The sequence below is a fragment of the Chryseomicrobium aureum genome, from assembly GCF_043182735.1.
Lineage (GTDB): Bacteria > Bacillota > Bacilli > Bacillales_A > Planococcaceae > Chryseomicrobium > Chryseomicrobium aureum.
In genome coordinates this window covers 509,182-623,592 of record NZ_CP171117.1, presented here as the reverse complement: position 1 = coordinate 623,592, position 114,411 = coordinate 509,182, and the positions used below count along the sequence as shown (strand labels likewise).

The following is a 114,411-nucleotide window of genomic DNA, read 5'->3' as shown; positions in this document are numbered from 1 at the left end:
CAATTACTACTTTTCAATAAATGCTCGGTATGTTGGGAAATGTTTAACGGCTTCGTAAAAGGGAAACAAAATAGTAACTACTATAGAGGAGGAATTGGATGAATTCTACGTATCAAGATTTACTTCAGACTCTTCATGATTGTGCGGCTGCTTGTAACCATTGTTTTGATGCTTGTTTGCAAGAAGAAGATGTCACGATGATGAAAGAGTGTATTCGACTCGATCGGGAGTGTGCTGATTTTTGTTCGTACTTGGAACAAGCCATTATGCGGAATTCTCCTTTTGTGAAGGAACTAGCAGCTGTTTGTGCTGAGATTTGCGAGCGTTGTGCTGCTGAGTGTGAGCATCATTCACATGATCACTGCCAAGCGTGTGCAGAAGCTTGTAAAAAATGTGCAGAGGCTTGCCGATCTGTCGCATAGTAGAGCTGTCCTTCGGGGCAGTTATTTTTTTTGCGTAAATGAATAAGAGAGAGCCAGTATACTGACGATGAGTGTGCCAAACCCGATCATTAACGTGATTCCTTCAAAAAATGTCATGCGCCTCACTCCTTTAATTATGTTCCCATTATACCGTACATATGTTCGTATTTTCAACAAAAGAAAAACGGCTTTTCGCCGTTTTGCAGTTTTCCCAAGTTTTGATGGAGACTATCGGGATCGAACCGACGACCTCTTGCATGCCATGCAAGCGCTCTCCCAGCTGAGCTAAGCCCCCTTAATCAAGCTACTATTTGATAGTAGCAGAACACCGTTTAAACAACAAGAACAAAAAAGCAGACAAACCCTATATCAATGAGTTTGTCTGCTTCCTTTAAATTTTAAAGCTTTTTAATATCCCGAATCGCCTGCACAGACAGGCGTACTAATAAAATCGCACACAAGAACAATCCAACATACGACACTGTATTTAAATAAACTCCATATGCGGTTTCTACTACTTGTGCAATTGCCAATAAAGCAACGGAGATGATTCCAAACGTAATACCTACCATCAACAAAATAAACTTAGAGAACAACAGTGTTACAAATTGATTGTTCGCTTTATCTGAGAAAATATCATGATGGAGAATTATTTTTCCACTCTCCACCCGCTTAATCAACTGATCGATACGTCTTGGAAATTTACGAAGTGCTGGTAAAGCAAGTGCCATTTCTTCCTCAAACTCTTTCCATACCTGCTTCGGTTCTTGAAACGGCTTCTTCCACATCTCATGCATATAGCGCTCTGAAAACTCTTTGGCTTCTGTAAATGTATCAAAACTTGGATGAATCGCTGTCAATGTCCCATCAAGCGTCACTAGTGAACGCAAAGCCTGCGCAACAGAAGGATAGAAATGCAAGCCATGCTTTCTCACCAGAGCAAACAATGAGAAGATCAATTCTTGGGTTGGAATCTTATCGATATACGATACACGCAACAACAGCTGCCCAATTTCTTGTTCTAGTCGGATACGATCAATATGCGCGGAATCTGAAATCATCTTCGTCAGCGAATCGTAAATGACACTCTCATCTTGTTGATGAAGACCCAATAAAAACAAATGGAACGCATCTTGTTGTTCGTTCGGTAATCTACCGACTGCCCCAAAATCAAGCAATGTCGCCTCTCCGGTCTTTCCATTGATAAATATATTTCCCGGATGCGGGTCTGCGTGGAATATACCAGGTCCTATCATTTGCTCAAAGAACGAATATAAAATCGTCTGTGCAAGCTCATAGCGGTCTAAATCGTGACGAATAATCAACTCGTCCACCTCTGCCACTGTACAACCTTCCACATATTCCTGAACAATCATTTTGCTGTTGCTAAAACGTGTATACACCATAGGCACTTTTACAGGATAGACACTTGCATTGACCGTCTTGGCAATCTGTAGCGTATTCCTTACTTCGATCGAAAAATCAATTTCCTCTTTCAAACCTTCCGCAAACCCATGTGCCAGTTCCCGGAATCCGATACTCTCTGCCCAATCAGACCGCTCAGAAATCCACTCAGCAAAATCAATGAGGATGCCTAAATCGTCTTCCATAATATCTGAAACATCTGGCCGCAATAACTTTACAATCACTACTTCGTCACTCTCTTTGAGCCGCGCTTTATGTACCTGACCAATTGAAGCAGCAGCGAGAGGCGTATAATCAAATTCGCTAAACACATCCTCCGTAGTCCCAGGTAACGCTTCATCAAGAAGACGCACGACTTGTTCATTTGAAAGTGGCGTCACATGTTGTTGGAGATTGCTGAGCTCACGAATAAATGCACGCGGAAACAATTCAGATCGTGTTGATAACACTTGTCCAAACTTCACGAAAATACCGCCTGCTTGTTCGAGTGTATCGCGAAAAGCCCGGGCTAGCTCCTCTTCATTCTCACGATGCCTCGCATACTGCAGAGTCCTTGTAAATCCATTTGTCATTGCTATTTGAAGTACTGCTCGAAATCGCTTTTGACGTCTTCTATAGACAAATAGCCGTGTGAAGAATGAATGATGAGATGACGGCTTCCCACGCTCTGTGAGCGCACGAGGGTCAAAAAGTTCAAAGAATAAGTACAAAAGCATCGCAATTAATAACATGCTCCCCGTCCAAATGATGGCACTTGGATCCGTCACAATATCATAAAAATCATTCGTCAAGAAGTTCGTTGTGCGTAAATACGAATACCAGTAGACAACTGTTGTTAAAATCATACTGATCAATACGGCAAGAAAGCGTTTGACAAAGTTAATTCGCGTTCCCATCAATCGACCACTGATTGCATAAATGAAAACTCCTATCAAAACAGTTACTAGTAACAGTCCTGCAACTTTCATTCGCTCACCTCCCTTGTTTTCTCTATTTTCACGTATAGTCAGCTGAATAACAAGCTCTATTTCCATGGTATACTTACTATACACTCTGAAGGGAGTCGATTTTTATCTTTGAATACTTTTTAGTTTTCCTCGGCGCTGCCATACCCTGGTTAGAAATGGGACTAGTCATACCTGTTGGAATTCTCTCGGGTCTCGATCCTTTTCTAGTTACGATTGTTGCAGTTGTCGGAAACCTTTTAACGGTTTTCTTATTGATTATTGGCTATGAAAAATTACAGGTTTGGTTGGCTTCTCGACGCAAGTCAAAACCTGTTGCAAATTCAAAACGAAGTAACCGTGCAATGCAGTTATGGAAAAAGTACGGCTTACCTGGAATGATTATGCTAGGGCCAATTTTAATCGGTACACACGTCGCGGCCTTCATAGCTTTACTAGTCGGTGGAACAAAAGGTCATACTACCCTTTGGTCGATCATTAGTATTGTTCTCTGGGGTCTTGCTTTTGCCTTAGCGACAGCATTTGGTTTAGATATTTTTGGAAGAATCATTTAGGAGTTGGTACTTTGAATAACAAACGTATTTGTCAGAACTGTGGGCATATCTGGTCTTATCCAGCAGCTTTAAAACGTGCATGGCTATCAAATTCTGAACAGAGCTGTGAGAAGTGTGGCGCACGACAGTACTTGTCTGCTCACTCGCGTATGCGAAGTGGGACGTATGCTGTGATGGTAATGGTCGTTATTTTACTGATTCGTGTTCTTGTTGATTTGTCTGTCACTTCGTCTGTTTTACTTTCTGTAGGATTGTTTTTAGCTGTATTCTTGCTGTATCCGTTTACGATTGAGTTGACGAGTGATAATCAGAAATTGGCGGGAATGCAGCGGCCGCCTAGAAAGAAAAAGAAGAAGTAAGCTTTTTTGCAAAGCGATGTGTACTTCAAATTGCAAGGTCTATCTTATGATGCTTGTTCTAAAGATTAAAGTAAGAACGAAGAGGACAGGTGGGGGTATTTCTTAGCTGTCAATCCCTCCATCCAGGCCGCCATTTCCTGGGGGACTTTCCCCGAGCCTCCCCACGTAAGCTGAAAGAAGAGCTCTTTCATCTTCGTTGCCGGGTCTCGGGAAAACTCAGATGGCCCGGGAAATGACGACCTGGACTCCATGATTGATTGCCACTGAGAAGTTATCCCTCTTAATTTCTTATTTAAACTTTGTAGACTGGCGTTCGACCACTGACAGATCGGAGCTTGCTAGAAATACACTTGGAGATCTAAGGGCTTCCTAGAAACGCATTTTGTATTCAAGCATTTGCTAGAAAGAAGTCTTTGACATTTCAGGTCTTACTAGCAAGGGTTTTGTGACTTCAGTTCTTACAAGAAAGTGAAGTTTGATCTCACTTGCTGTCCTCTTCGTTCGTGGACTGGCTCTTCAGACGAACATCGCAGGGGAGACACATCCATCTGAGAGAAGACAAACAGCGTATGAAAAGGTTGTCTTACTTTTTTGCATACAAAAAAGGCCACCCCCTGACGGGATGACCTTCTTCTCTTGTTGCCCAGCGACGTCCTACTCTCACAGGGGGAGACCCCCAACTACCATCGGCGCTGAAGAGCTTAACTTCCGTGTTCGGTATGGGAACGGGTGTGACCTCTTCGCCATCATCACTAGACCTTGAGCCTGTTCGCTCAAAACTGGATAGAATGACAATTGATTGTGTTCAGATATGGAATCGAGTTCTGGCTCCTAGAAATACACTCCACAAGCTGTCAGCCCCATCGAGGTAGAACCTCGCTGTGTCTGCCATCTTATCTCGGCATTTCTGGACAGTCGCCGCCACATCTAAATGTTGTCGAGTTCCGTGACCTAGAAACACACTCCCAGACCGGCCGCACCCGATAAGACGAAGACCGTCTTCTCGTGCACGTCCGATCTACTCGGAGTTTCTTGCGCAGGTCACTTCACATCTCGTTTTTTGGTTAAGTCCTCGATCGATTAGTATTCGTCAGCTCCACACGTCGCCGTGCTTCCACCCCGAACCTATCTACCTCATCGTCTTTGAGGGATCTTACTTACTTGCGTAATGGGAAATCTCATCTTGAGGGGGGCTTCATGCTTAGATGCTTTCAGCACTTATCCCGTCCACACATAGCTACCCAGCGATGCCTTTGGCAAGACAACTGGTACACCAGCGGTGTGTCCATCCCGGTCCTCTCGTACTAAGGACAGCTCCTCTCAAATTTCCTACGCCCACGACGGATAGGGACCGAACTGTCTCACGACGTTCTGAACCCAGCTCGCGTACCGCTTTAATGGGCGAACAGCCCAACCCTTGGGACCGACTACAGCCCCAGGATGCGATGAGCCGACATCGAGGTGCCAAACCTCCCCGTCGATGTGGACTCTTGGGGGAGATAAGCCTGTTATCCCCGGGGTAGCTTTTATCCGTTGAGCGATGGCCCTTCCATGCGGAACCACCGGATCACTAAGCCCGTCTTTCGACCCTGCTCGACTTGTAGGTCTCGCAGTCAAGCTCCCTTCTGCCTTTACACTCTTCGAATGATTTCCAACCATTCTGAGGGAACCTTTGGGCGCCTCCGTTACACTTTAGGAGGCGACCGCCCCAGTCAAACTGTCCGCCTGACACTGTCTCCTGCCCGGGTCACGGGCATGGGTTAGAACTTCAATACAACCAGGGTAGTATCCCACCGACGCCTCCTCCGAAGCTGGCGCTCCGGGCTCTTAGGCTCCTACCTATCCTGTACAAGTTGCACCAAAGTTCAATATCAGGCTACAGTAAAGCTCCACGGGGTCTTTCCGTCCTGTCGCGGGTAACCTGCATCTTCACAGGTACTATAATTTCACCGAGTCTCTCGTTGAGACAGTGCCCAGATCGTTACGCCTTTCGTGCGGGTCGGAACTTACCCGACAAGGAATTTCGCTACCTTAGGACCGTTATAGTTACGGCCGCCGTTTACTGGGGCTTCAATTCGCACCTTCGCTTGCGCTAAGCACTCCTCTTAACCTTCCAGCACCGGGCAGGCGTCAGCCCCTATACGTCACCTTACGGTTTTGCAGAGACCTGTGTTTTTGCTAAACAGTCGCCTGGGCCTATTCACTGCGGCTCTCTCGGGCTTTCACCCTGTCAGAGCACCCCTTCTCCCGAAGTTACGGGGTCATTTTGCCGAGTTCCTTAACGAGAGTTCACTCGCTCACCTTAGGATTCTCTCCTCGACCACCTGTGTCGGTTTGCGGTACGGGCACCTCCCGCCTCGCTAGAGGCTTTTCTTGGCAGCGTGAAATCAGAAACTTCGGACTACGTCCTCCTCATCACAGCCTGGTGTTATAGATGCGGGATTTGCCTCACATCACACCTCACTGCTTGAACGTGCACATCCAACGGCACGCTTCCCTATCCTACTGCGTCCCCCCATCACTCAAATGGCGGGGAGGTGGTACAGGAATATCAACCTGTTGTCCATCGTCTACGCCTATCGGCCTCGACTTAGGTCCCGACTGACCCTGAGCGGACGAGCCTTCCTCAGGAAACCTTGGTCATACGGTGGATGGGATTCTCACCCATCTTTCGCTACTCATACCGGCATTCTCACTTCTAAGCGCTCCACCTGTCCTTCCGGTCAGACTTCGACGCCCTTAGAACGCTCTCCTACCACGCATACCCTAGGTATGCATCCACAGCTTCGGTGAACCGTTTAGCCCCGATACATTTTCGGCGCAGCGTCACTCGACCAGTGAGCTATTACGCACTCTTTAAATGATGGCTGCTTCTAAGCCAACATCCTGGTTGTCTAAGCAACGCCACATCCTTTTCCACTTAACGGTTACTTGGGGACCTTAGCTGGTGGTCTGGGCTGTTTCCCTCTTGACTACGGATCTTATCACTCGCAGTCTGACTCCCAGATACAAATCATCGGCATTCGGAGTTTGTCTGAATTCGGTAACCCGGGATGGGCCCCTAGTCCAAACAGTGCTCTACCTCCGAGATTCTTCATCTGAGGCTAGCCCTAAAGCTATTTCGGAGAGAACCAGCTATCTCCAGGTTCGATTGGAATTTCTCCGCTACCCACACCTCATCCCCGCACTTTTCAACGTGCGTGGGTTCGGACCTCCAGTGAGTGTTACCTCACCTTCATCCTGGACATGGGTAGATCACCTGGTTTCGGGTCTACGACCCCATACTCATTCGCCCTGTTCAGACTCGCTTTCGCTGCGGCTCCGTCTCCTCGACTTAACCTTGCATGGAATCGTAACTCGCCGGTTCATTCTACAAAAGGCACGCTATCACCCATTAACGGGCTCTAACTACTTGTAGGCACACGGTTTCAGGATCTCTTTCACTCCCCTTCCGGGGTGCTTTTCACCTTTCCCTCACGGTACTGGTTCACTATCGGTCACTAGGGAGTATTTAGCCTTGGGAGATGGTCCTCCCGGATTCCGACGGAATTTCACGTGTTCCGCCGTACTCAGGATCCACTCTGGAGGGCAATGGGTTTGGACTACAGGACTCTTACCTCGTGTCGTGGGCCTTTCCAGACCGCTTCGTCTACCCCTTGCCTTTGTAACTCCGTATAGAGTGTCCTACAACCCCAAGAGGCAAGCCTCTTGGTTTGGGCTCTTCCCGTTTCGCTCGCCGCTACTCAGGGAATCGATTTTTCTTTCTCTTCCTCCAGGTACTTAGATGTTTCAGTTCCCTGGGTCTGCCTCCGACCAGCTATGTATTCACTGGAAGGTAACACGCCATTACGCGTGCTGGGTTTCCCCATTCGGAAATCTCCGGATCAAAGCTCACTTACAGCTCCCCGAAGCATATCGGTGTTAGTGCCGTCCTTCATAGGCTCCTAGTGCCAAGGCATCCACCGTGCGCCCTTCCTAACTTAACCTAAGTTAGTGCTCTCCATAAAGAAGAGACTTAAGGTCACACGTCAATTGCTTGACGTTGTGTTTTGTTACAATCAATGTCGTTCTATCCAGTTTTCAAAGAACAAGAATTGGTGGAGCCTAGCGGGATCGAACCGCTGACCTCCTGCGTGCAAGGCAGGCGCTCTCCCAGCTGAGCTAAGGCCCCGAGAATGGGTATCTAATTAAAAAATGGTGGGCCTAAATGGACTCGAACCATCGACCTCACGCTTATCAGGCGTGCGCTCTAACCAGCTGAGCTATAGGCCCCAAAAGAATGCAATTGTAGTTGAACATTCAAAACTGAACTGCAAGACGTCAAGTCAGACCAAAGGGTCTGTTCCGAAATAATCCTTAGAAAGGAGGTGATCCAGCCGCACCTTCCGATACGGCTACCTTGTTACGACTTCACCCCAATCATCTGTCCCACCTTCGGCGGCTGGCCCCATAAAGGTTACCCCACCGACTTCGGGTGTTACAAACTCTCGTGGTGTGACGGGCGGTGTGTACAAGGCCCGGGAACGTATTCACCGTGGCATGCTGATCCACGATTACTAGCGATTCCAGCTTCATGTAGGCGAGTTGCAGCCTACAATCCGAACTGAGAATGGTTTTATGGGATTGGCTCCCCCTCGCGGGTTCGCAGCCCTTTGTACCATCCATTGTAGCACGTGTGTAGCCCAGGTCATAAGGGGCATGATGATTTGACGTCATCCCCACCTTCCTCCGGTTTGTCACCGGCAGTCACCTTAGAGTGCCCAACTGAATGCTGGCAACTAAGATCAAGGGTTGCGCTCGTTGCGGGACTTAACCCAACATCTCACGACACGAGCTGACGACAACCATGCACCACCTGTCACCGCCGTCCCCGAAGGGAAGGCCTAGTCTCCTAGGCGGTCGGCGGGATGTCAAGACCTGGTAAGGTTCTTCGCGTTGCTTCGAATTAAACCACATGCTCCACCGCTTGTGCGGGCCCCCGTCAATTCCTTTGAGTTTCAGTCTTGCGACCGTACTCCCCAGGCGGAGTGCTTAATGCGTTAGCTGCAGCACTAAGGGGCGGAAACCCCCTAACACTTAGCACTCATCGTTTACGGCGTGGACTACCAGGGTATCTAATCCTGTTTGCTCCCCACGCTTTCGCGCCTCAGCGTCAGTTACAGACCAGAAAGCCGCCTTCGCCACTGGTGTTCCTCCAAATCTCTACGCATTTCACCGCTACACTTGGAATTCCGCTTTCCTCTTCTGCACTCAAGTCCCCCAGTTTCCAATGACCCTCCACGGTTGAGCCGTGGGCTTTCACATCAGACTTAAGGGACCGCCTGCGCGCGCTTTACGCCCAATGATTCCGGACAACGCTTGCCACCTACGTATTACCGCGGCTGCTGGCACGTAGTTAGCCGTGGCTTTCTAATGAGGTACCGTCAAGGTACCGGCAGTTACTCCGGTACTTGTTCTTCCCTCACAACAGAGTTTTACGATCCGAGAACCTTCTTCACTCACGCGGCGTTGCTCCATCAGACTTTCGTCCATTGTGGAAGATTCCCTACTGCTGCCTCCCGTAGGAGTCTGGGCCGTGTCTCAGTCCCAGTGTGGCCGATCACCCTCTCAGGTCGGCTACGCATCGTCGCCTTGGTGGGCCGTTACCCCACCAACTAGCTAATGCGCCGCGGGCCCATCCTGTAGTGACAGCCGAGGCCGCCTTTCAACACCGGACCATGTGGTCTGGTGGATTATTCGGTATTAGCCCCGGTTTCCCGGAGTTATCCCAATCTACAGGGCAGGTTGCCCACGTGTTACTCACCCGTCCGCCGCTGAATCTGGAGGAGCAAGCTCCTCCTTCATCCGCTCGACTTGCATGTATTAGGCACGCCGCCAGCGTTCGTCCTGAGCCAGGATCAAACTCTCCATAAAAGAGAACTTAATAGAAGCTCATTTTGTTGCTGGCATCATTTATTCGAGTGTTAAACACTCCAATATCGATATCCAAAAAAATATCCTTCTCCACTAACGAGGGTTAGCTTCGAAAGGTTAATCTTAACGTCTTGCATGTTCAGTTTTCAATGTTCAGCTTTAATGCTCTCAAATAAATTGGAGCGGGTGAAGGGAATCGAACCCTCATCACCAGCTTGGAAGGCTGGGGTTTTACCACTAAACTACACCCGCGTGATTTGTATGTTAGTAAGAATAAAGTTATTGGCGCGCCCGGCAGGAGTCGAACCCACAACCTTCTGATCCGTAGTCAGACGCTCTATCCAATTGAGCTACGGGCGCTATTTTTGAATGGTGCGGCCGAGAGGACTTGAACCTCCACGGGGTTAACCCCCACTAGGCCCTCAACCTAGCGCGTCTGCCATTCCGCCACGACCGCGTAGTCATCAATCATGAATTGATGCGACAATCACTATTCTACTATAATTCCTTACTTACTGTCAAGGGAAAATGGTGAGCCATGAAGGACTCGAACCTTCGACCCTCTGATTAAAAGTCAGATGCTCTACCAACTGAGCTAATGGCTCTCTATAAAAAATGGCTGGGGTACTAGGATTCGAACCTAGGCATGACGGAATCAAAATCCGTTGCCTTACCGCTTGGCTATACCCCAGTAATAAAATGGCGGTCCCGACGGGAATCGAACCCGCGATCTCCTGCGTGACAGGCAGGCATGTTAACCGCTACACCACGGGACCACATTATGTATAATAGCAAAAGAAAAATGACCCCTACGGGATTCGAACCCGTGTTACCGCCGTGAAAGGGCGGTGTCTTAACCGCTTGACCAAGGGGCCATGAATGGCTCCGAAGGCAGGACTCGAACCTGCGACCTGCCGGTTAACAGCCGGATGCTCTACCAACTGAGCTACTTCGGAATGTTGTTGTTTTGTTGCTGCGTCATCAGCTGACTTTTATTATTATAGATACACCTTATAGAAAGGTCAACAGTTTTTCTCTATATTTTTATAGTTTTTTTATTCCGCCGTACTCCAACCGACCAGAACACTTGCTACACCTGTATTTATCGGTATTCATTCGAATTTTCCGACTATAATTCTGACTGCATTTTAGACATCGATACAGGTGTATGTGAGGTCTCTTCTTTTGTTTTGTGTCCGAGATTGCTCGACAGAAACGAGGAGCCCCTACTTCTTTTAATAGTTGTTTAAACTCCTGATCACCATGTTTATACCCTCTTCCTTCCAAATGTAAATGGTAATGAACCAATTCGTGTTTGATAATTCCCTCCACTTCCTCCAGACTTCCGTGACTTACATAGCGTGGATTAATTTCAATGTCGTGAGAAATTAATAGGTAGCGCCCTCCTGTGGTTCGGAGTCTTGAATTAAAGCGAGCGGTATGACGAAAAGGTTTATAAAAATAATTTAAAGAAAGCTGTTCAACTAAAACTTGTAATTCCTCTTCAGACATAATCTGCCTCTCCTTCTAAAATGCTAAATGAAATGTTTAGGTTGAAATTCACATTGACTGGAATCCGGAATGTTAATTCCCGGGCTGTTAGAGTCTTACCGAGACCCCACAACGAGACGAAGTCGATGTGAGGAAGCTCGGTGAAACTCTCCCAGGAAATGACGTTCTGGATGGAGGCTTACCATTTCATACTCAGTTCTTCTCTGGAGAAACCATAGTCAGTGCGACCCTTCCTTTTTCAATAGACACACCCTCAATCCAAACCGTAACAATATCTCCTAGCGAAACCACTTCAAGCGGGTGTCGCACGAAGCCTTTTTTTAATTTCGAAATGTGGACAAGACCATCTTGTTTTACACCTATGTCAACAAATGCTCCAAAATCCACAACATTTCGAACAGTGCCTTGAAGTTCCATACCTGGCTTCAAATCCTCAAGCTTCAAAATGTCTGTCTTGAGAAGTGGCTGGGGATAGGCGTCTCGCGGATCACGCTGTGGTCGTTTTAAAGCATCCACAATATCTTTAAATGTTTCTTTCCCTACTCCTAACTCTTCGGAATAGACAATTGCATCAAGTGCTTGTTGGGCTTCTGGAGTTCCGATTTGTTTTAAAGTGAGTCCCGCTTGCTTGATTATCTGCTCAGCTGCCGAGTAACTTTCAGGGTGGATAGCTGTTTTATCGAGCGGATTTTTTGCTTCAGGTACGCGTAAGAATCCGATTGCTTGCTCATAAGTCTTTGCGCCAAGTCGCGGAACTTTCTTCAGTTGTGTACGAGACGTAAATGTTCCCGTTTCGTTCCGAAGAGCCACTACATTCTCAGCCACTGCTTTGGATAGTCCTGCAACGTATTGCAAAAGTGAGGAAGAGGCTGTATTTACATCAACTCCGACTTGGTTTACCGCAGTTTCTACTACAAAGTGCAAGGATTCTGCCAGCTTCTTTTGCGTCACATCGTGTTGGTATTGGCCGACACCAACCGCTTTTGGTTCAATTTTCACGAGCTCTGACAAAGGATCTTGCAGTCGACGCGCAATGGATACCGCACTACGTTGTTCCACTTGCAGTTCAGGGAATTCCTGACGAGCCGTCTCAGATGCTGAATAGACAGAGGCACCCGCTTCATTGACAATCACATAAGCCGCATCGCTTCCGGAAATGCGAAGGCATTCTGCGATGAACTGTTCGGTTTCACGTGAAGCCGTCCCATTGCCAATTGCAATCAAGGAGATTGGGAAGTCTTTCAACAGACGGATAATCTTGTCCTGTGCTTCTTTCACTTTATTCATCGGTGCATGTGGATAGATGGCATCAATTTTGAGCACTTTGCCGTTTTCATCGATGATTGCCAACTTACAACCTGTTCGAAATGCTGGGTCAACACCTAACACTACTTTTCCTTTTATCGGTGGTTGTAGTAATAGACTCTTTAGATTTTCAGCAAAGATATGGATTGCTTGTGCTTCTGCCACTTCTGTTAATTCACTTCGTATTTCTCGCTCAAGTGCGGGATGAATCAATCGCTTCCATGCATCTAAAAGGATAGTTTGCGTATAGGAGAAAAGTGGATGACTTGTTGGCGGTGTCCACCGACTGCCGATTTTTGCGACAGCTTGATCCACATCTACTTCGATAGCGACACGTAACACGTCTTCTTTTTCTCCGCGATTTATAGCGAGTGTTCTGTGTGGAACGATTTTCGACACCGCTTCTGAATACTCATAGTACATTTCGAATACAGCTTTTTCATCGACGGCACCCTTTTTAAGTTTTGTTGTTATTCTTGCCTGTCGCTTGTAGAAAGCGCGTAAAGTGGATCGAACGTCCGGATCATCCGAAATCATTTCAGCAATAATATCGGATGCTCCCTGTAAAGCTTGCTCTATAGTTTCTATATCCCCTTTGACATAAGGACCTGCTAGTTTTTCAGGAGTAGTCGACGGCCATTTTAAAACCTCCGTAGCGAGCGGTTCGAGACCAAGTTCTTTGGCAATTGTCGCTTTCGTGCGCTTCTTTTGTTTATAAGGACGGTAATAATCTTCTACTCGTTGTAAGACGGTTGCTTCTTCAATTTGTTTTCGAAGTTCTTGCGTCAACTTCCCCTGTTCTTCTATGACACGTAGCACTTCTTCCTTTCGATCAGCCAATTGATTCATATAGGCAAAGCGGTCTTCAATTGCTTTAATCTGCACTTCATCTAAAGAACCCGTCTGCTCTTTTCGATAGCGTGCAATGAACGGAACTGTTTTGGCATCTTCAAGTAGCGCAATGACTTGACTGACTTGAGAAGCTTTTATCTGAAGTTCTTTCGCGATTTGTTCATGAATTTTCATTTTGTCACGTCCTTCTTAGTGAACTACTTTCCTAGAATACCATAGAAAGAACCAAACAAAAAAACCTCCTGCAAATGCAGAAGGTTCTATACCTCTTCATGAAAAAGTAGCCGTCCGGCGATAAATGTTGCATCGTCGCCAAACTTCATATCTGTCATTACACGCTCGTATAAATGGTCAGCTGAGCGTGCAGAACGAATTATTTCTTTAGGATTACGGATGTTGACCCCATCTGAATGCAGTAGGAAAGTATCGCCTGGGTAGACGGGATATGTTTGAGTCCGTAGTGATTGTTTTCTACCAGATAAATACCCCATGACCGGAAGCGGATAGATCATTTTATCAAACTTTTTTTGATACATATAAAATTTGACGTTTCCAACGCAACTATATGAAAGTGTTCTGGCCTTGTAATCGACTTTTACTAAAGCGACCGCAGCACCACGCTTATAAATCATTTCATTATTGCAACGTTCCATTAACGAGTCGATAGATTCTTCGCCATATTCGGCAAGAATCTCTGGTATCACATCTGCTGACTCCTTAGCTACCGGCCCATTTCCTAAGCCGTCTGCGATTGCACATAAAAAGAAATTCGGATATTCCGCGATATAATATGTGTCCCCTGAGAGACGATTCCCATCTTTCGCTTCATTATATACGCGGACATGCATCACTTGTGAATCAATTTGCTTCACTCGTCCATTCCACCTGCTGATAGAATAGCGTCCTGTAGCTTTTTGATAGCTTTACGCTGGATACGGGAAACATGCATTTGCGAAATACCCAGGCGTTCACCAGCATCTTTTTGGCTAAGCTGCTCAATGTATGTAAGCTGAATCACTTCTTTTTCACGATCGGATAGGTATTGGAGTGCATTTGCAACGAGCATTCGTTGATCTGTCTTTTCAAACTCGCCATCTTCTTGGCCAATCACATCAAACAATGTAATCGTACTTCCCTCTGAATCTGCTTCTAAAGAATGGTCCATTGAAAGGGCTTGGTAGCTCTTGCCCATCTCCATTGCTTCTAGAACATCTTCTACATCTACCTCTAGATACTCCGCGATTTCATATACTTGCGGAGAACGTTGGAGTTGCGTAGTTAGTTCTTCAGCAGCCGCGCGGATACGAGGTCCTAATTCTTTGATACGTCGTGGTACATGAACAGCCCACGTCTTATCACGCAAAAACCGTTTGATTTCACCAATAATAGTAGGTACGGCAAAGGCTTCAAAGCTGCGACCGAAATTTTCATCATATCGTTTCATCGCACCCAATAACCCAAGCATACCTACTTGCGCAATATCTTCATGATGAGACTTACCGTTTGAATACTTTCGTGCAATTGATTCAACTAAGCGTTGATAATGTAGAACAAGCTGAGTTTGGGATTCTTCAGACTGCGTGGCTTGATAGTCTTTTAACCAGTCCATCACTTGTTCTTTAGAAGCTTGATTATGATGAGACGTTTTCGACATTGCCGTTCACCTGCTCAGATCCGACGTTTTTCGTCATAAAGATCGTCACGCCCTCTTGATGATGAACTTTCACTTCATCCATGAGCGTTTCAATTAGGTAAAGACCAAGGCCTCCTTCACGCATAAAAGATACTTCCTCCGTGTCTGAGTAAGGCCCTAATTTCGCGCGAGTTTCTTGGAAGTCAAAGCTCTTTCCATGATCTGCAACCATGATTTCCATTTTCCCCTCGTATAGAGCACATCCAATAACGACTTCGCCTTCTTCGTTTTCTTGATAGGCATGTTGCACTGCGTTTGTAATAGCTTCCGAGGCTGCAATTTTCACGTCTTCAATGTCATCGTACGAAAATCCTAAACGGTTGGCTAAACCTGATATCGTAAGACGAGCCACACTGACGAATTGTGTCTTTGCGGGTACACGTATTTCTACGTAATCAAATGGCTTCATCTTCACTTCACCTCTCCTGTTGATGATTCTATGTCCATAATTTCTCCAAGACCTGTGATGTCAAATAAACGCTTGAGTCGTGAAGACAAACCAGTTAATTTCAATTTCGCATTCTCTGCTTTTACATTCTTAAAAAATCCTACAAATACGCCAAGACCTGTCGAGTCCATATAAGAGACCTCTGAAAGGTCGAGTACAATTTCTTTAGAATCTTCCAATGTGATTTCAGCTAATTTTTCGCGTAGCATTGGTGCCGTGAATGCATCTATCTCACCTTCGATAAAACCTAAAACCTTGTTATCTTCTCGTTGTAAGTCTACTGAAATATTCATAATCGTTTCCCCTTGTCTAGTATATAAGTTTAACGTTCTATACCCCTCATCTGTCAGGGAGTAAACATATCAAACGGTCCTTTTCACAATCACAAGCGTAAAATCATCGCGAAGTTCAAAATCTTGTAACAAAATCAACTCGCGATATACATACTCCACCATCTCTTGCGCCGACTCTGACTTGACGTCTTCAATAATGGACATAACTTTTTCTATCTCAATAAACCCTTCTTTCGAACGACACTCTGTCACTCCATCGGTCATCATCACGATAAAGTCTCCAACTTCTAACTTCGTCGTCTGGGAGTGATAAGTCGTTTGAGGCAAGACACCGAGAAGGAGACCTTTTACGAATAATTCGTGAAAGGCCCCCTCTTCCAAAGAATAATGCAGTGCAGGTTCATGACCAGCTGAAGCATATGTGAACGTATTTGTTGTCGTATCGTAATTTCCGTACATCATGGAAACGAACATGGAGTCTGTTACACTTCTCTCGACGATTCGATTGATTACATCCAACACAATGGTTGGATCGACCGTAGCAGAATCCACACTGTCCATTCCATTTTTGATCATGGACATGCATAGTGCAGCAGGAATCCCTTTACCGATAACATCTGCAATACCAATTCCCACTGCTTGTGAGTCTGCCAAAAAGTGTACATAGTCTCCATTCATCTCTTTTGCTGGGACCGATAGCATACCAATGTCTAATCCATCGACTTGTGGAACAGTCGTCTTAAGCAGTGTTTTTTGAACATTTGTAGCTAAATCCATTTCTATACGGAAGTTCTCTTGTTTTTGTATTAAATTTTGGTGTTCATGTAATGCCAAGCCATAGCGAATCATCACTTCGATTAATAAATCGAAGGAATGCTCAATTTTCTCCGGGACCTCAGAAACAACTTCTTCGAGCGCCGCTCTATGTATGCCAATCATCTCTTCCGGAGAAATATTCTTTTGAATCAGCTGTTTACTGAACGTTTGCCCCTCATAGAGGTTCAGCTCATTTTGCTGTTCTAAATAGTTTCGCAAAATCGCTTTGTATTGCCTTTCAACTTCTTGAGGCATTCGATTTCACTCCTTAACGCAGCCATTTCGTAGCTGTAATCGTGGTTCCTACGCCTACTTCCGTCTCTACTTTAAAGTCATCCATCAAACGTTTGACCCCTGGCATACCTGCTCCTAGCCCACCAGATGTTGTGTAGCCATCTTCCATAACTTTTCGAAGATCGGCAATTCCTGGTCCTTGGTCAGCTGAAATGATAATAATGCCTTTCATAGCACCGTCTGTGACGCGTTCAATTGTTATTTTCCCTTTGCCGGCATATAAGTATATATTACGAGCGAGTTCACTTATCGCTGTTGTGATTCTAGCCTGGTCAACAGTTCCGAAACCGACTTCCTTTGCCTCGTTACGTCCAAGCTGTCTCGCTGCAACGATATCCCACTCCGTAATGATATCTACAGAAGACTCAATGCTCATAATGGATTAGTCCTCCAATTCTCGTTCAAGTTTTTCCAATCCATTCTCTAAATCAAGAGCTGTTGCGACATCCTCTAGACGGATACCAAGCTCGATAAGTGTGATTGCTACCGCTGGTTGGATACCAGTAATGACAACTTTTGCTCCCATTAATCCGGACATGCTAATGACGTCCCCTAAAACCTTCGCAATGAATGAGTCAATGAAATCAATTGACGTCAGGTCAATCACAACTCCGCGTGCAGCTGTAGTGTGTAATTTATTTAATAAATCTTCTTGAAACGATAACGCCATTTGATCATCAAGTTCCCATTGGATTGAAACGATCAATGTGTCACGTAGTTTTAATATCGGAATACGAGTTCTCATTCTTCTTCCACCTCTACAATTTGTCGATTTGTAATGGCGAGGGCCTGTTCCATCCCTCGTTGTAGTGTACTCGTCGTTGTGAATTCATTTAAGTTGATACCAAGAGCCACAATTGTTTGAGCAATCTCTGGTCGAATACCAACGAGCATGCATTTTGCTCCGACTAAACGAACAGCATCAGCTGCTTGGATGATATGGTGTGCCACCATAGTATCTACAACTGGGACACCCGTAATGTCTAAAAGTACAACTTCTGAACGGTGTTTCACCACACCTTGAAGTAAGTTTTCCATAATTAATTTTGCGCGCTCTGTATCAATCGTTCCAACGAGTGGCATGACTGAGATCTTGTCAAAGACCGGAATAAGCGACGCAGACAATTCTTGTAAAGCCATTTTTTGCAGGTGCACTGTTCGTTCCCACGTTTTCGAGTAGGCTTCCACAATGCTGTGATTTAAAGGCGTCAGCCAATTGTTCATTAACCGAATGTAGTTACCTGATTTGTTGTCATTTAAGAAATCGGATTTTCCCATATGATCATAGATTGCTTCTGTGAAATTCGATAAGGCTTTCATGACAAATGAAATGGACCAGCCATGACGTGCTATTTTTATAGAGAATTCTTCTACTTTTTGTGAGAATTCCTCGTCATTTTCTGTGAGATTGACAATGAGTAATTCGCCTAGCTCACGGGCAGTTGAATCAATCATACCGTCTGACATGATCTGAAAGAACTTGCCATCTCCTTCTTCTTCCATAAATTGTTTCCACGTTTCTAGAATCGGATTTAGATTCTCACGTATGTAACTTGCTAGTGTAACGTTCATTTCACGGAGACACTCCTTTAAATTCTGTAGTAGTTTTATTGTAGCTGAAATTGTTTATTTTAGCACCTGCTGATTATTCCATGAAAAAAAGCACAGTAGCGCACTGTGCTTTTTCTATGTATGTATTAAAACTTGATGAGGCCTAGACTAATAGCCACTGCATGGTCTACGCTTTCCATCACTTCGTCATCTAGGTGTGTGAGTTTGTCTGTGAGTCGGGATTTATCAATAGTTCGTAACTGCTCTAGTAAAACTACGGAGTCGCGCTCTAACTGATACCGTTCCGCATCGATTTCGATATGCGTAGGCAACTTTGCTTTTTGAATCTGAGCTGTAATTGCCGCGACAATTACGGTTGGACTAAATCGGTTTCCGATATCATTCTGCAGAACCAGTACGGGTCTTGTGCCACCTTGTTCAGACCCGATTACCGGTGATAAGTCTGCGTAGAAGATATCTCCTCGTTTTACGATCAAATATGTCAGCCTCCACTTACGAGTCGCTCAGTGGTATCATGCGCCTCATACTCTGCATGAAGACATTCACTGCAAATAGACAAATTAATACGAGACATTTCCAGGTACCCCTGTATCATGGCTTCTCGTATAATTGATGTTTGTCCATGCAGTTTCGTAACGTGTTTTTTCAAAACACGCTTTCCGTATACGGGACGGACTTCCTCCATATAATCTGCTAACAGATAAACTGTTTCTATTTTATCTGACTTTCCCCCCACAAAAAACACCTCCGACAAAACTTTCCTCTATACGACAATTTCTTTCATCTTACCATCGATTCCCTCTCATAGAAAGGTTATTTCGACAATCTAATAGAAATTTACGTAGGAAGTACTAGTTTTATTTGTCAGATTGTGGGTAAATCCGTGGAACGCGATACGAAAGTTGACAACAGATTTCATAGGGGATTGTACGTAAGTATTCCGCCCATTCTTCAGCAGGAATGGTATGTACCCCATTTGAACCTAGTAATACCACCTTTGTACCTACTTTAAACTCTTTCGGCAATTTAATCATGGTTTGATCCATACAAATTTTGCCGACAATAGGTGCAACTGTGTCTTCAATCAATACAGAGAGCCCCTTTAGCCCGCGTAATAATCCATCAGCATAACCAATTGGAAGGGTACCGATCCACTCAGGTTCTGCGCTTGTATAATATGCGCCATACCCAATCGATGTACCTACTTCAACTTGCTTAACGTGAACAAGCTCCGATACCAATCGCATAGCAGGTGTATACACAAATGGACGATTTTCTTTCATCCAATCAGAGGCTGCAATGCCATACATCGATATTCCAAACCGTACAGCTGAGAAAGCTGCTCCCCCATGCTGGATAGCGGCCGCACTATTTGCAGCGTGCACAAGTCGAGGACGTTCAGGGAATAAAGCTAGCCACTTCTCAAACTTTTTCAACTGCTGTTCAAAGTGTGGATTTATCGCTTCATCAGCAGTTGCAAAATGTGTATAAACACCTTCAATCCTCCAGTTCTTATGTTGCGCAATCACTCGCAATGCTTTTTTTAACTCCTGTTCAGACTGTAACCCAATCCGCCCCATCCCCGTATCTAACTTGATATGGAGAAACGGAGATGCAGTAGTCGGGATGTTTTGAATCCATTCCAAAGAGTGCGCGGTTAAATGAATACGGTGACGCTCTGCATACGGTATAAACGAATGCGGAGAGTTGCCGAGAACAAGTATCTCCGACTGACTCCCCGCCTCTTTTAATTCTACTGCTTCATCCGGTGTGGCCACTGCGAAGAACTGGAGACCTTGCGCCTCTATATGCTGCACAACACGGACTGCCCCGTGACCGTAGGCATTTGCTTTGACTACCGGAATAATCATTGTCTCTTCGTTTAGTTGGTTTTTTAACGTTGCGATATTTGTAGAGATTGCATCTAAATCGATTTCTAAATAGGTTGGACGATAATGTGTCATGATGTTTACCTTCTTTTGTCGTAGGATAAGTTGTTATTTTTGTGAATGCGCCGACATCGAAGCAGCGACTTGAATCATTTCATCTGGAGTCAACTGTGTGGAGGCTAGGAAATAAGAGACACCCGCTTCTTCCCACTGCATCGAATAGTCCGTCATAGCACCAAGTTGAAAATCTAGGGGTGCTGGATCTCCTGGTGCAAATACAGGTAGCAGCGCATTTGGTGCAGAAGGTTGTTGAACAATCGTAAAGGATTTGTCTCCACTGTAGTGCAAGATGACCCGTTTCCCTTCTGCCGTTTCAATTCTTCCTACCATTCTAGGTCATTCTATGCGAAGGACTGACTCCTATGACAGCAGAATCACTTGCGCGGCCGCATACTCTTTTGTGTGTGTAATGGAGAGAAATGCTTGGAATTGATTTTCTTTATAAACGATGGAAGGTGCACCGAGTTCATTTTTCACAACTTCAATATCTTGAAAACTACAGCTGGCGCCTATTCCCGTTCCGAGTGCTTTCGCAAATGCCTCTTTGGCAGCAAAGCGGGCTGCTAAAAATTCAATTTGACGACTCGGTATTGCTGTTTCATAATATGCCTGCTCATTTGGTGTCAGGATGCGTTTATAGAATTTTGGTGACCTTTGAATCAACCGGCCAATCCGGTCCAGTTCAATAATGTCTAGTCCAATCCCTTTAATCATTCTGCTTCTATTGCTCCTCTCTACCATGTATACTAAAATCGAATGAGGTGAAACCTACTATGTTTATACGACATGAAAATTTCCGAGAATACCGAACATATTATCCGGTCGTCTTTACCCTTCTCGTTGTAACTATTGCTATTCACATTATAGCAAATCTCCCAATCATCGGGCCTTATGTTTATGGGATTGGAATCGGCCACAACGGCTCTATTGCCGCAGGTGACTATTGGAGACTGATTACCCCGATGTTTCTACACGGCGGCATCATGCATCTACTGTTCAACATGTTCTCCCTGTTTTTATTCGGACCAGAACTAGAACGGATCGCAGGTCGCACACGCTTTTTGACGATCTACTTTTTATCCGGAATCGCAGGTACACTTGCATCATACGTGTTAGAAGATGCGAATTATATGCATCTCGGAGCAAGTGGAGCCATCTACGGAATTTTTGGCGCTTTTGCTGCACTCGTCTATTACACACGCAATGCACTCCCTCAATTGAAACAAATCATCCTTCCTATCATTTTGATTGGAATCGTCATGACATTTGTAATGCCGAATATCAACATCACAGCTCACTTTGGTGGGTTGATTACAGGATTCATTCTTGGGTTCTATTATTTCCACCCAAGTCGCTTATCGAAATGGAAAAAAACAAAACCGCGTACCGCACTGCGTCGTTAGCAGCCGGTCGCGGTTTTTTTATACGTTTGGTAAATACCAGTTCATAATGCGTTGCATATCGTCTCGTTCCATCGCTTTTAAACTATGCTGGCTACCGAGCGCGCCTGACTTGATAGTAGCATGTATAGAAGCTGCATCCGCCCGCTTCTCAAAGTAAGACTGGGAAAGCGTCACTGCTTGAATTCGTTTCTTTGCAAGCCACACGGTCTTACGAGAGAAAAAGCGGTACTGCATCGCTAAATAAGTATCTCGTATAGCTATACCACTTGCCTTATGGTTCCAAATATCAAATGCCACACTCACAGGAATCAGTAAGAAGAATAGGAGTCCATATGGGTAGAAGAAATAACTTAACACAGCCCCTATTATCGCGATGAGTAGTAAATTGATTCGGTAGTAAAACTTACGTGTGCGTTTTGGTGCACGGGTAAACTCTGGATCCCAGTCCCATTCTGGGAATAAGTCTGTCAGTAAGGTAACAGCCTCCGTTCGTTTCATTAACGGAACGAGTTTGACCGTTTCACTTTTTTCTAACACACTCCCCCCTGCGCTATCCAGCACGATGGTCGCATAGCCGAATAACTGCCTAAATGGATTTTCAACAAGTTGGATCCCTTGGATACGGTGCATCGGAATGGTCGTTCGTTTTTTCTCTAATAACCCGCGCTGAATAATCAACTCTTTATCGTCGAGCGTGACTGTGTAGCCATAGTTTTGTAAGTAGGTTAAAACTACACTGACCAGGAAACTTATCAACACCACCGCAAAAACAAGTAACGCTACAAACATTGCTCCAAAACGGAACAGCTCCAATGCTTCATTATAGATCGCTTCGTAAGGAATAAATTCTGAAAACTGAGAGAGCACAACAGCGGCCCCAGAGAAAATGATTCCGATCCCACCAGATGTTGCGGCGAGTAGTAGTAAGTCTTTGGATTTCATTTTGTGCAGCAGTCGAGTCGTGGACGTTTGAGATTCAGTTTCTGACTCTAATTCAATTGGCTGAATTGCGTCAACTCCCTCTTCCAAACTATCTCCTTCCACTTCATCTACTACTTTTACACCCTTTTTCTTTGCGGCAATCATTTCTTGTTTGATTTGATCGGCTGCAGCGAGTGTTATCGCTGTTAACTCGGCTTCCGCTTCTCCACTTACACCCCCACCAGCTGTCTCTACTTTCACTTTCACAAGCTTGAACGGTCGGTGAAAAATGGATTCTGTGTAATCCAGGCTTTGAATTCTTTCAAACGGAATATACCGTTTCTTTTTGACAATCAAGCCGTATTCGATGCGGAGTTCGCCATCTTCAAACCAATACTCATACTTCCACCATTTGATGATTCCCGATATAAGGTAGAGAAGTAAGGCAAGTCCACCTAGAACATAGGGTATGAACCGAAAGAGGCCACCATCTTCTCCCCCTGTATTGCCTAAAATCAAAAAAATCACTAGTGGAAAAATAAGATCTTTCAACCCTTTTACAAATGTGATGACTGCAGCCACCGGATGTAGTTTATATCGTGTCTCAGACATCATCTTCCGCCACCCTTGCAAGCTCCGAAATTCTTCTGCGCATCGATTCGGCTTCTATTTCGTCTAAAAATGGAATCGTATGCGAAGTGGCAGCCGTCGAAATATGTATAGAGGCTAAATTGTAACTGCGCAAAATCGGGCCTTGTTCAGTATCGACATGTTGTACGCGAACCATCGGAATTAATGTTCGTGTCACTATAAAAAGCCCATGTTGCAATTCGATTTCATGTTCTCGTACCTCATAACGCCAGCGCTTCCACCGTAAACTTGGCAGTACCCCAATAATCAGTACGATTAAAATCACTAATAAACTGATGGTCACTATGTAGAGCCAACCGAGCCCGAAAAAGAAAAAATTAAACGCACTGATTCCACCTGCAATCAGCACAAGAATTAATGATTGAATAAGACCATAAATGCGCCAGACCGTGAGCCCTTTGCGTGATAAATGATTTCCCGTTTGCATGATAATCCCTCCTTACTCTCCTATACGTATTATATGCTATGAAGTTTCAAAAAAAAGCTCCCCTTCCAAAAGGAAGAGAAGCTTGAAATTGAATTAGTCGTTACGACGTGCTGGACGTGCAGATGATGCTGGACGTGCAGAACGACGAGTCGAACCATCACGTGGACCCGATGAACGACGAGCGCCGCCACGGTCTCCACTACGACCACCTGAACCGCCTGAGCGACCACCACGGCCTCCGCCTGAACGGTTTCCACCACGGTATCCTCCGCGACCTCCACCAGAACGTTCTCCACGCATTGGAAGTGGACGCTCTTCAGAGATTGTCACAGGCTGATCACTTGGTTCTTTTGTCATTGATTTAATAGCTGCTGCTACCAAATCAACTGCATCTAAGTTTTCAAGAAGCTCAGTTGCTAGAGCGCGGTAATCACCTAAGTCATTCTTTTCAACTAGCTCTGTCAATGTTTCCATTGCCACGCGTTGTTGACCTAGTAATGCTTCGTCCTCACTTGGTGGACGTAATGGTGTCATACGCTTCTTCGTTGTTTCTTCAACAATACGAAGGTAACCCATTTCACGTGGTGTTACAAATGTAATCGCCATTCCACTCTTACCTGCACGGCCTGTACGACCGATACGGTGAACGTAGCTTTCAGGATCTTGTGGAATATCAAAGTTGTAAACGTGTGTAACGCCTGAGATATCTAATCCACGTGCAGCAACGTCAGTCGCTACTAGGATGTCAATTTTATTTTCTTTAAATTGCTTCAATACTGACATACGTTTTGCTTGGCTAAGGTCACCATGGATTCCTTCTGCCATATACCCACGGATGCTAAGAGCGTGAGATAGTTCGTCAACCCGGCGCTTTGTACGACCGAAGATGATCGCAAGTTCCGGTTGGTGAACATTGATGATACGTGATAACACATCGAACTTCTCGCGTTCTGCTGCTTTCACGAAGAATTGCTCAATGTTTTCCACTGTCATTTCTTTTGATTTGATTTTCACTTCTACAGGCTCTTTCATGAACGTGTTCGCAATTTTGCGGATCGGTCCAGGCATAGTAGCTGAGAATAAAAGTGTTTGACGCGTGTCTGGAACATTCGAAAGAATCGTGTTGATATCTTCGATGAAGCCCATGTTTAACATTTCATCTGCTTCGTCAAGAACTAATGTATTGACGTTTTCAAGTTTCAATGTACGACGGTTGATGTGATCCAAGATACGTCCTGGAGTACCAACGATTATTTGTGGATTGTTTTTAAGCGCACGAATCTGACGAGAGATATCTTGTCCACCGTATACAGATAAAAGTTTTACACGCTTGTCATAACCAAGCTTGTAAAGTTCTTCTGATACTTGGATTGCAAGCTCACGCGTTGGTGCAATGATCAATCCTTGGATGTTCGGGTTTTTTGGGTCAATCTTTTCAATTAATGGAATACCGAAAGCAGCTGTTTTACCAGTACCTGTTTGAGCTTGACCTAATACGTCGCGCCCTTCCATTGCATGTGTGATTGTACCTTCTTGGATTGGGGTTGCTTCTTCAAAACCCATACGTTTAATAGATTTTAATGTTGAAGCACTGATGTTTAATTCTGAAAAATTTGTCAAAATACTAATCTCCTTTGTTTCTGTTTTGACAAATGGTTACATTTTCAGATGACTGGCGGCAAATTTCGAGCCAAATAAAGAGGAACGTCTCCGTTACGAAAATCTCTGTGGGTTTCACGAGAGGTAATTAATAATAGGAAAGCCCGGTGATTGCCGAGCGGCTGGTGAGCGTTTAAGTACGTCTAGCACAGCCGTTAAGTTCAAAAAAAAAGCGCTCTTCGCAAACTAACAGAAGAGTCTTTACACAAAATGTATCCATTGCTCAAAACAGTGTATCATGCGTCACCTTAAAAAGCAACGCATGTGCACTTAGTGTTCCCACTACTTCTAATTCTATTCACAAATTGTTCAAGTTGTATGCGTTTGCATGTCTTGAGGGATAGGAATCGGCTTGTTCAAAAAAGAAAGAGCTTTTTCAAACCAGTCATCACAATCATCACTGTAACAAATATGATGTTTTCCACAGTCTGAGAAAATAAGTTCCTTTTCTTCAGACCCTAGCTGATCATAGAGATACTCTGCTGCTTGAAAAGGCACAATCCCGTCTTTCTTCCCTTGGACGATACATACCGGAATCGTAATCTTACTATAGTACGGTTCAACAAGTTTTAGTACACGCGTAAACTGATAAGCAGATCGAATCGGGGTCTTTCCTGCTTTTTGACGGTAGCGCATGTAGACAGGATTTTGATCCGCTTGTTTTTTCAACAAATCAACAGCTACTTCACGAATATCTTGTAGCATCTGTCCAGGTGCTATATATTTGGCTGCTGCACTTAAAAGCACGAGGCGTTCGACAGGATAACGAAGAGACAGATACATCGCAATCAGCCCGCCCATCGAAAATCCGACGACATACAGTCGATCGACTTGAGGCAAAAGTTTTCGGACGGCGATTTCAGCTTCCATCGTCCAATCTTCTGCTAGCATTTCAGTCAATTCGAGTTCTTCCCCGTGTCCTGGAAGCGTGACGACAGACAATGTCCAGTCTGTATGTTTCGCAACATACTCCACAAACGGCTCGACTTCATAAGGTGCACCTGTATAGCCATGGATAAATAACACACCGGTCTTCATCAGACTTCACTCACTTTCGGTTCCATGTCTCCATGGCTCTTTCTACTTTCATACCTCTTGAGCCTTTGAGTAAAACCAAATCGTCCGATGTTAATTTTTTTGTCAAATGTTGTTGTAAGCTTTCCATCTCATCTGTCCAGTACACGGCATCCCCAAATGACCCTTGCAATTCTTCATAGAGAGCCTTCATACGTGGTCCGATCAATGCGACTCCAGTGAAATCTTGCTTATTAATGGAAGCGGCAAGTTGTGCATGGTAAGCAAGTTCGGCCTCTCCTAGTTCTAACATATCTCCAAGTACGAGCCATTTTTTCTTCCCAAAATCGGCGTCACGGAGGAAATGAATTGCGGCTTGCATGGAAGTTGGTGCGGCATTGTATGCATCGTTAATAAATGTAGGTCCATCCGTCTCTATCACTTGCATGCGCATATCCGTTAAAATAACGTCTTTCAACCCCTGTTTGATCTGGTCTACCGTCAACCCTAGTTCGCGACCGATCAAAATCGCAGCAAGTGCATTTTTCGCTTGATGTTCACCAAGTACGCGAAGTACGAAATCGCCTACTACTTCACCTTCTGTTGTAAACTGTGTTCCTTCTGTCGAAAATGCAGTTGATGTGAGGCGCAGTGTGCAGTTCTCTCCCTTGCCATACGGGATGGCGTGCAAATCAGCTTTTTCAGCAACGGCTTGGAGCAGAAGTGGCTCATCTCCATCAAAGAACAATTTCCCTTCAGGTGACATTCCTGAGATGATTTCCATTTTTGCTTTTGTAATGCCCTCACGAGAGCCAAGATCTTGTAAATGCGCTTCTCCAATGTTCGTAATCACTGTAAATGCAGGCTTGGCAAGGTTTGATAAAAATTCAATCTCTCCAAATGAACTCATGCCCATCTCAAGAACTGCAACTTCCGTATCTTCATCAATTGCAAGAAGTGTCAATGGTAACCCGAGTTCATTATTGAAATTCCCTTGTGTTTTGATTGTTTTGAAATACGGTTCACAAAGTCCAGCAAGCAAATCTTTCGTCGATGTTTTCCCGTTTGATCCGGTCACACCAACAAACGTCGCCTTCAATTCTTGACGATAGGCAGCTGCTAGCGTTTGAAGAGCTTTCGCGGAATCTTCTACAAAGAGAAGCGGGCGATCTGTAGGTGGGTTCGGCTCATCTTTTAACCAAAGTGCTGCACTCGCGCCTTGCTCGAATGCTTGCTCAACAAATTTATGGCCATTGACCTGTTCACCGCGGAAGGGAATAAATAATTCTCCCGGCTGTAGTGTACGCGTATTTAATGAAGCACCCGTCACGATGACGTCTCCAAATTCTTTTGCGTCAGCTCCTAACCATGTTGCTAGTTCACGTAATGTCTTTTTCATTTTGAACCATCCTCGTCTCGCGTGTAGGCACGATGTTTCTTTTCCTCAAAACGCTCAAGTCCAAGTTGAATTAATTCTTCAACTAGTTCCGCATACGTTTTTCCAGATGCAATCCATAGTTTTGGATACATGCTGATTGGAGTGAATCCTGGTAATGTGTTGACTTCATTAATGTACACGTCGCCATCTGTCGTTAAGAAGAAATCTGCACGAACTAGACCAGAGCAATCCAGAATTTTAAATGCGTCAATTGACGCTTGTTGCAGGTCACTTAGTTCTTGCTCTGTGATTTCAGCAGGAATTGCATAGTTTGTCGTACCATCTACGTATTTTGCCGAATAATCATAAAAGTCTTTTGTCGGCAATACTCCTCCAGCAATGGATACTTTAGGCTCGTCATTTCCTAGAACCGAAAGCTCGACTTCACGCGCCGTGATTCCCTGTTCGACGACGATTTTACGATCGTATTCAAACGCAAACTGAATCGCAGCTTCTAGTTCTTCACGTGTTTTCGCTTTGGAAATTCCGACACTTGAACCTAAGTTGGCAGGCTTTACAAACAGTGGGTATGTGAGGTTCTGTTCGCAGGCATCTAAGAATTCTTCTTTGTGGGCGTTGTAGTAACTATGTAAGCAGTATTCATAAGGTACTTGTTTCAAACCTGCTTGTGTGAACAATTGTTTCATCACGACTTTGTCCATTCCTGCTGACGAAGCAAGGACGCCATTTCCTACGTATGGCAAGTTCATCATCTCAAACAAGCCTTGAATCGTACCATCTTCCCCATTAGGTCCATGAAGAACAGGGAACACCAGATCAAAACGTGTCTCTGGATTTGACGCAAGCTCTACAAACTGAGCGATTGAATTTGGCTGGTCAGTGCCTGTGAAACGAAGCGCTTCTGCCTCCTCAACAGGTGCTGTTAATTTTTCTCCGCACACCCATTCTCCATCTAGTGTGATGTAAATCGGTGTAACTTGATACGTTGAAAAATCTAGTGCAGCGATTACTGCTTTAGCGGTCATCAACGATACTTCGTGTTCGGCGGACTTTCCACCATACACAATTCCAATTTTCTTCATAATTAGTCCTCCATTTTCGAACGGGCTACAAATGGGAGTAAGCCCAGGGTTGGTTGTGTTAAATACGTATCGACATCTTGCATGATTTCATCTGGAAACGAAGGGTCTGCTATTTCTCGAAGTTCAAGTCGAAAGCTCCCATCATCTAACCTTGCAAGTGACAGCAAGGCCCCATCTTCAAGTAAATCTTCAAAGAGTATAAATTGTTCATGGATCAATTCAGGTACTACTTGCTGAACACGTCTTCTGAAGAACATGTTTGATCGAGTCTTTTGTGCTGCAAGTTGATTGAACAAATGAACGACGAGACGCATCATCTCATCGTATTCCCGGAAATACACTTTTGAAATCCTATCACTTTCATCACCAAGATAGACAAAGCGATTTTTCAACGTATGATAAAACGGACTCCGGAATGTCTCTTTTTTGTGTGCGACATATAGCAGTTCTGCTTGTTCCTGCGGAGAGAGTTGAATCAATCGTTTTTCATCGGCTACATCCAATAAACAAAGACGCGATTTTTGATCTTTTAAGGATGTCACAAAATCTTTAAATTCTTCTTGCACGATGTATTCGAACTGCGTATGCATATCAAATGAAGCGTCCTCGTAGCCATGTTCAAGTAACACAATTACGTTTGTATCTGCAAAGTAATGAAGCACTGTAGGGAACGTCAAACCGCTAAAGAGCGCAAAATTTTGTCCTTCATTTCCATGTACAAATAAGTGGTGCACATATTCATCTACTGATGGTAATTTTACTTTTTTCATAAGACGTCCCTCCTCCCTTCTAGTTTAACACCTTTTATCCGTTGCAACATCTTCCTTCTATCTGCGTCTAATGAAGCAGGCATAAAAAGTGGTTGTGCGTTATAATAAAGGGATGAAATTTAGATGTGGGTGACAAAATGAATTCAAATAAACAATTTACAGACCGTTTTGATTGGGTCTTAGGTTTCCTGTTATTGCTTTTTTTAATCATCAGTTTAATGGCGATCTCGTCTGCTCAGACAACGGGCCAGTACGGGATTAACTTCCTTCCAAGGCAACTGTTTTGGTACATAGTTGGAGCAGGTATAATCGGTGTCGTCATGTTAATTGAACCCGAGACTTATAAAAAAATGGCATGGTTCATTTATGGTATCGGTTTAGTACCACTGATTATATTATTTATCCTACCGGAAACGCTCGGTTTCGTAGAAGCACGAAACGGTGCACAAAGTTGGTTCCACTTACCGGGTATTGGTAGTATTCAGCCTGCCGAATTTATGAAAACCTTCTTTATTTTAGGGTCTGCGCGACTTATTGTGAAGCACCATGAGAACCATCCGTTCAAGACGATAAAGAGTGACTTTTTGCTCTTACTAAAAATCGGTGGTTTGTTCATCATTCCATTTGCATTTATCATGTTACAGCCTGACCTTGGCACTGGGCTCGTCTTTATTGCTATCACAGTAGCTTTGATTGTTGTAGCGGGTATCACTTGGAAGATTATCCTTCCGATACTTGGAGCTGGAATTGGGATCGGTGGAGCGTTAATTTGGATGGCTTTAAATATGCAAGACTTCATCGTCAATACGCTCGGCTTCAGTCCGTATCAACTCGCGCGTATTTATTCCTGGCTAGACCCTTATTCCTACGCTTCCAATGAAGGTATGCATTTGATCAGTTCGCTAAACGCAATTGGATCAGGTGAAATTTTCGGAAAAGGATATGGCGGACGTGAAGTGTATGTTCCAGAGAATCATACAGACTTTATTTTTGCAGTAATTGGAGAAGAGTATGGATTTATCGGTGCAAGTTTAGTCATCGTTCTTTACTTTGTGTTAATTTATCATTTAACAAAAATCACGTTGCAACTTAAAGATCCATTCAGCACATATGTGGCTGCTGGGATCATCGCGATGATTACGTTCCACGTATTTGAGAATATCGGGATGACGATTCAGTTATTGCCGATCACAGGGATCCCTCTTCCGTTTATTAGTTACGGAGGAAGTTCGCTTATGGGGAATATGCTCGCGCTCGGTTTGATTTTCAGTATGAAGTTTCATCATAAGACGTATATGTTTGGGAACCAGGATGACGATTAGATGTGAAGAACGCCGGCATACACCGATTTTGTGTATGCCGGTTTTTTGTTTGCGAACTGAGCGGTCGTTCTTCTACCGAAACCGAGATTTGTTCTACCGAAACTGAGATTTATTCTACCCAAATCCACATTTATTCTATCGAAGTCATATTATGGAAACTAATTCTAGGAAATCAACCCCAAAATGGAACTCAAATTGCGCATACTACTAAAAAGTAAGGGATAGCAAGGCAAATAAAAAAAGCCCCTCAAACGAGGAGCCTTAACCGTGCTGCGGTTTTGGAGCAGCAGGTGGTGCTAGAGCTTTCAGCATTTCTAGGCGGGACTTTGTTTTGGTTACTTTGACGCCTAACTTTGCAAGATTGCTCACCAAGTTTTTAACATCCATTTCTGTAGCCAACGATACCTCACCCTTTCCATAAAATAAAAACCGTTCGTAACTTGAATTCTCTATTAGTGTACCACTTTTCTTCACTTTTAAATCTTTCAATTTTGTTACAATTGTAGAAAGTCTGTAAAAGCTTCGTACTCCGTATTAAAACCTTTCACTTTACTTACCCTCTGTGGGTATACTATACTTACAGTAATCCAGATTCGAGGTGATTCTATGGAAAATCTTCAAGCCGTCCCAGTTGCACGTACATCTCATCATTCAGAAGATACGAAACGCAACTTAACGGTTCGTTTAAATCGAATCGAAGGTCAGATTCGGGGTATTAAGGGAATGATTGAACGCGATGCGTATTGTGATGATGTCATCACCCAAATTTCTGCTACACAAGCCGCACTTAATTCTGTAGCTAATATTTTGTTAGAAGGGCATTTGAAAAGTTGCGTTCGCAACAAGATGCTCGCTGGGGACGAAGAAATTCTTGATGAACTACTCGTAACTGTACAGAAACTGACGAAAAAATAAGGAGGATTATTCATGATCCAACCACTTAAATTACATGTTGAAGGTATGACTTGTGGGCATTGTGTGAAAGCAGTCCACGACCGTGTGAAAGCAATTGATGCAGTTGATGAAGTTGATGTACATTTAGAAACTGGTGAAGTCGATATCGAGTTTGATCCAGAAGCAATCGAAATCCGCGATATCATCGCAGCAATCGAAGACGAAGGTTATAAAGTGAAAACTTTTTAATACGGTGAAAATAGCTGCTTCTATGCAGTTATTTTTTCGACGAACATATACCCCTATATAGTATAAAGGAAGGTGATTTCTATGAAGACTACTGAAATTCCGATTACCGGTATGACGTGTAGCGCCTGCTCGAATCGTGTAGAGCGTGGCCTATCCAAGCTTGAAGGTGTCTCAAAAGCTTCTGTCAACTTTGCGAATGAAAAAGCACACGTTGAGTTTGACGATTCCAAAATAAAGCCTGCTGATTTAAATGCCACTATTGAAAAACTTGGCTATGGTGTAGCCTACGAAACTGCAAACTTAGATATTCAAGGAATGACATGTGCTGCTTGTTCTGCCCGTATCGAACGAGGATTAGGTAAAGTGGACGGTGTATCTGAGGCAACAGTCAATCTTGCATTGGAGACCGCAAAGATTCACTACAATCCGTCACAGATTTCTGCAGCGGAACTCGTCAAGAAAGTAGAATCTCTCGGTTATGGAGCATCTGTACCAAATGAAGAAGAACCTGTTGATCACCGGGCAGAAGCTTATAGACATAAGAAACGCTTATTCTATCTCTCAGCGATTTTATCTTTACCGCTCCTATGGACAATGGTGGCTCACTTCTCCTTTACAGAGTGGATGTACTTACCGGATATTTTGATGAATCCATACGTCCAGTGGGCACTCGCTACACCTGTTCAGTTCTACGTTGGAGCGATGTTCTATAAAGGTGCATACAACGCTCTTCGTAACGGTAGCGCGAATATGGATGTACTCGTAGCACTTGGTACATCAGCAGCGTACTTCTACAGTGTCTACTTAACGTTGACTGGAGCTGGGCATCACCAAGGACTCTATTTTGAAACAAGCGCGGTACTTATTACATTGATCATTCTCGGAAAAGTATTTGAAGCGCGTGCAAAAGGTCAGTCATCCGAAGCAATCAAGAAATTGATGCAGCTTCAACCTACAACTGCAACGGTTGAACGAGATGGTCAATCACAAGAAATCTCGATTCACGATGTTGTACAAGGTGATGTGATTATCATTCGTCCGGGTGATCAAATTCCGGTCGATGGAAAAGTCATTTCAGGAACATCTACCGTGAATGAGTCGATGCTCACAGGTGAAAGTTTACCTGTAGAGAAAACTGAAGGCGCCATCGTCTATGCGGCCACAATTAATGATCATGGCTCATTACGCATGGAAGCAACAGGGATTGGCAAGCAGACGATGTTGTCGTCAATCATTCGCGTCGTAGAACAAGCACAAGGTTCAAAGGCGCCAATCCAGAGACTTGCAGATAAAATTTCTGGAATTTTTGTCCCGATAGTCGTTGGAATTGCAATTGTAACGTTTATTGTGTGGTACTTCTTCTTAACAAACGGTAATTTGGAAACGAGTCTTATGAGCACGATTGCCGTGTTAGTTATTGCTTGTCCATGTGCACTTGGACTAGCTACACCGACATCGATTATGGCGGGTTCAGGTCGGGCTGCTGAGCTGGGGATTTTGTTCAAAACCGCTGAAGCAATGGAGCAGACCAAACATATTGATACGGTCATTTTAGATAAAACCGGAACCATTACGAAAGGTCTACCTGAACTTGTACACATTGAAGTTGCGGATGGATTCGATAAAGACGGTATACAACAACTTGCAGCATCTGCTGAGCAAGGCAGCGAACACCCCATTGCTCGCGCAATTACGTCTAGTTATTTAGGAGAACTATTTCCAGCCGAAGGTTTCAAAGCTATCCCAGGTAAAGGTATTAAAGCTGAAGTGAACGGAAAATCTATCGTGATTGGTACACGTGCGCTACTTGCTGAAAACAACTGCGACGGCTCCCCTTCTCCACACGTCGATGTGTGGGAATCTGAAGGAAAGAGTGTTTTGTACATGGCAGTCGACGGAACGTACGCGGCAACTTTTGCAGTGGCAGATACCGTAAAAGATTCGTCAAAAGCAGCTATTGAAAAGTTGCACGCACTCGGCATGCAAGTTGTCATGTTGACCGGTGATCAACCGGAGACGGCAAAAGCTATTGCAAGACAAGTTGGGATTACGGAAGTCGTTGCAGGTGTGTTACCTACACAAAAAGCTGACGTCGTTCGTGAGTGGCAAAACAAAGGTCATAAGGTAGCCATGGTTGGGGACGGAATTAATGATGCACCGGCCCTTGCTCAAGCAGATATTGGGATGGCGATGGGTACAGGTTCTTCTGTAGCGATGGAGACGGCAGATGTCACACTGATGCAAGGTGACTTACTGACACTCCCTGCAACACTTGAAATGAGCCGCCTGACCGTTCGTAATATCAAGCAAAACTTATTTTGGGCTTTTGCCTATAACAGCTTAGGTATTCCAATTGCCGCAGCTGGTTTCTTGGCTCCTTGGCTTGCAGGTGCAGCAATGGCTTTCAGTTCTGTATCGGTCGTATTAAATGCCCTGCGCTTGCAACGCGTCAAACCAAAAACCATCTCCTCGTGAGGTGGTTTTTTTCTTGTTAAAAAGGGTGTAGAATAAAGAGCAGAACGAAGAAAGCAGGTCAAACCATGAAACAATCCATTGCTCTTTTGATGTCCGTCCAGTTTTTCGTCTATTTAGGATTCGGCATCATTATTCCCGTATTACCTGAAGTGATCCTTCAACAAAACTATTCAGAGATCCACGTTGGTGGATTATTATCTGTGTATGCTCTCGCATCCTTTTTTGTAGCTCCTTTATGGGGAAAATACTCGGATCGTACAGGGCGCAAAAAATTAATACTAGTCGGTCTATTGGGCTTCAGTTTAAGCTTTTGGGTATTTGCTTTTTCATTCGACTCGTTGATTCTTCTCTATCTTTCACGGATTATTGGCGGACTCTTCTCAGGAGCGCTTTACAGTGCTGTGACGGGGTATGCTTCAGACATTTCTACTGAAGAAACACGCAATAAATATTTAGGACTGCTCGGCATGTCTATCGGCTTAGGCTTTATATTCGGACCAGCCATTGGAGGTATTCTCGGGGATATTAGTTTACAACTCCCATTCATTGCGTCTGCGGTGTTGACTCTTGTACTTCTGGTTTACGCACAAATCATTTTAAAAGAACCTGAACGAACAGGCGAAGCAAATAAACGTCAGTTGCTACCGAAAGGAGCACGAACGTTGTGGATGTACCGTATTCGTTACTTATTTATTTTCTCATTTATGGTCACATTCTTACTAGCAGGACTTGAAGCAACCTTCCAGTTGTTCCATATCGAACGGATTCAAATCACACCGCTTCAGCTCGGGTATCTATTCCTCTTTAGTGGACTCGTTGATGCCATCGTTCAAGGTGGAATCGTGCGACGTATTAAAAATGGAACCGAAACAACTTGGATTATTTGGTCCCAAGTGATTGCTGCAATTGGATTGGGCCTCACTTTCTTTACAACTAGTCTTGTTATGGCGGGGATTACACTTTGTATCTTTACTGCTGGAAATGCCTTAGCAAGAACAACACTTGTTGCTCTTACAACAAAAGAATCAGGCGGCAACTATGGTACAGCTGCCGGAGTCAGTTATTCGATGGACAACCTAGGTCGTATCATCGGACCCTTAACATTCGCGTTCATCTTTACGCAACTTCCAAACACGCTTTATGTCGTTTCCGCAGTTTTGTCTTTAGCAAGCATTGTTCTAATCATTCTATTCCGCGCCAATTCAAATTCTTTACGCGAAACAAAAAAACAGCTAGCCCCGTAATGGGACTAGCTGTTTTATAGTGGCTGGACCTCTTTATTCAATGATTCAACGCTTTTCTTTGCAAGTTCTGGATGTGCTTTTACTAACACCGATGTTCTCGTCAAATACAGTACCGTCGCAATGAGGATAACTGCTGAGATGAGGAAGATCGGTTCCGGTGGGAAGACATCAAATAATACCCCAAACAGCACCATTCCAATCGGCATGAGTGCAATTGCAAATGTCTCAAGCAGCGAGAATACACGTCCTTTGTAATCATCATCAATTGTCTTTTGAAAATACACTTGCATCGGAGTATTGATGAAAATAATCATGACTCCTTGTATGAACATCAGCGCAATGTAGAAGATCAACATTTGCATATAGGAGATAGGAAGTAAAAGTGGTACAGTAATTGCTGCAAGCATTATCCCAAGCACTAGTATTCCACGTTTCGAAATTAGTAACGGATACTTAAATTCTTTCCGTGACGACATGTAAATCGAAGTAAGAAGCATTCCGATGGCAAATGCTGCTTCTGTAAATCCAAAGTGCTGGGCAGACATTTTCAACTGATCAATCAATACGAAAGAATAGCCAACTTGAAACGCTCCGAACATAAAGTTGACGGACAATGCAATAATCATGATAGAAAGAAGTATCGGCTGTAGTTTGACGTATGCCAGACCTGCTTTCATATTCTCAAGCATCTTTTCTTGTTTTCGCTCGCTCTCCTCTGTGCGACGTGAGTAGAGTGTAAAGTTCATGGTCGACTCTAAAATTACAGCCACTGCAGAAGCTACTGCAAACAATACGAGAAAGACTTCCAGTGAAACTGTCCCGTACAAAATCCCCCCTACCGCTGGACTTGCAATCGCAGCAAATGAGATGGACATTTGATTAAGAGACATCGCTTTTTGAATACGCGTTTCGTCAATGAGGCTTGAGATGGATGAACTAAATGCGACACCTGAAAAAGTCGATGTCATCGCAAGGATTGCTGTGACCGTATAAATTGCGGGTAACGAGAGTCCAAATGCCATCATGTAACCGATTAACGAGAGAATAGTAAGCACCGTGATAATTTGCGCTGAAATGACAATCACTTTTCGGTTATACTTATCTACAACATAGCCTGCAAATGGACCGAGTACAGCTCTTGGGAGGATACTAAAAATCAGATTCATCGCAAAGCTAGATGCAGATCCGGTCATTTGCAAAATGTAAAAACTAATGGCAAATGTATACACCGAGGCACCAAACGTACTAATCAACTTACTAATCGTAAATGTCCAGAGATGTTGAGTTGCTTTTTTCAACTTCACTGCGTCATCCATCATAAAGCCTCCTTAATGTTTAATTTTATTAAACAAAAATATATCATACCATTTTCTTGAAGTCAACACTAAAGTTTAATATAATTAAACTAACACGAAATGAGGGAATCCGTATGTCTTTAGGGGAACGTATCCGTGAACTACGTAAAGAAAAGAAAATGACATTACAGCAACTTGCTGGCGATGCTATTACAAAGGGCATGTTGAGTCTTATTGAAAACAACAAGGCAAAACCTTCGATGGAAAGCCTTCAACATATCGCATCTACTTTGGAAGTTTCTGTGAGTGATTTATTAGAAGACTCGTCTTCCGCTGAAAAAAAAGAAATTGTTCGTCAGGCTGAAGAACTATACAAAAAACTTAGTTATCCAGACACCAAGATATTTAGTGAAATTTTGAATTTAATTGCACCTCATCTGCCTGCAAAAGGAAGAGGGTATCTAGATGCTCGACTGCTCGACCTGTACACACGAATTGCGTATGAAAGTGGAAATCCAGATTGGAAAAGTTATTGTTCCCGTGCCATTACTCTCTATGAGGAAATTCAAGTAGCACGCCGCGCAGCATCTCTTCGTCTGTTCCGAATTTCTGTAAAGTTCCGTGAAAAACAGTATGAAGAAGCTCTTCGGCAATTACTTGAAGAGCGACAGTCATTAGAACAACAATCTGTATGGACGGATCCGTTATCTCGACTTGACTATGATTATTCGGAAGCTGTGTTTTACTATGCGGTCGGTCAGCAAGACAAAGCGCTTGATACGATGCATGCTGCAATTGAATTCTCAAAACAACAAAAAGTATTTTATCGCCTCGATCACCTCTACCGCTTAGCAATCATTCATGCTATCATGGCCGGAAATGAGAAAGAAGCAAAAATGTACATTTCTCGCTTAGAGGCGTATGGTCTATTTACTGATGATGCGGAAGTGACAGAATTCATCCAACTGATTTGGGTTCATTATTATACGAGCTACACAAAACAAATAGACGAAGCCGATAAGCTGATGCAGAAAATATTGAAAACATCAAAGCCGCTTGAAGAGTTGGATTCTGAGCGTGTGGAATATGCGAAGATTTTATATTACAAAGAGCAAATCGATAAAGCGCAAGAAGTTTTAGAAAACACTCCACCTCCACCCTACTTTGTCACTCACCCGATTGACTTGAGTATGTATTCTGAACGGGAGTATTATCTAGCTAAGATTTATCAGCAGCAAGGTGAATCAGACAAGGCGTTGGCAATTGCAGAAGAAGCTTGGGAGCAACTTGATACGTTTCTTGAGACTCCTTATAAGACGCGCATGCGTGATTTGATTGCAGAATTGAATTCTACAAACTAAACTGGCAGCGTCCTAGCAATGCAAAAGGAGTTTCTCATAATGAATGAGAAACTCCTTTTGTCTACTTTATAGCGAAGTCGTGTGGTGTTCTCCAAATCTAAAACTAAAGTTGAGTGGAATGGAGGCGTTGACTCCAGAACAGTCGGCTACACATCTAAATCGGAATCGAGTTGCGAACGCCAGAAACACGCTCCGGAATCAGCCGCACCCGCAAAGACTGAAGAGCGCCTTCACGGGCACGTCTGATTTCCTCGGAGTTTCTAGAGTGGCGTTCTACACATCTAAAGCTTGCTCAGACTGAGGCGTATTGTAGACAGATTCGTCCAGTTCGCCTGTCACCTTCGCAGTTGTTACGCCCGCTGTCATTGCTCCACTGACATTTACTGCTGTACGGCCCATATCAATCAAGGGTTCTACCGATACTAACAGACCCGCTAAAGCAACCGGTAAATCTAACGCAGATAAGACAAGGATAGCAGCGAACGTTGCGCCTCCCCCTACTCCTGCGACACCAAAAGAACTAATGGCCACGATCCCTATGACCGTTAAGATGAACCAAATATCGAGTGGATTAATTCCTACAGTCGGTGCAATCATGAATGCAAGCATCGCTGGGTAAATTCCCGCACATCCATTTTGACCGATAGACAATCCGAACGAGCCTGAGAAGTTTGCAATTCCTTCAGGAACTCCTAGTTTATGTGTTTGCGTATGAATATTCAGTGGTAAAGTACCTGCACTTGAACGAGATGTAAACGCAAATAATAAAGCCTCTGAAGCTTTCTTTACATACGTAATTGGATTTACACCAGAAACAAGTAAGATCAATAAGTGAATCAAGAACATCACGCCGAGTGCTACATACGATGCCAATACGAACTTGCCTAGTGTATAAATGGCTTCAAAGTTTGATGTTGCTACTGTGCGCGCCATGATAGCTAATATTCCGTAAGGCGTTAAACGGAGAACAATTCGAACAATACCCATTACTAGTTCATAAATGGCATCAATGCCTTTTTTAAGTGTTGCGGCCGTCTCAGGTGAGCGGCGAACAACGGACAGATAGGCAAAACCGATGAATGCTGCAAAGATTACGACAGCGATTGTAGAAGTTGGACGAGCCCCAGTAAGATCAAGGAATGGGTTAGCAGGTAATAGACTGATCAATTGCTCTGGGAATGTCTGATCCGCTACTTCTGCAGATGTCTCTTCGATATATACGCCTCGTGACTCTTCTGCTTCTCCGCTAAAAATCTGCTCAGCATTTAAATCAAACAACGCAGCAGATGAAATACCTACAGCAGCTGCCACAGCTGTTGTTCCAATTAAAATAGCTAATATGATTCCTGCAATTTTCCCTAATTGATTGCCCAGCTTCAACTTTGCAAAAGCACCAATAATTGAAATGAACACGAGTGGCATAACAATCATTTGAAGCAGTCGTACATAGCCGACCCCAATGACATTATACCAAGCGGACGTATCTGTTAAGATTTCCGAATCCGCACCATATGCTAGATTTAAAATAAGTCCTAAAAGTATTCCGAGTCCTAGTGCTGTAAAGACACGAGTTGAGAATGATTTATTTTTACGCTTCATCCATACTAATACTCCAATGAGGACTAAGAGAGCGAGACTGTTGATTACTACAAACATGTTAATTTCCTCCTTTTTTTCAAACGATGTATCGTATTATATGCTTCTAATTCCAACCTGTAAAGTATGAATTACTGAGAAACTATGTAAATTGGTTTGCATTCGGTATACTTAAGGTAGAAATTCCATAGAAAGGAGGAGCTGTCATGACATATACTATTTTTAGTGTAGCGGCATCCATCGTCATTATTTTAAATATATTCTTAGCCGTAGCACTTATCTTCCTTGAGCGACGAGACGCAAGCTCCACATGGGCTTGGATTCTTGTTCTCTTCTTTGTGCCCGTATTAGGATTTATTATTTACCTATTCTTCGGTCGTCAAATCCGAAAGAAAACTCTTTTTAGGTGGGAAGGTCGAAAGAAAGTTGGAATCCAACAACTCATCAGTTACCAGAAGAGCGCAATCGAAGAAGACCGGTTTGAATTTCGTTTGGACGATGCACATAATTATAAAGACTTAATTGTGATGCATTTAAATAACAATCAGGCAGTCCTCACGCAAGATAACGCTGTACAGATTTTTAATGATGGTCGAGCGAAATTCGATGCGTTACTAGAGGATATGCGAAAAGCAAAAGATCATATTCATATGCAGTACTATATTTTACGACTCGATAACCTAGGTAATGAAATCTATCAGGTCTTACTAGAAAAAGCACGTCAAGGCGTAAAAGTCCGCATCCTCTATGATGAAATGGGTTCTCGAACATTACGCAAAAAACATTTTAAAGAGCTTACAGATTTAGGCGGTCGGGTGGAAGCCTTCTTCCCCGCAATTCTTCCAATGATCAATATGCGCCTCAATTATCGCAATCACAGAAAAATTGTCGTCATCGACGGACATATTGGCTATATAGGTGGATTTAATGTAGGTGATGAATACTTAGGTCTCAACAAAAGATTTGGGTACTGGCGTGATACACATTTACGTGTCGAAGGCAGTTCTGTGCATCCCCTTCAAACTCGCTTTATATTAGATTGGAATCAGGCTTCAGCTGATCATGATATCGAGTATGACGAACGCTATTTCCCTACCATTCCGATGAAAGGTTCCGTTGGATTACAGATCGTATCAAGTGGACCGGATGAAGAATGGGAACAAATCAAGAATGGCTATTTAAAATTGATTTCGTCCGCCAAAAAGTATATTTATATTCAAACGCCCTATTTTATTCCGGATGCGAGCTTCATGGATGCTCTGCGTGTAGCTGCACTTTGTGGGATTGATGTGCGCATCATGATTCCAAATAAGCCAGATCATATCTTTGTTTATTGGGCTACGTATTCACACGTTGGAGAGTTGCTGAAGGCTGGCGCGAAAATCTACATTTATCAAAATGGCTTCTTGCATACAAAAATGATTGTTATCGATGATGAAGCATCTTCTGTCGGGACAGCAAATATCGATGTGCGAAGTTTTAAATTAAATTTTGAAGTAAACGCATTTATTTATGATCGCGAAACTTCCCATCAACTTGCGCTGTTATTTGAAGAGGATATGACATTCTCTACAGAATTAACGAGAGAAATTTATTTGAATCGTACACGTCTGATCAAAGCAAAAGAATCAATCGCAAGGTTGCTGTCTCCAATTCTTTAAGATGTGGAGCCGACTGGTCAGAAATTGTGCGAGAAGACAGCGTGGACCGTGAAGCGTTCTTTGCTTCATGGGCCGCGATGGCTTCTTGCGGGATTTCTAGGAGGCGCAACTCGATTTCGTTAAGATGTGGAGCCGACTGCCTGTAAGGCACTGCATACTTTAGAGATCCAGATTCATCTTACGATGTTTGCTTTTAAGATCAAATTGAGAACGAAAAGGACTGGGGCCGCTCGAATCGAGCGGCCCCAGCGCGAGTCTTCTTAGTTTGCTCTTGCGCAATCATCTCCAGCTGAATCTGGCTAGTTCAAGTGCTTCTTATCAGGAAGTTGTTCCTTTCATCGTTTCAAATTCTGCTTCGCCTCTATCATTTATTCTCAACTAACTATCGTGTTGCAAGTAATAAATTTAGTTCCAGGCTGTGCTAACGCAAGGCCTGATTCAATTCCCTAAAATCATAATCGAGGACAGCGAGCAAGTGCACACTTACTAAGTATTTAAATGATTTATAATAGATGATTGTTCAATGGCAAGAAATCCCGGAAGCCAGGTCGTCATTTCCCGGGCCATCAGGGTTTTCCCGAGACCCGGCAACGAAGATGAAAGCGCTCTTCTTTCATCTTACGTGGGGAGGCTCGGGGAAATCCTCCCAGGAAATGACGACCTGGGTGGAGGGATTTACCGGTTTGAAGTGATAATTGGTGAAAAAGGAGTTTCTCGTAATTTGAGAAACTCCTATTTTTATTGTTCGATATATTCTTCTACAGTCAATCCAGAATTAACTATCTCTAATGCGAGCTCTTTACCTAGATAACGGAAATGCCACGGCTCGTACATATACCCCGTGATTTTCTCTTTCCCCTCTGGATACCTTAAAATAAATCCGTAAAGGTGAGCGTTTTCAGCAAGCCATTTCCCTGCCTCTGTGTCTCCAAAACTCACCCGTGCAAAGTGCTGCTCAAAGTTTTTTTCTCCAATATCAAGTGCAAGGCCTGTCTGATGTTCAGAGTGTCCAGGTCGTGCACTGTATCTGTCCGCTTCTTCTTGACCGTCGTTAGCCACATAGCGCTCATAAAGTTCTTGCTGACGTTCAAATGAACGATACCCACTAAATGCAACGAGTTCATATCCATCTAGGCTAGCCGCTGCAGCAAGTTCTGCAAAAGCTTGTTGGACTTCTTGAAGCATCTCGTCGGTTGGAACAAAATCTTGAGGCAATGGGTACTGCTTACTGGCCATTAAAATACCACTCATATACGTGGGTTCTTGCGGTAATACCTCATTTCCTTCATACCCTTTTGCTCCCGACCGGTCCACTTCTGGTTCTGGTTCAGGCTCTGGTTCAGGCTCTGGAATTGGCTCCGGTTCAACTTCTTCAGGTTGTTGTTCCACAATTGGCTCTGGCTCTTCTTGAGGAACTTCATCAAAGAGTTCATTGAGGGCGAGATAGCCTTGTTGGTGCGCAAAAAATGCACCACCCCCCGCTAATAAAATGAAAAGTAAGCCTATAATCCAAGGCCACTTTTTCTTTTTTTTCGTTTGATATAAATAAGAGCGCGTATTCATCTGAAGCCTTCTTTCCTGTCTACAAAGTATCTTAAGTGTATCATGTTCCCTGGAATAATTCTTCCTTTCTCAACAGAGTGGCGTATAATGAAAGAATTGAATCGATAGTTTAGGAGTCGTTTGCATGAAGTCTCAAAAATGGATGTCTGTACAGTTTTTTATTTTCTTCTTCACTTGGGGTGTTTTCCTTCCGTACTGGACAGGATACCTAACAAATGTGAAAGACATGAGCGTGTACTCAGCAAGTTTAATCATGGGAGCAGGTATGATAGCACGTGCCTTTTCCACTCTTGTACTTTTCCCTGAGTTAACTAAACGCTATAGTATTCATGTTTTCCTTCGGATATTGGCGCTCGGATCGCTTCTAACATTCGTTCTCTATATTCCACTGTCATCCTTCACCATGTTGCTACTGATTACAGTTCTTTTTAGTTTGGTTTATCCAAATTTATTACCCGCAATGGAGAGTTGTGCTTCTCTATTGATGCAACGCGACCGCATCCATTATGGACGAAGCAGATCATACGGCTCTGCCGGCTTTATGGCAGCAGTACTTGTTATAGGTTTCACGACTGCGCAATTTGGTGAGCAAGCAATCTTGTGGGTAATGATTGGAGCGTTGGCATTTGTGGTGATTGCTACTTCTTGGAGAGCACCTGCCGCATTAACGGATGTCCCTGTTCGAGAAGGACAACAAAGTACATGGCAACTTGCAAAAGTGTTACTCAAGCAAAAGGAATTCTTAGCGGCACTAGTCATTGTTGTGTTGATTCAAGGCTCTCACGCTTCGTACAATTCCTATAGTTTTATTTATTTGCAGGATATAGGCGTGAGCAACTCATGGATCGGTGTAATAATCAACGTAGCCGTACTTGCTGAAATCGTCTTATTCATGGTGGCTGACAAAGTGTTTGGCAAATCAAAAGTCTATACACTATTTATGATTGCTGCAGTAGGTGCAACCGTCCGATGGATTTTAATTTGGTTGGTGCCGACAGCTGGAGTATTTGTTCTAACTCAAGTCTTGCATGCGATTTCCTTTGGTCTCGCACATTATGCATTTATTCAGTTCATTGCGCGCTCGTTGACGAAGTCATCTATCCCAACCGCTCAAGGGTTATATGCTGCATTTGCGATGAGTTTAAGCACTGCACTTCTTACATTCTTAGGTGGATATTTATATGATATTCAAGCGGGCTATGCATTCCTTGGTATGGCGGCATTCTCATTCCCAGCGATTGTAATGCTTATTTTACAACGCAAAAAATTGACCACATAAAAAAAGTACCTTCTCTTGAATCTAATCAAGGAAGGTACTTTTTTAATTACGTTAGAGTAATAACTAGCACAACTACAAATGCCACTGCAAAAAAGACGGCCATACCTCTCATCCACTTTGCTTCTTTTTCCATTCCACGCTCTTTAAATGTAATGGCTCGATACGTATTGGTAAATACAAATACCAATGTCATAAAGAGTACTGCTAGATTTAAAGAATTTTGAATGACAAAATAAATAGCAAGTGCACTGGATAAAACAACTGGAATTCCAAATGCTAGATTGCGAGTTCGTGACGGCATTTTTTCACTCATGCTGCATCAGCTGCTTTCTCAGGGTGTTCTGAATAAAACTTACGTCCGATATACGTCTGGATGATCAATAATACTCCTCCAACTGCCCAATAAAGCGGAAGCGCAGCCATAGACGTAAACGAGATCAACATAATCATGATTGGAGAAATCCAAATCATAATTTTCATCTGTTGTTTCTGTTGCTCTGGAACTGTCCACAGAGAGACTTTTGCTTGTAGGAAGTAAACAACTCCTGCAATCAATGTCATTGCAATATCTGGTGTACCGAGGCTGAACCAGATGAACTCATGTGTTTTGACTTCTTCCGAGTACAGAATAGCAAAGTAAAGACCCATGATAATCGGCATTTGAAGCAAAATTGGGAGACACCCCATGTTTAAAGGGTTCACGTTATGCTTGCGATAGAGTCCCATCATTTCTTGCTGAAGTGCCATTTGATCTTCTTTTGATTTTGTTTCTTTTAGACGCTTTTGAATATCGTCCATTTCAGGTTTTAACTTATCCATTTTCACTTTCATACCTTGTTGCGCTTTGTAGTTACGAAGCATTAAAGGCATTAATACCAAACGAATGATAATGGTAATAGCGATAATAGCTAAGCCGTAACTCCCATTAAATAGCGTCCCAAAGTAATCAAGTGCCCAATCAAACGGTCGCACAAAAATACTGTAAAACGTACCTTCTTTATTTTCCACGCCAGAACATCCGCCGAGGAATACTACAGTGGCTACAAGTAGTGCAGCCAAGCTCCATTTTTTCTTCACATTGGTCACCTTCATTTTTCAAACTATCCCTACTATATACTAAAACTTCCCTATTAATCAAACGCTAATAGGGAAGTTCACTCAGTTGACACTTTCTTTAAATGTGAATTGGAAGAAGGATGTAGCAGGTTGGTCTCTAAATTGTTTTGGCGTTACTGTCGTATACTTTTTAAAGATTCGCGTGAAATACGATTGATTGCAGAAATGGAATTGGTCCGAGATATCTGATATCGATTTAGACGTATGACGTAAAAAGTATTGAGATTCTTCTACTTTTCGAATGTTTAAATACTCTACTAAAGTAATGCTTGTATGTTCCCTAAAGATCCGAGACAAGTGACTCGTACTAATGGAGAATTTTTGAGCAATGGCTTCTACCGATAAATCGCTTTCGATTTCATCATTTATGTACAGAATTACTTTATTCACGGTCTGGTGATTAAATTGCGGTTTCGTTCGTTCAGATAAAACATGAACATAAAATTCAATCAATTCTTCTCCACATTGTAAAAATAATACATCGCTCATTCGGCTATCAATCACATCCATGCATGAACGACTAAATGCAAATGCCTTTACTGGGGGCACTTGACTATCAATCAATTTGCGCGCCATTGTTGCTGCAAGGTGAATATAAAATAGACGGGCAGCACGAATCATGTCTTTTCCTGTGAGCTGACTTAGCGCGTCGATGATTAAACGGAGGCGCTCACGAGCTTGATCCAAATCCAGAGTTTGCATGTCGTGAAACATCTCTTTTTCTAATAAAAAGTATCGTTCGGCTAGAGCATCATGACTTGAATCCACACTGTTTTCTACAAAAGCATTTGAAAAAGCTTCTAAAAATAATTTGTCTGAAGAAAGCGGATTTTTATGAATTTTAGTGAGCATATGATTTAACCTCTTTTTCTTAACCACATAGTATCTACTTATTTTAAACCATAATGCTCACATTACCAATACTTCTTACTAATTATTTTCCAATTTTTCCGGTACTAGGACACGAAGGTGCTTTGGAAGTACTTGAATTTCAACAGGTGTACATGTTCCTTCATCCCCATCCACATTGCAAAATAGCTCTTCGGAGGTTTCAATGTGCACTTTTTTGGTCTTAATATACTCTACACCATCATCCTCTGCTATTCTCCCTTGTAACAGTTTGGATCCAACACGTAAAAACCCTGGAATTCCAGACTCATGCACGATAAATAAGTGGAGAAACCCATCATCGATTTCTGCATCAGGTGCAAGTTTTTCAAACCCGCCGACTGAATTCGTCAGCGCAGTTAATACTAGTGTTAAGCCGCCACTCCACTCGCCCTCGTCATGGGTAATCTTCATCTGCACTTCATTATCTTGAAGAATCGCCTTAGTTCCTTCTAGTAAATACGCTAATGGGCCAAGACGTGTTTTTGATTCTACAGATGTATCCGCTACTTTCGAAGCAATTTCTCCTATTGCGACGATATTCATGAAATAAGAATCCCCTATTTTTCCAATGTCTGCATGCTGTTCTTTCCCTACTTTTAATGCCTCAATTGCCTCTTCAGCATTTAGCGGGATTCCTAGCGCACGTGCAAAATCATTTACAGTTCCAAGTGGAACAAACGAAAAAAGAGGGCGATGATTCTGTTCAGCAAGACCATTCACAATTTCATTAATTGTCCCGTCTCCACCCATTCCAATGACAAAATCTATAGTGTCTTTACATGCTTGTTCAGCAAAGCGAGTCGCATCTTTTGGCCCTGTCGTCTCATTCACTTGAACTTCATAACCCATGGACGATACAACTTCTACAACTCGGTCTTTATAGTCACTAGCAAGCTCTTTACCGGATGAAGGATTATAGATTAGTACAGCTTGTTTCATGTAGATACTCTCCCTATTTTTTAAATTTGTCTATAAAAAAAGAGCTACGAGAGCTCTTTTATCTTACTGATAGTCTACTTCTTTATTCGATACGTCTGTCTTCTCTTTTTTAGATGACTTGTCTTGTACTTCCTCGTTGTAGTACTGCACACTCGTCATCGCGCCTTCATCAACCATTTTGTTATCGTCTACGTCTTGTGGGTCAGGGTGACCTGCTGTGCTGTAAGTTGATTTACTTGTAGAGTTTTGATCCATATAAGCATTGAATTTAGTTTTTAAGTTATTGAATTGGACCATTGCTTTGTCCCGATTCTCCGGTTTTTTAAAATATGCGTATGCTGCTGCTGCAATCCCTGCTACTACTAATGATGAACCGTTTGATTTTTTCCCCATTCGTAAAACCTCCAGTTAATATGAATTTTAGTTCCTATTATCTAGTAATACCCGCTGACGAGAAAAATTAACCAATTTTCAAGATTATTTTTTAATCATGTACACATGTGGAATGCCATCTTCTAAAAACTCTTCGGAGATAGTTTTAAAACCAAATGCCCCGTAATAGTTTTGCAAATGTGCTTGTGCACAAAGACGAATCGGCTGATTACCAAATTCGTTATCTACTGATTCAAGCGCTTTGGTCATCAATTGTTGCGCCAATCCCGTGCCTCGCTTGTCCATTCGAACGATAACACGTCCAATTGATAACTCCTCATATTTCCCACTTGGGACAACTCGACAGTATGCAAGAATTTCCTCGTTCTCTCTATAGAAGATATGTAGGGACTCCTGATCAAAATTATCAATGTCTGGATAAACGCAATTCTGTTCCACAACAAAAACATCCGACCGTAATTTTAACGACTGATATAGTTCATCAAGAGTTAACTCGTGAAACTTTTTACATGTCCACATAAGTTAGACCTCCTCCTTTTTGTTTAATTATGACATACGCAGTAGCCAGGCAACTAGAATTTTGGTATGCTAGTTGAAATAGTTTAGAGGTGATGGCCATGATCCGTGTGATGACTGAAAAGGATATTCGTTCTGTACGGCAAATCGTCCTGGCCAGTTGGGGAGAAACCTACAGTTCTCTTTTTCCTGACGAAGTATTAGTAGATTGGTTTGAAAGAAACTATTCATCTGCTATGCTCTGTAAACAAATCGAAAAAACAAACATGTTCGTAGTCGAGCAAAATGAGCAAATCGTTGGTTTTGCTAGTTTTACACAAGTAGATGAGGACGGAGACAGTGAGTTGACTGCTTTATACATTTTACCGAAGCATACTAAGCAAGGATTAGGTACGTCTTTAGTTGAAAAAGGTGTTGAGACTCTTCAAACAAAAGGTCACAATCTTTACGTCTATGTAGAAAGTGTAAATCTTACAGCACGTTCATTTTATGAAAAGCTAGGCTTTCATTTATTAGAAGAATTTGATGAGTATTTTGAAGGTTATCCAACAACTACCGCACAATACGTCTTACCATTAAAAACTCCCACCCTCATTTAATTGAGAGTGGGAGTTTTCCTTGGTTATAGAGGGCGATTCGGCTCGTAGTAATCTAAGTCGCTTTCAGTTTCTGAAACATATGGTGCTTTGCGCACAAACGACATAATTGCTGCAATATACAGAAGTATAGATGTTAAAGAGAGTAAATAAGCAAATACTCCAGCTAGAATAAAGAAGATACCTGCAAGCTTTGGATTTTTGTTATTACGGATGTTTAAGATCGCTAAGATATTGAAGACTAGGCTAATAACGAGGGAAATAACTAATCCCCAACCAAACACTTCAAAAACGCCCATGCTACCTTGTACAATATCCATGATTGCATCCACATCTTGTTGCTGCAATGTTGGATCTTCTTCGATCCCTTGTTGCATTCCTGTTTCAAACTCTTCTAGAAATGCAGGATCGTTTAACGCTGCGCTTCCACCTGAAACAAATAAGGTCATTAAAATAATGGATAATGCGGTGAAGACAGCACTAATTACTCCTAATACAATCTCGCCTGTCCTTGAAAACTTCATTCTGACGTCCTCCTTTAATTTGTATTCATTAGTGATACGAATCACAATCACAAATGTTTCGCTTAATTGATGTATCCCCTAAAAATAGTTCAAAAAAACTAGATTTAGTATAAAAACCTCGGGTATATATATACTAACAAACAATTAGAGAGGATGACAGACTATGGAAAAGAAATTAGTATTCTCACAAGGTGATTTTTTATACACGTTAGCAGGTGCTTCTGCATTAACTGCTCTTGTGGTGTTCTTCGTATGATTGGAATGAACTCTACTTACATATAAAAGGCAATCCACCGTTCACTGAACAGGGATTGCCTTTTATTATGCCTTCACATCATCATATTCTTTATAACGGTCGAATGCTGTTACAACATACGAGCAAACTGCATCCATTTTGTAGTCGTTTTTTCTAGCATAGTCAGCTGCTTGGTCTAGTAATTGCTTAGCTACCCCTCCACCACGCAATTTAGGGGATACAAATGTATGATCCATCACCATTATATCTCCAAGTAATGTCCACGTAATCTCTCCGACCTTCTCATTGCCTTCACGAACTTGATACGCAAACACATCATTTCCTAGCTCCGTAAATTGAAAATCCATGAACAATCACTCCTTTTTATCAGTCTATCATATCAAACGAAAGAGGGCGCAACTTTGATTCAATTTCATTTCTTCGAGGTTCTAAAAAAGGAGGAAGTGCTAACTTCTCACCAAGTGTCTCCAGACTTTCATCTGAATCAAAGCCAGGTTCGTCGGTTGCCAGTTCATACAGAATTCCTGAAGGTTCTCTAAAATAGATGGATTTGAAATAATACCGATCTACTAAGCCTGAAGTTTGATACCCTGCTTGGGTTAGACGTTCTTGCCATTTTGGATACTCCTCCATGGACGGAATTCGAAATGCAACATGGTGAACACTACCACGGCCTGGACGTTCTACAGGAAGATCTGTACGAGTTTGAACATGTACCTCTCCAGCAGGTCCCCCTTCAGCCACTGAAGCGACTACTCTATCAGGTTGTCCTTCTACTCGTGATGGGTAACTCCCAATGATAGTGAAACCTAAAATGTTAGTCAGCGTTTCTACTGTTCTTTCTGCATGTCTAACTGTTAAGTAAGACGGCCCGAGACCGACTATCGCATATTCGATTGGTATATCCTCTTTCTCCCACGCTTCTCCGTAAGGAATTCCCTTCCCATCATCAACTACTAGATGCAATCTAGATCCTTCAAAGTCTTCAAAATAAAGGACCTCACGATCAAAAGCAGTTGTTCGTTCTAGTTTTGGAATAGCAAAGCTTTGCAGACGGTGTTCCCAAAAATCTAGTGCCTCCACGGATTTTATCCGGAATCCCGTATTAGAAATACTTGATACTCCAGGATATGTCTTGCCCGCCATAGGTATATCAAAATACGTCATATCTGTTCCTGGTGTACCCTTCGCATCTGCATAAAACAGATGATAGGAACTTGGAGAGTCTTGATTGACACTTTTTTTAACTAAGCGCATACCTAATATATGCGTGAAGAAGTAATGATTTTTCACGGCGTCTTTTGTTAATGCTGAAACGTGATGAATGCCACCTACTTGCATGTCTCCCACTCCTTTATCTTGAATTCGAGATAATTTCAGTATACTCTTTTTTTCAAAAAAAGAAAAGGAACACCATTTAAGGTGCTCCAGTTTTAATTAAATATAGATCGGATTGAAGAAACTAAGTCGTTAAAGAATTTCTTTACGCCGTTCCAAAATCCTTCGTTTTCTACAATCGAGCCGATTTGATCTTGAATCGATTGGCTTAAATCTTCTAATTGCGTTGACCACTGACTAAAATCAATATCCAATTGGCGAATCCGGTCCATTAGATCAATCAAAAGTTGGCGGTCTTGTTCTGATAACTCAATTTGAAGGGTTGACAATTGTTCTGTAACAATTTGTTCGACTTCTTCACGTGATGCAGGATTTTGCTCTGCAATCTGTTGCTTGATTTCAGTTAAAAGTTCACTCACTTTGTCTTGATCGATCCCAGATTCTTCAGAAAGGATTGTAGCGACAGACAACTCCTCATTTGCAACATCTGTTCGTTCTGAATCCAGTTGTTCCCCTGTTGCTTCGTAAGCTTTATAAATCCCTACAAGAGCAGAATGACCCGTTACTGGACTTGGCGCAGCGACTTCAACCGTAGCATTTTCAATTCCAGCTGTGAGCATGGCATTGGCATACATTTCATTGGTTACTTGTGTGATATTGTCTGGTGTGACAATTGAAATAACTAAGCCTTTGCCCGCATCTGTACGTGTGATTTTCGCAGAAGAGAACATCCGCGCAGACGAGTTTCCGTCTTTGATATATGTGGCTAAATCTTCACCAGTTACTGTAATTTCCTCTACAGTAGAGGATTCCGATACATTTAATGCTTTTTGTACACTAGCTTTTTGTTCAGCAGTCAGGTTGGCTCCGTATACAACAATGGGCACACCCAATTTTTCATCTATAACTTCTTGATTCTCTCCGTCTGCCAGAGTAATTGCAGGGAATAAAAGTAGAAGTGCGAGTAAAGATAGAAGTATTTTTTTCATTGTTTGACCCCTTTCTACTAATTGAAACGTTCTGGCAGTCAAAAGGTTGCCTTACAATTTCGAAAGTGTCCAACCATCTTGCTGCTCAATTTTCCCATCCTTCATTAGTTTACCTAATGCACGCTTAAATGATGCCTTACTCATTGAAAACATTTCTTGGATCTCATCCGGTGTTGATTTATCACCAAACGGCATCTTTCCACCAACGGATTGTAGATAGCGCCATACAGTCTCTGCATCATCAGAAAGTCGTTCTTGTTTTCTAGGAAGAAGTGATCCGTTCAGCGTACCATCTTCTTTGACTTCGATAATACGAACTTTTACTTCTTCACCTAGGCGAGGCTCAGCTTGACGCTCCGATTGATGGACAAAAATTCGATACATGCCTTTTGCAGACAATAGGAAAGTTCCTATTGGTAAAAGTCGATAAGCACGCGCTTGGATATCACTGTTATATACAGTAGAAGGCGCTTCGACATACAACTCTTCAATTTTTTCTTCTGTTGCTAATCGGCCAAGTAGATTTCCATCGCGATCTGTGCGAAGTGTCATGAAAATGCAATCACCCGGTTGTGGCCATAGCTCACGTAGTTTTGGAAGATCTTCTCCTTTGACAATGGCCGCCTGCGTGCCGCCAATATCAACAGTTGCTCCGTCGCGATCTGTCACTTTCATGACTTTCGCCCACCCGTACGTACCTTTTCGAATTGTCGGGATATGTCCACTCCCTAAAATGTTCCCTTTGCGATCAGCATAGGTAAAAACAGATACCTCTTGGCCTTCTTCCCATGCTTCAATAGCTTCTGATTCATTAATGACTACAACGTCCTTATCTTGTGTTACAGCAATCCATTTTGACCCTTCTTTTTCAAGCAACTTCACTTTCACGACTGCAGCAATTTCTAGTTCAGCCATACGAGCCCTCCTCTATTCCTCTACTTTTGTATCTGAGCGAAACTGTTCTAACTTGTCTTGGAGCTCGGGATGTTCTTCGAAAAACAATACTAGCTCCGCAATGCGGTCAATCGACTCCCAGCTCAAGTGGTGTTCGATTCCTTCTACATCTTGATAAATCAACTCTTCTGAAACACCAGCCAATCGTAAGAAATTCTCAAGAAGGTCATGTCGTTTCACGAGTTTTTTTCCAAGTTTATTTCCTTTTGGCGTCAAAGTTAAACCACGATATTTCTCATAGTGTAAATAGCCATCCTTATCGAGCTTTTGCACCATTTTCGTAACGGATGAAGGAAGGACTTCCAAAGCCTCGGCTATATCAGATACTCGTGCGTACCCTTTTTGTTCGATCAATTGATAGATTTGTTCAATGTGGTCTTCCATACTTGGTGTTGGCACTTGCGTTCTTCCTTTCCTACTCAGTGGTTTAAGTTTACTACACTCCACGAGTGCGGACAAACCGCTAATTTATTTTCATGTCGCATGTTTAAGTAAAATGTAGCTAGGGTATTCTTCTAGTAGTCAAGCAATTTACTTATTGTTAGAAAGGGGGGTGGCATACATGGGCCGCATTTTATGGTTAGTAGTTGTCGTACTTATTGTTCTTTGGTTATTAGGATTCTTATTCGAAATCGGTGGTGGATTGATCCACACTCTTCTGATTATCGCGGGTATCATTTTCGTTATCCAGTTAATCACAGGTAAACGAGCCGTATAGAAAAAGCCGCAGCATCGCGCTGCGGCTTTTCTTATTGAATTTTTGCGTATATACACGTGTTTGTAAACTCTTTTGAATCTGCTTTTCGCGCACTTTTGCGTAAAATCCCCTCAAGTTTATACCCACATCGCTCAGCAACACGGCGACTCCCTTGATTATCTTCATCACATCGAATTTCTACGCGCACAGCTTTCATTTCTCGGAATGCAAAGTCCGTCAACATCTGGACGGCCTCCGTGATGTAGCCTTTTCCTTCATAGCTTGAACGCAACCAATAGCCGATTTCAAAACGTCCTAGTGACCAGTCAATTCGGTGAAAACCTGTGGACCCAATAAAATTCCCTGTTTCTTTCTCAAACAAATGCATCCGGAAATCTTCTTGTGTCACGTAAGCTGCGATCGCCTTACGTAAACTGGCCTCCGTCTCTTCCATCTTTGGTGTTTGTTGTGCCCAAATCATCCATGGCTTCAAAGTAGCCATACTTTCTGAAATGGCTTCCCACACAAGAGGACCGTCTGATAGTTGTGGCGCACGTACGAGTAGACGTTCTGTTTCCAATTGATCCGGTACAAGAGGTCGCTCCGTTTGAGTAGCACCGGTCATCATTTCATCCCATGCAACGGGTGTTGACGTTCCTTTTAAGAAGTCCTCACGCGTCATACCATAGGTGACGGCATCATAGTACCGCTCTTCTTTTGGAGAAAACCAAGCTTGTCGAAGTTGTGCTTCCTTCACAAATCCAGCCCGTTCAAATGTTTTACGCATCGCTACATTGTCTAGACGTGTATGCCCTTCAAGGCGAATCTTTTTCTCTGGAAGCGAAAATACATACTCCGTCACAAGCTTTAGTGCCTTTGACCCGTACCCTTTTCCACGAGCTGTTTCTGCAATTCGCAAGTCAAATAGCGGGATCTCATCTTGCAAATCATGGATCTTTACAATCCCTACTTTTTCGGCGTCTTCATTCTCTACCCAGAAGGTCTTGACGTCATCCGATTCGTAGCCGCCTTCCCCGATCGTCTTCTCTATCAGTTCGCGTTCAGGCGTTGCATTTCCGTGAAATGGCCATGAATTCGTTGTTAAAAAGTGTATGAGCTGCTCTTGTTCTTCCATTGTCCATTCTGTTAGTCTCATAAAGACCTCCCGTATACCGTTTCTTGTCTAAAGCAAAGATATACTTTCTCGGTCTAATTTGCAATCTTTTCAGGTACTAAACGCAGTTCATACGACTCTCCATATTCCCCATCTAGCCGGGTTTCATGGAAAGTACCATTTGCCCAATCATCCACTTGATTGTGGAACCACTTTGATTTCACGTGCCCACTCTGTCCAGGGCCCACTATATGATAGGCACTCGATAAGTCACTGAGGTCTGCTACAAATCGCCATGACGCCCCATGTGTGACTTCACCTTGTTCATTGAATGCTGCTGCTTGTACTGTAATTCCAGATCCACCAATCGGAACAGGTGTCGGGTTCAAGAAGCGTGCAAGTAGTGGCGATGCGCCTGCAAGAGGATGATCAAAAGTCAGCAAATGTTCTTCTCCCCACTGCCACTCAGACCAGTCCTCCCCATGCTTTTCTTCCATCTCCGCCATCATTTCTACGAAACTCGCCTCTACCCATGCTTCAAAACCGCCAAATTCCTCGACCCATACACTTGTCTCTCCATCCGCATAAAGTTGGAGCAGTTGATCGGTGATATTCGCTTTTCCTGGCATCATATCGTAAATATCTTCTGGAACTTGTTCTTCAAATAACACGTTGGGAAGTTTTTTCATCCATTTATTAAAGACGAGTGGAAATGGAGATTCTTTGTCATCGACAAGGTTCCAACTTTCCATCTTACTTAAAAGCTCTGTATATGTGCTACCTGCTTCTGTTGTAGAAAGTCCAGTCAACAGTTGCTCTAAAAATCTACGCGCTTGCAAGTTCTCTTGATCCATCTGCAGGTCCATCATATCCTGAACAGTCAACTCATCACTTGCCTCCAACACCTCTGCGATCCGCTCGTAACGGTAGGATTGCGCCCAGAAGTCCGTGATGTGATAGGGATAGCTATCGTCTACCACTTGATTGTTGGCTGTTGCGATAAAGCCCTCGTCAGGGTTCACTGAAGTCGGTAGTTCGTCATATGGAACATACCCATCCCACCCGTAATCAGAAGAGTCTCCTGGAACCGGAAGTTGCCCGTCCCCTTGTTTGCGAAGAGGTAGTCGTCCATTTGCTTTATAGGCGATGGTTCCGTCTTTTGCAGCGAAAACAAAGTTCTGTGCTGGCGCATGGAATTGTTCAAGCGCCGATTCGAATTGTTCCCAGTTAGAAGATTTGTTCATTTCCAAGATGGCTTGTAGCTCCTGCGTGGGTTCAAGTGCGGTCCACTGCATGGAAAACACAGCTTCTGGATTCGTTTCGTCATACAAGATGTCAGAAATCACAGGCCCATGCCGGGTCACTACGACTTCATAAGGCACGGACTCTTCATCCTTCACTGCGATTTCATACGACCGAACTTCCGCATCTTCCCACTCGCCGTCGTACGAGAATTGATACGGGTTCTCTGGGTTCGGAATCTCGATATACAAGTCTTGAACGTCTGGACCTACATTCGTTACTCCCCAAGCGACGTCTTCGTTATGTCCTAGAATGATTCCTGGAATCCCTGCAAAGATGACGCCACTGACATTTTGTTCAGGCGACTGGAGGTGCATCTGATACCAGATAGACGGTGTACTCAAGCCGAGATGTGGGTCATCGGCTAAAAGTGGTTCACCCGTTGCTGTCTTGTCTCCAGAAACGACCCAGTTGTTACTCCCGTTAAATGGGTGAGGCATCACTTCAAGCGGAAAGTTCGCCCCTACTTGGACATACGTCTCTTTATTTGCTTCTAAAATTGCTGGGTCACCTTCAGGATACGTAATGAAGAGCTCCCGCGCTTTATCCTCCTCTAAGTTTTGTAGTGCCCAGTGGCGAATAGCCAGTGTCGACCAGTTGCCACCAAGATCATACGCCATGTATTTTCCAATCGTCAGGGAATCTACAGGAGTCCATTCTTTTGGCTCATAGCCGAGAAGTGAAAACTCATAACTCAGTTTGCCTTCTTCTTTCGCGTGTGCAATAAAGTCATTCACACCTTCTGCATACCACGCGAGTACTTGCTTTGCTTCATCACTGTAGCCTTCATACGATTTTTCTGCTGCGTCCCGAAGACTGAATGTCAAAAAGAATTGATCGGTGGATAAAGCAGCACTCCCCACTACTTCTGATAATTGGCCGCTCGCTTGGCGACGCGCTAAATCCATTTGGAACAGACGATCTTGAGCCTGCACAAATCCTTGTGCACGATACAAGTCTGCATCACTTTCAGCTTCAATATGAGGCACGCCTTGTTCATCTCGGATCACGATAACTTCTTGTTCAATACTACTTAAGCCCATCTGTCCCTCGATTTGCGGCTTAGAGCCCGCGATAAACCAATTGAGGCCAAGTAAAGCTATAACTACAATAGCTAGAAGAATTCCAGCAATCGTCAGTGTGATTTTTAGTCCTTTCTTCATGTCCCTTCCCCCTTATTGCTACTTATTCGGCAAACTTTGATAAAATCCTTCATAACCCGAAAAAGTTTGGGCATTGTGTGGGTATAAAAAAACACTTTCTCTAAAAAGAGAAAGTGCCCACTAATTCATTCTAATTTTATTCTTCGCCGACTATCTTCACTTCCAACTCCAGATCCACGCCAAACTTTTCTTTGACAGTCTTTTGTACAAGCTGAATAGTTTGGATATAGTCAGTCGCTGTTGCATTATTTTTATTGACGATGAATCCGGCATGTTTTGTAGAAACTTCCGCTCCCCCGTACCCTTTTCCTTGCAAATCGCTATCTTGAATCAGTTTCCCAGCGAAATATCCTGGAGGACGTTTGAACACACTTCCTGCAGAAGGATATTCAAGTGGTTGCTTGGATGTACGTTGGAAAGTCAGGTCTTCAATCTTGCTGTCAATCTCTTTATGTTCACCATGCGTCAGTTCAAATTCAGCTGACAATACGAAATAGCCTTTTTTCGATATGACGCTCGTGCGGTAGCCAAGATCTAAATCTTCTTTCTTTAAAATCAACAGTTCCCCTTCTGGCGTAACAACAGTACACTGCTTGATGATATCTTGAATCTCACCACCATAAGCCCCTGCATTCATTACCATTGCGCCGCCAACAGTTCCGGGAATCCCACATGCGAACTCCAAACCTGTCAGACCCTCAGCTGCAGCTTGTTTAGAGACATGAATAATAGGTGCTCCACTTTCAGCATAGACGTGTGTATTCGTAATTGTGATTTCTTGAAGTTTCGTCAACTGTAAGACGATTCCTCGAACTCCCCCATCACGCACGACCATGTTCGAACCGTTTCCTAAAAGCAATAAAGGAATTTTATACTGAGCCGCGTAATTGATGACGACAATTGCTTGCGCTTGAGACTCAGGTGAAACGAATACATCTGCTGGTCCTCCCATGCGCGTTATCGTATGCAGTGAGAGAGGTTCATCTAATTTAACTGTATGTGCAGGCAAAACTGCCGAAAGCTCTTCAAACCATTTCTGTTTAGACAAAAAAGCCAAATCCTTTCTTTCTTAAACGTTTGTCTTCTTAGTATGCGAGGGAATCCTCTTTTACACAAGAACCATTCGTTACGTCCATTGTTGTGACCATTGTTCTATTCCTTCGATTACCGGACGCAATGCTTGTCCTTTTTCCGTTAAGGAATATTCCACTCGTACTGGAACTTCTGAGTAAATTTTACGTGTAACTAGACCTTCATATTCTAATTCTTTTAATCGCTCAGACAAAAGTCTTCCGCTGATCGGCATAGAGGACTCGATTTCATTAAATCGTTTACATCCTTCTAATAACTGATAAATAATTAATGCAGTCCATCGTTTTCCTAACAGATCCATTGCGCTAGAAAGGCGTGGACAAAGCGCTGATTCTTTCATACTTTTCACTCCTAGTTTATTTAGTATAGTAAAAAAATCTAAAAAACTCAAAAAATCACGATGATATCTCTTGACGTCTACTTAGTATTATTTTATAGTAAGTTACATAAAGTAACCAGTAATTTATTTTTTTTAATCATATATCTTGATTTCGAAATAAATTATCCGTATACTTTTAGATAATTCGAAAAACAAAGGAGAGATTTTTTTCATGACAAACTTTAACCTCGACACAGCTCACTCTAGCATTGGATTCTCAGTGAAACACATGATGGTTTCAAAAGTACGCGGGAACTTCAATGAATTCTCTGCAAATCTAGAGGGAAATGAACAAGACCTTACTGGTGCAACAATCGACTTTACAATCGATGTAGCATCTATTAATACAAACAACACAGATCGTGACAATCACTTACGTTCAGCTGATTTCTTCGATGTTGAAAACTACCCATCTATCACGTTCAAAGCGACAGACATTCAGTCTAAAGGCGATGACGAGTACAAAGTGACAGGCGATCTTACGATTAAAGATGTAACAAAACCAGTTACGTTTGATGTGGAGTACGAAGGAAAAGGAACGAACCCATGGGGTCAAGAAGTGGTTGCGTTCTCAGCAAGCTCAAAAATCAACCGTAAAGACTTCGGCTTAACTTGGAACCAAACTCTTGAAACTGGTGGAGTTCTTGTAGGCGAAGATATCAAGATTGACATCGAGCTTGAATTGAATCCTGCTTAATTTTTAGATGTGGAGAACGCCATTCTAGGGAAGATACTTTCCTAGGGTGGCGTTTTTATATGAGCGTTTGGCAATTGTGTCGGGCGATTCGATGTCTATTGTAAGAGATTCGCTAATTGTGACGAGAGTTTCACCACTTCTTTTCTCACTTTTGGCAATTGCTGATATTATGGAAACTAATTCGCATCAATCAAATGAAACTTTCCTGCCACCAAGACGTAAAAGAAAAGAAACGGACAAAGGTGGTATGTTAAATGTGGTGGATTGTAGCGATTGTGGCGATTGGTGTTGGGGCTGGCTTAATTGACAGTTGGATGAAAAACAAACGAAAATTAGAAGAGTTGAAACTCGGGCATTTGAAAGAAGAATTGGAACTTGAGAAGTTACGCAATGAAAACTTTATTTTAGAAACAGAAAAACTGCGTCTTGAGCTTGAACATAAGCGAGAAGCTCTGACCTATACAAAAGACCCAATTCTGAAAGAACTAGAAAAGGAGAAGGCTTAGGCCCTCTCCTTTTTTAATATAATTTCCCTTGCTTATACAGGACTTCAGATAACCTTCCGACTGCATGAATGAATGCATTCTGACGCAGCGCATATGGGTCCGCGTAATATTGAGGAAGTATTGTTTCCATCGTCTCGCCCATTTTTTCATACAATCTTTTGAATACTTCTTCCTCCGTGTAAAATTGTGTTTCACGGCCTTGAAGCCACTCTAAGTATGAGACAATAACTCCTCCAGCGTTAGCTAGAATATCTGGGATAATGATAACACCATTTTTGGCAAGCTGCTCATCTGCTTCTTGTGTCACTGGAGCATTCGCACCTTCTACAATAATTTTAGCTTTGATGTCGCTCCAGTTGTCTTGATGAATCTGGTCTTCAAGCGCTGCTAAAATCAATACGTCCATTTCCATAGTTAAAATGGCTTCACGCGATTCAATCGTTGCTTCTACATTAATCTCTTTTAATTGGTCCTCAGAAACCGGTAAGTCTCCTTTATTCTTCATCGTGAATTCAACAAGCGCTGGAATGTTTAAACCATCGCGATTCACGAGTGTGACGTTTCGGTCGGAAACCGCAATGACTTTGTTTTGAAGTTTTTGATCACGATAGGCTTCTAATGCGGTCACAGAACCCACATTTCCAAATCCTTGAACTGCAACACTTAACGGGCGTCCAAAATGATCAAGCGTTGTTTTAGCAAAGCGATTTTCAGACTTCTCTAAATTCGTACGGTTCTTCTCCACATAATCATGAAGAAGGTAGCGCATCGTGAAATAGACCCCTTTGCCTGTCGCTTCTCTTCGGCCTAGGGAACCTCCGTTAATGACACTCTTTCCAGTAAAACTGCCCAAATAAGGCTGTCCATGATTGATTTTCTTATACTCTGCCATCATCCAGTCCATTTCACGCTCTCCAGAACCTACGTCCGGGGCCGGAATATCTTTGTCCGGACCGATAATGTCGTTAAAGTTCCGAACATATTTGACGCACAATGTATGGAGTTCCTTTTCAGAAAGTGACCGTGGATCGATTATGATTCCACCTTTTCCCCCACCGTAGGGAACGTTATGTAGGGCGTTCTTTAGCGTCATTAAAAATGAAAGGTTTTCTACTTCGTGTTCGTTTACCGATTCATGAAAACGAATTCCACCTTTATACGGCCCTAATGCATTGTTGTGTTGAATACGAAATGCTGGAATTCGCACGATTTCTCCGTTTGCTAGCGGCATACGAATATACGCTTTATGGATCTGATTCGGTGTCGAAAGAATGGCTTCCATAGATTTGAAGGCTTTATCACGACTTTCGCCTTGGCACACAGGAAGGAATTCCTTACGCTCAAGTAGTGCTTTTAATGTTTCTTTTACAATCGGATGGGAGACTTCACTCATCCGAATCACCTCCTAAAATTAATTATCTTACTAAAAAAAGTATACCCCTCCGTTTGTAGGATAAAACGGAAGGGTAAGAACTAGTTATTTTGTTTCCGGTGCATCCTCTTCCCAACACTCTGTATTAGTTAAACCACCGATATTTTTCGCATAGAATTGTGGATCCACTCCACGCTTTCGTTGCCCGATGTAATCTTCAAGTACTTGCCCTGCTAATTTTCCTAATAAGATAATGACCACGATATTAATAACTGCCATCATCCCCATAAATAGATCTGCCATATTCCAGACGAGCTGGACTTTTGCAAGAGCACCGAACATGACCATAGCTAGTACTAGTACACGATACCCTTGCAGCCATCCGCGATGAGCATTGATTAATTCAATGTTTGTTTCCCCGTAGTAATAGTTCCCCATGATTGAACTGAAGGCGAAGAAGATAATCGCAATCGCAACGAAATACGGAGCCCAACTCCCCACGTGATCTGCCAATGAATTTTGCGTCAAAATGATTCCGTCGTCTGTAGCTGTTTTATAGAAGTCTGATAATAAAATGATAAAGGCTGTAGCTGTACAGATGATGATGGTATCAAAGAATACCCCTAAGCTTTGCACGAGTCCTTGCTTCGCTGGGTGAGATACGTTCGCTGTTGCTGCTGCATTTGGAACAGACCCCATACCTGCCTCATTCGAGAACAAGCCTCGTCGAACACCCTGCATGATGGCTGCACCAACACCGCCTCCTACCGCTTCTTGTAGACCAAATGCATGACTAAAGATGAGTGCGAAAAATGCAGGAATTTCAGATAGATTCGTGACTACCACAAATAGTGCAATTGCAATATACAACAGGGCCATCACTGGAACGATGACTTGTGTAACTTTGACGATGCGATGAACTCCACCGAAAATAATGATGGCTGTTAAAACCACTAATGTTAAGCCAATCGCCCATGTTGGTACGTTAAACACATCACTTACAGACACTGCGATTGTGTTGGACTGCACCGAGTTAAAAATAAAACCAAAGCTCAGAGTCAATAGAACACTAAAGATTACTGCAAGCTTTCGCTGTCCTAACGCTTTTTCCATGTAGTACGCTGGGCCGCCACGAAACTCATCCCCGTCACGCACTTTGTATACTTGCGCAAGTGTACTTTCCACGAATGCAGTGGCCATCCCGATAATTGCGATGAGCCACATCCAAAATACTGCACCAGGGCCACCGATACCGATTGCGAGGGCAACCCCGGTAATGTTCCCTGTCCCCACGCGTGATGCGGTACTGATTGTAAAAGCTTGGAATGCTGACACACCTGTATCTGTTTCTTTCTTTTCCGTGATGACACGGAACATTTCGCCGAACATGCGGAACTGAACAAATTTAGTACGGATAGAAAAATAAAGACCGGCACCAATCAAAAGGGCAATTAATATGTACGTCCATAAATAATTATTTGCCCAGTCCACAATAGAATTTAACCATTCCATAAGCTTTCCTCCTCACATATCTAAATTTCCTTATCTATATACCCCGAAAGTCTCAGATGGCAAACAAAAAAACCTGTGAAATCACAGGTTTTTGGCTTATACGTCACATACGTCTCCATCACATGTAGCACCTTGTCCACCAATGGTTTGAAGAGTGGGTTTTATCCCTTCTTCTTCAGCGACTTTTTGTAGCGCCTCTTTGAAAACTTCGATAGGTTGTGCACCAGAGATTGCGTATTTATTGTTGAGAACAAAAAAGGGTACTCCACGGACTCCAATTTGAGATGCTTCCGTTTGATCAATTTGAACTTCCGGGAAGAACTTGTTGCTCTCTAAAACTTCTAAAGCGCCTTCACGGTCAAGTCCAGTGGCTACTGCTAAGTCTGCCAGAACGTCTACATCATTGATGTTTTTTGCTTCAATGAAATAGGCGTTCAGCAATTCTTCACCCAGTTCATTTCCTTTGCCTTGCGTATCTGCCCATTTTACAAGACGATGCGCACGTGCCGTATTGGCAGGCTTTGCATCTTCCATGTTGTAATGCAGATTTTCAGTCTTCGCTTGCTCAACAACATTTGCAGACATCGCTTTTGCCTGCTCAATGGATGTCCCATATTTGCGGGCAAGTGATTCATAGACGGATTCTGTCACCACTTCCGGCGTACTCGCATCCAACTGATAACTTTTCAGTTGAATCGTTGCTTGCTGTGCAAATCCTGTTTCTTGTAATGCGCGTTCCATACGTCGTTTTCCAATATAACAAAAAGGACAAACGTAGTCTGACCAGATTGCGATTTCCATACAATCACCTCTCTGTCAGCATAGTTTGTCCTCATGAAAAAATCAACGAATTGAGCTTAGTTTGAAAGTGCTTCTGTCAAAGCAGGAACCACTTGTTTTTTACGTGAAACGACGCCTTTTAAAACTGCTGTATGGTTTGTAAATACAACATTGAATGCGTCTTCTGCTTTGTTTGCCATTTTGCCTAGAGCTAGTGCCACTGAATCGTTGTTCAAGATATCAGTTACAACGAAGAAATAAAGATCCAATTCCTTTTCAGAGATGCGTTCATGAATCGCTGCTTCAATCTCTGATTGACGACCCAATACGTCTTGTGGATCCACAACATTGACTTGCGCGATTTCAACTTTGTAATCGCCCATGCCGAACTCTTTCGCATCTAGCGTCAACAAATCCTCGATTGTTTTCGATGATACATCTGCTCCAGCCTTCAACATATCTAATCCGTACTCTTCCGCACTCACACCCGCCAACTGCTCGAGCTCACGCGCTGCTTTTACATCTTGCTCTGTGCATGTTGGAGATTTGAATAGTAAAGAATCCGAGATGATAGCAGAAAGCATAAGACCTGCGATTTCCTTCGGCACTTCCACTCCATGCTCTTTGAAAAGCTTCAACAGAATCGTCGCTGTACATCCTACTGGCTCTGCACGATAGTAAACCGGATCTGCTGTTTCAAAATTTGCGATGCGGTGGTGGTCGATTACTTCTAAAATGTGTGCCTCTTCGATTCCATCTGCGCTCTGCTGGAATTCGTTGTGGTCAACTAAGATAACTGGTTGACCTTTTTCAACGGATGTTACAAGGCGTGGTGCTTCTACTCCAAAGAAACCTAAAGCGTATGCAGTCTCCCCTGCAACGTCTCCTAAACGGACTGCTTCAGCACTGTGACCGATTTGATTTTTCAAGTATGCGTAGACGATAGCTGACGTGATTGTATCAGTATCGGGATTTTTATGACCAAATACAAATGTGTTCGACATGAAAAATGCCTCCTTCAAATTTTATGCTTCTTCAGTTTAGCATATTTTTTCCCAAATCGACATGTGGGATATGCCGCGTTTCCTTTGAAATTTCATGGTATACTGTTACTTATTTTGTAGTGTGAAATCAAGGGGGATACCATGGCACGGACAACTGAAGCAAAGTACCTACCACTGCATGACTTTTTTAAAAAGACCGACCAAAAGACTGTGAAATTAACATTCGACCAAATGGAAGCAATTCTCGGTCAACCCCTCCCCAATGCTGCCTACTTGAGCAGGAGTTGGTGGAAGAAAACGAAGCCACCAGCGCAACATTTTCTTGCCTGGACAGAGAATGGCTATGGGGTCAGTGAAATTGAGTTGAATCAATATGTTGTATTTCAAAATTCTATACATGAACATGATACTTCAAAAGAACGTGAAAAGCAGGACATCTTAATTGTTCGTGAAGCAGAGACGGAAGATGCGCGCGCATTTATTCAATTGCAGGAAACTATTTACTCCGAGACAGACTTCATGCTATACGGGAAGTCGGAACAGAAACAATCGGTCCAGGGAATACGCAAACGCCTAGAGGAGTGGAAAGAATCCCGCAACTCCAATCTATTTCTTGCCATTATGAACGGGGAATATGCCGGTTACCTTGTTGTAATCGGAGGCCCTTCTCCTCGCGCGTCCCATCGCGCTTCTATTGTGATTGGGGTAAAACAGCAATTCTCTAATAAAGGCATTGCCTCTACCTTGATGTACCACGGAGAGAACTGGGCAAAAGACGTCGGGATCGAAAAGCTCGAGCTGACAGTGATCAAAGAAAATGTCATTGCACAAAAACTTTACAACAAACTCGGGTTTGAACTTGAAGGAACGCGTAAAAATGCACTACGCATTCACGGGCATTATGTAGATGAGTTTTACATGGGGAAAATGATTGATTGACACGCATAACGCCACCTTACTTAGGTGGCGTTTTTGGTGCTCTGTATTTCGAGACAAATGGATTATCGGTCTCCCAAAAGCGGTACGGATAGTGAACAGCTTCCCCGCTATTGTCGATTCCGATACGGGGACCGGTAGAAATTCCACTTACTTCTTTTCCTTCCGCAATATAGAGAGGAGGTTCATACCAGAGCTCTCCGTAATGCGCCATCGTAATACCGAGTGCTTTCGTCAACTTCCCAGGCCCATTCGTCCACTGCTTTTTAGGAAGTTGATTTCGGTTCGCCTGCATTACCGTTTGTCCTTCTACTGGTTCAACAGCACGAATCAAAATTGCATGCGGCTCATCGACGTCTTCTGCCACCACATTGATCAGAGTATGCGTATGCATCTGATATGTGTAGATGTGTCCGGGCTCACGGAACATGACTTCTGTGCGCTTTGTCTTCCTGCCCCCAAAACTATGAGCAGCTTGATCGAGCGGTCCCATGTAGGCCTCTGTCTCGACGATGTAACCAGAAAGTCTTCCTTCCGGTGTATCATGTACAAGAAGCTTTCCAATCAGTGCCCTAGCGAGCTCTAGTGTCGGTAGTTCGTAAAACTCTTTCGGAACAATGCGCATTTACAAAATCAACCCAAGCTTTTTCGCTTCGAACCGTAATTCTTCACGGAAGTCTGGATGCGCAATCGCAATCAGTTGTTCAGCACGCTCTGATAATGGACGTCCAAACATCTCGGCAACACCATACTCTGTCACAATGTGGTCCACATCGTTTTTATTCGTTGTCACGACAGATCCCGGAGAGAGTGCTACTTTAATACGCGACATTTCTCCGTTCTTGATTGTTGAGGACATAGTGATAAATCCTTTACCGTTCTTCGAAAAACGTACGCCTCGCGCAAAATCTGCTTGACCCCCTGTAGAGGAATAGTAACGCCCTGCTACCGTTTCACTTGCGCACTGGCCAAATAAATCGACTTCTGTCGTCGCATTGATGGAAATCATATTCTCTTCTTTTCCGATTTCACGCGGATCATTTACCGTACTGACTGGTAAGAACTGTAACGCTGGGTTGCCGTTCAGGAAATCATACAAGCGTTGAGACCCGTGTGCAAATGTCGCTATCATCTTTCCTTGGTTCGTGAACTTCCGCGTTCCATCCACTGCACCAGCCTCAACTAGATCGATGATGCCGTCTACGAACATTTCTGTGTGAATCCCTAAGTGACGATGTGTCTTCAACTGACTGACGACCGCGTTCGGTATTCCGCCTATCCCAATTTGCAACGTATCGCCATCTTGAATACGCTCTGCTACGTATGATGCAATATTCATGTCCATGTCAGACACTGGCGCAGGTTCGTCCGCAACTAACGGTTGATGATTGACGACGTACCCTTCTATTTGGCTGATATGAATTTGGTTCTGTCCAAACGTTCGTGGCATATGCTCATTTACTTCCACAATAAATGGCACTTTTCCAATGAACTCACTGACGATATCGGCTTGCGTCCCAAGCGAGAAGTAGCCGTACTCGTCCATTGGCGATACCACGGCCATGACCATCATAGTGCGGCTGACCTTACGAAGGATTTTCGTCACTTCGTGGAAGTTGTTCGGCATCAAATCAGCAGTCCCTTGGTGGAACTCTTTGCGATTCGCTCCACTTAAAAAGTAGCTGATATGCTTCAAGTGGTCTGCACTCTCATTTGCCATATACGAACGGTTCCGAAGCGGTAGCAATTGATGGATCCGAACTTCTGACAGACGGTCTTGATGCGCCTCCAGGTAATCTAGTAGTTTATTTGGTTCTCCATTTGTAAGTGGGAACACGATATCGGCTTGAGCAGGAATCAGTCCAATTACTTGTTCTGCTGTCAATTCTTTCGTCATAAATCCACGTCCTTCAGTGTAAGTGTATAGATTCAGTGTAAACGAAATGGGAGTGAAAAAAAAGAAGCCACCGCGAGTGCGATGGCTAGAGTGTATCTTGAAGCTCTTGTTGTTTCGTTTCTGTCCCAAGGAAAGCGACGGCAAGAACACCGACGACGATGGCTGCACAGAAAATCCCAAAGATAATGCCGATGCTGTAACTTGCTGCTACCATCGTTCCGACTAGGAGCGGACCAAGAATTCCGCCGATCCGGCCAACTCCAGCGGCCATACCAGCACCTGTTGCCCGAATGACAGTTGGGTATTGTTCCGGAGAATAAGCGTACAATGCTCCCCAAGCCCCTAGGTTAAAGAATGACAGAAGCATTCCTGAAATCATGAGCATCGTAAGTGTCTCCGCAGATCCAAATACTGCTGCACTTGCTGCAGTCCCGAGTAAATACGTGATCAATACAAATTTACGTCCCACACGTTCAATCAACCAAGCTGCCGAGAAGTAACCAGGTAACTGAGCGAGCGTCATGATGAGTACATATTCAAATGTCTTAATCAAGCTAAATCCTTTGATGACCATAACTGATGGCAACCATAAGAACATGCCGTAATAGGAAAAGACAACTGTGAACCATAAAATCCATAACATGAGGGTCCGTCTTCTATAAGTCGGTGTCCATAATTCTTTGATATTCTGAACGACTGTCCGTTTCACATTTTCTACTTTCTTGTAGCGTGGTGAGTCTGGTAGTTTTAAGCGCAAGTAAATGGCGTAAAATGCCGGTAATGCAGTGAGTGCGAGTGCCCAGCGCCATCCGTAGTCTGGAATCACGAAGTACGCAATCAATGCGGCAAGAATCCAGCCTACTGCCCAGAAGCTCTCAAGAAGCACGACTACTTTTCCGCGTTCTTCAGCAGGGACAGATTCAGATACTAAAGTCGAAGCTACAGGTAACTCTCCACCTAACCCCATTCCTACAAAGAATCGTAAAATCATAAATATCGCAAGCCCTCCAGCTAAAGCGGAAGCTCCAGACGCAAGACTGAACATGAGAAGCGTAATCATGAATACATTTTTGCGACCGATCTTATCCGCAATCAAACCAAAGAATACTGCTCCAACCGCCATTCCAATCGAGTTGACACTGCCGATCCACCCCATCTGTTCTGGAGACAAACTCCATTCGATAGCAAGAGCCGCAATGATAAAGGACAAAATTCCGACGTCCATCGCATCAAACATCCACCCGAATCCAGCGATAGCGAGCAATTTATTTCGAGAAAGAGGCTTTTTTGTTGTTGATTTCATTTCCCTAACTCCTGTCTTTACACATGTCGTGTTTGAGTATACGCCTAAATTGCGGGAAATACAACGAAAAAAATCAGGTTGAATTTCAAGTGATTGTGCTGTAAAATGTCCTTTATTAAAAGACATTTGTTTTTATCAAAAGAACAGAAAGGCGGAATGAGAAATGGCTTGGTCCGGATTATTGCAACAGTATAAAGAGTATTTACCTATTACAGAGGACACTCCACTTCTCACGCTACTTGAAGGAAACACACCTTTACTACATGCAGAGAACTTATCAAAAGAGCTTGGTATTGATCTTCATTTGAAGCTTGAAGGAGCAAACCCGACCGGCTCATTCAAAGACCGTGGCATGGTTATGGCTGTCGCAAAAGCCAAAGAACAAGGAAGTACAGCCGTCATCTGTGCATCTACGGGGAATACATCTGCTGCAGCTGCAGCTTATGCAGCACGCGCTGGTATGAAAGCAATCATCGTCATCCCTGAAGGTAAAGTGGCTGCTGGAAAGCTTGCACAGGCGTACATGTACGGTGCGGAAGTCATTCAAATTGAAGGAAATTTTGACCGTGCACTTGAGATGGTACGTGCCATCAGTGAGACATCTCCTGTAACGCTCGTGAACTCGGTAAACCCTTATCGCATCGAAGGACAAAAAACAGCGAGCTTTGAAATTGTCGATGCTCTAGGTAAAGCACCAGACGTCCTTGTCATTCCAGTCGGTAATGCCGGGAATATCACAGCGTACTGGAAAGGATTCTTGGAATATAACGAGCGCCATAACTCAGGTCTTCCCAAAATCTTTGGATTTGAAGCAGAAGGCGCCGCTGCCATTGTCAAAGGGCATCCAATCGAATTTCCAGAAACAGTGGCTACGGCCATTCGCATTGGAAATCCGGCTTCGTGGCAAACAGCTGTCGATGCACGCGACCAATCTGGCGGAGCCATCGAATCAGTAACTGATGATGAACTACTCGCTGCCTATCAGCTCCTTGCATCTAGAGAAGGCGTTTTTGTTGAACCCGCTTCGAGCGCTTCTGTTGCTGGTGTGATTCGAGCAGTTCAACAAGGACAAATTGCTCCAGGGACTACAGTCGTCGCTGTGTTGACTGGGAACGGTTTAAAAGATCCACAAACAGCGATGGACTGCAAAGTGATTCGTCCCCGTCAACTCGATTCGACAGCACCAGCTCTTCAACACTATCTGGAGGAGGTGTTATCCCCATGACAGTAGTGCTCAAAATCCCGGCAAGCACGGCGAATGTAGGACCGGGTTTTGATTCTGTTGGAGTTGCTTTACCCTTCTATTTAACTGTTGAAGCATCTCTTCATGAATCTTGGGAAATCCATCATGAAGGTCCTCACCTTCCAGCGGTCGAGGATGTGCAGACTCATCTAATTATGCAGACAGCAAAAGAACTTGCGCGACTTCACGGAAAAGTACTCCGACCACTTCTCCTTCATGTCACTAGTGAAATCCCTCTTGCACGAGGGCTTGGAAGTAGTGCAGCCGCTATAGTAGCTGCTTGCTTACTAGCCAATCACTTTGCCGAATTGGCATTGGAAAAGGACGCGCTTTTGGAGTTTGCTTCTTCGTGCGAAGGACATCCAGATAATGTCGCCGCAGCTCTTTACGGAGGGTGTATCGTGAGTTATCAATCTTCTGACCAAGTACTATATTCACGTTTTGAACTACCTTCTTTCCAGTGGCTAGTAGCGATTCCGCCTACAGAACTAAAAACAGAGAAAGCGCGACAAGTGTTACCAACAAGCTACACGCGTGAACAAGCCGTCGCTAGCAGTGCGGCTGCCAATATGTTAGTCGCTGGACTTGCAACAGGTAATGCGGAATTGGTTGGAAAAATGATGGGGAGCGATCAGTTCCATGAACCTTACCGAATGTCGCTGATTCCTTCTTCTCAGGAGTATAAATCCATTGTGAATGGCTTAGGCGCTTATGGAACCGCGATTAGTGGAGCAGGTCCGACTTTGATTTCAGTGATTCCTCCATCGTTCGATGTCACGTCTATTCAGAAGAAGTTTCCGCATTTCACACTTCATAAGGTATCCACTGCTTTGCGTGGTGCAGAGCTTGTGACACAAAAAATCAGCATGTTCTCCTGAGTAGCTCTTGAGAACATGCTGGTTTTGTTTTAACTCTGTTAATCTATTCTATTCGAAGTGTTAGATGAGATTTTGGTAGAGTGTATAACCTAACTAAATTTAGAAAAACTAGCAATTTCAATCGACAAGAGGAGGTAGTGAGTTCCTGGGGAATCAGAGTATGGCGAAGACCCCGCAGTGGAGGCGAGAAGTGCAAGCTTCTCGTATGCCAAGAGGAGGCTTCGGTATGCTCCCCCTGGAACTCGCTGCCGTATCGCCAGAGATTGATTACAATTTCTGACCAGTCGGCTTCACATCTAAAACCTAAACAGAAAACAATACCAAACTAGCCGCCATAACCATCATCCCCGCAACAACTCCGTAAATCGACGAATGTGTCTCATCAAACTCTTTCGCAGCAGGTAATAGCTGATCAAGTGAAATAAATACCATGATTCCCGCCACCCCAGCGAAGACAATTCCGAACATTAAGTCCGATAAAAATGGCATTAAAATTAAGAATGCGACGACCGCACCCACAGGCTCGGCAAGACCTGATAAAAATGACAGCTTGAACGCACGTCGGCGACTCCCTGTTGCATAATAAATCGGGACAGCTACCGCAATCCCTTCCGGTATATTGTGAATCGCGACCGCAATCGCAATTGCGATTCCGAGATTCGGGTCAGCAAGTGCCGACATAAATGTAGCAATACCCTCTGGGAAATTGTGAATCCCAATAGCCAGTGCAGTGAACATCCCCATTTTCATAAGGCGCGCATGTTCTGCTGCAGTTGGCCCTTTATCCATCGCCTCAACAGATTTTACTTCGTGCGGGTTTCCTAATGAAGGTAGCAAACGGTCAATCAACCCGATAAATAGCATCCCACCGAAAAATCCGACAAGTGTCATCCAGTAACCATTTGTAGCCCCAAGCTCCGCCACTAGCGCGTCTTTTGCTTTGAAGAAAATTTCGACAAGTGCTACAAAAATCATAACGCCTGCTGAAAATCCTAATGCCATTGATAAAAACTTTTTGTTCGTTCGTGAAGTAAATAATGCGATTAAACTTCCTATCCCGGTTGCTAGACCGGCCAAAACTGTTAAACCAAGTGCAAAGAGAACATTCCCATCCATAAAAATCATCCTACTTTATCTAGTTTTTTTCTAGTATATGCGAAATGTTTCCTTTGTGCAACTTTTTTTAACGCACGAAATTTAATCGCCACTATTTCTCAAATACTGATCAATTTGATTCCATACACTTTCCAATTCCGGACGAATTTTTGGGTTGTAGAAAACAGCGGCAGGATGGTAGGTCGGCATGATTGTGTAACTCTCTTGTGTCCATTCAAACTCATTTGATTCTAATGAGTGTAAACGCCGCACTGGATGATGAATCAGTTGCCCTTTCCATTCATTCACTTTATAGGAAGGTCCGAGTAATCGTTGTAAACCTACATTGCCTAGTGTAACGATAAGACGAGGGTCCAGCTGTAGGATTTCATAATCTAGAACAGGGGCATGTGCGAGAATCTCAAGCTTAGTAGGAGGACGATTGTACTTTTTTTGAATATGTTCACCAGTCGGCAGTTTCTTTTCTCTCCATTTATAAGGTCGGCTCCTTACGGGGCTCGTCATATAGACATCTTCTCTAGACAATCCAATTTGTTCAAGAGACTTATCAAGCTCTTTCCCCGCACGTCCCACAAACGGTTTCCCTTCGATTGCTTCGTATTCACCAGGAGCTTCTCCTATTAAGAGAAGTGTTGGCGATTCGGGTCCACCCCCTCTAACAAATCCTTCTACAGGGAAACCTTCTATACGCTTCTTCGCGAGTTCCACTAATGACTCTGGAATTTGAAAATGCATCTTAGTGCCTCCGTTTTTTGAATTGACGTTCTCTCCGTTCGTACCACCACATGACAACTGCAAACCAAAAATAACCGAATGCCCACCCCGCAACAACATCTGATCCAAAATGATGGATGTTCGCTACACGAGATAAACCAATAAGAATCGTAAGAAGGGTAGCTGCTGACCAAATGATTGTTTGTTTTTTGCGGTCATACATATATTCAGTCAGGAAGTACGCAATCGTAAATAAATAAATCAACCCAATCATTGAATGACCGGATGGAAAACTAAAAGACAAAAGTTGCCCTTCAAGCTCCGGTCGTTCTCGCTCTATCAAGGTTTTGAGCAGTCGATTCATCACGCTTCCACCACCAACAGCTAGAAGGACAAACATCATGCCTCGAAAATTTTGCTTGAAAAACCATAAATAGACCACCAGTACAATTGAAACGATCAATACGACGGGTGGGTCTGCAACGACACTAAAGATTCCGATAAGCCTATTTCCTTCAAAGTTCGTCTGAAAGAATTGATCTGTCCATAATTGGTCTTTTTCTATATAAAAGTAAAGCAAAACAAAGAATAGAATCAAGGCAGGTAGAGCGAGTATGTATTTCCATTGCTTCATTGTAAATCCCCCTTATTCTTTTCTATTATCATACCCTCTCATTTAGTCTCATTAAACGCAAAAGCCCCTATGCTCAGGCTGAGCATAGGGGACTTGATTAGTTTTGTTTATAATAGAGTCCGTGTTGACTTTCAAGTAAATAGTCTGGTTTCGGATTCCCTTCTTTTAGTTTAGCTTTATGGCCAGCAATATGTTCAGGGCTCTTCTCCCAATTTTTCCAAGCCTCTTCACTTTCCCATTTGATTAAAATCATGACTTCTTCATCGCCACGCCGAACCTTTTTGACTAATACATCTTTAGCTAGAAAACCTGGCATGTCCTCAATTTTCCCACGTTTCGTGAAACGCTCAACTACTTCTGAACTTGTGCCTTCTTTGACAGTCAACTGACGCACTTGATAGAACATTTTTACATCCCCTTCTTCATGTCAGCAATCATCGTACGCATAGACTCTAAGCCGCCGCCTGCCAAATACCAAGCCGACGGGTCTACATAGATGATGTTGCCATTTTGATACGCATTCGTTTTCTGTACAAGCTCATTTTCAAAGTCAGCATTGCCTGCATCTCCTGAAGCGATTGCTTGGCTACGATCTAAAACAAATAAGATGTCTGGGTTTGTTTCTGCGATATACTCATACGACACCCCTTGGCCATGTGTGGAAACTTCTAAATTTTCATCTGCCGCCTCGTACCCAAAGACGTCATGGACGATTCCAAAACGCGACCCAGGTCCATATGCGCTCACTTTTCCTTCATTAATTAAGACAAACAAAGCTTTTCCTTCCACCGCTTCAACTTCAGACACAATTGTATCAATTTCCGCTTTTACCGCTTCTAGTTCTGCTGCCATCTCTTGCTCTTTTCCGAACATCTCACCTAATAGAGTCATGTTCGTTTCAAATGAAGTCATGTATTCTCTCGCATCTAATCCCATATATACAGTTGGAGCAATTTCCGTGAATTCCGGATACAACTCTGCTTGACGCCCTGAAATAATGATTAGATCCGGTTGCATAGCATGAATCGTTTCAAAGTCTGGCTCTTTTAATGACCCCACATTCGAATACTCATCGCCAGCGTACTGTTCTAAATAAGGAGGAATGGCTGCTTGCGGAACTCCTGCAACTTTCACTCCAAGTGTATCTAGTGCATCTAAAACACCAAAGTCAAATACAACAACATTCTCAGGTTGTTTCTCTAAAATCGTTTCACCTAATTCATGTGTAATTGTCATGGGGAAGTTTCCTGTTTCTTCAGTTGTGGCAGACGTTTCTGTTGCCTCTGCTTCGTTTGCTCCATCTTCCGTTTCTCCACAAGCTGCTAAAACACTAAGTAAAAGTACTGCCAGTAATGCTAATATCCATTTTTTCATGATTGTTCTCTCCTTTAGTTTGAATTGAAATACACACAGATCCGGCAGTTGTTCATTTGCTGAATCGGAATGTCCATATCATAAATCTCTTTTAACGCGGCAGATTCGATAATGTCCTCGGTTTTGCCTTCTCGAACAACTGCTCCTTCTTTCATTGCAACGATGTAATCTGAGTAGACAGAGGCGAAGTTAATATCATGCAATACGATTACGACCGTCTTGCCTAAATCATCTACCAATTGACGTAGTATTTTCATTATTTGAACCGAATGTTTCATATCTAAGTTGTTCAATGGCTCATCAAGTAAGACATATTCTGTATCTTGTGCGATGACCATGGCGATGAATGCACGTTGCCGTTGCCCACCTGAAAGTTCGTCTAAATAGTCTTGCTGCAAGTCTTCTAATCCCATGTAGGAAATTGCCTGATCAACAAATTGTTCATCCTCTTGCGTCAATCGACCTTTCGAGTAAGGAAATCGGCCGAATCCAACTAGTTCACGGACCGTCAATCTCACATTCATATAATTGGATTGCTTCAAGATTGAAACTTTCTTCGCAAAATCATTGGATTTCATTTTTCGCGCTGACGTTGCCTCAACAACCACTTCCCCAGAATCGGCATCAATCAATTTACTCACCATCGAAAGTAGAGTGGATTTTCCCGCCCCATTTGGCCCAATGAAAGACGTGATTTTTCCTTTTTGAATGGTGGTCGATACTTCTTTGACCACATGTTTTTTGCCGTAAAATTTCGTCAGGCCTTTTACTTGGATCATTTCGATCGACTCTCCTTTAGAAGTAAATAAATAAAGTAAATACCACCAATAAAGTTGATGATGACACTTAGCGTTGTAGAGAAGCCAAATACCCTTTCCACTATAAACTGACCGCCTATAAGTGCGACAAAACTCATCAAAATAGCAGACGTTATGATTACGTTATGTTTATACGACTTCATAAACTGATACGAGAGATTTGCTACAATCAGGCCAAAAAATGTGATTGGACCAACAAGGGCTGTTGAAATAGCGATCAACACGGCGGACACGATTAACATCTTGCGAACGATTTTATCGTACGGTACACCAAGGTTGACTGCCGTATCTCGCCCTAAACTCACGACATCGAGGTAATTGTGGGAACGTGCACTCCAAAGAATTAGAATGCCTGTTAGAATCAGTGCGACCCAGACGAGATCAGTTCCCACATTGTTAAAACTCGCAAACATACGGTCTTGGATGCGTAAAAATTCATTGGGGTCGATGAGCACTTGCATAAATGTAGAAATGCTCGAGAAAAATGTACCGATCACGATTCCGACTAAAAGTAAAAAGTAAATCGGTTGATTGCCTTTTTTGAATAAAACTTGATAGAGCAGTAACGCGAAAACAATCATTACAGCTGTCGACAAGAAAAAGTTTACTTGTTTGTTGACGAGTGCAATATGGGTGCTACCAAGCATGAAAATTAATACGGTCTGTAGCAACTGATAAAGCGAGTCCAACCCCATAATGCTTGGTGTCAAAATCTTGTTGTGGGTGATGGTCTGGAAAACGACTGTTGCGTAAGCAATTGCTGCACCTGTAATAAGCATTGCTAGCACTTTGATTGCACGCCTTGGAAGCGCATAATCAAAGCTTCCGTTTAAATCGTAGAGCAGATAGAGTCCTATAAACAGAACACTCAAAGTAGCCATAACCAGTAGTTTCGTTTGATTACGCATGTTTTCTCCCCCTCCATAGCAGATAGAGGAAGATACCGCTTCCTAGTACACCGACCATCAAACTGATCGAAATCTCATAGGGATAAATGATGACGCGTCCTAAAATATCTGCGAACAACAGAAAACTCGCACCTAGTAAGGCTGTAAGAGGTAAAGTCTTCCGCAAATGATCCCCGTTAAACAGGGAAACGATATTCGGAATAATAAGTCCTAAGAACGGAATCATCCCGACCGTTAAAACCACAGTTGCTGTAATCAGTGCAACAAGGACAAGTCCTAGGTTCACTACTCGTTTATAAGACAAGCCTAAGTTTTTGGAGAAGTCCTCCCCCATCCCGGCAACCGTGAACTTATTGGCATACAAATACGCGAGGATGAGGACAGGAATGCTTATGTATAAAAGTTCATATCTCCCTTTCATCATGAGAGAGAAATCTCCCTGAAGCCATGCCGACATATTTTGAATGACATCTGCCCGATAGGCAAAAAAAGTCGTGACAGACGATAGGATATTGCCGAACATCATCCCGATGAGTGGAATGAAAATCGCGTCTTTGAACTTGATTCGGTCGAGGATTTGCATAAATAAAAATGTACCTGCTAGCGCAAATAGAAATGCGACCAGCATTTTCTCAACCATTGAAGCGTTCGCAAACAACAGCATCGATACAAGAATTCCTAGGCGCGTAGCATCGAGTGTCCCTGCTGTAGTTGGTGATACAAATTTATTGCGACTCAACTGCTGCATAATCAATCCCGCAATACTCATCCCAGCACCTGCTAGTAAAATGGCAACGAGTCGCGGAACTCGACTGATCAAGAAGATTTGTGTCTCTTCGGATTGAATATCCAGTAAATCGACTGGGGTGACTCTACTCACGCCAATGAACAGCGAAAGAATCGCTAATCCAAAGGTCAGGAGTACCATGTAACGTAATTTCAACATGCGACTTCTCCATCTTCATTCTCATTTGCACCTTTTGATAATCATTATCAATGATACGTCACTAGTATAGCATTAAAGTAAATCAAGAAGTCAAGATAAAAATGAAAATCATTCTCATTTAATTTTTTATCGACATTTCAAGTTGTTTCGCTATACTAAATAGTAGACCTTGAAAGGAGACTCCCATGCTACGTAAATTTTTCAGTTATTACCGGCCCCATCGCCGTCTATTTATCATCGATTTTTCCAGTGCAATTATCGTGGCAATCCTTGAACTCGCTTTTCCTGTAGCGGTGCAGTATTTTATCGATGACCTGCTTCCAAGTGGCAATTGGGACGTAATTGTCCAGACTGGAATTCTGTTACTACTCGTCTATATGCTGAGTACATTTTTGCAATACATCGTAAACTATTTAGGCCATAAATTAGGGATCAACATCGAAACTGATATGCGCCGTGAGTTGTTCAATCATGTGCAAAAACAATCGTTTCGTTTCTTTGATAACACAAAGACGGGCCATATCATGAGTCGCATCACAAATGACCTGTTTGATATCGGGGAGCTTGCTCACCACGGCCCAGAAGACATTTTTATTGCGGTCATGACATTGATAGGTGCGTTCTTCTTGATGTTCAACATCAATCCAGAACTTGCTGTCATTGCAATCGTCATGGTTCCCTTCTTATCGATTGTTGCTACATACGGAAATATTCAGATGAACAAAGCATGGAAGCGCATGTACGGAAAAATCGCAGACGTGAATGCGCGCGTTGAAGACAGCGTCTCTGGTGTTCGTGTTGTCCAATCGTTTACAAATGAACAATTCGAGATGGACCGTTTTCAGCAAGACAACAACCAGTTCCGACTAGCAAAACTTCGTGCTTACAAAGTTATGGCCCAAACGCACTCAAGTATCTTCATGATGACACGCTTGGTTACTTTGGTTGTATTAGTTGTAGGTGCTTGGTTCACACTATCGGACCAGATAACGTACGGGGAATTCGTCAGTTTTGTATTGTTTGTCAACGTTTTAATTAAGCCTGTAGATAAAATCACAGCGCTTCTTGAACTGTATCCAAAAGGGATGGCTGGATTTAAACGTTTCACTGAATTGATTGATCAAGATCCAGAAGTTCAAAACCTGCCGCACGCAAAACCCGCTCCTCTGTTAAAAGGGGATATCCAGTTCAACGATGTATCGTTCGGCTATGATTCTCATAAAAAAGTTTTAGAGTCCATCAACTTATCGATTCCTGCTGGACAAACCGTTGCTTTTGTAGGCCCATCAGGAGCTGGAAAAACGACGATTTGTTCCCTGATTCCACGTTTTTATGATGTGAATGAAGGAGAAATCTCAATTGACGGAATTCCAATTCAAGATATGACGACCGAATCGCTTCGCCATCAGATTGGCATTGTGCAACAAGATGTATTCTTGTTTACTGGAACAATCCGTGAAAACATTGCCTATGGAAATTTAGCTGCAAGTGATGAAGAGGTTATGGAAGCGGCGAAAAAAGCCCATTTGGAAGAGTTTGTTGCAGGTTTGCCAGATGGTTATGAAACACAGATTGGTGAGCGAGGATTGAAGTTATCAGGTGGACAAAAACAACGTCTTGCGATTGCGCGGATGTTCTTGAAAAACCCACCAATTTTGATCTTGGATGAAGCGACTTCTGCACTTGATACAGCCACAGAGCAGATTATCCAAGCTGCTTTAACAGAGCTTGCAGAAAACCGGACGACGCTCATTATTGCACACCGTCTCGCAACAATTCGTGACGCTGATCGCGTTGTCGTCGTAACTGAGAATGGCATCGAGGAGCAAGGAACGTATGATGAATTAGTTGCCCAAGGTGGCGTATTTGCGACGCTTCATAATAGTCAGTTCCGTGAAAGTAAGTTAGGGATTACGAAAGAATAGTCTACAAAAGCGTGCGATATAGCACAGCAAAAAGGAGTTTCTCAGGATTTTGAGAAACTCCTTTTCAATTGTTTCAGGTGTGTAGGGGAAGCGTTCCGCGGGCGCGGGCTGAGCCAAGGTCTCAGCTTCCGCTTTTTATCCCGCTGGAGTCACCCCTACCCACTCTAAAGGTTTGGAAATTTATAGCTTTCTGTATAAAAACAGCTTACTCTTCATCTCTTTTGGTTAGGCTTGCATAAAACTTTCGAGGCGTGCTGCATCTTTTGCAGACAATTCTACGGTCATTAATGTGCCGTGTTCATCGTATTCCGTGTCGAGCACATTGCTGTGTGTATTCAAGTAATCGACAATTTCACCTTGATCAAACGGAATCAATAACGTCATTGTCGTGTAATCTTGGAACACGCGCGACTTAATTTGCTCAATCAGTTCAGAAATGCCCGCTCCTTCTTTTGCAGCAATCCAGAGCTGGTCATCTTTGTAGACCGGATACTCTCTTTCAGCACGGTCACTTTTATTAAATACGTAAAGTGTTGGGACAGCTTCTACGCCAATCTTATCAAGTGTTTCATTCGTAATATCCATCATATAGCGATACTCCGAGTTTGAAACATCTACCACATGCAGCAACAAATCTGCTTCTCTTGCTTCTTCTAATGTTGAACGGAATGCCTTGACTAAATGCGTCGGCAACTTACTGACAAATCCAACAGTATCTGTTAGCAGGAATTGCTTTTGGTCTTCTAGCTTCACTTGACGAACGGAAGTTTCGAGTGTCGCAAACAACATGTCTTGTTCAAACACTTGCTTTTCATCTTTCCCCGCCTGTTGCATGATTTGATTCATAATCGTTGATTTCCCTGCATTTGTATACCCAACTAGCGAAACAACCGGTAGGCCTTCTTTTTGACGTCGCTTGCGTTGCGTGTCACGTTGACTTTTCACTGTTTCGAGTTCACGTTTAATACGAGAAATTTGCTGTTCGATTTTTCGGCGATCCAGCTCAAGTTTCGTTTCACCGGCTCCACGGTTTTTAAAGCCCCCACCTGTGCCTCCACCTTGTCGAGAGAGTGATGCGCGTAATCCGACCAAGCGCGGCAACATGTACTGAAGTTGCGCCAGTTCCACTTGGAGTTTTGCTTCACGTGTTTTTGCACGACGCGAGAATATTGCCAGGATCAACATTGTTCGGTCCATCACTTCACACTCAAGCGCTGCTTCTAAGTTGCGAATTTGAGAAGGTGATAATTCATCATTGAAAATGACCAGGTCCGCGTCTGTTGCTTCAAATAGCATCTTGATTTCTTCTACTTTACCTGTTCCCACATAGGTTCCTGCGTTGATGCGCTCAAGATTTTGAGTGACTTCTCCAGCCTTTTCAATATCTATTGCTGAAGCTAAATTTTCGAGTTCTTCCATTTCATACTCAAAGTGAAGGTCTTTTTGACGTTCGACTCCGACCAAAATGGCACGTTCTTGTAGTTGTTCCATACTAGACCCTCCTATGGCAAGAGCGTATACTGACCGCCCTCTATCTCTATCGTATTGTCCTTGCCTGTGCCGGTAATGTCAACTCCGACGAGACGGTGAGGACCCTTAGTCTCAATGAATTCGATTGTTGTGTTCTCCAAGTGCAATTTGTTTTCATCACTCTGCACCCCAAGTAAGTGTGCCCATTTTTTTGCAGTTTCAATCGGGTGGGATGTCCCCATAACAAGTCGTTTCACTTTTAACTCCTCAACATTCGGTGGCAACTGTTTGAGCGCTTCCAAATCCGCGTATTTATCTTGTTGCGACTGTTCCCATTCAATAAAAAACGGCAAGGGTAATTCGTTTGATGGCTCTTCTTTCACAAAAAGCATCTTCCAGCGTAGTACGGTCCCGTCTGGAGTTGTTCGAGAGGCATCGAGTACGTCAGTTGTTGCAACGCCCATGTCAGCAAAGCGCCTGTGAACCTCTTCAATGGAATCGGGACGTAAGCAGATAGTACCAAGCCCTGGTCCACTCTCTCTGTCATACAGGAAAAGCTTCGTTAATGGATGGTCTGCTTCTTTCGCAACAGAATGGTCGACTAAACTCAACCATTCAATGTAGCTTGACGCTAAAAATGCCAATGTATTCGCAGTGCCCCATTGTGTATGAACACCACCTAAAACGCCATAAATCCCTGCATAATTCGATGTTTCAACAAGTTCTTCGGGTGTTCCTGATACAAAATGAACGATATGATCTAGTTGCATAGTAGTCTCCTGTCTAACGCTGTCTATTTCCCGGGAAATAACGACTTACTTTGTCACCTTTTGTTGGCCGAGTTCACGCAGCATGTATTTTTGTATTTTACCAGAAGCAGTCATCGGATACCCTTCTGTAAACTCGATATAGCGCGGGATTTTGTGATGGGCAATAGCTCCTTTCGCAAATTCCCGAATTTCATCTTCAGTGACCGAATGACCCTCTTTTAAAATAATCCAAGCCATCAGTTCTTCCCCATACTTCGCATCGGGAATTCCGACAACTTGTACATCTTGAATACTAGGATGTTGATAGAAAAACTCTTCAATTTCTTTTGGATAGATGTTTTCTCCACCACGAATGACCATATCTTTAATACGACCTGTAATATCGATATAGCCGTCTTCATCCATCACCGCGATATCCCCGGTATGTAGCCATCCGTGATGGTCGATAGCACGTTTTGTGGCTTCCTCATTTTTGTAGTAGCCCTTCATAACGAGATACCCGCGCGTACAAAGTTCTCCTGGAACTCCTGCCGGTGATTCTTCCCCTGTCACAGGGTCAATGATTTTCACTTCTACACCAGGATGCGCGCGACCAACAGAACTTACACGTTTTTCAATCGCATCGTCCGTCTTTGTCTGTGTAATAACAGGTGAAGATTCCGTTTGACCATATGCAATCGTAATTTCGCTGGCTCCCATATCGTGAATCACTTTTTTCATGACTTCCATCGGGCAGATTGAACCTGCCATGATACCTGTACGAAGGGAAGACAAGTCAAACGAAGCAAACTCTGGCTCGTTCAATTCTGCAATAAACATTGTGGGAACCCCATAAAGACCTGTACATTTTTCGTCTTGGACTGCTTGCAGGACTTTTTTCGGATGGAATTGTTCCAAAATGACCATGGTTGTGCCATGAATCACGCTTGATAACGTCCCCATCACGCAACCAAAGCAATGGAAGAACGGGACCGGAATACAAAGACGATCTTTCTCAGTTAGGTGAATGTAGTCCCCTACCAGTTGAGCATTGTTCACAATATTGCGATGAGTGAGCATGACTCCTTTTGGAAAGCCTGTAGTTCCAGAAGTATACTGCATATTGATGACGTCTTCATTTGATAAAGAACTAAATCGTTCTTCGAGTTGCTCTTTTGTCACTTGGTCCGCAAGTCCTTCTAGTTCTGACCATGTCATCATCCCCTGACGTTGTTCATCTGAAAACGTGATGATGCGGGAAAGATGTGGAACTTGCTCACGCGCTACCTTGTGAACGATATCGATATACGATGTCCCTTTGAATTCATCTGCCAACAGTAACGTAGTGCTATCGGATTGCTTCAGCAAATACTCAAGCTCTCGCTTTTGATAACTCGTGTTCACGGTGACTAACACTGCCCCCATCTTCGCTGTTGCAAACTGTGTGAGCAACCATTCGCGCTTGTTATCCGCCCAAATAGCCACATGTTCCCCTTTTTGAATGCCAAGCGCCATAAACGCGCGTGCTAATCGGTCCGTCTCTTCATCAAACTCTTTATAAGTCTTACGGATTCCATGTTCAGGATAGACATACGCTTCCTGTTCTGGATATTTTGAAGCTGTTTTTCGTAAAACTTCCCCAATCGTCAATTCATTTAACAAAACAATCACCCCTTTGTCGTGTTGTCTCTTCCATATTATCACAAAATTCTGACGGAATTCCTGTTGAGTTTGGAGTGTGCTATGATGGACTGTAGAAAATGCATGAACGGAGGTGTTCGCAGTGGAACTTCAAGAGTTAGTAGACGAAATCGTCACACGAATGCGCGGACAACAATTACGAAGTGGTGTCATCAGTCAGCCACGTTTAAAAACTGAAACTGCTGGCAAAATCAAACTAAAACCTGTGGAAATCAAAGGCGTGTATCATATCCAGTTCGAATCGCATTTTGATCAGACACTGCGTCATAAAAACTATCCTTTAGAGGAAGTGGAAGAAGCTGTTGCTGCTTGCTTAGAGCAATACCGCCAACTTCAACTCGTATGGGCTGGTGAGACAGTTCACATCCAGCTCTCCAAAAAGAAAAAGGTAAGCATCAAGCGCACGGCGAATGACGAACAGGCCCCTACTGTACTTTCACATAACCGGAAGAAAAACTATGTATTAGATCCCGATACGATTCATCCGTTTCTGGTACATCTTGGTGTGCAAGCAAAAGATGGGAAAATCAAAAATCAAAAGCATGATAAGTTCAAGCAAATCAACCGGTTCGTCGAGTTCGTTGAAGACTCGCTTGCGTACCTACCAACGGACCGACCACTCAAAATACTTGATTTTGGTTCGGGGAAATCGTATTTGACGTTTGCCTTGTATCATTATTTACGAGAAATGAAAGGCTATGAAGTAGAGATTACAGGCCTCGATTTGAAGAAAGATGTGATTGCTCATTGTGAAAAACTTGCACGTGAACTGAACTATGACGGACTCCACTTCAAAGTTGGAGATATTGCCGATTACAATGATGCCCAACAAGTCGATATGGTCGTTACACTACATGCGTGCGATGTAGCAACAGACTTAGCACTGGGTCGCGCTGTAAAGTGGGGAGCTCGCGTCATTTTAAGCGTGCCTTGTTGCCAACATGAACTGTTTACACAACTCGAATCGCCTGCTCTATCTGTGATGACGCGTCACGGATTAATTAAAGAACGATTTGCCTCCCTCGCTACGGATTCAATTCGTGCGCAAGTGCTTGATTTAGTCGGTTATGATACGCAGCTGGTCGAGTTTGTGAATTTAGAAAATACACCAAAAAACATTTTACTACGCGCTTATTATACAGGGGCTACACCAAAGCCTGAGATGATTGTGGAAACGAAAGCATTTCTAGAATTTTTACAGGCAAAGCCGTATTTAGTGCGCGAACTGGATGATCAGTTGAAGGGAGTTCTAACGTGAGAGAGAACCAATACACGCTCCGCAAATTAATCAATGGGGCGATTTTAATTCCTGCTGTGTTTTTATCTTTACTCTTGAGTGCTTATTTTGATTTGTCTGTGATTGTGACAATTGGGTTGGCGATTGGGTTGACGGCGACGTTTGTTGTGATTGTGAACAAATGGCCAGCGCTTGATCGTCCGATTTCGAAGACTGCTTATACGGTTTGGAACGTGTTGATTATTTTTACGTTTGTTATCGTCTATTACTCGGTGCGGAGTTCTATGTAAGTTTTAGATGTGGAGAACGCCACTCTAGAAACTCCGAGGAAATCAGACGTGCCCGTGAAGGCGCTCTTCAGCCTTTGCGGGTGTGGCTGATTCCGGAGCGTGTTTCTGGCGTTCGGAACTCGATTTCATTTAGATGTGTAGCCGACTGGTCAGAAATTGTGCAAGATGACAGCGTGGGCTGTGAAGCGCTCTTTGCTTCATAGACCGCGATGGCATCTTGCGGGATTTCTAGGAGGCGCAACTCGATTTCGTTAGATGTGGAGCCGACTGTACTTTAAAAAGCCAGATTCATCTTCCGATGATTGCTTTTAAGATCAATTTAAGAACGAAAAGGACTGGGGCCGCTCGATATGAGCGGCCCCAGCGCGATTCTTCTTAGTTTGACCTTGCGCAATCGTCTGCAGCTGAATCTAACTAGTTGAAGTACTTCTTTGCCGGAAGGAGTTCCAATAATTCCATGACAGTTTCGGCTTCGCCTCTACAAATCATTCGAATGCACCACATCACTTACAAATAACGTAGTTACAGGCGAGCTGTGCTAACGCAAGGCTCGAATCAGCCATCTATAAAACATTGCTTAGGACTGCTGGCGAGTTCTAATTAAAAGGGATAACTTTTCAGTGGCAATAAATCCCGGAGGCCAGGTCGTCATTTCCCGGGCCATCGGAGTTTTCCCCTACACTCCACTCAACTTTAGTATCAATATATTTATGACAGGCACCCATCCCCTTTAAAACATTGCTTAGGACTGCTGGCGAGTTCTAATTAAAAGGGATAACTTTTCAGTGGCAATAAATCCCGGAGGCCAGGTCGTCATTTCCCGGGCCATCGGAGTTTTCCCGAGACCCGGCAACGAAGATGAAAGTGCTTTTCTTTCATCTTACGTGGGGAGGCTCGGGGAAAGTCCCCCAGGAAATGGCGGCCAGGGTGGAGGGATTTCCTGTGTCACTCAAAATAAAACAGCCCTCCCTAAACTAAATTTAGAGAAGAGCTGTTTTTAGTTAAATCATTTTTTGTGGCTGTACATAGTCATCAAACTGCTCTTCTGTTAACAATTCCAGATGAAGGGCTGCTTCTTTTAACGTCGTGCCGTTTTCATGTGCATGCTTTGCAATCTTCGCCGCATTCTCATAGCCAATATACGGATTCAATGCCGTTACTAGCATCAATGAATTTTCAACATGACGAGTGATCACGTCTCGATTCGGTTCAATTCCCACTGCACAGTTGTCATTGAAACTGTGGAGAGCGTCTGATAACAAGCGCACGGACTGCAAGAAATTGAAGATGATGACCGGTTTAAAGACATTCAATTGATAATTTCCTTGGCTCGCTGCGAATGAAATCGTCGAATCATTCCCCATCACCTGGGCTACAACCATTGTCAATGCTTCACTTTGCGTCGGGTTCACTTTCCCAGGCATGATCGAACTTCCCGGTTCGTTTGCTGGAATCGTCAACTCTCCGATTCCCGAACGGGGACCACTCGCTAATAAGCGCACATCGTTTGCAATTTTCATTGCGTCTGCTGCCAGACCTTTGATTGCACCATGAACCGCCACAACATCATCATACGATGTTAACGAATGGAACTTATTTGACGCAGATGTAAACTCACTGCCTACAAGCTTCGTGATTTCTTCAGCAACGCGTTCTCCGAATTCTTTTGGCGCATTGATTCCGGTTCCTACTGCTGTTCCACCGATTGCCAACTCACGCATAAACGGAAGAACCGCTTCTATCATATGCTTCGACTTCTCAAGCATCCGCACCCAGCCACTGAACTCTTGACCGAGTGACAATGGTGTCGCATCTTGCAAGTGTGTACGCCCGATCTTCACAATGTCCATATACGCGTTTGATTTTTCTTCTAGCGTCTTATGAAGTGCATCGATGGCCGGCAGAAGTTGTTGCTCGACGGCAAGAACTCCTGCAACGTGAAGTGCCGTTGGGAAGGTATCGTTTGAGCTTTGTGACTTGTTGACGTCATCGTTCGGATGCAAGCGTTCTTCTACTCCTGCTTCCTCTAACAACTGATTTCCACGATTCGCAATCACTTCGTTTACATTCATATTCGTTTGCGTGCCACTACCTGTTTGGAAAACGACGAGTGGAAAATGATCATCCCACTGCCCTGATCGAATTTCTTCAGCTGCCTGGACAATCGCATCTCGTTTTTCTTTTGAGAGGTTGCCAAGTGAAAAACTCACTTCTGCCGCAGCAGATTTGACAGCTGCTTGTGCATAAACGACTTCAAGTGGCATTAAGTCTGTACCGATTTTAAAATTTTGCTTACTGCGTTGTGTTTGGGCTCCCCACAATTTGTCTTGTGGAACTTGAATTTCACCCATTGAATCTTTTTCAATACGATATGTCATCCAAAATCCTCCTAAGTATTTATCGTTTCCATCATACCGTTCAACAAATCGTCAAACAATTAAAGTGACTTAAAAGTCGAATGATGCTACCGGTTGGAGTAAACTGTAAAAGACACATTGAAACTCAAGGAGGAACTTTCGTGAAAACATTAGCGACGTTTGTGACGCGCTTTTATAAATCCATTATTGCATTTTGGGTTATTCTATTGGTCGCCTCTGTGTACTTTGCGATTCAACTGCCAAGTACATTACAAGGGGACGGCTTCCGGACAGATGGCGAACACGAGGACGTCATGGAGACATTGACAGCGGAATTTGATATTCCAAACGAAACGATCCTCATGGTATTTGAAGGGTCCTCAGATGACGTCATCGAAGACGCGTTACGTCAAGTAGACGACTTAGGAGTAGCGGACACTATCGTCTCTCCCCTAGAGGATGAATCTCTTCGCGATGGTGACCTTTCTTACGCGCAGATTCATTTTGATGAAGATGTAGAAGACCTTCCTGCAATCGTCGATGACTTAAAAGACATTGCGAACCAAGAAGAGTCGGTCACGCTTACAGGTGGACCTGTCATCAATAAAGATATCAATACAGCGAGTCAACGTGACTTGGCAAGTGCAGAAGCGATTGGATTACCGATTGCAATTGTTGTTTTATTACTGGCATTTGGTAGCGTCATGGCCTCGTTTGTTCCACTGATCATCGGTGTGATGACAGTCGTGATTTCACTTGGTGTATTAGGTGTTATTGGGAACTCGTTAGACTTATCAATCTTTATCCTCAACATCATACCGATGCTTGGATTAGCGCTTAGTATCGACTTTGCTCTCCTCTTTATTAATCGATATAAAGAAGAGCGCCTGCATTCGTCGATTATCGATTCTGTTCAGACTGCCGTTCGCACGTCAGGACGTTCGATCATATTCTCTGCAATCTGTGTTTTCATCGGTCTAGGTGCGATGCTTGTGATGCGCGTCGATATCTTTATGAATATTGCACTTGGTGGGACACTTGTTGTTACACTGGCTGTTCTTTCTTCTTTAACATTATTACCAGCTTTATTGATGCTCATTGGAGACCGCATTAATAAATGGACGATTTTACGTGTACGCCCTGGTGGCAGCAATCGTTGGCAACAGTTTGCGGCGTTTGTCATGCGTCGCCCGGTTGCACTCATTGTAGTTGCATTCGTGTTGCTCGGTATTGCGATTGTTCCTGTGAAAGACATGAACCTCTCTATTCCACAAGTTGACTCGTTACCTGAGCAGTATGAGTCTCGTCAATCGTATGATTTACTCGATGAACGCTTTGGGTTTGGTGAAGAGTCTACAGTTTACCTACTAGCCGAACGGTCAGATGGCTGGGATTCTGAAGAGGCGCGTCAAGACATCTTTGACTTGCAAGAGTCTCTTCAAGAAGATGAAGCAGTAACGGATGTCGCTACGATATTCACAGCGACCGACATCCCATCACCAGAAGTATTGGAGCAACAACTGCAAGTTCCAGAAGCAGCCGCTGCACTTGAGCCAGCATTTGAAGGCTTCATTCAAGACGATTTATTATTTGTTCCAGTCACACTAGATTACGAAGGGTCTTCTAGCGAGGCGCAACAATGGGTACGTGACTTTGGAGAGCGCGAGTTTGATTACTCTGTATCTATTGGAGGACAACCAAAGTTCAATCAAGAAATCTTTGATGAAATTTCAAGTAAGATCGGCTTACTGCTTGCGATTATTTTAGGGTCAACGTTCATTATTTTAATGATTGCTTTCCGTTCGATTTTAATTCCGTTGAAAGCGATCATCATGAACATCATTGGGCTGGCCGCTACATTCGGTATTCTCGTGTATATCTTCCAGTTTGGTCATTTTGGCTTGCCGGAAACCGAGATTGCACTGATTATTCCGGTCATTGTATTTAGTCTTGTGTTCGGATTAAGTATGGACTATGAAGTGTTCTTGATTTCACGTATCCAGGAAGAATACGTCAAAACGCAAAACAACACAGCGTCGACGATTACGGGACTCGTATCTACGAGTAAAATCATTACGTCCGCAGCACTCATCATGATTGTCATCACAGGTGCATTTGCCTTCACAGATGTCATGCCGGTCAAACAGATCGGAGTTGGAATTGCCATCGCGATTGCTATCGATGCGACAATCATCCGTCTGCTGTTAGTACCGAGCTTGATGAAACTGTTTGGAAAGTGGAACTGGTGGTTGCCATTCCGCAAAGGACCATATAAAGCTGGCGGTCTGCATTAATTCAAATTCGCTCAGAAATGGGCGAATTTTTTCGCTTGACTATATACCCCTACAGGTATAATATAGTCCGGAGAAGGCATCTTCAATTTTTTGTGCTATACTTTTCTGCAATGAAGAGTCTCGGGAGGGTAGAACCATGAACTATGATGCAAAGACCAAAAACCGTATCAAACGCATTGAAGGACAACTACGGGGCATACTTCGTATGATGGAAGAAGAACAGGATTGTAAAGATATTATCACCCAGTTATCTGCCTCTCGATCGGCTATTGACCGAACCATTGGCGTTATTGTCAGTGAGAACCTTGTAGCTTGTGTCCGAAAAGCAGAAGAGGACGGGGAACCGTCAGATGCCTATGTCAAAGAAGCAGTCGAACTTCTCGTTCGAAGTCGGTAACTGCAAAAAAACATATTAAAAGGAGCGTCAACTGATGAAAACAATCACACCACAAGAAGTTGAACAACAATTAAAAGAAGGTAAACAATTAAATTTAATCGATGTTCGTGAAGCAGATGAAGTTGCTGCAGGACACATTAAAGGAATTACACATATTCCACTAGGTGTTTTAGAATTCCGTATGAATGAACTTGATAAAAACAAAGAATACATCATGGTATGTCGTTCAGGCGGCCGTAGTGGTCAAGCAACGATGTTCTTAGATCAGCAAGGGTACAATGTGTCGAACATGACTGGCGGTATGTTAGAGTGGGACGGCGAAACAGAACACGGTAACTAAAAAAAGACCCCGCCGCGGGGTCTTTTTTACTCTTGTTTTTCGATTGTAACCGCTGTACTTTGGCCCGGATAGGACTCCGCTACTTGATTATGTGTAACGCGAACAGTGTCGCCTACTCGAATCATATCTCGCTGATCAATTGTCACGGTAAACCAAATGGCAGGTAGACCAGAATCAACTACCGCCTCTCCTGTCAGCCCCTCTAGTTCTTCATCCGTTCCCGACACGACCAACACGCGCTCATCTTCTAAAGCAATGACTTGCCCTGTAAATTCATTTGGTCCTTCTGTTATTTGTTGTGTTGGATTGTTTGCAAAAAAGGCAAAAACCGCAAACATGATCAGTCCAATGACAACAACGACGCCAACCACGATTCCAACAGCTACTTTTTTTCCATTCATCCCGTTCGCTCCTTAGTCTTTCCGTGTGATCCACTCTGTAATGATAACAAACGAGATGACTACGGCAATGACCAATGCTATAAACCAACTTGGCATACTATCACCCTCTCTTCTTTCTAGTATAGGGGAAGAGACACCCATATGAAAAGGACCAGCATCCATCGCTGGCCCCAATAATTACGCTTTATCAGCTGGTGAATCTGAGCTTCCGAAATCTTCTACGTCTTCAAAGCTATTGTCCATATCTTCACGTTCCGCAGCAGCATCTAAAATCTTCTCTTCGATCGGGCGATGATCCTCTGGCGATTGATCCGCGTGATCAACACATGTCAAAGCAGTAGGTACGATTTCTAAGCGCTCGATAGGTATTTCTTTGCCGCAGACTGCACATGTCCCGTACGTCCCTTCATCCATTGCCTGTAAAGCTACATCAATGGACTCCAACTCTTCTTCCTCATGACGATCAAGTGCTTGCTGAGTATGTTGGTCTGTTAAATCCGTCGCATTGTCTGCAGGGTGATTATCGTAATTTGAAAGCTCTGTAGATTCTAGGTCTTCTTGAGTTTTCTCATGCTCTTCAAGCTCATGTTTGCGTTCGAGCAATTGTTTTTTTAACTTTTCATACTTCATAGTCCTCTTCCTCTCACTCATCAGTTATTAGAAAGAATACCCGAACAGCAATCGCCTAAAACAACTTAGTGCTCATAAATCATTTTTCGTGTCATACCACCATCGATTGTGAAATTTTCCGCAGTAATGAAATCATTGCGCTCATCTAGTAAAAACAAGCACATCCGTGCGATATCTGAAGGTTTTCCGACGCGCCCCGCCAAATGTTGTGCATGATCGACTTCCCGCAACTCTTCATAATCAGCTGTTGCAATCCACCCCGGTGAGATGCTATTCACTCGAATATGATAAGGGCCTAATGTGCGTGCGAGTGCATGTGTCAGTGCTACAATGCCACCTTTCGATGCGGCATAAGCTTCTGTATCTGGTTCAGACATAAATGCTCGAGTAGACGCCATGTTGATAATGACTCCACCTGACTCTTTCATTTCTTTAGCTACAAGTTGACTGCATAAGAACGTGGAGGTCAAATTGGTATTTAGTACTTCATGCCATTCATCTAAGGTGACATCGAAGAAATCTTTGAATTTACTAATCCCTGCATTGTTGATGAGACCATAAGGTGTTCCATGTTCTTTGAAAATAATTGCGAATGTTGCCGTCACTGCTTTTGAATCTTGTAAATCTAAAGTGTAGGCTGTGCTAGTTTCAAGCTCTGCTGTCAGTGTTTGAAGTGCCTTTTCATCGTGGTCGAGTAAGATCGTTTTGTACCCCTCGGCATCTAGAAGCTGGGCAATCCCTTTTCCAATCCCATTTCCTGCGCCTGTCACTACTACTGTCTTCATCTGAACACTCCTCTCAATTCTTACGCATTGCGAACAAATATATTGTATAATAGAACTACATTGTAACCATAAAGGAAGGATTGTACTGACATGCCCATTCCATCAGATATGAGTAAGCCCGTACGTAAAACGGCAAAATTGCATGCCTATCATCAATTGCTAAACTGGATCATTGATGGTACTTTACAACCGGAAGAAAAATTAAATGATATTGAACTAGCTCAAGCATTGGGTGTTAGTCGTACACCCATTCGTGAATCACTTCAGCTTTTAGAGTCACAAGGGTTTGTCACGATGCAGCCAGGTCGTGCCACACAAGTGACACCGGTCCAAAAAGATGACATTAATCATTTATTACCACCTCTTGCCTCTCTTCAAGCATTAGCGACAGAATTAGCTGCACCTCATATGACAGATGAGATTATCGCAGAGCTTGAAGCGACGAATCAACAATTTGCAAATGCTTTGAAAGCTAAAAACTTTACAGAGGCTCTACGAATCGACGAACAGTTCCATCAACTAATTATTGATACGGCGAACAATCCGTATATTTCGCAAATCGTTGAGATGTTACAAGCGCATGTACGTCGTCTTTTCTACTCAGAGAAAATCATTTTACGTGAGTCTTCCATTGAGACACATGCGAAATTGATTGCTTTGTATAAAGCAAAACAAACTGAGGAACTTGCCTCACTTATGACAGACAACTGGCTTTATACACTCGAAGAATTATAAAGTGTAAGACGACATGACAAAAAAACAGTAGGTTCTCTGAGAATTCAATCAAAGGACCTACTGTTTTTTATTGTAATTATGCTGCTGTTCCTACTCGAGAAGACTTAGGCGCACTGACAATCCCTGCTACCACTAAAATGATAAATGGTACGAGCCAACCGAGTCCGATTCCATAGAATGGCAAGATTGTATCATACACGTTCACGATTGATGCTAACCATGAAGGTGCTGCTTCTCCAAAGAAGCCTTTCAGGCCATCGATAATGCTAATCAAGAACGTGAATGCCGTAACTGATACGAACACCCAGCGTTGGTGACCGAATAGAGGCGCTGCAAAAGTTAACAAGATCAATGTGATGGCTAATGGGTAAAGCAATAATAATACTGGAATTGAATACGTGATGATTGATGACAAGCCAAAGTTCGCAAATACGGTTGTCATGATAATAAAGATCACTACAAATACTTTGTAACTGATTTTTGGAAACAATGTATTGAAGTATTCAGCTGTAGCTGTTGTCAAACCAATCGCTGTCGTTAAACAAGCTGCGATGATCACTACCGCTAAGACCGCTAACCCAACTGCTCCGAAATAATAATCAGCTGCCGTACTTAATACCGGCCCCCCATTATCAAATAAACCAAACTGTTCAGTTGTCGTTGCCCCTAAGTAGGCAACTCCTGCATAAATAAGACCTAGGAATAAAACTGCAATTCCGCCTGACTTTGCTGTCACTTTCAGTACACCTTTCGTCGAAGTAACACCTAATCGACGAATAGCTTGAATGACGATAATACCAAAAACAAGTGATGCTAAAGCATCCATTGTATTATACCCTTCAGTAAAACCTGTCATGAAAGCATTTGTTTCATAGCTACCATTTGGCCCTGTGAATGTTCCAATTGGATTGAACAAAGCCGCGGCAATTAATACAAATAGCCCTACAATAATGATAGGTGCTAGGTATTTCCCGACGCGATCAACGATTTTCGTAGGATTTAAAGATAAGAGTAAGGTGATTCCAAAGAACACGATTGTAAATACTAGTAATCCAGTAGAAGCAAACGATTCAGTTACAAACGGTAATACACCAATTTCATATGCTACGGCTCCCGTACGTGGTAAAGCAAAGAATGGTCCGATTGTTAAGTAAAGGGCAACAGTGAATACAATTCCATAAATCGGATGAACCTTACCTGCCAGGTCTTGTAAGCTTCGACTATTTGAAAAGCCCATTGCAAGTATTCCTAAAAATGGTAAACCGATTCCTGTAATTAAGAAACCAAGAACTGCAAAAAATAATGCCGTTCCTGCATTTTGACCAAGGCTAGCTGGGAAAATTAAGTTCCCTGCACCAAAAAAAAGTGCAAATAACATAACGCCAATGACTAATTGATTTGAGAAGGATAAACGTTCGTTCATCAAAATTACCCTCAACTTTCTATTGATATATCTCATATTCGCTCAAGTTTCGATAATACTAGACAATTTGCGAAAAAGCAACCATTTTCAGTCTTTTCATACTTTTCACCATAGCCTTGCAATTTTTTGCATACTTAAAAGGAACCAGAATACTTCCAGTTCCTTTTACAAGTGGGATTTTATCGTTAAGTTGTCACTTGTCGGGTTGCTTGATACCAGTGAATGAACGTTTCAGCTAGTTCGTCTGGTCGTTCATACATGCTCATGTGTGCTGCTCCTCGAATCAAGCTCTCTGTAGCCTTTTTGGATTCTCCAATAAATGTTTTATAGGACGGAACAACTTCATCCGTTTCACCCGCTACAAGTAAGTGGGGAATATCCACTTCATTGATAACTTGCCTACGATCTTTACGATCTCTCATTGCTTTTAGAAAACGTCTTACTTGCTTCTCATCCGTAGCATATCCGATTTTTTTGGTCTCTTCTAAAATTTCAGGGTGACGTGTAGCAAACCCCTCATCAAATAGTTTGGGGATGAGACCGTCAATAAACGACTCTAACCCCTCTTTTTCAATTATCTGTAATCCTTTGTCTCGTCCTTCTTTCGCTTCATCTGAATCTGGGAATGCAGTGGAATGGATCAATACATAACTGTCGAGATCATAAGGGTATTTCTCTGCATAGGCTAATGTTAAATAGCCTCCCAGCGAATGACCGACAAGTGTCATTTTCTTAATACCAATACTCTCTTTCCACATTTTTAATAGTTCCACATAGTCTTCAAGGGAAGAATACTGTACAGTTTTCGATTCCCCGTGCCCCGGTAAGTCTAAATAATAGGCTTTCATATGATTTTTTAATGGGGCCTCCAGAGCACTCCAATACGACCGACTGCCACAAAAACCATGAATGAACACGACAGCTTCACCTGTCCCTACTTCTTTATACGCAATACCCGTGTCACGTTGAAACATGTATGAATCGCCTCCTAGATTTTCGTTTTCTATTTTTTGTATTCCCTATACGGGACAGTTCACACATTAAATTTTCTGAACTTTCTATTTCAAATGACCTATTCTGAGATAGTTGAGTATGGTAGGATAAAAGAAAAACTAGGCAGGTGAGAATGTTGAAATTGGTCGAAATTCGTGGTGTTACGATTGGTCATGGCAAGCCAAAAATTATCGTATCGTTAATTAGTTCTACGCGTGATCGTCTACAAGCTGAAATTGAATACCTTCTTCAGAAAAAACCGGATATTTGGGAATGGCGACTTGATTTCATGGAAACGTTTGAAGAAGCCGAGCTTATTGAAACGCTGTCTCTGATCCGTGAACTCACTTTCCCTTCCCCCCTCCTCGTCACCTATCGAACTGTTCAAGAAGGTGGCCAAGGAAGACTTCGATCCAACGCATATGCAAATCTATTACAGCTGATTGCGAAGAGCCAACTGTGTGACTTAGTAGATGTTGAATTATTTTCAGAAGACAATAAACAGCTTGTCGCTTCCATTCATGCGGAGGGTGTAAAAGTGATCGTCTCAAATCATGATTTCGAAAAAACGCCTCCAAAGGAAGAATTAATCTGGCGTTTACGTGAAATGCAATTCATCAACGGAGATATCGGGAAGCTCGCAGTCATGCCGAAGCGTCCACATGATGTACTATGCCTCTTAGATGCAGCCGATCAAATGAAAACATTGTACGCAGACAGGCCGTTCATTGTAATGTCGATGGGTGACCTCGGTGTAATTTCACGTCTCGGTGGACACCACTATGGATCATCTGCAACGTTTGCAGCAGGCTCCACTCCATCTGCCCCAGGACAATTGCCAGTAGAGCTCATGAAACAACTTTTACTGTAAGACAATTAGTAAGCCCTCCACTTTGGGCTTATTTTTTTTGAAACTTTTTGTTTCGTAAACCGTAAAACACCTATGGAAGGAGTGAACGTGATGACACTCGTCATTGAAAATGTAACGAAGACCTATCAAAATTTCACAGCGGTCGATGCACTGAGCTTTACCATTCCAAAAGGAGAATCGTTTGGATTGATTGGACAAAATGGTGCAGGGAAAACGACGACGTTTCGTATGATACTGGATCTTCAAGAAACTACAAAAGGGACAATCAGTTGGGATGGGCACCCTATGAACTCCGTCGACCGTGACCTACTTGGCTATTTACCGGAAGAACGCGGCATCTTCCCCACAATGCCTGTCGAGGAACAACTTTATTTCTTTGGAGAGTTGCGCGGGCAAAAGCGGAAAGACTTGAAGAAAGAAGTGGACTACTGGATTGAACGCTTTGATTTAGAAGACAAACGTAAAGAAAAGGCTGAAAAGCTATCAAAAGGAAATCAACAAAAAGTTCAGTTGATAGCGAGCTTTATCCACAAACCTGCATTCTTGATTTTGGATGAGCCGTTCAGTGGTCTCGACCCGGTAAACAAAGATTTACTGAAAGAAGCAATTCTTCATTTAAAAGAACAAGGCACAACTATTCTGTTTTCTAGTCATCAGATGGACCATGTCGAAGAACTGTGTGACCATTTGTGTTTATTAAAGCGCGGGCAATCTTTGTTTTCAGGAAGCTTGCTGGATTTAAAGAAAAGCTACGGCAAAATCAAACTTGCGATTCGTTCGGACCATTCGCTTGAGCAATTGCTGGCTCTTGATGGAGTGGCATCAGGAGTGCAGAAAAAAGACCATGTCCTGTTGACTTTGCGTGACGAATCCTACGCGCAGTCTATCTTTGATTTTGTTTCTGCCGGGAACTATATCGAACGTTTCAGTCTTGATTACTTGTCCCTTGATGAAATCTTTAAACTGAAAGTAGGTGAACCAAGTGGCGAAGTTTTGGCTGCTCGTGAAACAACTCTATAAACAAAAAGTAAAAGCAAAATCGTTCATCTTCACGATTGCGCTCTACGCGATTGTTCTAGCAGGCGTCCTGTTTTGGAATGATATCAGTGAGTTTTTGTTCAGTGATGAACCGATGCAGGTGACCATTGTGGATGAGACAGCTTCTGGTGCTGGGGAATTGATACAATCGACTGAAGATATGGAAGTGCTACAGTCGACTGGCTCGTTAGAAGATGCAAAAGAAGCATTGGTCGATGAACAAGTGGATGCGGTGATTTCTCTTCAGGATCAAGAGAATCAGCTCGCGGCTACAATCTTCACGAACGAACCGTTATCTTTTACAACACAAACAACACTCTCTGCACAGCTTGATTATGCTGGGAAGCTCTATGCAGTTCAGCAAATGAACTTAACACCTGAACAAGCGGAGCAAGTGCTCAGTGCTCAACCATTTGTCGCGTATGAATTAGTGAACGAAGAAGCGACGAGCGGAAAAAGTGAATCCGAAAAAGCAGCTGGCATTGGTGTTTCTTATCTAGTTGGATTTTTGATTTATTTCTTCGTCATGACGTTCTTATCAATGATCACTTCAGATGTTGCATCTGAAAAAGGATCGCGCGTTCTTGAAGTATTGCTTGCAACAATCAAACCGACGACACACTTCCTTGCGAAGCTTGTCGGAACATTGCTCGTCGCTTTAACGCAACTGGCAGCTGTCGCTCTTATTGCGGTGTTATTACTTCTAGTAGCAGATGGTGGATCACGATTAGAGATTGTGCAAGATATTTTAGGGGACTTGTCAGGTGCGTACCTGCTATATACAGTTGCCTTTTTATTGATGACACTGATGTTCTATTTGATTTTCGGAGCTCTACTTGGTTCTCTCGTTTCAAAAGTAGAAGAAGCGAGCCAAGCACTCGTTCCTGCGATGATGATGGCACTAAGTGGCTTCTACGTATTGATTACAGGTTCATTTAATCCAGACACGATGCTCATAAAAGTGTTCTCGTATCTACCGTTTTCATCCGGTATGGTCATGCCCCTTCGTATCGGAGCAACAGACATGCCAGTATGGGAAGCGGGCCTATCTTTCTTGATTCTCACTGGAACCGTGGTAGGATTGTTCTTCTTCACCATGCATTTCTATAAACGAAGCGTTTTAACCTATACAACAGGCGGAATCTTGTCGAAATTTAGAGCCGTCTTCAAAACTACTACTTAGAACGGGCCTTGTGCCTGTTCTTTTTTTTGCCGTGCTCCGTATACTAGCTACGAGGAGGAGTTCGATGTGTGGATTTGCGGGTAGTGTGAACTTTACCACACCACCCCTTGCTACTATAATACGACTGAGGGCACAAAGCGAAGTTTCCAGGGCACAATAGGCCTCCACCAGGGCATAATAAAACGGAATCAGGGCATAAACAAAACCGTTGGCGACCCTAGTACTTGCTAGAATACAAAAACCCCGACCAAATTTGGTCGGGGTTTCTACTTAGGATGCACGCGCGCGAATCCAGCGTTCCACAAATTCCGCAACGAGCGGAATCATGGACTCATCTGGGTTCAACTTCGCATGATGGAGGCCTGCTTCGGACTGAACACCTGCCCAAAACAAGAGGCCTGGGATATCTTCAATGAAGTAGCCAAAGTCCTCTCCTGTCATCGCTTCTTTAGACAACAAGAAATCGACAGTCGCATCCTGCTGTGCAAACTGAATAAATTGACCAGCCAGCACTTCATGATTATAGACTTGGTGATACGCTGATCCATAGTCAATCGTGATACGGCAATCAAATGACTGCTCGATTCCGCGTGCAAGTGCCTCGATACGTGACTTGATCTGCTTCATCACTTCCGCATCAAACGTGCGTATCGTCCCTTCGAGTCGAGCATGTCCAGAAATGATGTTCTGCACAGTTCCTGACATCATTTTACCGATCGTCACTACGCTTGGCTCCAAAGGATTGATAGACCTGCTGACAATCGATTGTAGCTGCACAAGAAGATGGGCGACTGCAACCGACATGTCTGCTGTCCGGTGCGGAAACGCGGCGTGACCTTCTGTTCCGTACAAGTCGATATACAATTCCGACGTGTTCGCAAACAAAATACCAGGTTTCGTCGCCACTGTACCGACCGGAAGTTCCGGTGCGATGTGCAGGGCATAAAACTCGTCCGGTTCAAGTTCCGGCTTTTCCGTACGCACCCACTCAAGCATTGGTAACGCGCCACCCGGAGATTCTTCAGCAGGTTGGAAATACACAAGAACGTCATCACGCGCTGGTTTTTCCGCTAGTGCCTTCACTAAATGCAAAGCGACCGTCATATGAATATCGTGACCGCAGGCATGCATGAATCCCGGATGTTGACTCGCAAATTCGAGACCCGTCTGCTCAGCGATTGGTAGTCCATCGATGTCGGTACGCCACGCAATTGTTTTAGTAGGAGCTGTTCCGTTGATTTTTACAACTAGACCCGTTCTCCAGTGAAAAACTTCAAGTGCGTCTTGTGGAAATGTCGCAAGCGTCTCTTCAATCAACTGCTTCGTTTTGACTTCTTCAAATCCACGCTCCGGAATCTGGTGAAATTTGCGGCGTAACTGAATCAGTTCATGTGTCATTTACAGTTGACGAAGCTCTTGCATGATTTCTGTTTTTGAACGTGTCTTGTCATCGATTTCTTTAATAACGCGTGCTGGAGTTCCACCAACCACTGTATATTCTGGAACATCTTTCGTTACGACTGCTCCTGCAGCAACGACAGACCCTTTTCCAATACGAACGCCTTCAAGCACTACTGCATTAGCACCGATGAGAACATCGTCTTCCACGATTACAGGTGTTGCGGATGGTGGCTCGATTACGCCAGCAAGGACTGCTCCTGCACCAATATGACAGTTCTTCCCGACTGTTGCACGGCCGCCTAAAATAGCGCCCATGTCGATCATCGTTCCGTCGTCGATTGATGCACCAATGTTGATGACAGCGCCCATCATGATGATACAGTTGTTGCCGATGTGTACTTGATCACGAATAAAGGCACCTGGTTCGATACGTGAGTTGATGTTTTTTAAGTCAAGAAGCGGAATCGCAGAGTTGCGGCTCTCGTTTTCGATGACGATATCTGTGATTTGCGCTTTTGCAGTGTCTAGAGCTGGCTCAATTTCTGCCCACTCACCGAAAAGGATGACCGAGTTGCCTTGACCGAATACTTTTGTATTGTCACCAAATGAAAGTTTGTCGAGATCATTCCCGTTTACATAGACTTTCACTTGTGTCGATTTTTTAGCGTGTTGAATGTACGAAATAATTTCATGTGCATCTAATTGCTTCATTACACTACCTCCCTAAAGTAATACTATCTATTGTACAAGAATAATCTTAATAGTACACGTATTTTTATACAAGTCGAGCAAAGTCATTTACATTTCTTCGTTTTGTATGTATGATTTAAATACTATAATTCATACAAGAATGGTGGGTTTTAAATGAAAACTATTCCAAAACCTCTTGTCACTCTCAATCAATGGATCATCGTGCTAGCTGTCGTGGCAGCACTCAGTATACAGTCTATTTGGCCACTGCTCATTCCATTCCTCGCAAATGGAATCAGTCTTGCAACAGGCTTCCACCCAATTTTAGCACCGGCAAAGAAATTGTTAAAAAACCCTTTGTCTTCGTATGTACAAGAAGATGTTGGGCAACTTCGCTTTAACCAATTTATGGCTGTCGCGTTTCTAGGAACTGCGATTGCTGGGGGACTTGCTGGTAGCACTGTTATTTTCGTTGCAGCGAGCATTATGGTCGGGTTAGCTGCTGCCATCGCACTCGCTGGTTTCTGTGTCGGATGCTTTATTCGTTTTCAGTACCAACAGTGGAAATATCGTCGGAGTGTCTCATCTTAAGTAGCATGAACTGTTGACCGAATGGGGTCAGCAGTTTTTTTGTGGGAACTTTTATGTAGAGTCCTATACAGAGAATGGTGTTGAATACGTGCAGTGACAGTAAAAACCCGGCTCCTAGTAAGAGCCGGGCTTCATTCTTTATTCTTCTTCAGGCTCCTCTTCTTCTTTCTTCCCTTTACGGAATGAAATTCGTCTAAACAAGAAAAAACCGATTAACCCAAGAACGACAAACGAAAAAACTGAACCGATGGACTCAGTCGTTAATGAACTTTCGCGAACAGCTTCTCCCGTAAACTCAACTGTTCGTTCTCCGACTATATAGACACCTGGAGATTCTTCTACCGCAATCTTCTCTGCAGGATCGACTCCGGGAATCTCATAGTACGGCGTTCCTACTTCATACGCATTGGAGAAATTCCCGCTGTAGAACTCAACTCGGTCTCCGTACTCGGTGACTTCACCGATTTGTTTTCCGACCTCATCCACAGTTTCACTTGATAATTCATAGACATGATCTTCATAGACGACAAAGAAACTTGCAAAGTTTGCAAATGCTTGAATCGGCAGTAGTAGCCACCCAACAATCAAGATGGACACGACTAGTTTTTTCATTCGCTCAAATCCACGTTGTGATAGACTTGGCGAACATCTTCAAGATCTTCGATTGCGTCGATCATTTTTTCAAATTGTGCTTGGTCTTCTGCGCTTAATTGAATGTCATTTTGTGCAAGCATTGTTAATTCTGCAACTGAGAATTCCGAAACACCCGCCCCGCGGAAAGCTTCTTGTACAGCATGGAACTGGTCTGGTTCTGCATAGACAATAACCGCTTCCTCTTCGCCTAAAATATCACGTGCATCCACATCTGCTTCCATCAACAATTCCAATACGTCATCTTCTGTTTTTCCTTCAACACCAATAACAGCTGTTGCATCAAACATATACGATACCGAACCGCTGACACCCATGTTCCCGCCGTTTTTCCCGAATGCTGCGCGCACGTCTGAAGCTGTGCGATTCACATTGTTTGTCAGTGCGTCGACAATGACCATTGAGCCACCAGGACCGAATCCTTCGTAACGAAGCTCGTCGTAACTTTCTTCTCCGCCACCTTTTGCTTTTTCAATCGCTTTATCGATGATGTGCTTCGGTACACTGTACGTTTTAGCACGCTCAAGTACAACTTTCAATGCTTGGTTAGAAACTGGATCCGGCTCACCTTGACGAGCAGCCACGTAGATTTCACGACCAAATTTAGCATAAATTCGGCTTGTATTGGCGTCTTTTGAAGCCTTCTTTTCTTTAATATTATTCCATTTACGTCCCATAAATTGTCACTCTCTTTCTATTCAGTCGCCTCCCATTATACACGAATTCACAGCATGCTTCTAGTTCCAGGAAATCGCATCAAAATGCACGTTTCTGTGCTATAATTGAAGGAGCAAAACGACATAAATAAGGGAGTTTTTCAATGACTGTTCACATCTCTTTTTCCGGGGATTACTCAAAACTCATTACGCCGGAAACGACACAAAAAATCACTACAATTTCTGAACAAATGAATGCACGCACATCGGCAGGCGCCGAGTTTTTAGGATGGAAAAACTGGCCATCTGAAATTGATTCTGAACTCGTTGCACGTCTGCAACAAACTGCTGAAAAGATTCAAAAGCAAGCAGACGTATTAGTTGTCATCGGTATCGGTGGATCGTACTTAGGTGCGAAAGCAGTACTTGAAGCGCTACGACAACCTTTTAAAACAAATGAAAAAGTTGAAATCATCTTCGCGGGTCATTTAGTAAGTGGCGCTTATTTGAAGAATCTCATGAACTACCTCGATTCAAAAGAAGTCGCGGTTAACGTCATTTCAAAGTCAGGAAAAACAACGGAACCCGCAATTGCTTTCCGATTCCTCCAAGACTATATGGAAAAACGCTATGGTGCGGAGGCGGCAGAACGCATTTATGTGACAACGGACGCTGAAAAAGGCGCGCTATTGGACGTTGCAAAAGAGAAAGAGTACGCACGTTTTGTCGTGCCAGATGATATTGGCGGTCGCTACTCCGTATTCACATCTGTTGGTCTTCTTCCGATTGCAGCAGCTGGCTATTCGATTCAAAATTTACTTGCTGGTGCGAAGCGCGCAGAAGAAGAGCTCGCAGAAGTGAGTTTAGAAACAAACCCTGCGATACAATATGCAGTGATTCGTAATCACTTGTATGCAAGTGGCTACCCAGTTGAAATCTCAGCTATTTTCGAGGAGCGTTTGAAGTTTATTCAAGAATGGTGGAAACAATTGTTTGGGGAAAGCGAAGGAAAAGAAGGCAAGGGAATTTTCCCAGCATCCGTCGTCTACTCGACAGACCTTCATTCTCTCGGTCAGTATGTTCAAGATGGTAAACGCATGTTGTTTGAGACATTCTTAAAAGTGGCATCCGTGGAAGAAGATATCACGATGCAATTGGCGGACAACGACAGCGATGAGTTAAACTACTTGGCTGGTAAGACACTACATGAAGTAAATGATGCCGTCCAGCAAGCAACTGCAGAAGCACACTTGTCAGGTGGCGTGCCACTTGTAACGCTTGAAATTCCGGACTTCTCGGAAGACACGCTTGGGTATTTGTTATACTTCTACATGATTAGCTGTGCATACAGTGCGTATCTTCTAGAAATCAATCCCTTCGACCAACCAGGCGTTGAAGAATACAAAGTGAACATGTTCCGTTTGTTGAACAAACCCGGGTTTTAATAAAATGAAAACAGCATTTTCTCATCGATACGATGAAAAAATGCTGTTTTTTAATAGGCTAATCCTACGCGCACACGATTAAATGTTCCTTCGCTGAGTGCTGTGTACGCACAGTGCGCTGTATCCGCTGTTGAAATATGCTTTCCGTCTACAGGAAGCATCGATTCTTCCGTACGGTACGTTTTTGTTAACGGACCATCTGGTAGATAGGTCGGACAAATGATGGTCCAGTCCAAATCGGAATCACGAAACGTTTCATACACGTGTGCATGTTGTTCAGCTGCAAATGTCAATTTGCGGTTTGATTCACCAGACTGGAAACGATATACACCTGGTGTCGTTCGACTATCTAAAATTCCAGCTGTTCCAATTGTCACGACTCGTGAAATCTCTGCAATAGCTAGTGCTGGAATCAGGCCTTCGATGAATTCTGTCAGTGTCGTGGTCTTATCTGTACCAAGGCCGCTAAAGACCGCGTCTGTTCCTTGAACTGTCTTTGCTACATCTTCGGGATTTTTAGCATCTCCGACAATCGCAGTAATTCCTGGTTGATCCATCCAGTCCTGCTGCGTACGAACGAGTAGTTGAACTTCGTGGCCACCTTGCAGCGCCATATCCACGACCTGTTTCCCGACACGCCCTGTGCCTCCGAAAATTGCGAGTTTCATCGTTTTCCTCCTTTAAAATTTAGATGTGGAGCCGACTGTTCAGAAATTGTGCGAAAAGACAGCGTGGACTGTGAAGCGCTCTTCGCTTCATAGGCCGCGATGGCTTCTTGCGGGATTTCTAGGAGGCGCAACTCGATTCCATCCTAGATGTGGAGAACGTATTATCTTAAGTGTACAGAAAATCTATAACATAAAGAATAAATTAGGCTTGAAGAATAGGATTTACAGACTGAATTGTTGAGCGGAATGGAGGGGCTGACTCCGGAGGGATCAAAAGCGGAACGTGAGACCCCGGAAGCGTGTTCTTGCACTGAGGAGGCTCACGCCGCGCCCTCGGAAAGCAGCCCTGCAATGTAGCTCAACATAGCAAAAATCAGTATTTACTCTCAACTGTACACAAGAGAAAATACTGATTTTAGCATGCTGCCTTATACTAATTTATAAATACGCGCTTCAAACGGTGCAAGATCTAGACTTTCTGAGTCAGAGTTCGCAAGCACAACTTGTGCATCTTTTACAGTCTCATAAAGGCTCTCGATGGAAGCTGCTTCTGCTGTGAGGTTCGCTACAACGAGGAAGCGAGTGTTTTCATGAGTGCGTGTATAGGCATAAACTTGTGCATCTTCTGCTAACACCAAATCATAATCGCCATAAACAAAAGCATCATTTTCTTTACGCAAACGAATCATCGCTTTGTAATAGTTCAAAATCGATTGTTCATCCGAAAGTTGGCGGTCCACGTTAATTTCTGTGTAGTTTGGATTCATACCAATCCAAGGTGTCCCCTCAGAGAAGCCAGCGTTCATCTCCTCTGACCACTGCATTGGCGTACGCGAATTGTCGCGGCTCGTCTGCCACAGATCTTGCATGATTGCTTCGTGTGTGTCGCCATTTGCCAACCGCTCACGATACATATTCTTCGCCGACACATCCTTGTAGTCATCGATCGAGTCGAATTGAACATTTGTCATCCCAATCTCTTGCCCTTGGTAGATAAATGGTGTTCCTTTCATGAAGAAATACATCGTCGCAAGAGCTTTTGCGCTTTGTGCCCAATACTCTTGGTCATTCCCCCATGTTGAAACGATGCGCGCTTTGTCATGATTTTCAATGAACAATGCATTCCATCCATCGTTTGCAAGGGCGTGCTGCCAACGCGTTAAAACGTTTTTCAGCTCGAGTACATCTAAAGAGTTGCCATCCCAAAGTCCGAGATGCTCAAACTGGAAGACCATATCGAACTTGCCATCGGTTTCATTGACCCATTCCGAGATTTGTTCACTACTTACTCCGTTTGCTTCTCCAACCGTCATAATGTCGTAGTTCGCAAACGTCTTTTCCTTCAACTCACCCAGGAAAGGCATGATACCTTCTACATTCATGTATTTGGACCATGCTTGAATATACTCTTTGCCTTCTTCTTCCGGCATATCAGAAAACGTAAGATCTTTCTTGATATGGCTAATCGCATCTACGCGGAAGCCGTCGATTCCTTTATCCAACCACCAGTTGACCATGTCATATAAAGCTGTGCGCACATCTTCATTTTCCCAGTTTAAGTCTGGTTGTTTAGTAGAGAACAAGTGCAAGAAGTATTGACCACTCGCCTCATCATATTCCCATGCAGAACCACCAAAAATACTTCCCCAGTTGTTTGGTTCTTTGCCATCTTTGCCGTCTTTCCAAATGTACCAGTCACGTTTGTCACTCTCTTTAGAAGAGCGCGACTCGATGAACCATTCGTGTTCATCCGATGAGTGGTTAATGACGAGGTCGATGATCAATTTCATGCCCCGTTTGTGCACTTCCGCAAGCAACAAATCGAAGTCTTCCATTGTCCCGAACTCGTCCATGATGTCTTGGTAATCACTAATGTCATAGCCGTTGTCATCATTTGGTGACTTGTACATCGGGCAAATCCAGATAATATCGATGCCTAAGTCTTGAATGTAATCTAAGCGAGAAATCAGACCTTGCAAGTCTCCAATCCCGTCTCCGTTTGAATCTTGAAAGCTGCGTGGGTAGACTTGGTACGCTACCGCTTCTTTCCACCATGTTTTTTTCATTACGTGCCTCACTTACTTCTACCGTGTATTGAGAGATTGGCAGGAGTTGCGGACGATGAGCGTCGTGTCCACATACTGATGGGTCGCTTCTCTCTCTGGTTGTTTGATGCGCTCGAGTAGTAACTCGGTCGCTTTTAGACCCAATTCAAAAATATTGATATCCACTGATGTCAAAGGTGGTTTTACATGCTCTGACAAGGCATGGTTATTAAAGCTAATAATCGAAACATCTTCTGGTACGCGAATCTCTAATTGTTCAAGGTAACGAATGATTTCGTACGCTACTGAGTCATCGTGCGCCACTAGAGCAGTAGGTGGTGACTGTTGTGTCATTAACTGTCTGATTGCTTCTTTTCCGTCCTGCTCAAAAGCAAAGTCGTGGATAAAATATTGTTCTTGATACTTTAATGCATGCGATTCAAGTGCCGCACGGTATCCCTCTAGACGATCAGATGATACGACGAACTCTAAATCTCCTCCGATGAAGGCGATTTCGCGATGCCCTAACCCGAATAAATATTCCACCACATCTTGTGCAATCTTTTTGTTGTCATTGTCGACAAAATCTACTTGGTCTTCAAATGCATATGGACGCCCCACAATCGTGAACGGGAACTGCATCTCACGTAAGTAATTGAGTGTTTTATCATCTAATCTAGAGTACAACAAGATGATGCCATCTACTTTTCTCCCCTGTACCATCGCGACAACTTCTTGGAAGATCTCTTCTTCTGTACCACCTGTAGATAAATACAGACCTAGCTTGCAAGCATGTGCCGTTGTAGAAATTCCTCGGATGACTTCCGGGAAGAAAGGGTTTTGGAATGCGAGTGTCGCTGAGTTTGCCATCACGACACCAATAGTTTGCGTCGTGCGTGCTGCGAGATTTCGTGCTTGGAAGTTTGGATAGTAGTGCATACTTTCCATGACTTCCCGTACCTTTTTCTTCGTCTTTTCGCTAATCCGTGGGTGATCGGCGATGACACGTGAAACAGTGGAAGGAGAGACATTGGCCTCTCGTGCAACATCTATAATCGTTACAGCCATGCGAACTCCTTCTTTCTTAAATAGTGTCAACTGCGCCGATTCGTAGTTCAGTCTCTTTATCAAAGAAGTGTGCCCGCTCCATGTGGAACACGAGATCCACAGTCTGGCCGCGTTCGATACCGTTTTGTGCATCTACACGTCCAATGAAGTCTTGCCCTTCTAAATTTGCATATAAAATCTGCTCGGCACCTGTAAGTTCTGCCACTTCAATGTAGGCAGGTACTCGGTGTGCGTGCGTTACATCGTAAGCTCCGTTATCATCTGTAACATGCTCTGGACGAATACCAAGAACGACTTCTTGTCCTTCGTATGCTTTTAAACGTGCTTGTTGATCATCCGTTAGTGAAATCAGTACTTCGCCAACTTTGAACTGACCGTTTACCACTGTACCTGTCAGGAAGTTCATAGAAGGTGAACCAATAAAGCCACCAACGAACATGTTGTCTGGATTGTCGTATACTTCTTTTGGTGTACCAACTTGTTGAACGACACCGTCTTTCATAATGACAATGCGCGTTGCCATCGTCATTGCTTCTGTTTGATCATGTGTCACATAAATCGTTGTTGTGTTTAAGCGGTTATGAAGTTTAATAATCTCTGAACGCATTTGAACACGTAATTTGGAGTCTAAGTTCGATAATGGCTCATCCATTAAGAAGACAGATGCATCACGGACGATTGCGCGGCCTAATGCTACACGTTGACGCTGTCCACCAGAAAGCGCTTTTGGCTTACGATCTAGGTACGGATCAAGACCTAAGATCTTTGCAGCTTCATCTACACGGCGCTTGATTTCATCTTTTGGCACTTTGCGAATTTTCAATCCGTACGCCATGTTGTCGAACACGCTCATATGTGGATAAAGTGCGTAGTTTTGGAACACCATCGCGATGTCGCGATCTTTAGAAGCCACATCGTTCATACGCTTGCCATCAATCATGAAGTCGCCTTCTGAAATATCTTCAAGACCTGCAATCATACGAAGTGTCGTTGATTTCCCACAACCAGAAGGACCTACGAAGACGATGAACTCGCGGTCTTCAATGTCTAAATTAAAATCTGTTACTGCTTGTACTTTATTGTCATAACGCTTTGTAATATTTTTTAGTGTAAGAGTTGTCATGCCAAACTTCCTTTCTCGCGGTGCGCCGCAGCGTCGCGTACAAGCATAGCTGCTCCGAGCATGCCTGCTTCATTTCCAAATTGAGCTCGTTTTAAAGTCAAAGGCTTCAGTAACAAAGGTTCTAACTCTTCTAATAGGTGACTCCACCAAACTTCAGCTGAATCGATCACACCTCCACCGACTACGACCACGTCCATGTCGAGAATGGCTTGTAATGATGAAATTGTGAGCGCTAGATCCTGCACATAACGCGCGCGTACTTGTTGCGCTTGTTTATGACCCTGTAATGCTAACGGGAACACTTCACGTGGTGTGACGAAAGAACCGTCCGCGTGCACGACTTGATATTCTTGAATCAAACGATGAATCGCTGAACCGGAAACATATTGCTCTGCGCACCCGCGTCTGCCACACCCACAAGGGATTCCGTGTGGATACAACAGCATGTGGCCGATTTCTCCGCCACCCCCATGTTTGCCGTCCATGATTTTCCCGTCAAAGATCAGCCCGCCACCTAGTCCAGTTCCAACAGTGACTGCTACAACGTTACGAGCCCCTTGCCCTGCACCGAGGATGGCTTCTGCTAGAGCTGCTACATTCGCATCATTGTTTACTGCGACCGGAAGTCCTGTTGCGCCTTCTAGCCACTCTTTCACTGGTGTCCCTTCCCAGCCCTCTAACTGCATTTCAAAAACAATTTTGCCTGTACCTGGTTCCACCATTCCGCGCGTCCCGATTCCAATTGCTTGGATTCCAGGATGGTCAGAAATGGCATGCTTCACGTGCTGCTCTAAATAAGGATAAAGAGGAATTTGTGTCGGAATGGTCCAGTCAGCTAAAACTTCACCTGTTGTCGTAACGACACCAAAACGAATTTTCGTACCGCCGATATCTACTCCAAGTACTTGTGTCATTTGCCTTCTCCTTTTGTACACTCGACAATCACTGCATCATAGGGACCAAGTTCGATACCATGTGCACTAGTTTTGAGTTTTGTATTTCCAATTACGTGTTGTGTAGATGGCAGTGGTAACTCTTCATGCGCTACAGTACGAGTCGTCTGTGAAAAGTTTGCCAGCACATACCATTCTGTGCCTTGATAACTACGTTTATAAATAAACAATTCTTCATCGTCTGGCAAAAGTAAAGTAAAATCGCCCTCTGTCAGAATGGCTTCTTTTTTTCGAAGTGCGATTAGCTCTTTATAGAAAGCGAAGATAGAATCAGGATCATTCACAGCTTGCTCTGCATTTATTGATGCCGTGTTCGGGTTTTGCGCAAGCCACGGTGTACCTGTTGTGAATCCGCCTTGTGGAGTCCACTGCATCGGTGTCCGTGCATTGTCACGTCCTTTAACGTAGATGCGCTTCATGATACTTTCCGGCTCTTCCCCTGCAGCCAATCGTTCGTTGTACATATTGAGTGTTTCAATATCTTTATAATGCGAGATGTCGGGCAGTTGGATATTTGTCATGCCGATTTCTTCACCTTGGTAAATATACGGCGTTCCTTTTAGGCCGTGTAACACGAGTGCCAACATTTTTGCAGAATGTACGCGATACGCCTCGTCATTTCCGAATCGAGACACGATACGCGGTTGATCATGATTGTTCCAGTAAAGCGAGTTCCATCCTTCATGCTCTAAGGCAAGTTGCCATTTTTCAAAGTTTCGTTTCAAGTCTGGCAAGTATAAGTCTTTGTAATTCCACTTGCCACCAGGACCTGAATCAAGATCCATATGTTCAAATGTAAACACCATGTTTAGTTCATGACGATCTTCTTTTGTATAGAGAATCGCGTCGTCTGTTGTAGCGCCTGGCATTTCTCCAACCGTTAAAATGTCATAGTGTTTTAAAACTTTTTCATTCATTTCTTGTAAGTATGTGTGAATAACAGGTCCGTTCATAAAGTAGGGGCTGCCGTCTCCGTAATGTGAGCCTTCATGGACAATCCCGTCGGGCAAGTCTTCATGTTTCGAGATGAAGTTAATGACGTCCATTCGGAAACCGCCGATTCCTTTGTCTAACCAGTAGGTCATCATGTCATAGACATCTTTCCGGAGTGCTTCACTGCGCCAATTCAAATCAGGTTGTTTTTTGGAAAACAAGTGCAAGTAATGCCAATCCTCTTCAGTGCGTTCCCACGCAGAACCTGAGAACACAGAGCCCCAATTATTTGGTGGATTTCCTTGCTTCCATATGTAATAGTCTCTATAAGGAGAATCTGGCGATGATTTTGATTCTGTGAACCAAGCATGCTCATCGGATGTGTGATTGACAACGAGGTCCATCACGATGCGGATACCACGTTTTTTGGCTTCTTCAATCAGTTGTTCTAAATCGGCCATCGTTCCAAATTCTTTATGGATGGCCCGGTAGTCACGAATGTCGTAGCCATTGTCATCGTTTGGTGAATCGTAGACTGGGCTTAGCCAGATGACGTCGATTCCGAGGTCTTGTAAGTAATCGAGCTTCGAGATGATTCCTGGAATATCACCAATTCCGTCACCATTACTATCCATAAAACTACGTGGATAAATTTGATAGACGACGCTCGTTTTCCACCATGGCTGTTGTTGCACGACATTCACTCCCCCATTTTCTTTCTCTCATTCTACTGCTTTCAAAATGATTATGCAAGCGCTTGCACAAAAATAATTCACAGCAAAAAACCATGCCCCTTTAGTAAGGTTCATGGTCATGTTCGCGTTTTACAAGTTTCCAGTTACGTTTCGCAATTTGTTGGATTGGGTCCCATACTCCATTGTAAGGCGGTGCATAGCTCAAATCGAGATCTAACAGTTCACCTAAACACATCTTTTGGGTCAAGGCTACAGTTAATACGTCAATTCGTTTATCGACCCCTGCGCCACCAATAATTTGTGCTCCGAGCAGACATTGAGTCTCTTTTTCCCAAATTAATTTTGTATGCAGTTCTTCTTTTCCAGGGTAGTAACCAGCCACATCATGCCCGATTCGTGTATTGGTTTCATACGAGATGCCAAGTTTTGTTGCTTCTTTTTCACTAAGGCCTGTCTTACCAAGTGTGAGGTCAAAGAATTTTATAATGGACGTTCCTAAGATTCCTTTAAATTCATTATTAAAACCGATCATGGAAAGCCCTGCAATCCGCCCTTGCTTGTTCGCAGTTGTTCCAAGCGGTACGTAATCCGGTTGTTCTTTTAACATATGGTAATGACTCGCACAGTCTCCAGCGGCGTAGATGTCTGGCACAGTTGTTTCCATACGCTCATTGACGAGAAGTGCTCCGTTTTTCAATTTCTCGGCATTCGTGATGAATTGTGTGGAGGGACTTACGCCAATCGCAACTATGACAAGGTCTGCTTCGTATTCTCCTTTCGACGTGTGTACTTTTTCAACTGCATCTTCTCCGCTAAATTTTAGAACCTCTTCTTCTAGGTGGACACGCACATTTTTCCGCTCAGCTTCTCGTAGAATTAGCTCGGCCATCTCGGAATCAAAAATGTTCGCGAGTTGTGGCCCTCGTTGGAATATGCGAACTTCTTTATCCAATTCACGAAACGATTCTGCGAGTTCGAGTCCTATGTATCCTCCGCCGATGATGGCAACGCGTTTCACATCTTTTTGAAGAGCGGTCAGTATCCGTTCTGTGTCCGGAATCGTTTTCAGCGGATAAATGCCTTTTAGTGAAATCCCTTCCCAGTCCGGCCAAATAGGGGCTGCTCCTGTCGCGATAAGGAGTTTGTCGTACGAGACTTCGAAATCTTCGAGAGAATGTAAGATGCGTCCGCGTACAATTTTTTTCTCGCTGTTCACTTCACGTACCTCGTGCCCCGTTCGTGCATCGATGCCGTATTTTGACCGGAATTCTTCCACACTTCGCGCGATAACATCTGATGACTTTTCGATTTCTCCACTAATCACGTACGGAAGTCCGCATTGGCCGTAACTGTAAATATGACCTGCCTCAAGCACAGTGATTTCTGGGTTGTCTTCATTTCTGACGATTTCCATCGCAGCGCTCATACCGGCTGCGTCTCCCCCGATGATGACGTATTTCATATGCACACGCTCCTTTTCTATCTGTATTCTAGCTCTACCCCTTCTAGTCCTTTCTGAATCGTGGGCAATTTAGTGAAAACGTGTGTGGAGTTTTGCGCTGAGCGGACGTTCATCGGATGAAATGGAGATTTGTTCTCCACTAATTGTGATTTCTTCTACCGAAATGGACTTCTATTCTACCGAAATCTGATTTGTTCTACCGAAGTCATGTTATGGAAACTAAATTTTAGATGTAGAGCCGACAACTGACTAAAACGTTGAGTTCCGTTGCGGGGCTGCTTTCCGAGGGCGCGTCGTGAGCCTCCTAAGCGTAAAATCACGCTTCCGGGGTCTCACGTTCCGCTTTTAATCCCTCCGGAGTCAGCCCCTCCACTTCACTCAACTTAGTTTGGTATTCGCAAATTTGGTGTCTGTCACACTTTTGTGGAAACTAATTACCATCATCAATCTCAAATAAAAACCCGCCCGACGGTAATTTCGTCGGACGGGCTGATGTAATTAGTGTTTGTTGTTAGATTTGCCGCCAAGCTCACGTTCCCAGAAACGGTGTTTGGCTACTTCGTCAACAAATGATGCTGACAACACATCATCCGTGACACCTGGCTCCCCAGTGAATCCAAGGTGCTCAAGTAGCTGCTTGCCGTCTCCCGCAGAACCGATCGGTTTCACATGATCAAATGCTTCTCGTAAGAAGTTGGATGCTTCTTTCTTATAAATACTCGAAGCTTCCGGTCCCGCTACTGCTACTACTGCATCGTAGAGAACCGAATCTGCCGTCAAGAACTTCTGGTCGATTTCTAGACCACCATCCAGTTTCCCTTGACGCTCTGCAATCACTTCAACCTGCAAGCCTGCCGACTTCAAAGAATCCACAACTGCTTGAACATCACCAGAAGCATGAACGGAAGTTAATACTGCCACTTTCCGCGTATCTGGCTTCATCACTGTGTTCATCTGACTAAGTGCAGGTGATGACTTTTCAGAGTACGGACCTTTTTCAGTCGGAGCTTCCATACCTAAACTTTCCGCAACAGGTTTAGCTAAATCGATATGCACATGACTGAACATCTCCACGACTTGCTCACGAATGCTTGGTTCTTTACACTTACCTAGCTCAAAGCTCATCGCGTCAATCAAATGCTTCTTCTCTACTTCCGACATACTATTAAAGAACATCGTAGCTTGTGAGAAGTGGTCTTTGAAGCTCTCACTACGAGCACGAACTTTGCGCGCATCAATTTTTTCTTGGTAATGACTAAAGCCGCCTTCTTCTTCCGGTGTCGTACGTGGCGTATTGTTTGCCAATGAATTTTTATGATAGCTCACACGACCGACGTTAATTGTCTGGCGGCCATAGCCATCACGTTGATTGTTGAAGAACGGACAAACAGGACGATTGATCGGCAACTCGTGGAAATTTGGTCCGCCGAGACGGATCAACTGCGTGTCTGTGTACGAGAACAAGCGTCCTTGAAGCAGTGGATCGTTCGTGAAATCAATCCCTGGCACTAAGTGACCCGGGTGGAATGCGACTTGCTCTGTTTCTGCGAAGAAATTGTCCGGATTGCGGTTCAACGTCATCTTCCCGACAAGTTTCACCGGCACATCTTCTTCTGGCCAAAGCTTTGTAGGATCTAAAATATCGAAATCAAACTTGAACTCGTCTTCTTCTGAAAT

At 43.5% G+C, this 114,411-nt stretch carries 110 protein-coding genes, 11 tRNA genes, 3 rRNA genes and 1 pseudogene (1 of these 125 only partly in view); 31 read left to right on the top strand and 94 right to left on the bottom strand.

The genetic code is table 11. The features are described from left to right. Positions 1-98 precede the first annotated feature (98 nt). Complete coding sequence (locus ACF3OH_RS03485) at positions 99-422, top strand: four-helix bundle copper-binding protein (RefSeq protein WP_204590763.1); 324 nt, start codon at positions 99-101, stop codon at positions 420-422. A gap of 21 nt (positions 423-443) precedes the next feature. On the opposite strand, the gene ACF3OH_RS03480 is transcribed toward ACF3OH_RS03485, so the two are convergent. From ACF3OH_RS03480 to ACF3OH_RS03470, 3 genes are all read right to left on the bottom strand, one after another. Continuing rightward, positions 444-539: a putative holin-like toxin gene (locus ACF3OH_RS03480; protein ID WP_239584934.1), complete on the bottom strand. Its 96-nt coding sequence runs from the start codon at positions 537-539 to the stop codon at positions 444-446. A 105-nt stretch (positions 540-644) separates the two neighbouring features. Further along, positions 645-717: transfer RNA gene (locus ACF3OH_RS03475), tRNA-Ala, on the bottom strand. A 103-nt stretch (positions 718-820) separates the two neighbouring features. Further along, positions 821-2,815 carry an ABC1 kinase family protein gene (locus ACF3OH_RS03470; protein ID WP_392455824.1) on the bottom strand — a complete coding sequence of 665 codons (1,995 nt, stop codon included), beginning with the start codon at positions 2,813-2,815 and terminating at the stop codon, positions 821-823. A 155-nt stretch (positions 2,816-2,970) separates the two neighbouring features. Between ACF3OH_RS03470 and ACF3OH_RS03465 the strand changes: the two genes are divergently transcribed. Then, on the top strand, positions 2,971-3,366 hold the full coding sequence (locus ACF3OH_RS03465) for a small multi-drug export protein (protein WP_392455822.1): 396 nt from the start codon (positions 2,971-2,973) through the stop codon (positions 3,364-3,366). Between the two features lie 11 nt (positions 3,367-3,377). Continuing rightward, complete coding sequence (locus tag ACF3OH_RS03460) at positions 3,378-3,725, top strand: TIGR04104 family putative zinc finger protein (protein ID WP_392455821.1); 348 nt, start codon at positions 3,378-3,380, stop codon at positions 3,723-3,725. A 641-nt stretch (positions 3,726-4,366) separates the two neighbouring features. On the opposite strand, the gene rrf is transcribed toward ACF3OH_RS03460, so the two are convergent. The 28 genes and pseudogenes from rrf to acpS form a co-directional block, all read right to left on the bottom strand. Continuing rightward, positions 4,367-4,482 (bottom strand): 5S ribosomal RNA (rrf, locus tag ACF3OH_RS03455). A gap of 303 nt (positions 4,483-4,785) precedes the next feature. Further along, positions 4,786-7,711, bottom strand: a 23S ribosomal RNA gene (locus tag ACF3OH_RS03450). 109 nt (positions 7,712-7,820) lie between these two features. Further along, positions 7,821-7,896 (bottom strand) — tRNA-Ala (locus ACF3OH_RS03445). Between the two features lie 24 nt (positions 7,897-7,920). Further along, positions 7,921-7,997: transfer RNA gene (locus ACF3OH_RS03440), tRNA-Ile, on the bottom strand. Positions 7,998-8,085: 88 nt separating this feature from the next. Beyond that, positions 8,086-9,638: ribosomal RNA gene (locus ACF3OH_RS03435) — 16S ribosomal RNA — on the bottom strand. The 16S, 23S and 5S rRNA genes sit together here with 10 tRNA genes alongside, the layout of an rRNA operon. Before the next feature lie 178 nt (positions 9,639-9,816). After that, positions 9,817-9,890, bottom strand: a tRNA-Gly gene (locus ACF3OH_RS03430). A gap of 31 nt (positions 9,891-9,921) precedes the next feature. Continuing rightward, positions 9,922-9,998, bottom strand: a tRNA-Arg gene (locus ACF3OH_RS03425). Between the two features lie 10 nt (positions 9,999-10,008). After that, a tRNA-Leu gene (locus ACF3OH_RS03420) sits at positions 10,009-10,095 on the bottom strand. Between the two features lie 72 nt (positions 10,096-10,167). After that, a tRNA-Lys gene (locus ACF3OH_RS03415) sits at positions 10,168-10,243 on the bottom strand. An 11-nt stretch (positions 10,244-10,254) separates the two neighbouring features. After that, positions 10,255-10,329, bottom strand: a tRNA-Gln gene (locus tag ACF3OH_RS03410). 9 nt (positions 10,330-10,338) lie between these two features. Further along, a tRNA-Asp gene (locus tag ACF3OH_RS03405) sits at positions 10,339-10,414 on the bottom strand. A 27-nt stretch (positions 10,415-10,441) separates the two neighbouring features. Then, positions 10,442-10,513: transfer RNA gene (locus tag ACF3OH_RS03400), tRNA-Glu, on the bottom strand. Positions 10,514-10,518: 5 nt separating this feature from the next. Then, positions 10,519-10,594 (bottom strand) — tRNA-Asn (locus ACF3OH_RS03395). A gap of 88 nt (positions 10,595-10,682) precedes the next feature. Next, on the bottom strand, positions 10,683-11,150 hold the full coding sequence (locus tag ACF3OH_RS03390) for a SprT family protein (protein WP_392455820.1): 468 nt from the start codon (positions 11,148-11,150) through the stop codon (positions 10,683-10,685). A 192-nt stretch (positions 11,151-11,342) separates the two neighbouring features. Next, positions 11,343-13,481, bottom strand: coding sequence for a Tex family protein (locus tag ACF3OH_RS03385; RefSeq protein ID WP_392455818.1), 2,139 nt, complete (start codon positions 13,479-13,481; stop codon positions 11,343-11,345). An 86-nt stretch (positions 13,482-13,567) separates the two neighbouring features. Then, positions 13,568-14,179: a PP2C family serine/threonine-protein phosphatase gene (locus ACF3OH_RS03380; RefSeq protein ID WP_338032463.1), complete on the bottom strand. Its 612-nt coding sequence runs from the start codon at positions 14,177-14,179 to the stop codon at positions 13,568-13,570. Beyond that, entirely contained in the window at positions 14,176-14,961 is a 786-nt protein-coding gene (gene sigB / locus ACF3OH_RS03375) for an RNA polymerase sigma factor SigB (protein WP_392455817.1), read from the bottom strand. Before sigB ends, ACF3OH_RS03380 begins: the two co-directional genes overlap by 4 nt. Continuing rightward, entirely contained in the window at positions 14,939-15,409 is a 471-nt protein-coding gene (gene rsbW, locus ACF3OH_RS03370; protein WP_204590660.1) for an anti-sigma B factor RsbW, read from the bottom strand. The genes sigB and rsbW overlap by 23 nt, the downstream gene beginning before the upstream one ends. A gap of 2 nt (positions 15,410-15,411) precedes the next feature. Continuing rightward, positions 15,412-15,741 carry an STAS domain-containing protein gene (locus ACF3OH_RS03365; RefSeq protein ID WP_204590652.1) on the bottom strand — a complete coding sequence of 110 codons (330 nt, stop codon included), beginning with the start codon at positions 15,739-15,741 and terminating at the stop codon, positions 15,412-15,414. Between the two features lie 69 nt (positions 15,742-15,810). Next, complete coding sequence (locus ACF3OH_RS03360; protein ID WP_392455816.1) at positions 15,811-16,812, bottom strand: PP2C family protein-serine/threonine phosphatase; 1,002 nt, start codon at positions 16,810-16,812, stop codon at positions 15,811-15,813. Positions 16,813-16,825: 13 nt separating this feature from the next. After that, a complete protein-coding gene (locus tag ACF3OH_RS03355) occupies positions 16,826-17,227 on the bottom strand; it encodes an anti-sigma regulatory factor (protein ID WP_204590650.1) in 402 nt (133 codons plus the stop codon). Between the two features lie 6 nt (positions 17,228-17,233). After that, a complete protein-coding gene (locus ACF3OH_RS03350; protein ID WP_204590649.1) occupies positions 17,234-17,596 on the bottom strand; it encodes an STAS domain-containing protein in 363 nt (120 codons plus the stop codon). Continuing rightward, positions 17,593-18,423 (bottom strand): STAS domain-containing protein, encoded by an 831-nt coding sequence (locus tag ACF3OH_RS03345; RefSeq protein ID WP_204590648.1) that lies wholly within the window; start codon positions 18,421-18,423, stop codon positions 17,593-17,595. The genes ACF3OH_RS03350 and ACF3OH_RS03345 overlap by 4 nt, the downstream gene beginning before the upstream one ends. Positions 18,424-18,548: 125 nt before the next feature. Further along, positions 18,549-18,899 (bottom strand): type II toxin-antitoxin system PemK/MazF family toxin, encoded by a 351-nt coding sequence (locus ACF3OH_RS03340; RefSeq protein ID WP_204590647.1) that lies wholly within the window; start codon positions 18,897-18,899, stop codon positions 18,549-18,551. A gap of 5 nt (positions 18,900-18,904) precedes the next feature. Further along, positions 18,905-19,030, bottom strand: a pseudogene (locus ACF3OH_RS03335) (transcriptional regulator); the annotation flags it as partial. Between the two features lie 250 nt (positions 19,031-19,280). Then, positions 19,281-20,387, bottom strand: a complete 1,107-nt coding sequence (gene alr, locus ACF3OH_RS03330) for an alanine racemase (protein WP_392455815.1) — start codon at positions 20,385-20,387, stop codon at positions 19,281-19,283. A 33-nt stretch (positions 20,388-20,420) separates the two neighbouring features. Continuing rightward, on the bottom strand, positions 20,421-20,702 hold the full coding sequence (locus tag ACF3OH_RS03325) for a hypothetical protein (protein WP_392455814.1): 282 nt from the start codon (positions 20,700-20,702) through the stop codon (positions 20,421-20,423). A gap of 30 nt (positions 20,703-20,732) precedes the next feature. Continuing rightward, positions 20,733-21,086, bottom strand: a complete 354-nt coding sequence (gene acpS, locus ACF3OH_RS03320) for a holo-ACP synthase (protein ID WP_392455813.1) — start codon at positions 21,084-21,086, stop codon at positions 20,733-20,735. 59 nt (positions 21,087-21,145) lie between these two features. Between acpS and ACF3OH_RS03315 the strand changes: the two genes are divergently transcribed. Beyond that, the gene (locus ACF3OH_RS03315; RefSeq protein ID WP_392455812.1) at positions 21,146-21,775 is read left to right on the top strand and encodes a rhomboid family intramembrane serine protease; all 630 of its coding nucleotides are present in this window, start codon (positions 21,146-21,148) and stop codon (positions 21,773-21,775) included. Positions 21,776-21,793: 18 nt separating this feature from the next. Here ACF3OH_RS03315 and ACF3OH_RS03310 read toward each other — a convergent pair whose 3' ends face one another. The 7 genes from ACF3OH_RS03310 to ACF3OH_RS03280 form a co-directional block, all read right to left on the bottom strand. Continuing rightward, the gene (locus ACF3OH_RS03310) at positions 21,794-23,308 is read right to left on the bottom strand and encodes a PH domain-containing protein (protein WP_392455811.1); all 1,515 of its coding nucleotides are present in this window, start codon (positions 23,306-23,308) and stop codon (positions 21,794-21,796) included. Continuing rightward, positions 23,301-23,774, bottom strand: a complete 474-nt coding sequence (locus ACF3OH_RS03305) for a PH domain-containing protein (RefSeq protein WP_392455809.1) — start codon at positions 23,772-23,774, stop codon at positions 23,301-23,303. Before ACF3OH_RS03305 ends, ACF3OH_RS03310 begins: the two co-directional genes overlap by 8 nt. A 93-nt stretch (positions 23,775-23,867) precedes the next feature. Further along, on the bottom strand, positions 23,868-25,394 hold the full coding sequence (locus ACF3OH_RS03300) for a DEAD/DEAH box helicase (protein ID WP_204590640.1): 1,527 nt from the start codon (positions 25,392-25,394) through the stop codon (positions 23,868-23,870). A 348-nt stretch (positions 25,395-25,742) separates the two neighbouring features. Then, the gene (locus ACF3OH_RS03295) at positions 25,743-26,471 is read right to left on the bottom strand and encodes an alpha/beta hydrolase (RefSeq protein WP_392455808.1); all 729 of its coding nucleotides are present in this window, start codon (positions 26,469-26,471) and stop codon (positions 25,743-25,745) included. Positions 26,472-26,481: 10 nt separating this feature from the next. Further along, positions 26,482-27,846 carry a UDP-N-acetylmuramoyl-tripeptide--D-alanyl-D-alanine ligase gene (gene murF, locus ACF3OH_RS03290; protein WP_392455806.1) on the bottom strand — a complete coding sequence of 455 codons (1,365 nt, stop codon included), beginning with the start codon at positions 27,844-27,846 and terminating at the stop codon, positions 26,482-26,484. Then, positions 27,843-28,931, bottom strand: coding sequence for a D-alanine--D-alanine ligase (locus ACF3OH_RS03285; RefSeq protein WP_392456682.1), 1,089 nt, complete (start codon positions 28,929-28,931; stop codon positions 27,843-27,845). The genes murF and ACF3OH_RS03285 overlap by 4 nt, the downstream gene beginning before the upstream one ends. Next, positions 28,931-29,698: a hypothetical protein gene (locus tag ACF3OH_RS03280; protein ID WP_204590637.1), complete on the bottom strand. Its 768-nt coding sequence runs from the start codon at positions 29,696-29,698 to the stop codon at positions 28,931-28,933. Before ACF3OH_RS03280 ends, ACF3OH_RS03285 begins: the two co-directional genes overlap by 1 nt. A gap of 137 nt (positions 29,699-29,835) precedes the next feature. On the opposite strand from ACF3OH_RS03280, the gene ACF3OH_RS03275 reads away from it, so the two are divergent. After that, a complete protein-coding gene (locus ACF3OH_RS03275; RefSeq protein ID WP_392455804.1) occupies positions 29,836-31,020 on the top strand; it encodes an FtsW/RodA/SpoVE family cell cycle protein in 1,185 nt (394 codons plus the stop codon). A 261-nt stretch (positions 31,021-31,281) separates the two neighbouring features. Here ACF3OH_RS03275 and ACF3OH_RS03270 read toward each other — a convergent pair whose 3' ends face one another. After that, positions 31,282-31,509 carry an Lmo0850 family protein gene (locus ACF3OH_RS03270; protein ID WP_204590662.1) on the bottom strand — a complete coding sequence of 76 codons (228 nt, stop codon included), beginning with the start codon at positions 31,507-31,509 and terminating at the stop codon, positions 31,282-31,284. 117 nt (positions 31,510-31,626) lie between these two features. Here ACF3OH_RS03270 and ACF3OH_RS03265 point away from each other — a divergent pair, with 117 nt between their 5' ends. The 4 genes from ACF3OH_RS03265 to ACF3OH_RS03250 all read left to right on the top strand — a co-directional run bounded on the left by ACF3OH_RS03265 (position 31,627) and on the right by ACF3OH_RS03250 (position 35,882). Then, the gene (locus ACF3OH_RS03265; protein WP_204590635.1) at positions 31,627-31,935 is read left to right on the top strand and encodes a metal-sensitive transcriptional regulator; all 309 of its coding nucleotides are present in this window, start codon (positions 31,627-31,629) and stop codon (positions 31,933-31,935) included. A 12-nt stretch (positions 31,936-31,947) separates the two neighbouring features. Further along, on the top strand, positions 31,948-32,163 hold the full coding sequence (locus ACF3OH_RS03260; RefSeq protein WP_239584928.1) for a copper ion binding protein: 216 nt from the start codon (positions 31,948-31,950) through the stop codon (positions 32,161-32,163). Positions 32,164-32,244: 81 nt separating this feature from the next. Then, entirely contained in the window at positions 32,245-34,638 is a 2,394-nt protein-coding gene (locus ACF3OH_RS03255) for a heavy metal translocating P-type ATPase (RefSeq protein WP_392455802.1), read from the top strand. A gap of 65 nt (positions 34,639-34,703) precedes the next feature. Further along, a complete protein-coding gene (locus ACF3OH_RS03250; RefSeq protein ID WP_392455801.1) occupies positions 34,704-35,882 on the top strand; it encodes an MFS transporter in 1,179 nt (392 codons plus the stop codon). Positions 35,883-35,896: 14 nt separating this feature from the next. On the opposite strand, the gene ACF3OH_RS03245 is transcribed toward ACF3OH_RS03250, so the two are convergent. Then, entirely contained in the window at positions 35,897-37,198 is a 1,302-nt protein-coding gene (locus tag ACF3OH_RS03245; RefSeq protein ID WP_392455799.1) for an MFS transporter, read from the bottom strand. Between the two features lie 113 nt (positions 37,199-37,311). Here ACF3OH_RS03245 and ACF3OH_RS03240 point away from each other — a divergent pair, with 113 nt between their 5' ends. Next, positions 37,312-38,538: a helix-turn-helix domain-containing protein gene (locus ACF3OH_RS03240; RefSeq protein WP_204590631.1), complete on the top strand. Its 1,227-nt coding sequence runs from the start codon at positions 37,312-37,314 to the stop codon at positions 38,536-38,538. Between the two features lie 273 nt (positions 38,539-38,811). On the opposite strand, the gene ACF3OH_RS03235 is transcribed toward ACF3OH_RS03240, so the two are convergent. Next, positions 38,812-40,200, bottom strand: coding sequence for an L-cystine transporter (locus tag ACF3OH_RS03235; RefSeq protein WP_392456679.1), 1,389 nt, complete (start codon positions 40,198-40,200; stop codon positions 38,812-38,814). 140 nt (positions 40,201-40,340) lie between these two features. Between ACF3OH_RS03235 and cls the strand changes: the two genes are divergently transcribed. Beyond that, on the top strand, positions 40,341-41,795 hold the full coding sequence (cls, locus tag ACF3OH_RS03230; protein ID WP_392455798.1) for a cardiolipin synthase: 1,455 nt from the start codon (positions 40,341-40,343) through the stop codon (positions 41,793-41,795). Positions 41,796-42,533: 738 nt separating this feature from the next. Here cls and ACF3OH_RS03225 read toward each other — a convergent pair. Then, on the bottom strand, positions 42,534-43,358 hold the full coding sequence (locus ACF3OH_RS03225; protein ID WP_392455797.1) for a D-alanyl-D-alanine carboxypeptidase family protein: 825 nt from the start codon (positions 43,356-43,358) through the stop codon (positions 42,534-42,536). A gap of 124 nt (positions 43,359-43,482) precedes the next feature. On the opposite strand from ACF3OH_RS03225, the gene ACF3OH_RS03220 reads away from it, so the two are divergent. Further along, positions 43,483-44,637 (top strand): MFS transporter, encoded by a 1,155-nt coding sequence (locus ACF3OH_RS03220; protein WP_392455796.1) that lies wholly within the window; start codon positions 43,483-43,485, stop codon positions 44,635-44,637. A 46-nt stretch (positions 44,638-44,683) separates the two neighbouring features. Here the strand turns inward: ACF3OH_RS03220 and ACF3OH_RS03215 are convergent, their stop codons facing one another. The 6 genes from ACF3OH_RS03215 to ACF3OH_RS03190 all read right to left on the bottom strand — a co-directional run bounded on the left by ACF3OH_RS03215 (position 44,684) and on the right by ACF3OH_RS03190 (position 48,495). Next, complete coding sequence (locus tag ACF3OH_RS03215) at positions 44,684-44,938, bottom strand: hypothetical protein (protein ID WP_204590627.1); 255 nt, start codon at positions 44,936-44,938, stop codon at positions 44,684-44,686. 8 nt (positions 44,939-44,946) lie between these two features. Then, complete coding sequence (gene yidC, locus ACF3OH_RS03210; RefSeq protein ID WP_338032462.1) at positions 44,947-45,714, bottom strand: membrane protein insertase YidC; 768 nt, start codon at positions 45,712-45,714, stop codon at positions 44,947-44,949. 81 nt (positions 45,715-45,795) lie between these two features. Beyond that, entirely contained in the window at positions 45,796-46,605 is an 810-nt protein-coding gene (locus tag ACF3OH_RS03205) for an AraC family transcriptional regulator (protein WP_204590625.1), read from the bottom strand. 78 nt (positions 46,606-46,683) lie between these two features. After that, positions 46,684-47,583 (bottom strand): diacylglycerol/lipid kinase family protein, encoded by a 900-nt coding sequence (locus tag ACF3OH_RS03200; RefSeq protein WP_392455795.1) that lies wholly within the window; start codon positions 47,581-47,583, stop codon positions 46,684-46,686. Between the two features lie 63 nt (positions 47,584-47,646). Continuing rightward, complete coding sequence (locus ACF3OH_RS03195; protein ID WP_392455793.1) at positions 47,647-47,976, bottom strand: hypothetical protein; 330 nt, start codon at positions 47,974-47,976, stop codon at positions 47,647-47,649. A gap of 84 nt (positions 47,977-48,060) precedes the next feature. Next, positions 48,061-48,495 (bottom strand): GNAT family N-acetyltransferase, encoded by a 435-nt coding sequence (locus ACF3OH_RS03190; protein WP_204590622.1) that lies wholly within the window; start codon positions 48,493-48,495, stop codon positions 48,061-48,063. 98 nt (positions 48,496-48,593) lie between these two features. Between ACF3OH_RS03190 and ACF3OH_RS03185 the strand changes: the two genes are divergently transcribed. After that, positions 48,594-49,091: a GNAT family N-acetyltransferase gene (locus ACF3OH_RS03185; RefSeq protein ID WP_392455792.1), complete on the top strand. Its 498-nt coding sequence runs from the start codon at positions 48,594-48,596 to the stop codon at positions 49,089-49,091. Between the two features lie 23 nt (positions 49,092-49,114). Here the strand turns inward: ACF3OH_RS03185 and ACF3OH_RS03180 are convergent, their stop codons facing one another. The 6 genes from ACF3OH_RS03180 to mntR form a co-directional block, all read right to left on the bottom strand. Continuing rightward, a complete protein-coding gene (locus tag ACF3OH_RS03180; protein ID WP_392455790.1) occupies positions 49,115-49,612 on the bottom strand; it encodes a DUF4064 domain-containing protein in 498 nt (165 codons plus the stop codon). A 321-nt stretch (positions 49,613-49,933) separates the two neighbouring features. After that, complete coding sequence (locus ACF3OH_RS03175) at positions 49,934-50,215, bottom strand: GNAT family N-acetyltransferase (protein ID WP_204590619.1); 282 nt, start codon at positions 50,213-50,215, stop codon at positions 49,934-49,936. A gap of 19 nt (positions 50,216-50,234) precedes the next feature. After that, the gene (locus ACF3OH_RS03170) at positions 50,235-51,209 is read right to left on the bottom strand and encodes a ring-cleaving dioxygenase (protein ID WP_392455789.1); all 975 of its coding nucleotides are present in this window, start codon (positions 51,207-51,209) and stop codon (positions 50,235-50,237) included. A 92-nt stretch (positions 51,210-51,301) separates the two neighbouring features. Next, entirely contained in the window at positions 51,302-52,195 is an 894-nt protein-coding gene (locus ACF3OH_RS03165; protein ID WP_204590617.1) for a DUF1002 domain-containing protein, read from the bottom strand. Between the two features lie 51 nt (positions 52,196-52,246). Further along, positions 52,247-53,110 carry a S1 RNA-binding domain-containing protein gene (locus tag ACF3OH_RS03160; protein WP_392455787.1) on the bottom strand — a complete coding sequence of 288 codons (864 nt, stop codon included), beginning with the start codon at positions 53,108-53,110 and terminating at the stop codon, positions 52,247-52,249. Positions 53,111-53,122: 12 nt separating this feature from the next. Next, positions 53,123-53,548 (bottom strand): transcriptional regulator MntR, encoded by a 426-nt coding sequence (gene mntR / locus ACF3OH_RS03155; RefSeq protein WP_204590615.1) that lies wholly within the window; start codon positions 53,546-53,548, stop codon positions 53,123-53,125. A gap of 163 nt (positions 53,549-53,711) precedes the next feature. Here mntR and ACF3OH_RS03150 point away from each other — a divergent pair, with 163 nt between their 5' ends. Continuing rightward, positions 53,712-53,867: a lmo0937 family membrane protein gene (locus ACF3OH_RS03150; RefSeq protein WP_204590614.1), complete on the top strand. Its 156-nt coding sequence runs from the start codon at positions 53,712-53,714 to the stop codon at positions 53,865-53,867. A gap of 31 nt (positions 53,868-53,898) precedes the next feature. Here ACF3OH_RS03150 and ACF3OH_RS03145 read toward each other — a convergent pair whose 3' ends face one another. The 4 genes from ACF3OH_RS03145 to ACF3OH_RS03130 all read right to left on the bottom strand — a co-directional run bounded on the left by ACF3OH_RS03145 (position 53,899) and on the right by ACF3OH_RS03130 (position 58,857). Continuing rightward, positions 53,899-55,002, bottom strand: coding sequence for a GNAT family N-acetyltransferase (locus ACF3OH_RS03145; RefSeq protein WP_204590613.1), 1,104 nt, complete (start codon positions 55,000-55,002; stop codon positions 53,899-53,901). A 53-nt stretch (positions 55,003-55,055) separates the two neighbouring features. Beyond that, a complete protein-coding gene (locus ACF3OH_RS03140; protein ID WP_392455785.1) occupies positions 55,056-57,425 on the bottom strand; it encodes a penicillin acylase family protein in 2,370 nt (789 codons plus the stop codon). A gap of 136 nt (positions 57,426-57,561) precedes the next feature. Then, a complete protein-coding gene (gene murB / locus ACF3OH_RS03135; protein ID WP_392455783.1) occupies positions 57,562-58,473 on the bottom strand; it encodes a UDP-N-acetylmuramate dehydrogenase in 912 nt (303 codons plus the stop codon). Between the two features lie 78 nt (positions 58,474-58,551). Next, positions 58,552-58,857, bottom strand: coding sequence for a winged helix-turn-helix transcriptional regulator (locus tag ACF3OH_RS03130; protein WP_392455781.1), 306 nt, complete (start codon positions 58,855-58,857; stop codon positions 58,552-58,554). 211 nt (positions 58,858-59,068) lie between these two features. Here ACF3OH_RS03130 and ACF3OH_RS03125 point away from each other — a divergent pair, with 211 nt between their 5' ends. Together ACF3OH_RS03125 and ACF3OH_RS03120 are read left to right on the top strand one after the other, a co-directional pair. Then, entirely contained in the window at positions 59,069-59,593 is a 525-nt protein-coding gene (locus ACF3OH_RS03125; RefSeq protein WP_204590609.1) for a YceI family protein, read from the top strand. A gap of 254 nt (positions 59,594-59,847) precedes the next feature. Then, positions 59,848-60,099 (top strand): hypothetical protein, encoded by a 252-nt coding sequence (locus ACF3OH_RS03120; RefSeq protein WP_204590608.1) that lies wholly within the window; start codon positions 59,848-59,850, stop codon positions 60,097-60,099. A 13-nt stretch (positions 60,100-60,112) separates the two neighbouring features. On the opposite strand, the gene ACF3OH_RS03115 is transcribed toward ACF3OH_RS03120, so the two are convergent. From ACF3OH_RS03115 to ACF3OH_RS03100, 4 genes are all read right to left on the bottom strand, one after another. Beyond that, a complete protein-coding gene (locus ACF3OH_RS03115; RefSeq protein ID WP_204590607.1) occupies positions 60,113-61,492 on the bottom strand; it encodes a Glu/Leu/Phe/Val dehydrogenase in 1,380 nt (459 codons plus the stop codon). An 84-nt stretch (positions 61,493-61,576) separates the two neighbouring features. Then, the gene (locus tag ACF3OH_RS03110; RefSeq protein ID WP_392455779.1) at positions 61,577-62,983 is read right to left on the bottom strand and encodes an alanine/glycine:cation symporter family protein; all 1,407 of its coding nucleotides are present in this window, start codon (positions 62,981-62,983) and stop codon (positions 61,577-61,579) included. A 96-nt stretch (positions 62,984-63,079) separates the two neighbouring features. Continuing rightward, positions 63,080-63,784: a DsbA family protein gene (locus ACF3OH_RS03105; RefSeq protein ID WP_204590605.1), complete on the bottom strand. Its 705-nt coding sequence runs from the start codon at positions 63,782-63,784 to the stop codon at positions 63,080-63,082. 56 nt (positions 63,785-63,840) lie between these two features. After that, positions 63,841-64,767: a manganese-dependent inorganic pyrophosphatase gene (locus ACF3OH_RS03100; RefSeq protein WP_204590604.1), complete on the bottom strand. Its 927-nt coding sequence runs from the start codon at positions 64,765-64,767 to the stop codon at positions 63,841-63,843. Positions 64,768-64,908: 141 nt separating this feature from the next. On the opposite strand from ACF3OH_RS03100, the gene ACF3OH_RS03095 reads away from it, so the two are divergent. Continuing rightward, positions 64,909-65,706 carry a GNAT family N-acetyltransferase gene (locus tag ACF3OH_RS03095; RefSeq protein ID WP_392455778.1) on the top strand — a complete coding sequence of 266 codons (798 nt, stop codon included), beginning with the start codon at positions 64,909-64,911 and terminating at the stop codon, positions 65,704-65,706. 16 nt (positions 65,707-65,722) lie between these two features. On the opposite strand, the gene ACF3OH_RS03090 is transcribed toward ACF3OH_RS03095, so the two are convergent. From ACF3OH_RS03090 to ACF3OH_RS03080, 3 genes are all read right to left on the bottom strand, one after another. After that, complete coding sequence (locus ACF3OH_RS03090) at positions 65,723-66,328, bottom strand: DNA-3-methyladenine glycosylase (protein ID WP_392455776.1); 606 nt, start codon at positions 66,326-66,328, stop codon at positions 65,723-65,725. Further along, complete coding sequence (locus ACF3OH_RS03085) at positions 66,329-67,600, bottom strand: acetyl-CoA hydrolase/transferase family protein (protein ID WP_392455775.1); 1,272 nt, start codon at positions 67,598-67,600, stop codon at positions 66,329-66,331. A gap of 85 nt (positions 67,601-67,685) precedes the next feature. Then, a complete protein-coding gene (locus tag ACF3OH_RS03080) occupies positions 67,686-68,903 on the bottom strand; it encodes an MFS transporter (RefSeq protein WP_392455774.1) in 1,218 nt (405 codons plus the stop codon). Between the two features lie 163 nt (positions 68,904-69,066). Here ACF3OH_RS03080 and thrC point away from each other — a divergent pair, with 163 nt between their 5' ends. Both thrC and thrB read left to right on the top strand, forming a co-directional pair. Further along, on the top strand, positions 69,067-70,128 hold the full coding sequence (gene thrC / locus ACF3OH_RS03075; protein WP_392455773.1) for a threonine synthase: 1,062 nt from the start codon (positions 69,067-69,069) through the stop codon (positions 70,126-70,128). After that, entirely contained in the window at positions 70,125-71,024 is a 900-nt protein-coding gene (gene thrB, locus ACF3OH_RS03070; RefSeq protein WP_392455771.1) for a homoserine kinase, read from the top strand. Before thrC ends, thrB begins: the two co-directional genes overlap by 4 nt. A 303-nt stretch (positions 71,025-71,327) precedes the next feature. On the opposite strand, the gene zupT is transcribed toward thrB, so the two are convergent. The 8 genes from zupT to ACF3OH_RS03030 all read right to left on the bottom strand — a co-directional run bounded on the left by zupT (position 71,328) and on the right by ACF3OH_RS03030 (position 77,534). After that, a complete protein-coding gene (gene zupT, locus ACF3OH_RS03065) occupies positions 71,328-72,140 on the bottom strand; it encodes a zinc transporter ZupT (RefSeq protein WP_392455770.1) in 813 nt (270 codons plus the stop codon). An 81-nt stretch (positions 72,141-72,221) separates the two neighbouring features. Then, a complete protein-coding gene (locus tag ACF3OH_RS03060; protein ID WP_392455769.1) occupies positions 72,222-72,875 on the bottom strand; it encodes a uracil-DNA glycosylase in 654 nt (217 codons plus the stop codon). A 1-nt stretch (position 72,876) separates the two neighbouring features. Continuing rightward, positions 72,877-73,488 (bottom strand): phosphatase PAP2 family protein, encoded by a 612-nt coding sequence (locus tag ACF3OH_RS03055; protein WP_204590595.1) that lies wholly within the window; start codon positions 73,486-73,488, stop codon positions 72,877-72,879. A gap of 97 nt (positions 73,489-73,585) precedes the next feature. Then, positions 73,586-73,894, bottom strand: a complete 309-nt coding sequence (locus ACF3OH_RS03050; protein WP_204590594.1) for an antibiotic biosynthesis monooxygenase — start codon at positions 73,892-73,894, stop codon at positions 73,586-73,588. A gap of 2 nt (positions 73,895-73,896) precedes the next feature. After that, a complete protein-coding gene (locus ACF3OH_RS03045; RefSeq protein ID WP_392455767.1) occupies positions 73,897-74,862 on the bottom strand; it encodes a siderophore ABC transporter substrate-binding protein in 966 nt (321 codons plus the stop codon). 14 nt (positions 74,863-74,876) lie between these two features. Then, positions 74,877-75,641, bottom strand: a complete 765-nt coding sequence (locus ACF3OH_RS03040; protein WP_392455765.1) for an ABC transporter ATP-binding protein — start codon at positions 75,639-75,641, stop codon at positions 74,877-74,879. Continuing rightward, positions 75,638-76,588 carry an iron chelate uptake ABC transporter family permease subunit gene (locus tag ACF3OH_RS03035; protein WP_392455763.1) on the bottom strand — a complete coding sequence of 317 codons (951 nt, stop codon included), beginning with the start codon at positions 76,586-76,588 and terminating at the stop codon, positions 75,638-75,640. The genes ACF3OH_RS03040 and ACF3OH_RS03035 overlap by 4 nt, the downstream gene beginning before the upstream one ends. Further along, a complete protein-coding gene (locus ACF3OH_RS03030; RefSeq protein ID WP_392455761.1) occupies positions 76,581-77,534 on the bottom strand; it encodes an ABC transporter permease in 954 nt (317 codons plus the stop codon). The genes ACF3OH_RS03035 and ACF3OH_RS03030 overlap by 8 nt, the downstream gene beginning before the upstream one ends. A gap of 185 nt (positions 77,535-77,719) precedes the next feature. On the opposite strand from ACF3OH_RS03030, the gene ACF3OH_RS03025 reads away from it, so the two are divergent. Next, a complete protein-coding gene (locus tag ACF3OH_RS03025; protein WP_204590590.1) occupies positions 77,720-79,459 on the top strand; it encodes an ABC transporter ATP-binding protein in 1,740 nt (579 codons plus the stop codon). Between the two features lie 225 nt (positions 79,460-79,684). Here the strand turns inward: ACF3OH_RS03025 and hflX are convergent, their stop codons facing one another. Genes hflX through ACF3OH_RS03010 form a run of 3 tightly spaced genes read right to left on the bottom strand, consistent with a single transcriptional unit; the run spans position 79,685 to position 83,340 of the window. Beyond that, a complete protein-coding gene (gene hflX / locus ACF3OH_RS03020) occupies positions 79,685-80,950 on the bottom strand; it encodes a GTPase HflX (protein WP_392455760.1) in 1,266 nt (421 codons plus the stop codon). A gap of 11 nt (positions 80,951-80,961) precedes the next feature. Further along, on the bottom strand, positions 80,962-81,699 hold the full coding sequence (locus ACF3OH_RS03015; RefSeq protein ID WP_392455759.1) for a VOC family protein: 738 nt from the start codon (positions 81,697-81,699) through the stop codon (positions 80,962-80,964). A 45-nt stretch (positions 81,700-81,744) separates the two neighbouring features. Next, a complete protein-coding gene (locus tag ACF3OH_RS03010) occupies positions 81,745-83,340 on the bottom strand; it encodes an AMP-binding protein (RefSeq protein WP_392455757.1) in 1,596 nt (531 codons plus the stop codon). A 121-nt stretch (positions 83,341-83,461) separates the two neighbouring features. Between ACF3OH_RS03010 and ACF3OH_RS03005 the strand changes: the two genes are divergently transcribed. After that, positions 83,462-84,637 (top strand): class I SAM-dependent methyltransferase, encoded by a 1,176-nt coding sequence (locus ACF3OH_RS03005; protein ID WP_392455756.1) that lies wholly within the window; start codon positions 83,462-83,464, stop codon positions 84,635-84,637. Then, entirely contained in the window at positions 84,634-84,906 is a 273-nt protein-coding gene (locus tag ACF3OH_RS03000) for a hypothetical protein (protein ID WP_204592014.1), read from the top strand. Before ACF3OH_RS03005 ends, ACF3OH_RS03000 begins: the two co-directional genes overlap by 4 nt. A 1,001-nt stretch (positions 84,907-85,907) precedes the next feature. On the opposite strand, the gene fumC is transcribed toward ACF3OH_RS03000, so the two are convergent. Next, positions 85,908-87,284 carry a class II fumarate hydratase gene (gene fumC, locus ACF3OH_RS02995; RefSeq protein WP_392455754.1) on the bottom strand — a complete coding sequence of 459 codons (1,377 nt, stop codon included), beginning with the start codon at positions 87,282-87,284 and terminating at the stop codon, positions 85,908-85,910. Positions 87,285-87,424: 140 nt separating this feature from the next. Here fumC and ACF3OH_RS02990 point away from each other — a divergent pair, with 140 nt between their 5' ends. From ACF3OH_RS02990 to ACF3OH_RS02980, 3 genes are all read left to right on the top strand, one after another. Further along, positions 87,425-89,557 (top strand): MMPL family transporter, encoded by a 2,133-nt coding sequence (locus tag ACF3OH_RS02990; RefSeq protein ID WP_392455753.1) that lies wholly within the window; start codon positions 87,425-87,427, stop codon positions 89,555-89,557. Between the two features lie 136 nt (positions 89,558-89,693). Next, entirely contained in the window at positions 89,694-89,954 is a 261-nt protein-coding gene (locus tag ACF3OH_RS02985; RefSeq protein ID WP_204590090.1) for a metal-sensitive transcriptional regulator, read from the top strand. A 34-nt stretch (positions 89,955-89,988) separates the two neighbouring features. Then, positions 89,989-90,294, top strand: a complete 306-nt coding sequence (locus ACF3OH_RS02980; RefSeq protein ID WP_204590091.1) for a rhodanese-like domain-containing protein — start codon at positions 89,989-89,991, stop codon at positions 90,292-90,294. Between the two features lie 26 nt (positions 90,295-90,320). On the opposite strand, the gene ACF3OH_RS02975 is transcribed toward ACF3OH_RS02980, so the two are convergent. From ACF3OH_RS02975 to ACF3OH_RS02965, 3 genes are all read right to left on the bottom strand, one after another. Then, on the bottom strand, positions 90,321-90,695 hold the full coding sequence (locus tag ACF3OH_RS02975; RefSeq protein ID WP_204590092.1) for a DUF3221 domain-containing protein: 375 nt from the start codon (positions 90,693-90,695) through the stop codon (positions 90,321-90,323). Between the two features lie 177 nt (positions 90,696-90,872). After that, positions 90,873-91,325, bottom strand: a complete 453-nt coding sequence (locus ACF3OH_RS02970) for a TraR/DksA C4-type zinc finger protein (RefSeq protein ID WP_392455752.1) — start codon at positions 91,323-91,325, stop codon at positions 90,873-90,875. Between the two features lie 65 nt (positions 91,326-91,390). After that, complete coding sequence (locus tag ACF3OH_RS02965) at positions 91,391-92,110, bottom strand: SDR family NAD(P)-dependent oxidoreductase (protein ID WP_204590095.1); 720 nt, start codon at positions 92,108-92,110, stop codon at positions 91,391-91,393. A gap of 90 nt (positions 92,111-92,200) precedes the next feature. On the opposite strand from ACF3OH_RS02965, the gene ACF3OH_RS02960 reads away from it, so the two are divergent. Then, on the top strand, positions 92,201-92,845 hold the full coding sequence (locus ACF3OH_RS02960) for a GntR family transcriptional regulator (RefSeq protein WP_204590096.1): 645 nt from the start codon (positions 92,201-92,203) through the stop codon (positions 92,843-92,845). Between the two features lie 76 nt (positions 92,846-92,921). Here ACF3OH_RS02960 and brnQ read toward each other — a convergent pair whose 3' ends face one another. Together brnQ and ACF3OH_RS02950 are read right to left on the bottom strand one after the other, a co-directional pair. Beyond that, complete coding sequence (brnQ, locus tag ACF3OH_RS02955; protein WP_392455750.1) at positions 92,922-94,268, bottom strand: branched-chain amino acid transport system II carrier protein; 1,347 nt, start codon at positions 94,266-94,268, stop codon at positions 92,922-92,924. Between the two features lie 185 nt (positions 94,269-94,453). Beyond that, positions 94,454-95,242 carry an alpha/beta fold hydrolase gene (locus ACF3OH_RS02950; RefSeq protein ID WP_392455749.1) on the bottom strand — a complete coding sequence of 263 codons (789 nt, stop codon included), beginning with the start codon at positions 95,240-95,242 and terminating at the stop codon, positions 94,454-94,456. Positions 95,243-95,394: 152 nt separating this feature from the next. Here ACF3OH_RS02950 and aroD point away from each other — a divergent pair, with 152 nt between their 5' ends. The 3 genes from aroD (at position 95,395) to ACF3OH_RS02935 (ending at position 98,353) form a co-directional block, all read left to right on the top strand. After that, positions 95,395-96,132 carry a type I 3-dehydroquinate dehydratase gene (aroD, locus tag ACF3OH_RS02945; RefSeq protein WP_392455747.1) on the top strand — a complete coding sequence of 246 codons (738 nt, stop codon included), beginning with the start codon at positions 95,395-95,397 and terminating at the stop codon, positions 96,130-96,132. Between the two features lie 90 nt (positions 96,133-96,222). Continuing rightward, the gene (locus ACF3OH_RS02940) at positions 96,223-97,152 is read left to right on the top strand and encodes an ABC transporter ATP-binding protein (protein WP_392455745.1); all 930 of its coding nucleotides are present in this window, start codon (positions 96,223-96,225) and stop codon (positions 97,150-97,152) included. Beyond that, positions 97,115-98,353, top strand: a complete 1,239-nt coding sequence (locus ACF3OH_RS02935) for an ABC transporter permease (RefSeq protein WP_392455744.1) — start codon at positions 97,115-97,117, stop codon at positions 98,351-98,353. The genes ACF3OH_RS02940 and ACF3OH_RS02935 overlap by 38 nt, the downstream gene beginning before the upstream one ends. Positions 98,354-98,623: 270 nt before the next feature. Here ACF3OH_RS02935 and ACF3OH_RS02930 read toward each other — a convergent pair whose 3' ends face one another. After that, positions 98,624-99,751: an N-acetyldiaminopimelate deacetylase gene (locus tag ACF3OH_RS02930; RefSeq protein WP_392455743.1), complete on the bottom strand. Its 1,128-nt coding sequence runs from the start codon at positions 99,749-99,751 to the stop codon at positions 98,624-98,626. Then, positions 99,752-100,465 (bottom strand): 2,3,4,5-tetrahydropyridine-2,6-dicarboxylate N-acetyltransferase, encoded by a 714-nt coding sequence (dapD, locus tag ACF3OH_RS02925; RefSeq protein WP_392455741.1) that lies wholly within the window; start codon positions 100,463-100,465, stop codon positions 99,752-99,754. Between the two features lie 153 nt (positions 100,466-100,618). Here dapD and ACF3OH_RS02920 point away from each other — a divergent pair, with 153 nt between their 5' ends. After that, a complete protein-coding gene (locus tag ACF3OH_RS02920; protein ID WP_204590104.1) occupies positions 100,619-101,035 on the top strand; it encodes a DUF4395 domain-containing protein in 417 nt (138 codons plus the stop codon). Between the two features lie 138 nt (positions 101,036-101,173). Here the strand turns inward: ACF3OH_RS02920 and ACF3OH_RS02915 are convergent, their stop codons facing one another. Continuing rightward, positions 101,174-101,647, bottom strand: coding sequence for a hypothetical protein (locus ACF3OH_RS02915; RefSeq protein WP_392455740.1), 474 nt, complete (start codon positions 101,645-101,647; stop codon positions 101,174-101,176). Continuing rightward, entirely contained in the window at positions 101,644-102,363 is a 720-nt protein-coding gene (locus ACF3OH_RS02910) for a YebC/PmpR family DNA-binding transcriptional regulator (protein WP_392455739.1), read from the bottom strand. Before ACF3OH_RS02910 ends, ACF3OH_RS02915 begins: the two co-directional genes overlap by 4 nt. Before the next feature lie 143 nt (positions 102,364-102,506). Between ACF3OH_RS02910 and ACF3OH_RS02905 the strand changes: the two genes are divergently transcribed. Continuing rightward, positions 102,507-103,787, top strand: coding sequence for a glucose-6-phosphate isomerase (locus ACF3OH_RS02905; RefSeq protein WP_204590108.1), 1,281 nt, complete (start codon positions 102,507-102,509; stop codon positions 103,785-103,787). Between the two features lie 50 nt (positions 103,788-103,837). Here ACF3OH_RS02905 and ACF3OH_RS02900 read toward each other — a convergent pair whose 3' ends face one another. The 8 genes from ACF3OH_RS02900 to ACF3OH_RS02865 all read right to left on the bottom strand — a co-directional run. Then, positions 103,838-104,455, bottom strand: a complete 618-nt coding sequence (locus tag ACF3OH_RS02900) for an NAD(P)-dependent oxidoreductase (RefSeq protein WP_392455737.1) — start codon at positions 104,453-104,455, stop codon at positions 103,838-103,840. 428 nt (positions 104,456-104,883) lie between these two features. Further along, on the bottom strand, positions 104,884-106,521 hold the full coding sequence (locus tag ACF3OH_RS02895; protein WP_392455736.1) for an alpha-glucosidase: 1,638 nt from the start codon (positions 106,519-106,521) through the stop codon (positions 104,884-104,886). Between the two features lie 18 nt (positions 106,522-106,539). Next, complete coding sequence (locus ACF3OH_RS02890; protein ID WP_392455734.1) at positions 106,540-107,568, bottom strand: LacI family DNA-binding transcriptional regulator; 1,029 nt, start codon at positions 107,566-107,568, stop codon at positions 106,540-106,542. 16 nt (positions 107,569-107,584) lie between these two features. Beyond that, on the bottom strand, positions 107,585-108,691 hold the full coding sequence (locus ACF3OH_RS02885) for an ABC transporter ATP-binding protein (RefSeq protein WP_204590112.1): 1,107 nt from the start codon (positions 108,689-108,691) through the stop codon (positions 107,585-107,587). After that, positions 108,688-109,605 (bottom strand): ROK family protein, encoded by a 918-nt coding sequence (locus tag ACF3OH_RS02880; RefSeq protein ID WP_204590113.1) that lies wholly within the window; start codon positions 109,603-109,605, stop codon positions 108,688-108,690. Before ACF3OH_RS02880 ends, ACF3OH_RS02885 begins: the two co-directional genes overlap by 4 nt. Further along, positions 109,602-111,272: an alpha-glucosidase gene (locus ACF3OH_RS02875; protein ID WP_392455733.1), complete on the bottom strand. Its 1,671-nt coding sequence runs from the start codon at positions 111,270-111,272 to the stop codon at positions 109,602-109,604. The genes ACF3OH_RS02880 and ACF3OH_RS02875 overlap by 4 nt, the downstream gene beginning before the upstream one ends. Before the next feature lie 100 nt (positions 111,273-111,372). After that, positions 111,373-112,734 (bottom strand): FAD-dependent oxidoreductase, encoded by a 1,362-nt coding sequence (locus ACF3OH_RS02870; RefSeq protein ID WP_392455732.1) that lies wholly within the window; start codon positions 112,732-112,734, stop codon positions 111,373-111,375. A gap of 498 nt (positions 112,735-113,232) precedes the next feature. Then, positions 113,233-114,411, bottom strand: partial view of a catalase gene (locus ACF3OH_RS02865; RefSeq protein WP_204590122.1) — the 3' portion only. It continues 855 nt past the right edge of the window; the window shows 1,179 of its 2,034 coding nt (coding positions 856-2,034); the start codon falls outside the window, past its right edge; the stop codon is at positions 113,233-113,235.

Excerpts from the sequence above, each read along its gene's own strand:
- ACF3OH_RS03485 (WP_204590763.1), top strand. The coding sequence starts at position 99 with ATGAATTCTACGTATCAAGATTTACTTCAGACTCTTCATGATTGTGCG.
- ACF3OH_RS03480 (WP_239584934.1), bottom strand. The coding sequence starts at position 539 with ATGACATTTTTTGAAGGAATCACGTTAATGATCGGGTTTGGCACACTC.
- ACF3OH_RS03470 (WP_392455824.1), bottom strand. The coding sequence starts at position 2,815 with ATGAAAGTTGCAGGACTGTTACTAGTAACTGTTTTGATAGGAGTTTTC.
- ACF3OH_RS03465 (WP_392455822.1), top strand. The coding sequence starts at position 2,971 with ATGGGACTAGTCATACCTGTTGGAATTCTCTCGGGTCTCGATCCTTTT.
- ACF3OH_RS03390 (WP_392455820.1), bottom strand. The coding sequence starts at position 11,150 with ATGTCTGAAGAGGAATTACAAGTTTTAGTTGAACAGCTTTCTTTAAAT.
- ACF3OH_RS03385 (WP_392455818.1), bottom strand. The coding sequence starts at position 13,481 with ATGAAAATTCATGAACAAATCGCGAAAGAACTTCAGATAAAAGCTTCT.
- sigB (WP_392455817.1), bottom strand. The coding sequence starts at position 14,961 with ATGTCGAAAACGTCTCATCATAATCAAGCTTCTAAAGAACAAGTGATG.
- rsbW (WP_204590660.1), bottom strand. The coding sequence starts at position 15,409 with ATGAAGCCATTTGATTACGTAGAAATACGTGTACCCGCAAAGACACAA.
- ACF3OH_RS03365 (WP_204590652.1), bottom strand. The coding sequence starts at position 15,741 with ATGAATATTTCAGTAGACTTACAACGAGAAGATAACAAGGTTTTAGGT.
- ACF3OH_RS03360 (WP_392455816.1), bottom strand. The coding sequence starts at position 16,812 with ATGCCTCAAGAAGTTGAAAGGCAATACAAAGCGATTTTGCGAAACTAT.
- ACF3OH_RS03355 (WP_204590650.1), bottom strand. The coding sequence starts at position 17,227 with ATGAGCATTGAGTCTTCTGTAGATATCATTACGGAGTGGGATATCGTT.
- ACF3OH_RS03350 (WP_204590649.1), bottom strand. The coding sequence starts at position 17,596 with ATGAGAACTCGTATTCCGATATTAAAACTACGTGACACATTGATCGTT.
- ACF3OH_RS03345 (WP_204590648.1), bottom strand. The coding sequence starts at position 18,423 with ATGAACGTTACACTAGCAAGTTACATACGTGAGAATCTAAATCCGATT.
- alr (WP_392455815.1), bottom strand. The coding sequence starts at position 20,387 with ATGACACATTATCGTCCAACCTATTTAGAAATCGATTTAGATGCAATC.
- ACF3OH_RS03325 (WP_392455814.1), bottom strand. The coding sequence starts at position 20,702 with ATGGTAGGAAGAATTGAAACGGCAGAAGGGAAACGGGTCATCTTGCAC.
- acpS (WP_392455813.1), bottom strand. The coding sequence starts at position 21,086 with ATGATTAAAGGGATTGGACTAGACATTATTGAACTGGACCGGATTGGC.
- ACF3OH_RS03315 (WP_392455812.1), top strand. The coding sequence starts at position 21,146 with ATGTTTATACGACATGAAAATTTCCGAGAATACCGAACATATTATCCG.
- ACF3OH_RS03310 (WP_392455811.1), bottom strand. The coding sequence starts at position 23,308 with ATGTCTGAGACACGATATAAACTACATCCGGTGGCTGCAGTCATCACA.
- ACF3OH_RS03305 (WP_392455809.1), bottom strand. The coding sequence starts at position 23,774 with ATGCAAACGGGAAATCATTTATCACGCAAAGGGCTCACGGTCTGGCGC.
- ACF3OH_RS03295 (WP_392455808.1), bottom strand. The coding sequence starts at position 26,471 with ATGAAGACCGGTGTGTTATTTATCCATGGCTATACAGGTGCACCTTAT.
- murF (WP_392455806.1), bottom strand. The coding sequence starts at position 27,846 with ATGAAAAAGACATTACGTGAACTAGCAACATGGTTAGGAGCTGACGCA.
- ACF3OH_RS03280 (WP_204590637.1), bottom strand. The coding sequence starts at position 29,698 with ATGAAAAAAGTAAAATTACCATCAGTAGATGAATATGTGCACCACTTA.
- ACF3OH_RS03275 (WP_392455804.1), top strand. The coding sequence starts at position 29,836 with ATGAATTCAAATAAACAATTTACAGACCGTTTTGATTGGGTCTTAGGT.
- ACF3OH_RS03265 (WP_204590635.1), top strand. The coding sequence starts at position 31,627 with ATGGAAAATCTTCAAGCCGTCCCAGTTGCACGTACATCTCATCATTCA.
- ACF3OH_RS03260 (WP_239584928.1), top strand. The coding sequence starts at position 31,948 with ATGATCCAACCACTTAAATTACATGTTGAAGGTATGACTTGTGGGCAT.
- ACF3OH_RS03255 (WP_392455802.1), top strand. The coding sequence starts at position 32,245 with ATGAAGACTACTGAAATTCCGATTACCGGTATGACGTGTAGCGCCTGC.
- ACF3OH_RS03250 (WP_392455801.1), top strand. The coding sequence starts at position 34,704 with ATGAAACAATCCATTGCTCTTTTGATGTCCGTCCAGTTTTTCGTCTAT.
- ACF3OH_RS03245 (WP_392455799.1), bottom strand. The coding sequence starts at position 37,198 with ATGGATGACGCAGTGAAGTTGAAAAAAGCAACTCAACATCTCTGGACA.
- ACF3OH_RS03240 (WP_204590631.1), top strand. The coding sequence starts at position 37,312 with ATGTCTTTAGGGGAACGTATCCGTGAACTACGTAAAGAAAAGAAAATG.
- cls (WP_392455798.1), top strand. The coding sequence starts at position 40,341 with ATGACATATACTATTTTTAGTGTAGCGGCATCCATCGTCATTATTTTA.
- ACF3OH_RS03225 (WP_392455797.1), bottom strand. The coding sequence starts at position 43,358 with ATGAATACGCGCTCTTATTTATATCAAACGAAAAAAAAGAAAAAGTGG.
- ACF3OH_RS03220 (WP_392455796.1), top strand. The coding sequence starts at position 43,483 with ATGAAGTCTCAAAAATGGATGTCTGTACAGTTTTTTATTTTCTTCTTC.
- ACF3OH_RS03215 (WP_204590627.1), bottom strand. The coding sequence starts at position 44,938 with ATGCCGTCACGAACTCGCAATCTAGCATTTGGAATTCCAGTTGTTTTA.
- ACF3OH_RS03205 (WP_204590625.1), bottom strand. The coding sequence starts at position 46,605 with ATGCTCACTAAAATTCATAAAAATCCGCTTTCTTCAGACAAATTATTT.
- ACF3OH_RS03200 (WP_392455795.1), bottom strand. The coding sequence starts at position 47,583 with ATGAAACAAGCTGTACTAATCTATAATCCTTCATCCGGTAAAGAGCTT.
- ACF3OH_RS03195 (WP_392455793.1), bottom strand. The coding sequence starts at position 47,976 with ATGGGGAAAAAATCAAACGGTTCATCATTAGTAGTAGCAGGGATTGCA.
- ACF3OH_RS03190 (WP_204590622.1), bottom strand. The coding sequence starts at position 48,495 with ATGTGGACATGTAAAAAGTTTCACGAGTTAACTCTTGATGAACTATAT.
- ACF3OH_RS03185 (WP_392455792.1), top strand. The coding sequence starts at position 48,594 with ATGATCCGTGTGATGACTGAAAAGGATATTCGTTCTGTACGGCAAATC.
- ACF3OH_RS03180 (WP_392455790.1), bottom strand. The coding sequence starts at position 49,612 with ATGAAGTTTTCAAGGACAGGCGAGATTGTATTAGGAGTAATTAGTGCT.
- ACF3OH_RS03175 (WP_204590619.1), bottom strand. The coding sequence starts at position 50,215 with ATGGATTTTCAATTTACGGAGCTAGGAAATGATGTGTTTGCGTATCAA.
- ACF3OH_RS03170 (WP_392455789.1), bottom strand. The coding sequence starts at position 51,209 with ATGCAAGTAGGTGGCATTCATCACGTTTCAGCATTAACAAAAGACGCC.
- ACF3OH_RS03165 (WP_204590617.1), bottom strand. The coding sequence starts at position 52,195 with ATGAAAAAAATACTTCTATCTTTACTCGCACTTCTACTTTTATTCCCT.
- ACF3OH_RS03160 (WP_392455787.1), bottom strand. The coding sequence starts at position 53,110 with ATGGCTGAACTAGAAATTGCTGCAGTCGTGAAAGTGAAGTTGCTTGAA.
- ACF3OH_RS03150 (WP_204590614.1), top strand. The coding sequence starts at position 53,712 with ATGGGCCGCATTTTATGGTTAGTAGTTGTCGTACTTATTGTTCTTTGG.
- ACF3OH_RS03145 (WP_204590613.1), bottom strand. The coding sequence starts at position 55,002 with ATGAGACTAACAGAATGGACAATGGAAGAACAAGAGCAGCTCATACAC.
- ACF3OH_RS03140 (WP_392455785.1), bottom strand. The coding sequence starts at position 57,425 with ATGAAGAAAGGACTAAAAATCACACTGACGATTGCTGGAATTCTTCTA.
- ACF3OH_RS03130 (WP_392455781.1), bottom strand. The coding sequence starts at position 58,857 with ATGAAAGAATCAGCGCTTTGTCCACGCCTTTCTAGCGCAATGGATCTG.
- ACF3OH_RS03125 (WP_204590609.1), top strand. The coding sequence starts at position 59,069 with ATGACAAACTTTAACCTCGACACAGCTCACTCTAGCATTGGATTCTCA.
- ACF3OH_RS03120 (WP_204590608.1), top strand. The coding sequence starts at position 59,848 with ATGTGGTGGATTGTAGCGATTGTGGCGATTGGTGTTGGGGCTGGCTTA.
- ACF3OH_RS03115 (WP_204590607.1), bottom strand. The coding sequence starts at position 61,492 with ATGAGTGAAGTCTCCCATCCGATTGTAAAAGAAACATTAAAAGCACTA.
- ACF3OH_RS03110 (WP_392455779.1), bottom strand. The coding sequence starts at position 62,983 with ATGGAATGGTTAAATTCTATTGTGGACTGGGCAAATAATTATTTATGG.
- ACF3OH_RS03105 (WP_204590605.1), bottom strand. The coding sequence starts at position 63,784 with ATGGAAATCGCAATCTGGTCAGACTACGTTTGTCCTTTTTGTTATATT.
- ACF3OH_RS03100 (WP_204590604.1), bottom strand. The coding sequence starts at position 64,767 with ATGTCGAACACATTTGTATTTGGTCATAAAAATCCCGATACTGATACA.
- ACF3OH_RS03095 (WP_392455778.1), top strand. The coding sequence starts at position 64,909 with ATGGCACGGACAACTGAAGCAAAGTACCTACCACTGCATGACTTTTTT.
- ACF3OH_RS03090 (WP_392455776.1), bottom strand. The coding sequence starts at position 66,328 with ATGCGCATTGTTCCGAAAGAGTTTTACGAACTACCGACACTAGAGCTC.
- ACF3OH_RS03085 (WP_392455775.1), bottom strand. The coding sequence starts at position 67,600 with ATGACGAAAGAATTGACAGCAGAACAAGTAATTGGACTGATTCCTGCT.
- ACF3OH_RS03080 (WP_392455774.1), bottom strand. The coding sequence starts at position 68,903 with ATGAAATCAACAACAAAAAAGCCTCTTTCTCGAAATAAATTGCTCGCT.
- thrC (WP_392455773.1), top strand. The coding sequence starts at position 69,067 with ATGGCTTGGTCCGGATTATTGCAACAGTATAAAGAGTATTTACCTATT.
- thrB (WP_392455771.1), top strand. The coding sequence starts at position 70,125 with ATGACAGTAGTGCTCAAAATCCCGGCAAGCACGGCGAATGTAGGACCG.
- zupT (WP_392455770.1), bottom strand. The coding sequence starts at position 72,140 with ATGGATGGGAATGTTCTCTTTGCACTTGGTTTAACAGTTTTGGCCGGT.
- ACF3OH_RS03060 (WP_392455769.1), bottom strand. The coding sequence starts at position 72,875 with ATGCATTTTCAAATTCCAGAGTCATTAGTGGAACTCGCGAAGAAGCGT.
- ACF3OH_RS03055 (WP_204590595.1), bottom strand. The coding sequence starts at position 73,488 with ATGAAGCAATGGAAATACATACTCGCTCTACCTGCCTTGATTCTATTC.
- ACF3OH_RS03050 (WP_204590594.1), bottom strand. The coding sequence starts at position 73,894 with ATGTTCTATCAAGTGCGTCAGTTGACTGTCAAAGAAGGCACAAGTTCA.
- ACF3OH_RS03045 (WP_392455767.1), bottom strand. The coding sequence starts at position 74,862 with ATGAAAAAATGGATATTAGCATTACTGGCAGTACTTTTACTTAGTGTT.
- ACF3OH_RS03040 (WP_392455765.1), bottom strand. The coding sequence starts at position 75,641 with ATGATCCAAGTAAAAGGCCTGACGAAATTTTACGGCAAAAAACATGTG.
- ACF3OH_RS03035 (WP_392455763.1), bottom strand. The coding sequence starts at position 76,588 with ATGCGTAATCAAACGAAACTACTGGTTATGGCTACTTTGAGTGTTCTG.
- ACF3OH_RS03030 (WP_392455761.1), bottom strand. The coding sequence starts at position 77,534 with ATGTTGAAATTACGTTACATGGTACTCCTGACCTTTGGATTAGCGATT.
- ACF3OH_RS03025 (WP_204590590.1), top strand. The coding sequence starts at position 77,720 with ATGCTACGTAAATTTTTCAGTTATTACCGGCCCCATCGCCGTCTATTT.
- hflX (WP_392455760.1), bottom strand. The coding sequence starts at position 80,950 with ATGGAACAACTACAAGAACGTGCCATTTTGGTCGGAGTCGAACGTCAA.
- ACF3OH_RS03015 (WP_392455759.1), bottom strand. The coding sequence starts at position 81,699 with ATGCAACTAGATCATATCGTTCATTTTGTATCAGGAACACCCGAAGAA.
- fumC (WP_392455754.1), bottom strand. The coding sequence starts at position 87,284 with ATGACATATCGTATTGAAAAAGATTCAATGGGTGAAATTCAAGTTCCA.
- ACF3OH_RS02985 (WP_204590090.1), top strand. The coding sequence starts at position 89,694 with ATGAACTATGATGCAAAGACCAAAAACCGTATCAAACGCATTGAAGGA.
- ACF3OH_RS02980 (WP_204590091.1), top strand. The coding sequence starts at position 89,989 with ATGAAAACAATCACACCACAAGAAGTTGAACAACAATTAAAAGAAGGT.
- ACF3OH_RS02975 (WP_204590092.1), bottom strand. The coding sequence starts at position 90,695 with ATGAATGGAAAAAAAGTAGCTGTTGGAATCGTGGTTGGCGTCGTTGTT.
- ACF3OH_RS02970 (WP_392455752.1), bottom strand. The coding sequence starts at position 91,325 with ATGAAGTATGAAAAGTTAAAAAAACAATTGCTCGAACGCAAACATGAG.
- ACF3OH_RS02965 (WP_204590095.1), bottom strand. The coding sequence starts at position 92,110 with ATGAAGACAGTAGTAGTGACAGGCGCAGGAAATGGGATTGGAAAAGGG.
- ACF3OH_RS02960 (WP_204590096.1), top strand. The coding sequence starts at position 92,201 with ATGCCCATTCCATCAGATATGAGTAAGCCCGTACGTAAAACGGCAAAA.
- brnQ (WP_392455750.1), bottom strand. The coding sequence starts at position 94,268 with ATGAACGAACGTTTATCCTTCTCAAATCAATTAGTCATTGGCGTTATG.
- ACF3OH_RS02950 (WP_392455749.1), bottom strand. The coding sequence starts at position 95,242 with ATGTTTCAACGTGACACGGGTATTGCGTATAAAGAAGTAGGGACAGGT.
- aroD (WP_392455747.1), top strand. The coding sequence starts at position 95,395 with ATGTTGAAATTGGTCGAAATTCGTGGTGTTACGATTGGTCATGGCAAG.
- ACF3OH_RS02940 (WP_392455745.1), top strand. The coding sequence starts at position 96,223 with ATGACACTCGTCATTGAAAATGTAACGAAGACCTATCAAAATTTCACA.
- ACF3OH_RS02930 (WP_392455743.1), bottom strand. The coding sequence starts at position 99,751 with ATGACACATGAACTGATTCAGTTACGCCGCAAATTTCACCAGATTCCG.
- dapD (WP_392455741.1), bottom strand. The coding sequence starts at position 100,465 with ATGAAGCAATTAGATGCACATGAAATTATTTCGTACATTCAACACGCT.
- ACF3OH_RS02920 (WP_204590104.1), top strand. The coding sequence starts at position 100,619 with ATGAAAACTATTCCAAAACCTCTTGTCACTCTCAATCAATGGATCATC.
- ACF3OH_RS02915 (WP_392455740.1), bottom strand. The coding sequence starts at position 101,647 with ATGAAAAAACTAGTCGTGTCCATCTTGATTGTTGGGTGGCTACTACTG.
- ACF3OH_RS02910 (WP_392455739.1), bottom strand. The coding sequence starts at position 102,363 with ATGGGACGTAAATGGAATAATATTAAAGAAAAGAAGGCTTCAAAAGAC.
- ACF3OH_RS02905 (WP_204590108.1), top strand. The coding sequence starts at position 102,507 with ATGACTGTTCACATCTCTTTTTCCGGGGATTACTCAAAACTCATTACG.
- ACF3OH_RS02900 (WP_392455737.1), bottom strand. The coding sequence starts at position 104,455 with ATGAAACTCGCAATTTTCGGAGGCACAGGGCGTGTCGGGAAACAGGTC.
- ACF3OH_RS02895 (WP_392455736.1), bottom strand. The coding sequence starts at position 106,521 with ATGAAAAAAACATGGTGGAAAGAAGCGGTAGCGTACCAAGTCTACCCA.
- ACF3OH_RS02890 (WP_392455734.1), bottom strand. The coding sequence starts at position 107,568 with ATGGCTGTAACGATTATAGATGTTGCACGAGAGGCCAATGTCTCTCCT.
- ACF3OH_RS02885 (WP_204590112.1), bottom strand. The coding sequence starts at position 108,691 with ATGACAACTCTTACACTAAAAAATATTACAAAGCGTTATGACAATAAA.
- ACF3OH_RS02880 (WP_204590113.1), bottom strand. The coding sequence starts at position 109,605 with ATGACACAAGTACTTGGAGTAGATATCGGCGGTACGAAAATTCGTTTT.
- ACF3OH_RS02870 (WP_392455732.1), bottom strand. The coding sequence starts at position 112,734 with ATGAAATACGTCATCATCGGGGGAGACGCAGCCGGTATGAGCGCTGCG.